120 protein-coding genes and 4 riboswitches (1 of these 124 only partly in view) are annotated in these 112,775 nt (G+C 49.2%); of the genes, 80 read left to right on the top strand and 40 right to left on the bottom strand.

Annotated elements, in window-relative coordinates:
• Positions 1–345: 345 nt before the first annotated feature.
• From ACNA6I_RS18050 to gdh, 7 genes are all read left to right on the top strand, one after another.
• Positions 346–1,092: a methyltransferase domain-containing protein gene (locus ACNA6I_RS18050; protein ID WP_416313922.1), complete on the top strand. Its 747-nt coding sequence runs from the start codon at positions 346–348 to the stop codon at positions 1,090–1,092.
• Positions 1,093–1,158: 66 nt separating this feature from the next.
• Positions 1,159–2,760, top strand: a complete 1,602-nt coding sequence (locus tag ACNA6I_RS18055) for a putative polysaccharide biosynthesis protein (protein ID WP_048007145.1) — start codon at positions 1,159–1,161, stop codon at positions 2,758–2,760.
• A 13-nt stretch (positions 2,761–2,773) separates the two neighbouring features.
• Positions 2,774–3,826, top strand: a complete 1,053-nt coding sequence (locus ACNA6I_RS18060; protein ID WP_063190448.1) for a CdaR family transcriptional regulator — start codon at positions 2,774–2,776, stop codon at positions 3,824–3,826.
• A gap of 124 nt (positions 3,827–3,950) precedes the next feature.
• Entirely contained in the window at positions 3,951–5,216 is a 1,266-nt protein-coding gene (locus ACNA6I_RS18065) for a GntP family permease (protein ID WP_048007143.1), read from the top strand.
• Between the two features lie 19 nt (positions 5,217–5,235).
• Positions 5,236–6,375, top strand: a complete 1,140-nt coding sequence (locus tag ACNA6I_RS18070) for a glycerate kinase (protein WP_414131270.1) — start codon at positions 5,236–5,238, stop codon at positions 6,373–6,375.
• Between the two features lie 503 nt (positions 6,376–6,878).
• Positions 6,879–7,739, top strand: coding sequence for a RhaT/GlcU family sugar-proton symporter (locus ACNA6I_RS18075; RefSeq protein WP_048007141.1), 861 nt, complete (start codon positions 6,879–6,881; stop codon positions 7,737–7,739).
• A gap of 45 nt (positions 7,740–7,784) precedes the next feature.
• Positions 7,785–8,570, top strand: coding sequence for a glucose 1-dehydrogenase (gene gdh / locus ACNA6I_RS18080; RefSeq protein WP_048007140.1), 786 nt, complete (start codon positions 7,785–7,787; stop codon positions 8,568–8,570).
• A gap of 145 nt (positions 8,571–8,715) precedes the next feature.
• Here gdh and ACNA6I_RS18085 read toward each other — a convergent pair whose 3' ends face one another.
• The 3 genes from ACNA6I_RS18085 to ACNA6I_RS18095 all read right to left on the bottom strand — a co-directional run bounded on the left by ACNA6I_RS18085 (position 8,716) and on the right by ACNA6I_RS18095 (position 11,135).
• Positions 8,716–9,351, bottom strand: a complete 636-nt coding sequence (locus tag ACNA6I_RS18085; protein WP_048007139.1) for an NAD(P)H-dependent oxidoreductase — start codon at positions 9,349–9,351, stop codon at positions 8,716–8,718.
• A 24-nt stretch (positions 9,352–9,375) separates the two neighbouring features.
• Positions 9,376–9,693: a winged helix-turn-helix transcriptional regulator gene (locus ACNA6I_RS18090; protein WP_048007138.1), complete on the bottom strand. Its 318-nt coding sequence runs from the start codon at positions 9,691–9,693 to the stop codon at positions 9,376–9,378.
• 842 nt (positions 9,694–10,535) lie between these two features.
• Positions 10,536–11,135 (bottom strand): nitroreductase family protein, encoded by a 600-nt coding sequence (locus tag ACNA6I_RS18095; RefSeq protein WP_416313923.1) that lies wholly within the window; start codon positions 11,133–11,135, stop codon positions 10,536–10,538.
• A gap of 180 nt (positions 11,136–11,315) precedes the next feature.
• Between ACNA6I_RS18095 and ACNA6I_RS18100 the strand changes: the two genes are divergently transcribed.
• A complete protein-coding gene (locus tag ACNA6I_RS18100) occupies positions 11,316–11,624 on the top strand; it encodes a 2Fe-2S iron-sulfur cluster-binding protein (RefSeq protein WP_416313924.1) in 309 nt (102 codons plus the stop codon).
• A 163-nt stretch (positions 11,625–11,787) separates the two neighbouring features.
• On the opposite strand, the gene ACNA6I_RS18105 is transcribed toward ACNA6I_RS18100, so the two are convergent.
• Positions 11,788–12,771, bottom strand: coding sequence for a ring-cleaving dioxygenase (locus tag ACNA6I_RS18105; protein ID WP_048007135.1), 984 nt, complete (start codon positions 12,769–12,771; stop codon positions 11,788–11,790).
• Positions 12,772–12,906: 135 nt separating this feature from the next.
• Between ACNA6I_RS18105 and ACNA6I_RS18110 the strand changes: the two genes are divergently transcribed.
• Together ACNA6I_RS18110 and ACNA6I_RS18115 are read left to right on the top strand one after the other, a co-directional pair.
• Positions 12,907–13,863, top strand: coding sequence for a ring-cleaving dioxygenase (locus ACNA6I_RS18110; protein ID WP_048007134.1), 957 nt, complete (start codon positions 12,907–12,909; stop codon positions 13,861–13,863).
• A gap of 14 nt (positions 13,864–13,877) precedes the next feature.
• A complete protein-coding gene (locus tag ACNA6I_RS18115; protein WP_048007211.1) occupies positions 13,878–14,303 on the top strand; it encodes a MarR family winged helix-turn-helix transcriptional regulator in 426 nt (141 codons plus the stop codon).
• A 30-nt stretch (positions 14,304–14,333) separates the two neighbouring features.
• Here the strand turns inward: ACNA6I_RS18115 and ACNA6I_RS18120 are convergent, their stop codons facing one another.
• Positions 14,334–15,302: a multidrug resistance efflux transporter family protein gene (locus ACNA6I_RS18120; RefSeq protein WP_416313925.1), complete on the bottom strand. Its 969-nt coding sequence runs from the start codon at positions 15,300–15,302 to the stop codon at positions 14,334–14,336.
• Positions 15,303–15,418: 116 nt separating this feature from the next.
• Between ACNA6I_RS18120 and ACNA6I_RS18125 the strand changes: the two genes are divergently transcribed.
• From ACNA6I_RS18125 to ACNA6I_RS18140, 4 genes are all read left to right on the top strand, one after another.
• Positions 15,419–15,985, top strand: a complete 567-nt coding sequence (locus ACNA6I_RS18125) for an XRE family transcriptional regulator (protein ID WP_053071942.1) — start codon at positions 15,419–15,421, stop codon at positions 15,983–15,985.
• Positions 15,986–16,166: 181 nt separating this feature from the next.
• Entirely contained in the window at positions 16,167–16,544 is a 378-nt protein-coding gene (locus tag ACNA6I_RS18130; RefSeq protein ID WP_048007131.1) for a hypothetical protein, read from the top strand.
• Entirely contained in the window at positions 16,541–17,008 is a 468-nt protein-coding gene (locus ACNA6I_RS18135; RefSeq protein ID WP_048007130.1) for an endolytic transglycosylase MltG, read from the top strand. Before ACNA6I_RS18130 ends, ACNA6I_RS18135 begins: the two co-directional genes overlap by 4 nt.
• Positions 17,009–17,153: 145 nt before the next feature.
• Positions 17,154–17,903, top strand: coding sequence for a GntR family transcriptional regulator (locus ACNA6I_RS18140; protein WP_416313926.1), 750 nt, complete (start codon positions 17,154–17,156; stop codon positions 17,901–17,903).
• A gap of 67 nt (positions 17,904–17,970) precedes the next feature.
• On the opposite strand, the gene ACNA6I_RS18145 is transcribed toward ACNA6I_RS18140, so the two are convergent.
• The gene (locus ACNA6I_RS18145; RefSeq protein ID WP_416313927.1) at positions 17,971–19,596 is read right to left on the bottom strand and encodes an SLC13 family permease; all 1,626 of its coding nucleotides are present in this window, start codon (positions 19,594–19,596) and stop codon (positions 17,971–17,973) included.
• A gap of 202 nt (positions 19,597–19,798) precedes the next feature.
• On the opposite strand from ACNA6I_RS18145, the gene ACNA6I_RS18150 reads away from it, so the two are divergent.
• From ACNA6I_RS18150 to ACNA6I_RS18200, 11 genes are all read left to right on the top strand, one after another.
• Positions 19,799–20,899, top strand: a complete 1,101-nt coding sequence (locus ACNA6I_RS18150) for a tartrate dehydrogenase (RefSeq protein ID WP_048007128.1) — start codon at positions 19,799–19,801, stop codon at positions 20,897–20,899.
• A gap of 83 nt (positions 20,900–20,982) precedes the next feature.
• Positions 20,983–21,822, top strand: a complete 840-nt coding sequence (locus ACNA6I_RS18155; RefSeq protein WP_416313928.1) for an alpha/beta fold hydrolase — start codon at positions 20,983–20,985, stop codon at positions 21,820–21,822.
• On the top strand, positions 21,812–22,300 hold the full coding sequence (locus ACNA6I_RS18160; protein WP_416313977.1) for a GNAT family N-acetyltransferase: 489 nt from the start codon (positions 21,812–21,814) through the stop codon (positions 22,298–22,300). Before ACNA6I_RS18155 ends, ACNA6I_RS18160 begins: the two co-directional genes overlap by 11 nt.
• 91 nt (positions 22,301–22,391) lie before the next feature.
• Complete coding sequence (locus ACNA6I_RS18165; protein ID WP_416313929.1) at positions 22,392–23,015, top strand: TetR/AcrR family transcriptional regulator; 624 nt, start codon at positions 22,392–22,394, stop codon at positions 23,013–23,015.
• Positions 23,009–24,271, top strand: coding sequence for an MFS transporter (locus ACNA6I_RS18170; RefSeq protein WP_416313930.1), 1,263 nt, complete (start codon positions 23,009–23,011; stop codon positions 24,269–24,271). Before ACNA6I_RS18165 ends, ACNA6I_RS18170 begins: the two co-directional genes overlap by 7 nt.
• 1 nt (position 24,272) lies before the next feature.
• On the top strand, positions 24,273–24,686 hold the full coding sequence (locus tag ACNA6I_RS18175) for an NUDIX hydrolase (RefSeq protein ID WP_416313931.1): 414 nt from the start codon (positions 24,273–24,275) through the stop codon (positions 24,684–24,686).
• 335 nt (positions 24,687–25,021) lie between these two features.
• Positions 25,022–25,384, top strand: coding sequence for a DMT family transporter (locus ACNA6I_RS18180; protein WP_048007122.1), 363 nt, complete (start codon positions 25,022–25,024; stop codon positions 25,382–25,384).
• Entirely contained in the window at positions 25,381–25,782 is a 402-nt protein-coding gene (locus ACNA6I_RS18185; protein ID WP_048007121.1) for a DUF5360 family protein, read from the top strand. Before ACNA6I_RS18180 ends, ACNA6I_RS18185 begins: the two co-directional genes overlap by 4 nt.
• A gap of 45 nt (positions 25,783–25,827) precedes the next feature.
• A complete protein-coding gene (locus tag ACNA6I_RS18190) occupies positions 25,828–26,385 on the top strand; it encodes an isochorismatase family protein (RefSeq protein ID WP_416313932.1) in 558 nt (185 codons plus the stop codon).
• A gap of 131 nt (positions 26,386–26,516) precedes the next feature.
• Positions 26,517–27,386 carry an ABC transporter ATP-binding protein gene (locus ACNA6I_RS18195; RefSeq protein ID WP_048007120.1) on the top strand — a complete coding sequence of 290 codons (870 nt, stop codon included), beginning with the start codon at positions 26,517–26,519 and terminating at the stop codon, positions 27,384–27,386.
• Positions 27,383–28,084 (top strand): ABC transporter permease, encoded by a 702-nt coding sequence (locus ACNA6I_RS18200; RefSeq protein ID WP_416313933.1) that lies wholly within the window; start codon positions 27,383–27,385, stop codon positions 28,082–28,084. Before ACNA6I_RS18195 ends, ACNA6I_RS18200 begins: the two co-directional genes overlap by 4 nt.
• Before the next feature lie 46 nt (positions 28,085–28,130).
• Here the strand turns inward: ACNA6I_RS18200 and ACNA6I_RS18205 are convergent, their stop codons facing one another.
• Genes ACNA6I_RS18205 through ACNA6I_RS18215 form a run of 3 tightly spaced genes read right to left on the bottom strand, consistent with a single transcriptional unit; the run spans position 28,131 to position 32,910 of the window.
• Complete coding sequence (locus tag ACNA6I_RS18205; RefSeq protein ID WP_048007118.1) at positions 28,131–29,924, bottom strand: ABC transporter substrate-binding protein; 1,794 nt, start codon at positions 29,922–29,924, stop codon at positions 28,131–28,133.
• Between the two features lie 24 nt (positions 29,925–29,948).
• Entirely contained in the window at positions 29,949–31,454 is a 1,506-nt protein-coding gene (locus ACNA6I_RS18210) for an ABC transporter permease (protein ID WP_416313934.1), read from the bottom strand.
• Positions 31,455–31,467: 13 nt separating this feature from the next.
• Positions 31,468–32,910, bottom strand: a complete 1,443-nt coding sequence (locus ACNA6I_RS18215; RefSeq protein WP_416313935.1) for an ABC transporter permease — start codon at positions 32,908–32,910, stop codon at positions 31,468–31,470.
• A 134-nt stretch (positions 32,911–33,044) separates the two neighbouring features.
• Here ACNA6I_RS18215 and ACNA6I_RS18220 point away from each other — a divergent pair, with 134 nt between their 5' ends.
• Positions 33,045–34,778: a dipeptide ABC transporter ATP-binding protein gene (locus tag ACNA6I_RS18220; protein ID WP_416313936.1), complete on the top strand. Its 1,734-nt coding sequence runs from the start codon at positions 33,045–33,047 to the stop codon at positions 34,776–34,778.
• Between the two features lie 49 nt (positions 34,779–34,827).
• On the opposite strand, the gene ACNA6I_RS18225 is transcribed toward ACNA6I_RS18220, so the two are convergent.
• Positions 34,828–35,589, bottom strand: coding sequence for an SDR family NAD(P)-dependent oxidoreductase (locus tag ACNA6I_RS18225; protein ID WP_048013326.1), 762 nt, complete (start codon positions 35,587–35,589; stop codon positions 34,828–34,830).
• A 163-nt stretch (positions 35,590–35,752) separates the two neighbouring features.
• Between ACNA6I_RS18225 and ACNA6I_RS18230 the strand changes: the two genes are divergently transcribed.
• The 3 genes from ACNA6I_RS18230 (at position 35,753) to ACNA6I_RS18240 (ending at position 39,125) form a co-directional block, all read left to right on the top strand.
• A complete protein-coding gene (locus ACNA6I_RS18230; RefSeq protein ID WP_048014581.1) occupies positions 35,753–36,322 on the top strand; it encodes a hypothetical protein in 570 nt (189 codons plus the stop codon).
• Positions 36,323–36,514: 192 nt separating this feature from the next.
• Positions 36,515–36,617, top strand: a riboswitch (SAM riboswitch).
• A 238-nt stretch (positions 36,618–36,855) separates the two neighbouring features.
• Positions 36,856–37,653, top strand: a complete 798-nt coding sequence (locus tag ACNA6I_RS18235) for an alpha/beta hydrolase (protein WP_048007112.1) — start codon at positions 36,856–36,858, stop codon at positions 37,651–37,653.
• An 89-nt stretch (positions 37,654–37,742) separates the two neighbouring features.
• Positions 37,743–39,125, top strand: coding sequence for a M28 family peptidase (locus ACNA6I_RS18240; RefSeq protein ID WP_416313937.1), 1,383 nt, complete (start codon positions 37,743–37,745; stop codon positions 39,123–39,125).
• Positions 39,126–39,163: 38 nt separating this feature from the next.
• On the opposite strand, the gene ACNA6I_RS18245 is transcribed toward ACNA6I_RS18240, so the two are convergent.
• Both ACNA6I_RS18245 and ACNA6I_RS18250 read right to left on the bottom strand, forming a co-directional pair.
• Positions 39,164–39,577 (bottom strand): VOC family protein, encoded by a 414-nt coding sequence (locus ACNA6I_RS18245; RefSeq protein ID WP_048013323.1) that lies wholly within the window; start codon positions 39,575–39,577, stop codon positions 39,164–39,166.
• A 288-nt stretch (positions 39,578–39,865) separates the two neighbouring features.
• A complete protein-coding gene (locus ACNA6I_RS18250) occupies positions 39,866–41,113 on the bottom strand; it encodes a DUF5068 domain-containing protein (RefSeq protein ID WP_048013322.1) in 1,248 nt (415 codons plus the stop codon).
• A gap of 402 nt (positions 41,114–41,515) precedes the next feature.
• On the opposite strand from ACNA6I_RS18250, the gene ACNA6I_RS18255 reads away from it, so the two are divergent.
• A complete protein-coding gene (locus ACNA6I_RS18255) occupies positions 41,516–43,219 on the top strand; it encodes a M3 family oligoendopeptidase (RefSeq protein ID WP_416313938.1) in 1,704 nt (567 codons plus the stop codon).
• A gap of 76 nt (positions 43,220–43,295) precedes the next feature.
• On the opposite strand, the gene ACNA6I_RS18260 is transcribed toward ACNA6I_RS18255, so the two are convergent.
• On the bottom strand, positions 43,296–44,681 hold the full coding sequence (locus ACNA6I_RS18260; RefSeq protein ID WP_251527417.1) for a DUF2254 domain-containing protein: 1,386 nt from the start codon (positions 44,679–44,681) through the stop codon (positions 43,296–43,298).
• Between the two features lie 229 nt (positions 44,682–44,910).
• A riboswitch (SAM riboswitch) is annotated at positions 44,911–45,015 on the top strand.
• 105 nt (positions 45,016–45,120) lie between these two features.
• Here ACNA6I_RS18260 and ACNA6I_RS18265 point away from each other — a divergent pair.
• A complete protein-coding gene (locus tag ACNA6I_RS18265) occupies positions 45,121–46,362 on the top strand; it encodes a homoserine dehydrogenase (protein ID WP_082139659.1) in 1,242 nt (413 codons plus the stop codon).
• Between the two features lie 11 nt (positions 46,363–46,373).
• The gene (locus tag ACNA6I_RS18270) at positions 46,374–47,585 is read left to right on the top strand and encodes an aspartate kinase (protein WP_053072524.1); all 1,212 of its coding nucleotides are present in this window, start codon (positions 46,374–46,376) and stop codon (positions 47,583–47,585) included.
• Here ACNA6I_RS18270 and ACNA6I_RS18275 read toward each other — a convergent pair whose 3' ends face one another.
• Together ACNA6I_RS18275 and ACNA6I_RS18280 are read right to left on the bottom strand one after the other, a co-directional pair.
• On the bottom strand, positions 47,586–48,080 hold the full coding sequence (locus tag ACNA6I_RS18275; protein ID WP_048014585.1) for a L,D-transpeptidase family protein: 495 nt from the start codon (positions 48,078–48,080) through the stop codon (positions 47,586–47,588).
• A gap of 100 nt (positions 48,081–48,180) precedes the next feature.
• Positions 48,181–48,777 (bottom strand): spore coat protein, encoded by a 597-nt coding sequence (locus ACNA6I_RS18280; protein ID WP_416313939.1) that lies wholly within the window; start codon positions 48,775–48,777, stop codon positions 48,181–48,183.
• A gap of 148 nt (positions 48,778–48,925) precedes the next feature.
• Here ACNA6I_RS18280 and ACNA6I_RS18285 point away from each other — a divergent pair, with 148 nt between their 5' ends.
• The 3 genes from ACNA6I_RS18285 to ACNA6I_RS18295 all read left to right on the top strand — a co-directional run bounded on the left by ACNA6I_RS18285 (position 48,926) and on the right by ACNA6I_RS18295 (position 51,371).
• Positions 48,926–49,555: a LysE family transporter gene (locus ACNA6I_RS18285; protein WP_416313940.1), complete on the top strand. Its 630-nt coding sequence runs from the start codon at positions 48,926–48,928 to the stop codon at positions 49,553–49,555.
• 60 nt (positions 49,556–49,615) lie between these two features.
• Positions 49,616–50,344, top strand: a complete 729-nt coding sequence (locus ACNA6I_RS18290; RefSeq protein WP_048007102.1) for a YqcI/YcgG family protein — start codon at positions 49,616–49,618, stop codon at positions 50,342–50,344.
• 82 nt (positions 50,345–50,426) lie between these two features.
• The gene (locus ACNA6I_RS18295; protein ID WP_048014589.1) at positions 50,427–51,371 is read left to right on the top strand and encodes an arginine deiminase family protein; all 945 of its coding nucleotides are present in this window, start codon (positions 50,427–50,429) and stop codon (positions 51,369–51,371) included.
• 68 nt (positions 51,372–51,439) lie between these two features.
• Here the strand turns inward: ACNA6I_RS18295 and ACNA6I_RS18300 are convergent, their stop codons facing one another.
• Positions 51,440–51,817 (bottom strand): winged helix-turn-helix transcriptional regulator, encoded by a 378-nt coding sequence (locus ACNA6I_RS18300; protein WP_048007100.1) that lies wholly within the window; start codon positions 51,815–51,817, stop codon positions 51,440–51,442.
• Between the two features lie 138 nt (positions 51,818–51,955).
• On the opposite strand from ACNA6I_RS18300, the gene ACNA6I_RS18305 reads away from it, so the two are divergent.
• Positions 51,956–52,936: a zinc-binding dehydrogenase gene (locus ACNA6I_RS18305; protein WP_251527430.1), complete on the top strand. Its 981-nt coding sequence runs from the start codon at positions 51,956–51,958 to the stop codon at positions 52,934–52,936.
• Positions 52,937–53,040: 104 nt separating this feature from the next.
• Here the strand turns inward: ACNA6I_RS18305 and ACNA6I_RS18310 are convergent, their stop codons facing one another.
• Together ACNA6I_RS18310 and ACNA6I_RS18315 are read right to left on the bottom strand one after the other, a co-directional pair.
• Positions 53,041–53,775, bottom strand: coding sequence for a sugar phosphate isomerase/epimerase family protein (locus ACNA6I_RS18310; protein WP_252265046.1), 735 nt, complete (start codon positions 53,773–53,775; stop codon positions 53,041–53,043).
• A gap of 16 nt (positions 53,776–53,791) precedes the next feature.
• Complete coding sequence (locus tag ACNA6I_RS18315) at positions 53,792–54,232, bottom strand: MarR family winged helix-turn-helix transcriptional regulator (protein WP_048007097.1); 441 nt, start codon at positions 54,230–54,232, stop codon at positions 53,792–53,794.
• Positions 54,233–54,414: 182 nt separating this feature from the next.
• Here ACNA6I_RS18315 and ACNA6I_RS18320 point away from each other — a divergent pair, with 182 nt between their 5' ends.
• The gene (locus ACNA6I_RS18320; protein ID WP_048007096.1) at positions 54,415–55,602 is read left to right on the top strand and encodes an MFS transporter; all 1,188 of its coding nucleotides are present in this window, start codon (positions 54,415–54,417) and stop codon (positions 55,600–55,602) included.
• A gap of 48 nt (positions 55,603–55,650) precedes the next feature.
• On the opposite strand, the gene ACNA6I_RS18325 is transcribed toward ACNA6I_RS18320, so the two are convergent.
• Positions 55,651–56,847 carry an MFS transporter gene (locus tag ACNA6I_RS18325; RefSeq protein WP_416313941.1) on the bottom strand — a complete coding sequence of 399 codons (1,197 nt, stop codon included), beginning with the start codon at positions 56,845–56,847 and terminating at the stop codon, positions 55,651–55,653.
• Positions 56,848–56,970: 123 nt separating this feature from the next.
• Positions 56,971–57,282 (bottom strand): winged helix-turn-helix transcriptional regulator, encoded by a 312-nt coding sequence (locus tag ACNA6I_RS18330; RefSeq protein WP_048007094.1) that lies wholly within the window; start codon positions 57,280–57,282, stop codon positions 56,971–56,973.
• A 146-nt stretch (positions 57,283–57,428) separates the two neighbouring features.
• On the opposite strand from ACNA6I_RS18330, the gene ACNA6I_RS18335 reads away from it, so the two are divergent.
• From ACNA6I_RS18335 to ACNA6I_RS18345, 3 genes are all read left to right on the top strand, one after another.
• A complete protein-coding gene (locus ACNA6I_RS18335; RefSeq protein ID WP_048013312.1) occupies positions 57,429–57,803 on the top strand; it encodes a DoxX family protein in 375 nt (124 codons plus the stop codon).
• Between the two features lie 15 nt (positions 57,804–57,818).
• On the top strand, positions 57,819–58,670 hold the full coding sequence (locus ACNA6I_RS18340) for a VOC family protein (protein ID WP_416313942.1): 852 nt from the start codon (positions 57,819–57,821) through the stop codon (positions 58,668–58,670).
• Between the two features lie 119 nt (positions 58,671–58,789).
• Positions 58,790–59,767 carry an LLM class flavin-dependent oxidoreductase gene (locus ACNA6I_RS18345; RefSeq protein WP_159129980.1) on the top strand — a complete coding sequence of 326 codons (978 nt, stop codon included), beginning with the start codon at positions 58,790–58,792 and terminating at the stop codon, positions 59,765–59,767.
• A 23-nt stretch (positions 59,768–59,790) separates the two neighbouring features.
• On the opposite strand, the gene ACNA6I_RS18350 is transcribed toward ACNA6I_RS18345, so the two are convergent.
• The 3 genes from ACNA6I_RS18350 to ACNA6I_RS18360 all read right to left on the bottom strand — a co-directional run bounded on the left by ACNA6I_RS18350 (position 59,791) and on the right by ACNA6I_RS18360 (position 62,312).
• Positions 59,791–60,873 carry an MBL fold metallo-hydrolase gene (locus ACNA6I_RS18350; RefSeq protein ID WP_416313943.1) on the bottom strand — a complete coding sequence of 361 codons (1,083 nt, stop codon included), beginning with the start codon at positions 60,871–60,873 and terminating at the stop codon, positions 59,791–59,793.
• Positions 60,874–61,172: 299 nt separating this feature from the next.
• Positions 61,173–61,388 carry a hypothetical protein gene (locus ACNA6I_RS18355; protein ID WP_159129978.1) on the bottom strand — a complete coding sequence of 72 codons (216 nt, stop codon included), beginning with the start codon at positions 61,386–61,388 and terminating at the stop codon, positions 61,173–61,175.
• A 501-nt stretch (positions 61,389–61,889) separates the two neighbouring features.
• Positions 61,890–62,312 carry an organic hydroperoxide resistance protein gene (locus tag ACNA6I_RS18360; protein WP_048007089.1) on the bottom strand — a complete coding sequence of 141 codons (423 nt, stop codon included), beginning with the start codon at positions 62,310–62,312 and terminating at the stop codon, positions 61,890–61,892.
• A gap of 185 nt (positions 62,313–62,497) precedes the next feature.
• Between ACNA6I_RS18360 and ACNA6I_RS18365 the strand changes: the two genes are divergently transcribed.
• A complete protein-coding gene (locus ACNA6I_RS18365; RefSeq protein WP_053071946.1) occupies positions 62,498–62,932 on the top strand; it encodes a MarR family winged helix-turn-helix transcriptional regulator in 435 nt (144 codons plus the stop codon).
• A 2-nt stretch (positions 62,933–62,934) separates the two neighbouring features.
• Here the strand turns inward: ACNA6I_RS18365 and ACNA6I_RS18370 are convergent, their stop codons facing one another.
• The 3 genes from ACNA6I_RS18370 to ACNA6I_RS18380 all read right to left on the bottom strand — a co-directional run bounded on the left by ACNA6I_RS18370 (position 62,935) and on the right by ACNA6I_RS18380 (position 64,433).
• Complete coding sequence (locus ACNA6I_RS18370; RefSeq protein ID WP_048013307.1) at positions 62,935–63,222, bottom strand: hypothetical protein; 288 nt, start codon at positions 63,220–63,222, stop codon at positions 62,935–62,937.
• A 136-nt stretch (positions 63,223–63,358) separates the two neighbouring features.
• Entirely contained in the window at positions 63,359–63,895 is a 537-nt protein-coding gene (locus tag ACNA6I_RS18375; RefSeq protein WP_048007086.1) for a flavodoxin family protein, read from the bottom strand.
• A 79-nt stretch (positions 63,896–63,974) separates the two neighbouring features.
• Positions 63,975–64,433: a hypothetical protein gene (locus tag ACNA6I_RS18380; protein WP_048007085.1), complete on the bottom strand. Its 459-nt coding sequence runs from the start codon at positions 64,431–64,433 to the stop codon at positions 63,975–63,977.
• 95 nt (positions 64,434–64,528) lie between these two features.
• Here ACNA6I_RS18380 and ACNA6I_RS18385 point away from each other — a divergent pair, with 95 nt between their 5' ends.
• The 3 genes from ACNA6I_RS18385 (at position 64,529) to ACNA6I_RS18395 (ending at position 68,607) form a co-directional block, all read left to right on the top strand.
• Positions 64,529–65,848, top strand: a complete 1,320-nt coding sequence (locus tag ACNA6I_RS18385) for a DEAD/DEAH box helicase (RefSeq protein ID WP_048007084.1) — start codon at positions 64,529–64,531, stop codon at positions 65,846–65,848.
• A 167-nt stretch (positions 65,849–66,015) separates the two neighbouring features.
• Complete coding sequence (locus tag ACNA6I_RS18390) at positions 66,016–67,596, top strand: long-chain-fatty-acid--CoA ligase (protein WP_416313944.1); 1,581 nt, start codon at positions 66,016–66,018, stop codon at positions 67,594–67,596.
• A gap of 156 nt (positions 67,597–67,752) precedes the next feature.
• Entirely contained in the window at positions 67,753–68,607 is an 855-nt protein-coding gene (locus tag ACNA6I_RS18395; RefSeq protein ID WP_048007082.1) for a dimethylarginine dimethylaminohydrolase family protein, read from the top strand.
• A gap of 65 nt (positions 68,608–68,672) precedes the next feature.
• Here the strand turns inward: ACNA6I_RS18395 and ACNA6I_RS18400 are convergent, their stop codons facing one another.
• The 6 genes from ACNA6I_RS18400 to ACNA6I_RS18425 form a co-directional block, all read right to left on the bottom strand.
• A complete protein-coding gene (locus ACNA6I_RS18400; RefSeq protein ID WP_187427141.1) occupies positions 68,673–68,822 on the bottom strand; it encodes a hypothetical protein in 150 nt (49 codons plus the stop codon).
• A 126-nt stretch (positions 68,823–68,948) separates the two neighbouring features.
• Entirely contained in the window at positions 68,949–69,263 is a 315-nt protein-coding gene (locus tag ACNA6I_RS18405) for a thioredoxin family protein (protein ID WP_048007081.1), read from the bottom strand.
• 60 nt (positions 69,264–69,323) lie between these two features.
• A complete protein-coding gene (locus ACNA6I_RS18410) occupies positions 69,324–70,418 on the bottom strand; it encodes a Ger(x)C family spore germination protein (protein ID WP_048007080.1) in 1,095 nt (364 codons plus the stop codon).
• On the bottom strand, positions 70,415–71,500 hold the full coding sequence (locus ACNA6I_RS18415; RefSeq protein WP_159129974.1) for a GerAB/ArcD/ProY family transporter: 1,086 nt from the start codon (positions 71,498–71,500) through the stop codon (positions 70,415–70,417). Before ACNA6I_RS18415 ends, ACNA6I_RS18410 begins: the two co-directional genes overlap by 4 nt.
• Before the next feature lie 19 nt (positions 71,501–71,519).
• Positions 71,520–73,031, bottom strand: a complete 1,512-nt coding sequence (locus ACNA6I_RS18420; RefSeq protein WP_082139393.1) for a spore germination protein — start codon at positions 73,029–73,031, stop codon at positions 71,520–71,522.
• Positions 73,032–73,161: 130 nt separating this feature from the next.
• Positions 73,162–74,115: an ABC transporter substrate-binding protein gene (locus ACNA6I_RS18425; protein ID WP_416313945.1), complete on the bottom strand. Its 954-nt coding sequence runs from the start codon at positions 74,113–74,115 to the stop codon at positions 73,162–73,164.
• 220 nt (positions 74,116–74,335) lie between these two features.
• On the opposite strand from ACNA6I_RS18425, the gene ACNA6I_RS18430 reads away from it, so the two are divergent.
• From ACNA6I_RS18430 to ACNA6I_RS18455, 6 genes are all read left to right on the top strand, one after another.
• Positions 74,336–75,325 carry a FecCD family ABC transporter permease gene (locus ACNA6I_RS18430; protein ID WP_375540493.1) on the top strand — a complete coding sequence of 330 codons (990 nt, stop codon included), beginning with the start codon at positions 74,336–74,338 and terminating at the stop codon, positions 75,323–75,325.
• A 3-nt stretch (positions 75,326–75,328) separates the two neighbouring features.
• Positions 75,329–76,384 carry a FecCD family ABC transporter permease gene (locus ACNA6I_RS18435; RefSeq protein ID WP_416313946.1) on the top strand — a complete coding sequence of 352 codons (1,056 nt, stop codon included), beginning with the start codon at positions 75,329–75,331 and terminating at the stop codon, positions 76,382–76,384.
• A gap of 14 nt (positions 76,385–76,398) precedes the next feature.
• Positions 76,399–77,217: an ABC transporter ATP-binding protein gene (locus tag ACNA6I_RS18440; protein ID WP_048013298.1), complete on the top strand. Its 819-nt coding sequence runs from the start codon at positions 76,399–76,401 to the stop codon at positions 77,215–77,217.
• Positions 77,214–77,966: a siderophore-iron reductase FhuF gene (gene fhuF / locus ACNA6I_RS18445; RefSeq protein ID WP_416313947.1), complete on the top strand. Its 753-nt coding sequence runs from the start codon at positions 77,214–77,216 to the stop codon at positions 77,964–77,966. Before ACNA6I_RS18440 ends, fhuF begins: the two co-directional genes overlap by 4 nt.
• A gap of 3 nt (positions 77,967–77,969) precedes the next feature.
• Complete coding sequence (locus tag ACNA6I_RS18450; RefSeq protein WP_048007073.1) at positions 77,970–78,230, top strand: DUF2573 family protein; 261 nt, start codon at positions 77,970–77,972, stop codon at positions 78,228–78,230.
• 135 nt (positions 78,231–78,365) lie between these two features.
• The gene (locus tag ACNA6I_RS18455; RefSeq protein WP_148796482.1) at positions 78,366–79,052 is read left to right on the top strand and encodes a hypothetical protein; all 687 of its coding nucleotides are present in this window, start codon (positions 78,366–78,368) and stop codon (positions 79,050–79,052) included.
• Between the two features lie 134 nt (positions 79,053–79,186).
• On the opposite strand, the gene ACNA6I_RS18460 is transcribed toward ACNA6I_RS18455, so the two are convergent.
• Positions 79,187–79,828 carry a hypothetical protein gene (locus ACNA6I_RS18460; RefSeq protein WP_414811632.1) on the bottom strand — a complete coding sequence of 214 codons (642 nt, stop codon included), beginning with the start codon at positions 79,826–79,828 and terminating at the stop codon, positions 79,187–79,189.
• Between the two features lie 292 nt (positions 79,829–80,120).
• Between ACNA6I_RS18460 and ACNA6I_RS18465 the strand changes: the two genes are divergently transcribed.
• Positions 80,121–80,330 (top strand): hypothetical protein, encoded by a 210-nt coding sequence (locus ACNA6I_RS18465; RefSeq protein WP_148796484.1) that lies wholly within the window; start codon positions 80,121–80,123, stop codon positions 80,328–80,330.
• Between the two features lie 20 nt (positions 80,331–80,350).
• Here ACNA6I_RS18465 and ACNA6I_RS18470 read toward each other — a convergent pair whose 3' ends face one another.
• The 3 genes from ACNA6I_RS18470 to ACNA6I_RS18480 all read right to left on the bottom strand — a co-directional run bounded on the left by ACNA6I_RS18470 (position 80,351) and on the right by ACNA6I_RS18480 (position 81,347).
• Positions 80,351–80,659, bottom strand: a complete 309-nt coding sequence (locus tag ACNA6I_RS18470) for a hypothetical protein (protein WP_063190422.1) — start codon at positions 80,657–80,659, stop codon at positions 80,351–80,353.
• Positions 80,660–80,756: 97 nt separating this feature from the next.
• Positions 80,757–81,095 (bottom strand): spore coat protein, encoded by a 339-nt coding sequence (locus ACNA6I_RS18475; protein WP_416313948.1) that lies wholly within the window; start codon positions 81,093–81,095, stop codon positions 80,757–80,759.
• 12 nt (positions 81,096–81,107) lie between these two features.
• Positions 81,108–81,347 carry a hypothetical protein gene (locus ACNA6I_RS18480; RefSeq protein ID WP_187427147.1) on the bottom strand — a complete coding sequence of 80 codons (240 nt, stop codon included), beginning with the start codon at positions 81,345–81,347 and terminating at the stop codon, positions 81,108–81,110.
• Between the two features lie 241 nt (positions 81,348–81,588).
• Between ACNA6I_RS18480 and ACNA6I_RS18485 the strand changes: the two genes are divergently transcribed.
• Together ACNA6I_RS18485 and ACNA6I_RS18490 are read left to right on the top strand one after the other, a co-directional pair.
• Positions 81,589–82,506 (top strand): proline dehydrogenase family protein, encoded by a 918-nt coding sequence (locus tag ACNA6I_RS18485; protein WP_048007069.1) that lies wholly within the window; start codon positions 81,589–81,591, stop codon positions 82,504–82,506.
• A gap of 57 nt (positions 82,507–82,563) precedes the next feature.
• The gene (locus ACNA6I_RS18490; protein WP_048014611.1) at positions 82,564–83,061 is read left to right on the top strand and encodes a GNAT family N-acetyltransferase; all 498 of its coding nucleotides are present in this window, start codon (positions 82,564–82,566) and stop codon (positions 83,059–83,061) included.
• A gap of 32 nt (positions 83,062–83,093) precedes the next feature.
• Here ACNA6I_RS18490 and ACNA6I_RS18495 read toward each other — a convergent pair whose 3' ends face one another.
• A complete protein-coding gene (locus ACNA6I_RS18495; RefSeq protein ID WP_082139392.1) occupies positions 83,094–83,225 on the bottom strand; it encodes a YuzL family protein in 132 nt (43 codons plus the stop codon).
• Positions 83,226–83,387: 162 nt separating this feature from the next.
• Here ACNA6I_RS18495 and ACNA6I_RS18500 point away from each other — a divergent pair, with 162 nt between their 5' ends.
• The 19 genes from ACNA6I_RS18500 to sufB all read left to right on the top strand — a co-directional run bounded on the left by ACNA6I_RS18500 (position 83,388) and on the right by sufB (position 101,026).
• On the top strand, positions 83,388–85,811 hold the full coding sequence (locus ACNA6I_RS18500) for a 3-hydroxyacyl-CoA dehydrogenase/enoyl-CoA hydratase family protein (RefSeq protein WP_048014612.1): 2,424 nt from the start codon (positions 83,388–83,390) through the stop codon (positions 85,809–85,811).
• Between the two features lie 23 nt (positions 85,812–85,834).
• The gene (locus tag ACNA6I_RS18505) at positions 85,835–87,013 is read left to right on the top strand and encodes an acetyl-CoA C-acetyltransferase (protein WP_048014613.1); all 1,179 of its coding nucleotides are present in this window, start codon (positions 85,835–85,837) and stop codon (positions 87,011–87,013) included.
• A 63-nt stretch (positions 87,014–87,076) separates the two neighbouring features.
• The gene (locus ACNA6I_RS18510) at positions 87,077–88,861 is read left to right on the top strand and encodes an acyl-CoA dehydrogenase family protein (RefSeq protein WP_367259014.1); all 1,785 of its coding nucleotides are present in this window, start codon (positions 87,077–87,079) and stop codon (positions 88,859–88,861) included.
• A 357-nt stretch (positions 88,862–89,218) separates the two neighbouring features.
• Positions 89,219–89,575, top strand: coding sequence for an arsenate reductase family protein (locus ACNA6I_RS18515; protein ID WP_048014614.1), 357 nt, complete (start codon positions 89,219–89,221; stop codon positions 89,573–89,575).
• Positions 89,576–89,670: 95 nt separating this feature from the next.
• Positions 89,671–90,054, top strand: a complete 384-nt coding sequence (gcvH, locus tag ACNA6I_RS18520) for a glycine cleavage system protein GcvH (protein ID WP_048007063.1) — start codon at positions 89,671–89,673, stop codon at positions 90,052–90,054.
• An 88-nt stretch (positions 90,055–90,142) separates the two neighbouring features.
• Positions 90,143–90,376: a YusG family protein gene (locus ACNA6I_RS18525; RefSeq protein WP_222115231.1), complete on the top strand. Its 234-nt coding sequence runs from the start codon at positions 90,143–90,145 to the stop codon at positions 90,374–90,376.
• A gap of 135 nt (positions 90,377–90,511) precedes the next feature.
• A complete protein-coding gene (locus ACNA6I_RS18530) occupies positions 90,512–90,871 on the top strand; it encodes a toprim domain-containing protein (protein WP_048007061.1) in 360 nt (119 codons plus the stop codon).
• 2 nt (positions 90,872–90,873) lie between these two features.
• Positions 90,874–91,185 carry a thioredoxin family protein gene (locus ACNA6I_RS18535; RefSeq protein ID WP_048007060.1) on the top strand — a complete coding sequence of 104 codons (312 nt, stop codon included), beginning with the start codon at positions 90,874–90,876 and terminating at the stop codon, positions 91,183–91,185.
• A 239-nt stretch (positions 91,186–91,424) separates the two neighbouring features.
• Positions 91,425–91,778, top strand: coding sequence for a hypothetical protein (locus ACNA6I_RS18540; protein ID WP_048007059.1), 354 nt, complete (start codon positions 91,425–91,427; stop codon positions 91,776–91,778).
• Positions 91,779–91,875: 97 nt separating this feature from the next.
• Positions 91,876–91,982: riboswitch (SAM riboswitch) on the top strand.
• 151 nt (positions 91,983–92,133) lie between these two features.
• On the top strand, positions 92,134–93,144 hold the full coding sequence (locus ACNA6I_RS18545; RefSeq protein ID WP_048007058.1) for a methionine ABC transporter ATP-binding protein: 1,011 nt from the start codon (positions 92,134–92,136) through the stop codon (positions 93,142–93,144).
• Entirely contained in the window at positions 93,141–93,809 is a 669-nt protein-coding gene (locus ACNA6I_RS18550; protein WP_048013292.1) for a methionine ABC transporter permease, read from the top strand. Before ACNA6I_RS18545 ends, ACNA6I_RS18550 begins: the two co-directional genes overlap by 4 nt.
• A 15-nt stretch (positions 93,810–93,824) precedes the next feature.
• Positions 93,825–94,652 (top strand): MetQ/NlpA family ABC transporter substrate-binding protein, encoded by an 828-nt coding sequence (locus ACNA6I_RS18555; protein ID WP_048007056.1) that lies wholly within the window; start codon positions 93,825–93,827, stop codon positions 94,650–94,652.
• Between the two features lie 74 nt (positions 94,653–94,726).
• A complete protein-coding gene (locus ACNA6I_RS18560; protein WP_048013290.1) occupies positions 94,727–95,092 on the top strand; it encodes a carboxymuconolactone decarboxylase family protein in 366 nt (121 codons plus the stop codon).
• Between the two features lie 241 nt (positions 95,093–95,333).
• Positions 95,334–95,510, top strand: coding sequence for a hypothetical protein (locus ACNA6I_RS18565; RefSeq protein ID WP_162838966.1), 177 nt, complete (start codon positions 95,334–95,336; stop codon positions 95,508–95,510).
• A gap of 306 nt (positions 95,511–95,816) precedes the next feature.
• The gene (gene sufC, locus ACNA6I_RS18570; protein ID WP_048007054.1) at positions 95,817–96,602 is read left to right on the top strand and encodes a Fe-S cluster assembly ATPase SufC; all 786 of its coding nucleotides are present in this window, start codon (positions 95,817–95,819) and stop codon (positions 96,600–96,602) included.
• 17 nt (positions 96,603–96,619) lie between these two features.
• The gene (gene sufD, locus ACNA6I_RS18575) at positions 96,620–97,930 is read left to right on the top strand and encodes a Fe-S cluster assembly protein SufD (RefSeq protein WP_048007053.1); all 1,311 of its coding nucleotides are present in this window, start codon (positions 96,620–96,622) and stop codon (positions 97,928–97,930) included.
• The gene (locus tag ACNA6I_RS18580) at positions 97,930–99,159 is read left to right on the top strand and encodes a cysteine desulfurase (protein WP_148796492.1); all 1,230 of its coding nucleotides are present in this window, start codon (positions 97,930–97,932) and stop codon (positions 99,157–99,159) included. The genes sufD and ACNA6I_RS18580 overlap by 1 nt, the downstream gene beginning before the upstream one ends.
• Positions 99,149–99,589, top strand: a complete 441-nt coding sequence (sufU, locus tag ACNA6I_RS18585) for a Fe-S cluster assembly sulfur transfer protein SufU (protein WP_048007051.1) — start codon at positions 99,149–99,151, stop codon at positions 99,587–99,589. Before ACNA6I_RS18580 ends, sufU begins: the two co-directional genes overlap by 11 nt.
• 39 nt (positions 99,590–99,628) lie before the next feature.
• A complete protein-coding gene (gene sufB, locus ACNA6I_RS18590) occupies positions 99,629–101,026 on the top strand; it encodes a Fe-S cluster assembly protein SufB (RefSeq protein WP_416313949.1) in 1,398 nt (465 codons plus the stop codon).
• A gap of 97 nt (positions 101,027–101,123) precedes the next feature.
• Here sufB and ACNA6I_RS18595 read toward each other — a convergent pair whose 3' ends face one another.
• Positions 101,124–101,633: a DoxX family protein gene (locus ACNA6I_RS18595; RefSeq protein ID WP_063190418.1), complete on the bottom strand. Its 510-nt coding sequence runs from the start codon at positions 101,631–101,633 to the stop codon at positions 101,124–101,126.
• A gap of 259 nt (positions 101,634–101,892) precedes the next feature.
• Between ACNA6I_RS18595 and ACNA6I_RS18600 the strand changes: the two genes are divergently transcribed.
• The 6 genes from ACNA6I_RS18600 to ACNA6I_RS18625 all read left to right on the top strand — a co-directional run bounded on the left by ACNA6I_RS18600 (position 101,893) and on the right by ACNA6I_RS18625 (position 109,276).
• The gene (locus ACNA6I_RS18600) at positions 101,893–102,735 is read left to right on the top strand and encodes a DUF72 domain-containing protein (RefSeq protein ID WP_159129973.1); all 843 of its coding nucleotides are present in this window, start codon (positions 101,893–101,895) and stop codon (positions 102,733–102,735) included.
• A 43-nt stretch (positions 102,736–102,778) separates the two neighbouring features.
• Entirely contained in the window at positions 102,779–104,140 is a 1,362-nt protein-coding gene (locus tag ACNA6I_RS18605) for a bifunctional metallophosphatase/5'-nucleotidase (RefSeq protein WP_370296073.1), read from the top strand.
• 135 nt (positions 104,141–104,275) lie between these two features.
• Positions 104,276–105,385 carry an HD-GYP domain-containing protein gene (locus ACNA6I_RS18610; RefSeq protein WP_416313950.1) on the top strand — a complete coding sequence of 370 codons (1,110 nt, stop codon included), beginning with the start codon at positions 104,276–104,278 and terminating at the stop codon, positions 105,383–105,385.
• A 133-nt stretch (positions 105,386–105,518) separates the two neighbouring features.
• Positions 105,519–105,700: riboswitch (Lysine riboswitch) on the top strand.
• A gap of 114 nt (positions 105,701–105,814) precedes the next feature.
• Entirely contained in the window at positions 105,815–107,380 is a 1,566-nt protein-coding gene (locus ACNA6I_RS18615; RefSeq protein ID WP_048007043.1) for a Na+/H+ antiporter NhaC family protein, read from the top strand.
• A 253-nt stretch (positions 107,381–107,633) separates the two neighbouring features.
• Positions 107,634–109,163, top strand: a complete 1,530-nt coding sequence (locus ACNA6I_RS18620) for a sodium-dependent transporter (RefSeq protein WP_063190414.1) — start codon at positions 107,634–107,636, stop codon at positions 109,161–109,163.
• A complete protein-coding gene (locus ACNA6I_RS18625; protein ID WP_079515657.1) occupies positions 109,163–109,276 on the top strand; it encodes a methionine/alanine import family NSS transporter small subunit in 114 nt (37 codons plus the stop codon). Before ACNA6I_RS18620 ends, ACNA6I_RS18625 begins: the two co-directional genes overlap by 1 nt.
• Before the next feature lie 42 nt (positions 109,277–109,318).
• Here the strand turns inward: ACNA6I_RS18625 and ACNA6I_RS18630 are convergent, their stop codons facing one another.
• The gene (locus ACNA6I_RS18630) at positions 109,319–110,284 is read right to left on the bottom strand and encodes a M23 family metallopeptidase (protein ID WP_416313978.1); all 966 of its coding nucleotides are present in this window, start codon (positions 110,282–110,284) and stop codon (positions 109,319–109,321) included.
• A gap of 257 nt (positions 110,285–110,541) precedes the next feature.
• On the opposite strand from ACNA6I_RS18630, the gene lipA reads away from it, so the two are divergent.
• Positions 110,542–111,459: a lipoyl synthase gene (gene lipA, locus ACNA6I_RS18635; protein ID WP_048007041.1), complete on the top strand. Its 918-nt coding sequence runs from the start codon at positions 110,542–110,544 to the stop codon at positions 111,457–111,459.
• 280 nt (positions 111,460–111,739) lie between these two features.
• Here the strand turns inward: lipA and ACNA6I_RS18640 are convergent, their stop codons facing one another.
• Positions 111,740–112,441 carry a YhcN/YlaJ family sporulation lipoprotein gene (locus tag ACNA6I_RS18640; RefSeq protein ID WP_048007040.1) on the bottom strand — a complete coding sequence of 234 codons (702 nt, stop codon included), beginning with the start codon at positions 112,439–112,441 and terminating at the stop codon, positions 111,740–111,742.
• Between the two features lie 115 nt (positions 112,442–112,556).
• On the opposite strand from ACNA6I_RS18640, the gene ACNA6I_RS18645 reads away from it, so the two are divergent.
• Positions 112,557–112,775: the 5' portion of a YutD family protein gene (locus ACNA6I_RS18645; protein ID WP_048007039.1), read on the top strand. 57 nt of this gene lie beyond the right edge of the window; the window shows 219 of its 276 coding nt (coding positions 1–219); its start codon is at positions 112,557–112,559; the stop codon falls past the right edge of the window.

Here is a 112,775-nt window from a genome sequence, read left to right on the forward strand (position 1 = left end):
CGCCTGCAGGGTCTCAACCTTCCCTCTATTCCCGCAGGAGTCGGCCTCCCTCCGCTGCACTGCACTTGTGCAGAAGATGAGGCTTGGTTTCTTATTGCGTAGATAATATCCACTTTTCTACCTAGTAATGGGAGAGTCAAAGAATGGGGCGTTTTGATTTTTGTATCCACTGTACTAACCGATAGTTGACGGACTTAATCAATTCCACTACCAAAATATAAATGTAATGAAGGAGCTACCAATATGCCGAATCAGTACGAGCCATAACAACGCTGTTTATGGATCAGAGGACCTCCAAGGCCGGGGAATGAACCGGAATAAATAAAAAAATGGAGGGAATCTGATATGAAAATGGAACAATGGATGAAACAAGACGAGGCCTTTGAAGGCTGGGATTTTTCTTATATAACCGAAACGGGACGAATGAAGAGTGACGGGCTTTCCTGGTCATATGGGAGCTTGGTGCTTCCCCTGATGCGGGAGGCTTCGACCATGCTTGATATGGGGACCGGCGGAGGAGAGTTCCTCTCTATGCTTAAGCCATTCCCAACCAGGATTTGTGCAACGGAAGGCTATCCGCCGAACGTACCTGTGGCGAAAGCGAGACTGGAACCGCTCGGAGTGGACGTGCGTGCTTACGATTCTGATAATGATCTTCCGTTTGACGGAGGAGAGTTTGACTTGATTATCAATCAACATGAATCCTTTTCTGCACGTGAAGTGAGAAGGGTGATCCGGACCGGAGGCACTTTCCTTACCCAGCAGGTCGGAGGCTGTGACTGCTTTGAACTGAACGATGCATTCGCGGTGCCGTTGAATCCGGAATTTTCCGGGTGGAATCTGGAGCAGGCTGTAAGAGAGCTGGAATCCAACGGCTTCAAGGTGATCTGGAAGCGGGAAGAAACCGCCGGCCAGCGATTTTATGATATCGGTGCCCTTCAGTATTATTTGAAGGCGATCCCGTGGCAGGTCCCGGGATTTACAGTAGAGGGATTTCAGGATAAACTGGAGGAAATCCATCGTACGATTGAGAAAGATGGATATTTTCATGCCAGTCAGCATCGCTTCGTCATCAAAGCGGAAGCGATTTAGGAAAGGGGGCCTTTCGCTTTGCGGAGGGCTTCCTTTTTCATGATGTGAGCACAGAAGGAGTATCATATGGACAAGAAGATGATGCGGGGGACATTTTTCCTGACCTCTGCCACCTTTATCTCAAAAATCATCGGGTTTCTATTCATCATCCCATTCACCCTGCTGGTAGGGGATACGGGATATGCCCTGTACAAATACGCATACGGACCGTATACGATCCTGCTCAGCCTGTCGACGGTCGGCTTGCCCCTTGCTGTTTCCAAGTTCGTGGCGAAATACAACGAAAGGGGTAACTACCTCGCAGGGCTGAACCTGCTCCGTTATGGCCTGATTGCCATGATCATCAGCGGAATCGTTTCGTTTCTACTATTATACTTCTCTGCCCCATGGGTAGTGGTGGCGTTCGGAGAAGGGGGAAGTGGGAACTCACGGGAAGACATGATCTACGTTGTCCGGCTGGTCAGTTTTGCCTTGCTCGTCGTGCCCCCCATGAGCTTGCTGAGGGGGTACTTCCAGGGGAGTGATTCCATGGGGCCATCGGCCATGAGTACGGTCATGGAGCAGGTGGTCCGAATCGTCTTCATCCTTGCCGGGGGCTATCTCATCCTCAACGTGTTGAATGGGACGATAAAAGCGGCCGTTGGCATTGCAACGTTTGCCGCCTTCATCGGGGGACTGGCCTCCCTTGTCCTTCTTTTATGGGTTTTCTGGAAAAGACGCCGCCTGATCCGCAAGCAAATGGATGAAAGTGTGGGCAATGCGAAGATTGCGGTGTTTCCTATGTTCAAGGAGCTGACGCGATATGCCATCCCCTTTGTCATCACGGGCTTGACGATCCCGATTTATCAGAACATCGATACGTTCACGATCAATCGCCTGTTCATGAACATTGGATATGCCTTTTCAAAAGTTGAGGTCATCAATGGGAACATCGGGATCGCCCAGATCCTCGTCCTTGTTCCCGTCTCACTGGCCACTGCTTTTGGCATGACCTTGATCCCGAGGATCACATCATCATTTGAAAGCGGGAGGATCCAAGAAGTAAGGGATAGCATCGATCAGACATTCCAGCTGGTCCTGTTCTTTACCTTCCCTGCTGCCATCGGACTCAGTGCGGTGGGGACTCATCTCTTCAGACTGATGTTTCCTTCCTCATCCGATGCTGAACTCGGGGGTATCATTCTAGAATGGTATGCGCCGGCGGCCATCATCATTGCCCTGTTTACCGTGACGACTGCGACCATGCAGGGAATCAATGAGCAAAAGAAAGTCGTGTGGGCCATTGCCGTCGGAATCGCTGTGAAAGTCGTACTGAACATCCTTCTTGTGCCGCCGTTCAAAGAAATAGGACCGATCCTGGCGACCTATGCGGGGATGGGCGTATCCGTCTTATATACTCTTCTTCACATCAAGAAGGCAGTCGGCTTTTCAATCAGGAAGTTGATCCGGTCGTTGATTCCCATTGCCATCGTCACAGCCATAATGGCTGCGGTTGTTCTGGCAGTGGAGAAGGGTGTGGAAGCCGCTGTGCCTTCCTCAATGGGTGATAAGGGAGTCGATTTGATTGTCACATCTGCAGGGATTATCGCAGGGATGGTCGTTTTCATAGCGGGAAGCTGGCGTTTGCCCGTCGTCCAAGGGATTTTATCTGCAAGGAAACAGCGCTAAAGGAGGGGAAGGTATGGCGTTCATGACGCGTGAACTGGCTCAGGAAATCGTCAACAGGACGATGGCCATCCTTGATTGGAACATCAACGTGATGAATGAAGAAGGCATTATCATCGGTTCGGGTGATGCGAATAGGATCGGGGATGTCCACGAGGGCGCAATCCTTGTCCTTCGGCACAAAAAGAAGATCGAAGTAAGGGAAGAGAGGGAAGGGATGAAGCCGGGAATCAATTTTCCTATTTTCTTTAACGAACAGATTGTCGGAGTAGTCGGCATCACCGGGGATCCGCGAGAAGTTCAAGCCTTCGCAGAGCTGATCAAGATGTCGGCGGAACTCGTTCTCGAGCAATCCTTCCTTCTCGAACAGTTTCAATGGAAGCAAAGAATCCAAAATGATCTCGTGAATCAACTGATAACAGGGACTGGCGGGGCCGCTGTTGTGGAGAAGGCCGGCTCACTGGGAATCAACCTTGACCTTCCTCGTGTCGCCTTGGTCCTGGAAGGCGGTACGGAACCCGATGAACAGAACCTGCTTCGTTCCATCGAGTTTGAACTGGACAAAGGAGATGTTCTCGGAGTTACCCCTTCCAATGAAATCATCCTATTCAAAGTCGTGGGAAAAGGTCTGAAGATCCCGCGACGTTTCAGGTCGGGACCAGTCGGTGTCGGAGGTGTGACAGAAAGCTCACGTGATTGGCGGAACTCGTATGAGCAGGGGAAACTTGCCCTTGCAATCGGCCGGAGGATGCGACCGGGTTTGCCGGTCTATTCCTATGAAGAGTACCGGATTGAGGCCCTTTTATTGCGGATGATTGAACAGGATCCGGATATAGAGCGGTTTTCCTATTATCTTCCCCTCCTTGAACATGCAGAGGGAGTAGAAACACTAGATGCCTACCTCCAGGAAAACGGGGAACTGAACCGAACAGCGGAGCGCCTGTTTATTCATCGGAACACGCTTCGCTACCGGTTGGATAAGATCTTTCAGTGGACGGGGAAGGATCCGCGTAAGATCAGGGATCTGATGGAACTATACGTAGCGAAACTTTTTCATGAATCACATTAGTTGTGCATTTGCCCAAAAATCCGCGCTGGAGATTTGGGTTTTTTTATTCAATTGCCCAATGAACAGAAAGTAGAAAACGCTTACAATGAGTGCATAGAGAAAACTCGTCTGAGGGGGAGCAGAAATGGATGTAACTGTAAGCGCTTTAGGGGCAGTGAGTGCCCTTGTCATCGCTATCGTATTAATATTGAAAAAAGTTCCACCCGCTTATGGGATGGTGGCCGGTGCGTTGATCGGCGGTCTCATCGGCGGAGTGGATATAGCCAATACCGTCAATCTTATGATGGAAGGAGCAAAGGGAATCATTCCTGCCGTCCTTCGTATCATGGCAGCCGGGGTTCTCGCCGGTGTTCTGATCGAGTCAGGTGCTGCCCTTTCCATTGCAGAAACGATCGTGAAGAAGCTTGGTGAGTCAAAGGCGCTTCTGGCCCTTGCCCTCGCCACCATGATCCTGACAGCAGTCGGAGTGTTCGTGGATGTAGCCGTCATCACGGTGTCACCGATTGCCCTTGCCATCGCAAAACGGGCAAAGCTGTCCAGGATGGCCATTCTCCTTGCCATGATCGGAGGAGGGAAGGCAGGGAACATCATGTCACCGAATCCGAATGCCATTGCTGCATCCGACGCGTTCGGTGTTCCCCTCACTTCCATCATGATGGCAGGAATCATCCCGGCCTTATTCGGTCTCGCAGTCACCTATTTGGTGGCCAAGAAACTTGCCCGTAAAGGAACCTTTATTCAAGAAGAAAGCGCAGTGGTCGACGCTTCTACCATGCCTCTTTTCATTACAGCACTTGTAGCACCACTTGTAGCCATCCTCTTATTGGCCTTGCGTCCTTTGTTCGATATCAATATCGATCCGATGGTGGCCCTGCCGATCGGCGGGATCATCGGGGCCATCGCCATGAAGAAGACAAGAAAGATCAACGAATACGCTGTATCTGGATTAGGTAAAATGTCCGGAGTGGCAATCATGCTTCTCGGAACGGGAACGCTTGCCGGTATCATTGCCAACTCGACTCTGAAGGACGTCATCATCAATGGCCTCAGTGCATCCGGTCTGCCAGCGTACCTGCTTGCACCGGCATCTGGGATCTTCATGTCGGCAGCAACGGCATCGACGACGGCCGGTACTGCAGTTGCAAGCAGCGTATTCAGCGGCACCATCCTTGAAATGGGTGTGTCTGCATTGGCCGGAGCAGCCATGATTCATGCGGGAGCCACCGTACTTGATCATTTGCCGCACGGAAGCTTTTTCCACGCAACCGCGGGGAGCGTCAATATGAGTATGAAAGAACGCTTGAAACTCATGCCGTATGAATCCCTGGTGGGACTGACGCTGGCCATTCTGTCGACGTTAGTGTTCGGCGTGTTCAAGATTTTTGGATAATCTGAGAGGAGAGAAAACGATGAAGATCGTCATCGCACCTGATTCATTTAAAGAGAGTATGACCGCTCTGGAAGCGGCGCAATCCATTGAAAAAGGGATGAAAGCTGTATTCCCGGACGCGGAATATCATCTCCTCCCCATGGCCGACGGCGGGGAAGGGACCGTGCAATCCCTTGTAGACGCCACTGGTGGCGCCCTGATCGAACGTTCTGTCACAGGTCCGCTTGGAGAGGAGGTACCTGCCTTTTTCGGACTACTGGGTGATGGCAAAACAGCTGTCATTGAGATGGCAGCAGCGTCAGGCCTCCATCTTGTGGAACCGGCGAAACGCAACCCACTCATCACTACATCCAGGGGGACGGGCGAGCTGATCCATGCAGCTCTCGATGAAGGCGTCAGCCATATCATCGTGGGGATCGGCGGCAGTGCCACAAACGATGGCGGTGTGGGAATGGTACAGGCGCTCGGAGGCAGGTTCTTGAACGAAGATGGGGAAGAAATCGGTCCGGGTGGAGGCACGCTCTCTACTATAGAATCGATTGACTTGAGCAAGCTCGATTCCAGGCTGGCCTCCGTTAAACTGGAAGTGGCATGCGATGTCACCAATCCCCTTACAGGTCCCACCGGTGCCTCTGCGATCTTCGGTCCGCAAAAGGGTGCTGATCCGGAAATGGTTGATACCCTTGATCAAAACCTTGCCCATCTGGCTTCCATTGTGCCGGGTGGTCAAGTCATTGCGAGTCGAGCAGGCACCGGTGCTGCTGGAGGACTCGGTTTCGCCCTTCTTGCTTTCCTGAATGCTGAATTGAACCGAGGAATCGATATCGTTTTGGAGGCCGTGAACTTCAGTGAGCACATTAAGGATGCATCACTTGTCATAACAGGAGAAGGGCGGATCGATGGCCAGACCATTTACGGGAAAACACCGATCGGGGTCGCCAAGGCTTCAAAGAAGTACGGTATTCCTGTGATCGGTATTGCCGGTTCCCTCACGGAAGACAGTGTGATCGTCTATGATCACGGTATAGATGCCCTGTTTTCAATCGTACCCGGAATCATGGGACTGTCCGATGCCTTCAGCCAGGCTCCTCATCTTCTGGAGCGTGCATCCAGGGACGCGGCTGCGGTCCTGAAAATGGGTATGACGTTCAGTAAGTAATGCAGGAAAAACCGTCTGAAAAAAGCATTGTTTTACGTGTAAAATCATCCTGTACATCAAAAAATTTCAATTTTTCCATTCCGACGACCTTCTGAAAAGGGTCGTTTTTTTGTATGGATTGATCAATTTGTGACAGAATGGAACGCTTACATCCTGCGCTTTTTCTGAGGGATGCAGACCCCAAAAATCCTCTGAAAACCGCGCCATTTCAAGGAAAACGGTTACTTTAAGTAGTCAGAGTATTACGTGTATTATCACATTTATGTAATTAAATGGAATCACCGTTTTTTCTGACAAATCCTGAATTACTTAGCATGACAAGGTTTGTTGCGTACGCTCAACATTTCACAAATGAAAGGGTTTATATTTACGAAAATGGGTAAGAAAAAAAAGGAGCTCAATCGATTGACTATTTTTTTCTACCTAGTTACTATTAGTAACATTGAGTGAACAAATAGTCGCTCACAAATACATCAACAGTTTAGGAAAGAAGGTTCACATTCATGGATATTTTCTTAGCCATCCTTCCTGCGATATTCTGGGGGAGCATTGTACTTTTCAATGTGAAACTCGGTGGAGGCGCTTATAGCCAGACACTAGGAACAACAATCGGTGCGCTGATCTTCTCAGCTGTCATCTTCTTGGTTGTTCATCCGGTTCTAACACCAACCATCTTTATCGTCGGAATCGTTTCGGGTCTATTCTGGGCCGTAGGTCAAAGTAACCAGCTCAAAACGATCGAATATATCGGTGTTTCAAAAACAATGCCGATTTCAACCGGTATGCAGCTTGTTTCAACTGCATTGTTCGGTGTCATTGTATTTAATGAGTGGTCCACAGCGGTCACTGTCATATTAGGAATCATTGCCCTTATCTGTATCATCGTCGGTATCGTGCTGACATCACTGGAGAGCAAGGAACAAAAGAACGAAGAGAATTCAAAACAATTCAAGAAAGCGATCATCACGCTTATCGTTTCAACCATTGGTTACCTTGTATATGTTGTCGTTGCACGTCTGTTCGACGTTGATGGCTGGACAGCCCTATTCCCACAAGCAATCGGGATGTTCATCGGAGGAATTATTCTTACTTACAGACATAAGCCATTCAACAAATATGCAATCAAAAACATCATTCCAGGATTGATCTGGGCTGCGGGGAATATGTTCCTCTTCATCTCACAACCGAAAGTCGGAGTCGCAACAAGCTTCTCCCTCTCTCAAATGGGTATCGTTATTTCAACACTCGGAGGAATCTTCCTTCTAGGTGAGAAGAAAACCAAACGTCAAATGGTCGGAATCATCTTCGGTATCATCCTGATCATCATCGGCGGTGTCCTTCTCGGAATCACGAAAAGCCAATAATCATCCATAGGTACAGCAACAACACAATCTAAGGAGGAATTTATTATGTATGAAGATTTAAAAGGTAAAGTAGTAGCCATCACAGGCGGATCCACTGGTCTTGGACGTGCAATGGCTGTCCGTTTCGGTCAAGAACAAGCGAAAGTAGTCATCAACTACTATGTAAATGAAGAAGAAGCAATCGAAGCGAAAAATGAAGTAGAAGCAGCCGGTGGGGAAGCGATCATCGTTCAAGGTGATGTAACAGTAGAAGCAGACGTCATCAACCTTGTTGAAACAGCTGTAAAAGAATTCGGTACACTTGACGTCATGGTCAACAATGCCGGTATCGAAAACCCTGTTCCATCTCACGAGCTTTCTCTTGATAACTGGAACAAAGTCATCAACACAAACTTGACTGGTGCCTTCCTTGGTAGCCGTGAAGCAATCAAATACTGGGTAGAAAACGACATCAAAGGGAACGTTATCAATATGTCTTCTGTCCACGAAATGATTCCTTGGCCGCTATTCGTTCACTATGCAGCAAGTAAAGGCGGAATCAAATTGATGACCGAAACACTTGCTCTTGAATATGCACCTAAAGGCATCCGCGTGAACAATATCGGACCTGGTGCGATGTATACACCGATCAACGCTGAGAAATTCGACGATCCAGAACAACGCGCTGACGTTGAAAGCATGATCCCAATGGGTTACATCGGTAAACCGGAAGAAGTAGCATCCGTTGCTGCATTCCTTGCTTCTAAAGAAGCTAGCTATGTAACTGGTATCACACTGTTCGCAGATGGTGGTATGACGAAATATCCTTCTTTCCAAGCAGGAAGAGGTTAATAGAAAAAACGAAAACGGGGGGCATTTTGCCTCCCGTTTTTTTGTGGATTTTTTTGTTTCAGTACCAGCTGTCACGGGAATGGTCGGGGTGGTCCCATCAAGGAAACCATCAAGAAAAAACACCCAATCCGGGTGTCTTTGTCCATTAAAACGTTTGAGCTTTCTCATGAGCCTCCGCCATCGCCCTGGCCTTGATTTCTTCCGTTCTTTCAGGATATTTCATCTGGCCTTCAATGATGATGCTCTCAAAGGAAGCGACTCCGAAAAATTCCATCATGACTTCCATGTAGCGATGCCCAAGCTCACGCGGTTCTTCCGGCCCTTCCGAGTATATATCTCCCCGTGACTGGATATGGATGGCCTTTTTGCCTGCAAGCATTCCCTGGATTCCGTCCTTTGTGTAGATGAACGTCTTACCGGATACGGTGACGGCATCGATGTAGGCCTTCATGATGGCGGGAATAGAGAAGTTCCACATGGGAGTGACGAAGATATATTTATCTGCCATCAGGAACTGACCGCCAAGTTCGGCAAGGCGTCCGACTTTAAGGCGCTCTGCGGTGGTAAGGTCTGTAAGCGAAGCCTCTGACCTGAGTTTCTCCCATCCGTCGAAGACATCCCTGTCGAGGAACGGGATGTCACTTTGATACAGATCCAGGTGAACGATTTCATCTTCGGGGTGAGATCGTTTGTATGTATCGAAAAATTCTTTTCCAACAGCCATGCTGAGGGATTCAGTTTCACTGAGTGGATGAGCGGTGATATAGAGAACGTTGGTCATGATGTCAACCCTTTCTATTAGAGGTTAGTCATGGACCCAGCTTTCTGCCCATTTGCTGATAGGTCCGAGGATGTTGCCCAGTTCGATCCCCTTTTGTGTGAGTGAATATTCCGATCGTATCGGCCGATCCGCTATGACTTCCCTGATGACAATCCCGTGTTCTTCCAGTTCTTTGACGCGCTCGGTCAATAATCGTCTACTCAGGGCGGGGATGGCTTCGCTCAATTCGCTGAAGCGCTTTGGTCCACTCATTAAAACATAGATGATCAAACCGGTCCATTTTTTTCCGATCAGTTCGAAGCTCTTCTCTACTTTAGGGTGAAGTTCTTGTCGGTCCTCCACTATATGTAACCCCTTTCAAACGGTTGGATAAAAAAATAACTTATGTACTTATTGTAACAGAAAATGGTGGTGGCTGGCGAATTTTGTCCATTCAATCGGATGGGGTTGTTCCGCTTAGTATGTGCTGGAATCGGGTATTTAAGTGAGTTTGCATATTTTTTAGTAAGTGAGGAGGGAGGAAGGGTTCTCCGTTTAGATTCGGCAGGAGCTTTCTGTAAGGAGGATTCATACGAATGAATCAAAAAGTGGGTGTCCAATAATTTGGGTCCAGTGCACTGCGCCTGCAGGGTCTTAATCTTGCCTCTATTCCCGAAGGAGTCGGCCGTCCTTCGCTGCACTTCACTATGAAGGTTGGGAAGAGAGGAGTAGTAATCCGCTTATGGGATAACCATTCAGTTATTAATGGGGGAGAAGGAGGAAAAAGTTCGTTCCGTTTCGCTGCGGTCGTCCGCTTTCCTCGGGGAGTCAGTTGAGCCGCTTTGGCTGTGTGCTGCGCCTGCAGGGTCTCAATCTTGCCTCTATTCCCGAAGGAGTCGGCCGTCCTTCGCTGCACTTCACTATGAAGGTTGGGAAGAGGGGGATGGTAATCCCCTTATGGGATTATCATTCATTTATTGATGGGGGCGTTTAGAACAGGGTCTCGATTTTGCCTCTGATTTCCTCGGGAGTCGTAGGCCTTCGCTATACTTCACTACTGGAAGGGGGAGTATGGTTCCTTCTGCTCTCTTTCTGATGAGGGTTCATATCAGGTCGAAATCAGCACCGGGTTGCCATCCCTACGTGAAGGGAAGTAGATCAACAAAACAAAACACAGCGATCATGCGGATCGCTGTGCTTCTGTCTTATTTATAAAATTTCACGCGTTCATCAAGCGGCTGGAATTGCTTTTCACCCGGCTCGGCTGTGGGATTGCCGAATGGCATTTGGGCGATGAGCTTCCAGCTTTGCGGGAGGCTCCATTCGTTCTTCACGTCTTCATCGATCAGCGGGTTGTAATGCTGAAGGGAGGCGCCGAGGCCTTCTGATTCAAGGGCGGTCCAGACAACGAGCTGATGCATCCCGGAGGATTGGTGGGACCAGATCGGGAAGTTATCGGCATAGAGGGCGAATTGTTCCTGAAGGGACTTGACGATGCTTTCCTCTTCGAAGAACAAAACCGTGCCGTAGCCTGCTTTGAAGGAATCCATCTTCTGCTGGGTTCCAGTGAAATCTCCGTCTCCCACTGCTTTTTTCAGGGCGGAAGTGGTTAGATCCCATAGCTTGTCATGAGCGTTTCCTGTAAGGACGACAACGCGAGCAGTCTGTGAATTGAACGCAGAAGGCGTATGTTTGACGGCAAACTCAACGATTTCTTTTACCCGTTCGTCTGATACACTTACCTGCTTATCGATTCCATAATACGTTCGGCGGGACTTCAGGCTTTCATAAAAATCAACAGCCATATTTTTTCCTCCTCAAATTATCTCGAATTAAAACATTTTAAACATAGGGTAATTATAATCGTCTCAACACACGAAGTCAAACAATTATTTGAAAATTAATAAAGTTTAATCAAAACATCACAAAGGCGGAAAAAATGAGCGTAGAATGGTTACACTATGAGGAATGAGGAGGCGGGATCCATGCCAAAGTTGACAGTGATCGGTTACGGGAAATATACGGTTGAAAAGGGTACGAAGCTGGTTCTGGCCCTGGAGGACAACGGAGTGGACATCCTGCATCGATGTGGCGGCAACGCACGCTGTACCACGTGCAGGGTCGAGATTCATGACGGGTATTTCTGTGAGCTGTCGGCCGGTGAGACAGAGATGACGTATGAGGATCGCCTTCGCTTGTCCTGCCAGATCAGAGTCGAAGGTGATGCCACTGTCCTTCCGGTCCTGACAGTGGAATCGACTGGGAAAAAGCCTGGTCCAAGACCGGCTGATTAAAGATGAAGGATGCGGTTTTCCGCGTACCCGCTTTAGCATGCTTATCGATAGATCTTTTCTTATTAAATCTGGAGTCAACATCTGTGCTGTACTTTATACGGCTATACAGAAAAAGCACCGGTATAAAAACCGATGCTTTTTAGCTTTTCACTAGTATATTTCTTCACTCATACTCTTTCTGGATATCCCTCGTGCTCCTGACCGTATCGATCGGTCTGACGAGCGCTTCAATCTGTTCGCGCTTCGGCTCGAGGAATGGAGGCAGGGATAACTTCTCACCGAGGGTTTCGTATGGCTCGTCACCCATGAATCCCGGTCCATCCGTTGCAAACTCGAACAGGATCTGTGGTGCCACCGGTGCATAAAGGGATTCGAAGAAATGACGGTTCACATACCCGGACGTACGGAATCCGAACTCTTCCATGCGTTTGGTCCATTCATCAAGAACAGCACGGTCCTCGACGCGGAAGGCCACGTGGTGGACGGTACCAAAGCCTTGTTGGGCGCTCGGAAGGACGGTATTGTGCTCCACGACGACCTGCGCCCCGTTTCCGCCTTCCCCGACCTCGAACAGGTGGAAGCTTCCTTCATGACCGATTTCCTTGAATTGAAGGACCATTTCCATCAGTTTTTTGAAATAGTCGAAGTCCTGGATGCGGATGAAGATCGGTCCTAGACCTGTGATGGCATATTCCAATGGAACCGGTCCATCCTGCCATGGGGTGCCTGCAGGGACTCCTTCGTCCTTCTCATCTGAGATCAATTGATAGTGCTGATCATCGAAGTCGGTGAAAGAAAGGGTCTTTTTCCCGAAGCGTGTCGTGATGCCACTGTGGTCGATCTTCAAGCGATCGAAGCGTTTGACCCAGTAGTCAAGGGCTTCGTCACTCGGTACGCGGAAGGATGTTTTCGCGATTTCATTCGTTCCGTGTACCCCACGTGGAATGTTAGGGAAGTCAAAGAACGTCATATCGGTTCCGGCACTTCCTTTGTCATCAGCAAAGAAAAGATGGTACGTTTGGATATCATCCTGATTGACAGTCTTTTTCACAAGGCGCATCCCGAGGACGTAGGTGAAGAATTCATAATTCTTTTCCGCACTGCTCGTGATGGCGGTCACGTGGTGGATTCCTTTTAGATGGTTCAAGGCAGATCTCTCCTTTTTCCTTCTTATTGAATGCGGCTGGGCCGCATGCTTGACGGTTTTTAAGTTTAGTACTAAACTGATAATACATAATCACAAGAAAAGATGCAAGCAAGAAACATTCAGGGAGGACGCATCATGGAACTCAAAGGAATCCATCATATCTCATCACTTACAGCCAATGCGGCAGTGAACCTGCCTTTTTATCGGGACATCCTCGGAATGCGCCTCGTAAAGACGACGGTGAACCAGGACAACCCCTTTTATTATCATCTATTCTATGGGGATGAAACGGGAAGTCCGGGCTCGGAGCTGACCTTTTTTGAAATCCCCAACCTGGCTAAGAATCATGCTGGAACGGACAGCATATCCCTCGTGTCATTACTAGTGCCGTCAGAAGAAGCTCTGGACTATTGGCGAAGCCGGTTCCAGGAATTCGGGGTTGAGCATGACGGGATTTCCAACCGGTATGGATATAGCGTCCTCGGGTTCAGGGACCGCGACGGTCACCGGATGCAGCTGATGGCGGAACCGGGTGCTGAGAGGAATGCGTGGTCAGGGAGTACGGTTCCTCAGGCGTATGCCATCAGTGGCCTCGGTCCTGTGCAGTTAACGGTAAAGGATACGGGAGCGACCGAACGCTTCCTGGAAGAGATACTAGGTTTTGTGAAAAAGGACAGCGGGGATGAAGGGAAGGTTCGGATGTTCACAACAGGATCCGGCGGGAGAGGATCTGAGGTGCATCTTCTCGAACAAGATGGACCGAAAGAACGCCAAGGGCGCGGTGGCGTCCATCATGTCGCATTCCGGGTCAACGATGAGGCAGAGCTCGATAAGTGGATCGATCATCTGGAGAGTCATGGGGTCAAAACGTCGGGATCGATTGATCGTCATTACTTCAGATCCACCTATTTTCATGATCCAAGCGGCATCTTGTTTGAACTGGCCACTGACGGACCGGGGTTCGAAACCGATGAGACCCGTGACCGTCTCGGCAGGAACCTTTCCCTGCCGCCGTTCCTCGAAGGAAGAAGAGGGGAAATCGAATCAAAGATCAAGCCCCTTCCAGAGGCACGAGGGGGGGAAGGAAAATGAGCAAATCACTGTCCATGAAGGAAAAGCGCCTTGGCCTGATGCTATGGTTCCGTCTCTCACGGGTATACAATCACAGCATCAAGGAAAACAATGATCACCTCAAGAAATGGGGACTCACCAGTGCACAGTTCGACTGCCTGACCCAGGTGGGGGTGCACGGGAAGCTTACACAGAAGGAGCTCGGTGAGAAATTGTTCGTCACCAAAGGCAATATTACCCAGCTCATCACGAAGATGGAGAAACTGGGATACGTGCAGCGTGAACAGCAGTGGAAGACGAAAACCATCACCCTTACAGCAAGCGGGCGGGAGCTCTACGACGAAGTGGTGCCGCAGCAGGAGCAGGTCCAAGCCACCCAGTTTCATGGTCTCGATCGCGAGGAGCAGCATCAGCTGCTGGGGTTACTGAAGAAAGTGCAGAAGAATATGGAGTCATCATGAAGAAAAGCGTCCAGGGCAGGACGCTTTTTCTTATGAAGAGGTCTTCTGAAGGGTGACGGGGCGGGGGGCATTCATCTTTTTCATATTCAATGTATGGCCGATGATCCCGGCGATGATCAACAGGATCCCGACGGCTGCAATGCCGGTCGGAAGCGGGCTCGACAGGAAGATGGCTTCACCGGCCATGACGAACAGGACCTGGGTCGACTGCGTGGCTTCGACTGAGGCGAGCTTCCCTTGATGATGACGGACCCGGTTCGTGGCAATAAAGAACAGGGTAGTGGCAATCACGCCTGAGCACACTGCTACAACAAAGGATTGAGTCACTTGCCCGCCACTCGGCAAACCCGCTTTCCATATGGCGAGTGCGCTCAGGATCAGCCAGAAGGGAAGGCTTGCAATCGTCATGCCGAGGATCCGCTGGAACGTATCCAGCCGTCCGTTGCATAAGCTCATCATTTTACGGTTACCGAGTGGATAGGCAAAGGTCGCTACGAGAACCGGCAGGATGCCCATCAACATCTGGATGGGTGTCAGCTCGGCAGCTTGCTGCTGCTGGATGAAGATCACACCTGTAAGGATGAGAAGGGAAATGATCAGTGCTTTCTTTTGGATGCGGTGGCGCTGTTTGCTTCCGTCTGGCCCAGTGGTGAAAAAGAGAGGTGCGAGCAGGATCCCCGCTACGATCGTGAACTGCCATGTGCCCGCTACGAGCCAGCCCGGTCCATAGGTGGCGGCGTAGGTCAATGGGGCATAGAACAGGACGAAACCGAAAAAGCTCCAAAGCAGCCACGCACCAGGATTCGATTTGAGTTCAAGAAATACTTGTTTCATATTCTTCCTTGCAAGTACAATGAGAAGGAAAAACGGAAGCATGAACAGGAAACGGAGGGACGCACTCCACATCCAGCTCCCCCCGGACAGCTCCATGGAACGATTCAAAATGAATGTAACGGCAAAGAACATGGACGAGACAATGCCAAGAAGAAGTTCTTTCATGAGTCAGTCACCCTTTGGTTAAGTATAGTAGACTATATGATAACTATAATATACCAATTACAAACCGACAACCAGCTGGTTGATGAAATTTTCCGACAATGGAAGGAGAGATGAGTATGAACACATGGGAAGATCCCGAATCGCTTGCCAAGCATATCGGAACCATCCTGAGAGACGTGCGCGGGGAACAGAATTTAAGTTTGCAGGCCCTTGCCGATTTGACCGGCGTCAGCAAACTGACCCTTGGGAACATCGAGCGTGGGGAGGCCAATCCCTCACTGACGATCATCTGGAAGATCGCCAATGGCCTGTCGATCCCGATTTCCTCTTTACTGATGGAAAAGCAGCAGGTAAAGGTGTCCAGGAAGAATGAAGGGAGCAAGGTGTTGAGTGCCGATGGTTCCCTGACCCTTGAGCCGATGTTTTCCACCTCCCACTATGGATCGCTTGAAACCCACAGGGCCTTCCTGAAGCCGCACAGTCATTATATGGCCGATGCCCATCAGACGGGAGTGAAGGAATATGTAACCGTCATGGAAGGAAGGGTGGAGGTGAGGGTGGGTGACCGGATTTATTCCCTCGAACAATACGATTCCATCCAATTCCCTGCTGATCAACCCCATGGCTATTCGAACCTGGAAGAAACCGAAGCCGTCCTGCATTTCGTGATGATCTATTCGTGAAATAGGATGAAGAATCGTCATAAACTTGTAAAGAAAAACAGGATACAAATCCCAATGAGGTTGTTATATAATGGTATAGGTACAGGATCAAAGTCGTGTTTTGTCGATAAAAATCGAATTGTGACAGGGTTCAGGGTATAATTTAGTTTGATAAATTGTTACATAGAAGGAGGAACATAAGATGGGATGGATAATCGCCATTTTGTTTGGTGCGGCTGTTGTGCTGCTCATTTTATCGTTTGTTAAGACGAGCCAGTCGAAATCTCAGCTCGAACAACAGGTTGAGCACATGTCGATTTCGGTGATGAATGAGGTGCACGAATTGGAAAAGCAGATGCGCGCCATGCAGCTGGACGCGGAAATTACCGCACAGCAGGCAGGTGCAGTACCGGCAACATCCGATGAACGCCGCGTGCTCCGAGAAATGTTAGATCTTCATAAGCGTGGATACTCCATTGAAAGCATCGCATCAGAGCAACAGCTCCCGACCGTAGAAGTCGAACGCATGCTTACACCATATATGACAAAAAAGGCTGAAAGGAGCATGGTTGCCCAATGAGACCAAATACATTGCGCAGTTTTGCCTCAGGCCTTCTTGTCGCCGCAACCGTGACCGGCGGAGTCTACCTTTTCACCGATCAACCGGAAGCGAAAACGACGACAGCCAAACCCGAGACCAAGACCGTCAAGGAACAGATGACTGATGACGAAATGATCCAGCATCTTACGTCAAAAGGATTCGCCATCCATAAGGGTGATGAGGATAAACAGGAAGCAGAAAAAGCGGACGATCAGCCTGCAAAAGAAAAGATCGTATATAAAACCGTCCTTACTGTGTCTGACGGAATGACCAGCATCGATGTAGGGAACGCACTGGAAAAAGCCAATATCATCAAAGACGGTCTCGATTTCTACAAGCGCGTCGAAAAGCGTAAACTCGAGAACAATCTTCGTCCAGGAACGTTCGAAGTCGAGAGCGGCATGACGACGGATGAGATCATTGATAAGGTGTTCAAGAAATAATCAGCAAGGTGAGAAGGGAGCCGTTTTAGCGGACTCCCTTTTTTATATGGGAGGAATAGTTGAGAGAATGGGCGAAGCTTGGGTTTTCTGATAAAATAAGGGAAGAAAGATTCTTTCAGTAAGGAAAAGAGGGAATGAAAAGATCATGGAAAAGAAAGATCAGTCATTCAAATACATGGAAGTATCGATACATGAGACGGATATTGGGGCTAAGCTTAAGGGATTCATCGATGGGATGGAGGAGATGGCAGGGCTTCGCTTACCGCAAAAAGCGTATTACATCATGCGGATGGCGATTCGTGAACTCCTTCTTCCTCCTGGAAGCGCTGTATTGGAAAGGGAACTGGCAGAGGTGTTGGAAATGAGCCGGACACCTGTAAGGGAAGCTCTAGTGAGATTAGAGACAGACGGGATGGTCAAGATTATTCCAAGGAGAGGTTTCATCGTTGAACCAATTGTGCAGAAGGATCTTGAAGAGATTTATGAAATCGCCGAAAGCCTCGACGGGCTGGCAGCAGAGAAGGCGACAGGCACAGTGGCTGAGCCCGATTTAGAGCAGTTGGACCTGCTGGTAAGGGAACAGGAGCAGGCCATTGAGGAAGATGATCTCATGAAATGGGCCAAACTGGATGACGAATTTCATAGCCTGATCATAAAGCTTGCCCAGCATCAACGTCTGAATGTTGTCGTCGATATCCACTCAGATCATTTATACCGGGCAAGGCTATTTACCATACATAATCGTCCGGCACCTGAACGGTCCATCCTTGAGCACAAGGCAATCATCGCCTGTATGAGGGCAAGGGATGGTGCGGCTGCCAGAAAAGTGATGCAATCACATCGTGAGCGGGCCAGGAAAGAAATCATCGGAGTCATGAGTACGATTGACCAATAGCATCCTGATCATAACCAAGCCGAGGATCCTGACACTAAGGATTCCAGGCTTGGTTATTTTTGTGATCTTACGGAATCATCCCGCTGAAAATGGCCGGAGCCAGTGTGGTCATAATCAAAAGGGAGAAGAGGAGACAAAGCAGGTTTAACCAAATACCGGTCTTTGCCATTGAACTCATTTTAATGTATCCAGTTGCGAACGCAATGGCATTTGGCGGGGCGGCTACCGGGAACATAAAAGCAAATGTAGCCCCCATGCATCCCGCTACCATTAATAGAATAGGATCTGCGTTCAATGCAGTTGCCGCGGCGGCTACGATCGGATAGACCATCGTGGCCGTGGCCGTGTTTGATGTGAACTCAGTTAGCGCTGTGATGGTACTGATGATGAGAAGCAGTGTGAGCCACACGGGTACTTCCGTGAAATTGACCAGAAGCCCCCCGATCCATTGAGCAAGTCCGGAGCTGGTGATGCCGGCTGCAATCGCCAGTCCCCCACCGAATAGCCACAAGATCCCCCATGGCAGTTTCTTCGCAGTCTCCCAGTCCATGATACTTCCCGATTGAGTCTTGGCAGGAATGATAAACAGCGCAAACGCCGCGATGAGTGCGATGACGGTGTCGTCAATCCCGGGGATGAATGTCGAGAGAAAAAAGCTGCGTGTGATCCAGGCAAGGGCGGTGAGGGTGAAGATGGTGAGTACCACCTTTTCTTCATACCCCATGCGTCCCAATGATTGTTGCTCATTCTTGATGACTTCTTTACCACCGGACAGCTGTTTGATCCTGATCGGGTAGGCAATCTTTGTGAGATAAAACCACACGAGTGGAATGAGCACTACGACCAATGGAATACCGAAAAGCATCCATTGTGCAAAGGAGATCTCAACATCATATAGTTTTTTCACAGTGGCAGCGAGAATCGTATTGGCGGGAGCCCCGATCAATGTACCGAATCCTCCGAGAGTCGCTGCAAAGGCAGTTCCGAGCATGAGGGAATGACCGAAATTAAACTCGGCATTCTCTTGGTCCAATTGATTCTGGGACTGTTTTAATGAATGGCTGAGCTGCTTCATCACGGCAAGGGCCATCGGGATCATCAGCATCGTCGTTGCCGTATTGGAGATCCACATAGAAAGGAACCCGGTAGCAGTCATGAACCCGAGGATGATCATTCCCGGATTGGTACCGATGAACCCGATGATGCTAAGTGCAATGCGTTTATGAAGATTCCACTTTTCCATGGACAGGGCGATCATGAAACTGCCGGCAAATAAAAAAATCAGTGAATCACCGTATGAAGCAGAGACAGATCCTGTGTCCATGATGCCCAGCAGTGGGAAAAGAATCAGCGGAAGTAATGAAGTAAGAGGGATCGGTAAAGCTTCTGTCACCCACCATGTGGCGACCCATGCGACAATCCCGAGCATAGTGGAAGCCTGATCGGGGATGTTCCCGAACGTGAAGAAAAAATGGATCAGTGCAAAAAGGACGGGTCCTGTGATCAATCCTGCACGTTGAGTATTCGTATAGTTCCGCTTGTTTTCCGGTGACGGATCAGCAGGAAGTTCCCGCCCTGCCCCTGTTTGCTTCACTCTCTCTGCCCCGCCCAATCCAGTGAGATACAGGACCTGATCTTTGATCTGGTCGTTCCACCTCCATAATTGACTCCATGCACCATGAAAGGATGTCATTTCAACCATTCCCCCTTTAATTGATAACGCTTTCAATCTTTGTCAATCTATACGTCTAACTATTCTGAATATTAAACTAATGTATACATTGATGTCAATAAAGATAAATAAAAACTTATTTTTCGTAATTTATTGACAATAATGTATTCGTTAATTATGATTGGAAGCAATAACATCTGTTGAAGATGGAGGGGGAGGAAACATGGTGGATCAAACAAATGTGTTCAAGATCGCAGTAATCCCGGGAGACGGGATCGGTGGGGAAGTTGTGGAGCAGGGGCTGAGGGTGATGAATCATCTGGCAGAGAAATCGGATGGGCGCTTCAGCTTTCAAACAGACTACTTTCCATGGGGATGTGAGTACTATCTGAAGACGGGGAAGATGATGGATGAGGATGGTGTGGATACACTCCGGGAATATGATGCCATCTATTTCGGAGCAGTCGGATTCCCTGGTGTGCCCGATCACGTCAGTCTTTGGGGCCTGAGGCTCGCCATCTGTCAAGGGATGGATCAATGGGCGAACATCAGACCGATTGAATTTTTGCCCGGGGTACCACGCAGGCTCAATCATCCCAGTGTGGATACCCTGAACTGGATACTGATCCGTGAGAATTCCGAAGGGGAATATTCAGGCATCGGCGGCCGGAATTTTTCAGGCAGGGGACCGGGGAAGGAAGTAGCCGTCCAGTCGGCGCTTTTCACGGAGCATGGGTGTGAGAGAATTATCCGTTTTGCCTTCGACCTTGCAAGGACCAGAAAGCGGAAGAAGGTCACAAGTGTCACGAAAAGCAATGCCCAGCAGTACGGTATGGTCCTATGGGATGAAGTATTTGCCCGGGTGAGTCTGGATTATCCGGATGTGGAGACGGATCAGTGGCTGGTGGATGCCATGGCAGCCAATTTCGTCCTCCGACCTGAAGAATTGGAAGTCGTCGTTGCCTCCAATCTGTTTGCCGATATTCTATCCGATCTGGGAAGTGCCCTGGCAGGAAGCCTCGGTCTGGCGGCAAGTGCCAATCTCAATCCAGAGAAAAAGAGCCCAAGTATGTTCGAGTCCGTTCATGGATCTGCCCCTGATATTGCAGGCAAGGGCATTTCAAATCCGATCGGGGCCATCGGGAGTGCAGCACTGATGCTTGATCATCTGGGGTTAAAGAAGGAAGCGGAGCAAATCCATCAGGCCATTGCCGAAACAACACGCCAAGGTATCTTGACAAGGGATATCGGGGGGCATTACGATACTGAAGAAATCACAGATGCCATTCTAAAAAACTTGGAAACAATCAATGCAAACGTATAAAGTTCAGAGTGTCCAAAAGGTCCTTCCTTTTGGGCACTTTTTTGGTAAAATAAAATAGAAAAAAATGCCATTGGAGGTACAAGATGAGAGATTATTGGATAGACAATGCCATTCATATCACGGAATGGGGGCAACAAGATCGACCTGTGATTTTCTGCCTGCACGGCCTGGGCAGTACGGCTCTCAGTTTCATTGAAATTGCTGAGGAATTAAAAGATGAATTCAGGATCATCGCCGTTGATGCACCCGGTCATGGCCGGACTGCCCCTTTTGCAAATCCGGAAGACTATGAAATGCCAAGGATGGCTGAGTGGCTGGAGGGGGTCATCCAAGCACTGAAACTGGAAGACTTCTATTTACTCTCCCACTCCTGGGGAAGTTTCGCCCATTTATTCTATCTGTTGGAGAACCGTGACAAGGTAAGGGGCTCCATCCTGATTGACGGAGGCTACCAGGCGAAGAGCCTTGGAAGTATTAGTGAAGCCGATGAAGCCGCGTATTACCGCAAGGATTTTGAAGATTCTTGGAGTACATGGGAAGAGTTCCTGAATGAAGCGGTATACAGCGGAACCAGGAGGTCAGAAGCTCTGGACCGCGCAGGAGAAGATCTTGCTTTGATGAAGGATGGGCGATATTATTGGCACGCACGGGGGGAAACGGGTGCAGCATACGTCATGGCCATGCACCGGCATGAAGTCCTTGAGCATTATGATCGATTGCCACGGGGGATCGTCCTTTTGCGTGCAACACTGCCGCCTCATCGTGAGGAAAACCGGATTCATATGGCTACGTTGTTTAAAGATGGTGCCAAGGCGATTGTGAAGGATATCCCTCAGGCATCCCATTTGATTCATTGGGACCGACCGGATGTCATCGTGAACGAAATCAGGGAAAGCTGGGGTAAGAAAGATGATGAGAACTGAGAGATGTTTAATCGAGCGTATGACGGATAAGGATATCCTGTCCATCAGGAGGTTATATGCAGACGAAGATGTCAGGCGATATCTTGGCGGAGTCAGGACCGATCTGGATTTTGAAGGGTTAATGGCAGTGATGGGACAGCAGCTCCAATGGGCTGTTCGCGATTTGAAGGACGGTACATTTTTTGGAGGAGTATCCCTTTCGACCCATCACAATGGCCAGGATACGGAGGTGTCCTATCAGTTTTTACCGGAGCACTGGGGGAAGGGATATGCCAAGGAAGCCGTGGCTGCAGTGTTGACTCATGGCTTTCAGAAGCTGGAGCTCCATCGCATCGTGGCTGAAACCCAAGTGTTGAATGAACGATCATGCAGGCTATTGGAAAATCTCGGGATGAGAGTGGAAGAAGAAGTGGAGCGATTCGGGGCGAGGCAGGCGATTTATGCATTGACCAGGGAAGAATGGCTGTTGTCTTCTTGATTCTGAATTTTCGAAAATAGGTGTTGACGATGGAAATCTTTAGGTGTATATTATTGATTGATCAATCAATCAATTTTAAGGGAGATACGCCATGAAACCATCGATGGAGGAAAAGAAGAGGCTTAAACGCGACCGGATCTTTCGTGCTGCAAGCAAAATCTTCAGCGAAAAGGGCTATTTCGAGACGACTGTAGCGGATATCGCAAAGGAAGCAGGTGTAAGCTTCGGAACGGTCTTCACTTATTTCGAGACGAAGGAAATGCTCTATGAGACCGTGATTCTGGAACAGCTTGAGGAGATCAAACCGCATTTCCTCGACATCCAGGGGACGTTTACCGGTGACCCCATGGAAATCATTACGGCCATGGTCGACCGTCATGTCACGATCTTTTCAGAAAAAAGTGAATTCCTCCGCCTTGTCCAGCAGGTGTTGGCTAGGCTCGATCGCTATCCGGCTTTGTTCGAGGAGCTGGACGGCTTTGTGTCCGATTTTATTGAGTCGGTGAGTCCCGTACTGGAGGAGGGACAGAAGATGGGGGTGTTCTATCCCGACCCGCATGACCTTCTGGCCCACTCCTATATGTCGACTTTGAATGGAATGCGCCTCACCTACATAGACGACCCAAGTAATCTCAGACTCTGGGAAGCGTTGAAGATACAAGCCATACGCCTCTTCGGTCCGTATCATCACCCCGACGGTGCGAGGGAATGGTGAAACTGAAGGAAATCCATCCCAACGTCAAATTCCGGCTGGTGATGCAGTTTTTCGGCGGACTTGTCTCCATGGCCGTCATGCCGTTCCTGGCAATCTATTTTGCCGGTAAGCTCGGGGCCGCAATCACGGGTATCGTCCTGGTGGTCGTGATCCTGAGTGGCATTGCCGGCGGTTTCCTCGGGGGTACCTTGTCCGATAAATGGGGGAGGAAGAAGATCATGGTGTACGGGGAGCTCGGGCTCCTGGTCTCCTATGTCTTCATCACCCTGTGTAACTCACCATGGTTCGATCTTCCCTATGTAACAGCCTTTCTCTTCATCTTCAATATGTTCTTTGGTGGTCTGTTCAGTCCCGCAGCACAAGCTATGATCATCGACGTCACAGACTCCGCTTCTCGGAAAACCGTCTTCACCATCAGCTATTGGCTTGCCAATCTTGCCAATGCCATCGGAGGTGTCGTCGGGGCATTTCTCTTCAAAGACTACTTGTTCCAGCTCTTCATCGGCGTCACGTCCATCACGTTTATTTCTTTACTGGTCACGATCCTGTTCATCTCGGAAAGCTATTCACCTCAGGATTTCCATGAAGATGTACCTCCTGTATCCATCAGTTACAGCAGCGTGTTGAAAGATAAGCTGTTCATGTATTTCATCGTCGGGGGCATTTTGATCCTTACGTTGGAACAGTCCCTCACAAACTACATCGGCATCCGTTTTGAGCGGGATATTCCGCAGCAGACAGGAAGCGTATTCGGTTTAAGCTTTGAACTCGACGGGACCAGGCTCCTTGGATTTCTCCGGACGGAAAATACACTCCTGGTCGTGGCACTATCAGCCCTCGTTCTGCTCGTGTTCAGGAAGTGGAAGGACCGGACCACCCTGCTTACTGGCCTTATTGTTTTTACAATCTGTTTCAGTGCTTTTGCGGTCACCAACAATATCCTGTTCCTCTTCATCCTCATGTTCTTCGGTACCGTGGGAGAGCTGATGTATGTACCGATCAAACAGGCGATGATCGGTGACTTGGCACCCGAGAACGGGAGGAGTACCTACATGGCCTTCTATAGCCTCACTGGTTACGGAGCCATGATCATTGCTTCCCTTCTCATCGTCGTCGGCGAGTGGCTGTCACCGGTCTACATGGGCGGCCTCTTGCTCCTGATCGGTCTTGGTGGATCACTGTGTTACGGTATCCTCACTGCCAGGATGTCGGGAGCTGCATCGAAAGAAGTCATACTGAAAACGGAGGAAATGTAAAATGACAAAAACATGGAATGGTTCGGCAGGTGTCTGCTTCAATGATAAAGGTGAAGTCCTTCTCGTAAGAGGATACAACTCCACCAAGTGGGCAATCCCATCAGGCGGCATCGAAGAAGACGAAACGCCTGAAGCCTGTTGCGTAAGGGAAATGATGGAGGAGACGGGATACCCCGTGAAGATCTTGAAGAAACTGAAGATCAAAACGACCGTCGTCAAAGGCTACGACGTCTGCATTCATTACTTCCTTGTAGCGGTGAATGGCAGCCCGAAGCCCCTGAACGACCCCGATCAGTTAGTGGAAGAAGCCGCCTGGTTTTCGTTTGATGAGCTCAGCATACTCGATCACCAGTATCGCGAAGATCTTCCATTCCTTACGAGTTTATATGATGAGATCGAGAAGTCATCCCTTTAAATGCATTAAGCTACTGAAGCGGGAATTTGGACTTCCGCAGTTCGTGCTAAAAAGAGCTTCCTTATAGGTGCCAGGCACAAAAAGAGGAAAAGGTGCCAGGCACAAAAGAGGCGAAAGGTGCCAGGCACAAAAGAGGCGAAAGGTGCCAGGCACAAAAAGGGCAAAAGGTGCCAGGCACAAAAGAGGCGAAAGGTGCCAGGCACAAAAAGGGGAAAAGGTGCCAGGCACAAAAGGGGGAAAAGGTGCCAGGCACAAAAAGAGGAAAAGGTGCCAGGCACAAAAGGGGCAAAAGGTGCCAGGCACAAACCCTACCCATTTAAAAGGAGTGATCTATCATGCACTGGATCTATCTCATCGCGGCCATATTGTTCGAGGTCGCGGGGACGTCGAGCATGAAGGCGTCGGAGGGCTTTACGAGAGTGGGACCGAGTATCTTATTGATGGTTTTCTATATAGCGAGTTTGTCATTTTTGACGCTTGCCTTGAAGGGACTGGATGTATCCCTTGCATATGCGGTGTGGTCGGGGATGGGCATTGTGATCATCACTTTCATCGGGGTGTTTTACTTCGGTGAGACCATCACCTGGCTGAAGGCGGTGGCGATCATCTTGATCATTGCCGGTGTGGTGATCCTGAATGTGGCAGGTGGTCACAGTACGGCAGATGCTCCGCAGATTGGGGAGGAAACGAACAGTTGAGGGTCATGAAAGGATTTTTCCTCATCACAGACATCGGGTTCATCATCTATTGGCTCGTGACATTCATGGGGTGGATTCCGCAGGAATGGGCGTTCAAGGATTATGATGATCCCCATATCGTGGCATGGAACTGGTCGTTCCTCCCACTGGATCTTCTGATTTCCGCAACCGGATTAACCAGTCTCTATCTACTGAAGAGAGGCAATCCATCTTGGAAGGGCCTTGCCCTGATTTCCCTTGTGCTCACCAGCTGTTCCGGTCTGCAGGCGGTTGCCTTCTGGGCATGGATGAAGGACTTTGATGCGGCGTGGTGGGGATTCAATCTGTATCTACTACTCTACCCCTTCCTGTTCATCCCCGGACTCATAAAAACAAAGAAAGATATCCGAATAGTATGATAATATAGAAGGGATAAGCATGCCATACATAAAGGGGAAGATGAGTTGAAACAGACATTATTAATCATCGATTGTCAGCAAGATCTCATGGACGGTAGCGAAGTCGAGGTGCCGGTCTGGGAAAAGGAGCGGGTCATCTCCACAATCAATCGGGTGATTGCCAAAGCGCAAGAGGAACAGGTTGATATGGTCTTCATCCGCGATGTGGATGTGGCGGAAGGAAAGGGTCCTGGATTTGAGATCCACAAGGAGATCCATGTACCGGAGAACGCTGTGATTTTTGATAAAGCAGCGACGAATTCTTTTCACGGTACCCCGCTTCTCGCCCATTTGAAGGATGCCGGCATCGGTCACCTTGTGGTGATGGGTTGCAAGACGGAGTACTGCATTGATACGGCGGTCCGGACAGCGACGGTCAACGGATTTGACGTGACACTTGTTGGAGATGGTCACACCACTTCTGACTCGAAAGCACTCCCTGCGGATAAGATCATTGGGCATCATAATGCGACGCTTCACGGCCATTATAACGTCGAGCATTTTGCCATGGTCAGGAAATCGGAAGAGGATCTGTTCATCCCGGCGCATGATCAGTACAGATAATCCGGGCACCCAGTAAATAAGTGACTCCTCCTTTATGGGAAGGGAGTCGCTTTTTTTATGGAAACCGATGGGTATTTCTGTAATAATGAATAAGAATATATTTCCAAAAGAAGTGAAAGAGGGTAGAGAGCGTGTCTGCACTGCTTACGGCTGTGAATATCTCAAAAAAGTATAAACATCACCAAGTATTAAGAGAGATATCGTTCTCTTTGTACAGCAATCAAATCGTCATGCTTCGGGGAGACAATGGGGCAGGTAAGAGTACATTATTGAAATTGATAGCTGGCATGAGCAAGGTGGACGATGGAACCATCTATCATGACGTGATGCCTCTGACTATTAGTTATGTGCCGGAAATCACGCCGGGGAGCATTCCATTCACTCCGGTAGAATACTTGACTCATATGGGGAAGATCCGCGGGATGGAAGATGGATTGCTTCAAATGCGGATAACCAGGCTCCTGGAAGATTTCCGGCTGGAGTCCGTCAAAAATCAGCGTATCTCCACCTTTTCCAAAGGGATGAAGCAAAAGGTCCTCATCATGCAGGCCATGTTGGAAGAGCCGCATCTCCTTATCATGGATGAGCCCCTGTCCGGACTTGATGCCCGTGCACAGCAGGAGTTAGAGGAATTGTTTGGGCAGTTGAAAGGAACCGGGGTGGGCATCGTCTTCACCTGTCATGAATCCAGAAGGCTGAGCAGGCTTGCCGATCAGATCTTTGTTATAAAAGACAAGGGACTGGTGAAAGAGGAGCGTTTACTCAGGGAAAAATTCAGGATTGTCTTTGATATCCATTCAACAGAACTGGATCATGTAACTCCTCTTCTTGAAATGAAAAAATCACTCGAACTAACCGATGACCGGTTGCGCATGGAAGCGATGCTGGGTGAGGATGAAATGGACGGGGTGCTCCTGGCACTTCTGCAAAGAGGAGCGTCCATCAAAGAAGTAGGAGTCGACGCTTCAATGATCGAGGGAAGAGGGGTGGTTCAGTCATGATGGCGCTGTTCCGCTATTCCTTCCTTGTTCATCTGCGTACCTTTAAATCTATACCGCCCTTATTCGTATACCTATTCGTCCTGATGCTGAATTACACATATACGCCCAATCCCATCTTGGACAGCTATTCCTTTACGTCCATCGCCCTGTTCTTCATCATGGGGTGGATCACGATCACCATCTTCCATGCGGAGGACAAGGGTCAAAAAGAAGTGACGCTCATGCATGCGAGGCAGGTATGGCGCTATCATGCATCCCTTTATACCATTGCCCTGCTTAATGGCTTCGTCCTCAGCATCCTGTCGGTCGGGTATCCCTTGGTCATCGGAGGGTTCGGGGAAGGGGTGAATCAATATCATGTCATAATGGGGGTGCTTGCCCACTTCTCACTGAGCGTCTTATCCATCTCCTTGTCGGCCCTCTTCACAAGGGAATGGATGAGGAATCCGTTGAACACATGGTGGGGGACGCTCTCGGTGCTCATCCTTACCCTGGCGTTGGCATCCATGGGGAAATGGATTGCCCCAGTGGTGATGTGGTTCCTTCCTCCCCTCTATCGCTCGCTGGATATCATGGGTATGGGCGATGATCTGTCTTCCATATCGGCGTCTGTTTACGCAAACTATGGGTGGATCCTTTTATATAGCGTCATGCTCATATGCGTTTACTTTATCCTGCTGTACCGGAAACAGAAATGAAGCAAATTAAGAGCCTGCCGGATCTCTTCCGGCAGGCTCTTTCCGATTACTTATTCTCTTGATATTTCTTCAGGAATTCCTTCACTTTATCACTGTCGGCCTTCAGCTCGTTGCCTGTGTTGACAAGAGGGCTGACGGTGGAGACAGCTTTGATTTTGTTGCCTTGATAATAGTCGATGAACTCATCTTGGTTGATGGAGTACAGGACGGCTTTTCTTAGGTCGTCGCTTTTGGAAACGTCACGGCCTTTGGAATTGAAGAGCAGGTACGATACGCCGTTGCTTTCGATGCGCTGCAGCTTCAGTTTGTCGTCTTTTTCGACGGTTTCGTATTTTGTTTCAGGGACTCCGTAGTAGAAATGGATTTCCCCGTTACGCAGGGCGGACAGGGCGCTGTCTGCTTCAGCGATGAAGCGGACGTTGATGTTGCTGATCTTCGCTTCGTTTTCAGTGCCTTTCATGTAGGCTGGGTTCTTTTGGAAGACGGCTTCATAATCGTTTTTGTACGTCATGATATATGGTCCGCTTGCATAAAGGCTGTTATCGTATTTGTCGCCTTCTGTCACGGTGTTTTGGTCACCGTACGGGATGTCTTTTTTGACATCGAAGGATGCGACATCATACGTGTTGATGCTTTCCACTTGTTTCTTCGATACGATCCCGGCCGATTGGTGTGCAAGGTAGTTCAATACTTGAGGGAATGGTTCAGTCGTGGTCATTTTCACAACCTGGTACTTCCCGCTGCCGTTATCGGCGTCATTTTTATCGTCCACAAGGCTTGAGATTTTTTGATCAAGGCCATTCTCCAGGCTTTCACGGATGGTTTTTCCGTCATTGGTTTTCCCGTCGAGTTCCTTCAGGTCGGTCACGACTTCTGCATCCTTGATATGCTCATGGAGGGTGTACGTACGGTGATCAGGAACGGAATCCTTATCCTTTGCACGGTTCAGGGAGAAGATGACATCGTCGGCACCGACGCGCTCACCGGAATCGACGGCCTTTTTGTCTGTCACTTTGGCAAAATTGATATCATCGCGAAGTAGGAAATAGTACTCTGAATTTCCTTCGCCGATCGTGTAGTTGCGGGAGAGGGAACCGTCAGCGGTGACATTGTCATCATCGGTCAGATTCACAAGCCTTACATACATATTCGTGTTGATCGTATTGATGGAACCATCATTCCCTTTGATCGGGTCAAGGGACGTCAGGGTCGGGATGCTTTGCTGCATGATCAGTGGATCGTTATCGCGTTTCGCTTCGTCATTGAAGTCGATTGTTTCCCACGCAAGGGCACGGGATTTGGAGAGGCGGACGGTATCGGTGTTCAGAACGTCCTTGTTGATTCCCTGTGCTTTGTATGAGATATAGAGCGGTGCGATATACGCTTTCTCGAATACAAGGCGGTCTTCCAATGCTTTGTACGTTTTGGTGAATTCTTCAGGCGTTTGCGTACTTGCTTCATCAATCAGTTTGTCGACCTTATCATCGGCAATGGTGCTGTAATCTCCGCCGGATTTAAAGACCGAGCGAACGGCATAGTCAGGGTTACCTGTCACCGTCGTCCAGCTGGAGAGGGCGACGTCATAGTTCCCTGCATCCTGCTGTGATTTGAAGCTTCCATAGTCAGGTTGAACATTCAGCTTCACATCGAAGCCGTTTTTCACTAGCTGGTCGCGAAGGATATTGATATCGGATTCGCTTGAACTCATGCCGAGGATTTCAATGGTCGGCTTCTTCCCATCGTTCTTGCTGTCTTCTGCTACATCTGATTTTGTGTTCACGCAGCCTGCAGCAAACAGGACAAGCGCAAGGAACACGGCGAAAATGGATTTTTTCAAAATGAATGACCTCCTAAGGTGTTGGTTTTAGTCTAACTTCGGATCAAGGGCATCCCGAAGTCCGTCTCCAAGGAAATTGAAGGAGAGGACAAGGAGGATGATGGCAAGACCCGGGTAGATGGCGAGATAGGAATGTGTTTCAAGATACGTGCTGCCGATCTTCAGGATGTTTCCCCACTCGGGTATATGCGGCTCGATACCGAGTCCAAGATAGCTCAGACTGCTGGTGGCGATCACCGCCCCCCCGATGGTGAGGGTCGATTTGACAATCATGGGCGCCAGTGAGTTCGGCACCACATGCCGGAAGATGATTTCGAGATTCCCTGTGCCCAGTGCGCGGGCGGAATCGACATATTCATAGTTTGATACCATGAGCACATTGGCTCTCATTGTCCTGGCATAGGTCGGGATCGATCCGACACTCAGTGCAAGGACAAGGGTCGTCGTGTTGGACCCGAATGCCGCGATGATGACGATGGCGAGGAGGATCCCCGGAATCGCATAGAGGACATCCAGGAGCCTCATGATGATATTGTCGGTCCGCTGACCGTAATAGCCCGAAATCGCCCCGAGGATTCCGCCGAGGATGAACGGGATCAACGTTGAGAGGAACCCGACGATAAGGGATATCCGCGCCCCGAAGATGATCCTGGAGAACAGATCCCTTCCATAATCATCGGTTCCGAGGGGGTAGGCAAGATTCGGCGTCTGCAGGATCGCCGAGTAATTATTCTCTACGGCGAGGGCATAATCGAACGTCAGGTAGCTGCAGACGGAAATCGAGAACAGGAAGACAATGAAGAACAACCCGAGCATGGATGTCATATTGCCGGTCACCTTATCCCACACCCGGTACCATGTACCGGTGACGGGATGGTGTCCTCCCCGTGACTTCATGAGGAGGTTCCACCCGAGGAATATCGCGAATAGATTGCCCGTCAATCCCGTGAGCATCAATAGAACCGCCACAACGCCAGTCCATTTCGGCAGGCGTTCATCGAACGTGATCACCATCCATAGGACGGCGAGGTGGAACACAGTGATGGCGAGTAGCAGGAAAATCCCCAGTAGGAACGTATCCGATACGTACGGTTTGAATAGATTCAGAGCCGATACGGCAATGACGAAGATCTGCGTCATAATCATATAAACCGAGAATGTGTATTCGGGCGATTTCTTTTCCTTGATCAGAAGGAAGGCGGCGCTGACCACGAAGACATTGGCCGTCAACAGGCTGAGCAGCTGGAGGTAGCCGAGGCGCCTCGTGCTTTTCCGGATGACCCCGTCCCTGTTCAGGTCCCGTTTGATCAGCCGCGTGATCACCAGCTGTACGATGGTGAAGAATGCATAGGCAGCGAAGAATGTGAATGCCACCGGCTTCATGGACCCATCTGACAGGTCGAAACTGTTGAATAGGAAGATGAGCGTGATGGCCAGGGACAGCACCCATGTGAAGGTGGATTGGGTATATTCAGATGATATTTTCAGTGCGAATTTCTTTTTGTAATGCGGTACTTCCACGTTGGTTGTCATACATGCACCTGCTTTAATATTGTTTCATCTTGGATCGGATCCTCGGATCGAAGAACGCATACAGGATATCGATCAATAGGTTGACGAGGGAGATCGTGATGGCTATATAGACGACCCCTCCCATGATGGCGGGAATATCGGGGATGAACTGCTTATCGACGATATAGCTTCCGATCCCGCTGATGTTGAACACTTTCTCCGTGACTGCGGCACCTCCGAGCATTCCACCGAAGAGGAGACCGATGACCGTGATGACGGGGATCATGGCATTGCTAACGGCATGCTTCCAGAGTACCTGGCGCTTGTTCAATCCCTTCGCCTTGGCCGTCAGGATATAGTCCTCATTGATCACTTCCAGGGTGGATGACCTCATCATCCGGGCAATCGATGCGGTCAGGGCGGTCCCGAGGACGACGGCCGGCATCACGATCGACAGCCAATTGCCTGGGGTGTAGGTTGCCGGGAACCACTTCCACTTGATCGAGAAGTTCAGGATGAAGATGAGACCCTGCCAGAAGTTCGGGATGGACAGTCCGATCAGAGCCACGAACATAAACGTATAGTCAAAGAATGAGCGCGGCTTCGTCGCGGAAACGATGCCGATCGGAATGGCGATTACAATCGCCATGATCAGTGAAATGATGGCCAGTGTCAGAGTGATGGGGAACTTCCTCCCGATGCTTGATGCGACTTCTTCATTTCCCGTAAAGGAAGAACCGAGGTCAAAGGTGGCAATCCCTTTGATCGTGTTCCAAAGCTGGACGAGATAAGGCTGATCCAAACCGTGAATGGCATTGAATGCAGCGATCTGATCCTTTGTCGCTGTCTCCCCGAGTATGTTCGCTGCCGGATTGAACGGGGATAGATACAGGATGGTGAAGACAAGGAATGCGACCCCTACGATGACGAATAAGCTCATGACGAGGCGTTCGAATATGTATTTTACAAAATGATTGCTGTATAAGAGCAGTAGTAGATACATAGGGAGACCAGGCAGAGCGGATAGGACCAAGAACGTCGGGTTCTGCAGGAGAGACCCGAAGGTTTCTTTGTACGTAATCTTCCGTTCATCCTTCAGGGTGAGCTGTTTGAGCGTTCGCTCCTCCGCTGTTTCGTTCAATCTTTCCTGAGCAAGTCGTTCGGCCTTCGCCTTGATGCTTGAAGGAGATGCCTGTTGATTGAAGAACATATTCTTTCTTTGAAGTTCTTCTTCTGCTCGTTTTAAATAAGTGGCTTTTAATCCCTCCTTGACTAGTCCCTGTTTCATGTCATGAAGGAGCTTCTGATACGGGTCGTTCTTCTTTCTGTGAAGGTAGATGAAAAAGACGACGAGATGGACCGGTAATCCCAGAATCAGAATGAAGAAGTGATATAGATTCCGTCGCTGCATCTTTTGATAGGTATCTTGGAACATCGGGGTTGGTGCATAGGTGCCAGTAGCTTTCGCCGTTTCCATGTGAAGCGATGCCCTCCTTTATAAAAATTCAAATTGCATAATTCCGATCTGTTTAGTATATTTTAAATACACATTCTTGAAAAATCAATGTAAACTTTAGAAAATTTAACAAATCGTCCTGGCAGGTGGAAATAGTGGAATCAATTCTTAAAGTAGACAATTTGCATATCTCGTTCCAATCAAAGGAAGAGGGATTCGATGCTGTACGCGGTGTGAGTTTTGAAGTGAAAAAAGGCGAGACCCTTGGCATCGTAGGGGAATCGGGCAGCGGGAAAAGCGTGACGGCACGATCGATCATGCGTCTGCTGCCATCCCCACCCTCGTATATGAAGGAAGGGGAGATCACGTTCCTCGGGGAGAATCTCGCGGAGAAGACCGAGAAGGAGATGGAGTCCATACGCGGGCGGGACATCGGAATGATCTTCCAGGATCCCATGACGTCCCTGAATCCGACGATCCGGATCGGGAACCAGATTGCCGAGAGCCTCATGAAACATCAGGATCTCAGCCGGGAACAGGCGAAGAAGGAAGCCATCGATATCCTGAAACAGGTGGGCATACGCAATAGCGAGGAACGTTATAGTCAATATCCCCATGAGTTCTCCGGGGGGATGCGCCAACGTGTGATGATTGCCATCGCCCTTGCCTGCAGACCGACCCTCCTGATTGCCGACGAGCCGACGACGGCACTGGATGTCACGATCCAGAAACAGATCCTGAATGTCATGAAGCACATGCAGGAGCGGTTCGGTACGTCCATCATCCTCATTACCCACGATCTTGGGGTGGTGGCCGGCATGTGTGACTCTGTCGTGGTCATGAAGGAAGGGGAGATTGTGGAACGGGGGACGACAGAGGAAATCTTCGCATCACCAAGGCACCCGTATACGAAGAAGCTTCTGAATGCCCTGCCGCGTCTCGATGAACCGAAAAAATCCAAAAAGGATCCCTCACCTGATAAGCCGCCACTTCTGGACGTATCGTCTCTCCGGCAGCATTTCGACCTTGGGAAAGGCCATACCTTGAAGGCGGTGGATGATATCTCATTCTTCATCCGTGAAGGAGAGACATTGGGGCTTGTGGGGGAATCGGGTTCAGGCAAGTCGACGACGGGACGGGCGATCCTGCGGTTGAACGAGCCGACAGGTGGCGTCGTCACCTACGAAGGAATGTCGGTCAACGGCATGACGAAGCGTGAAATGAAAGCGATGAGGCGCCATATGCAGATGATCTTCCAGGACCCCTATGCGTCACTCAATCCCCGTTTCAAAGTAATGGATATCATCGGTCAGGCCCTTGATATCCACGGGCTGTGCAAAACGAAGCAGGACCGGAAGCGGCGTGTGGAGGAACTGCTTGAAATGGTGGGGCTTCAGGCTTCCCATGCGAAGCGCTATCCCCATGAGTTCTCCGGTGGACAGCGACAGCGGATCGGAATCGCGCGTGCCCTGGCGGTGGAACCGAAGTTCATCGTGTGCGATGAGCCTCTATCAGCCCTTGATGTGTCGATTCAGGCACAGATCGTCGATCTTCTTCAGGACCTTCAGAAGCGTCTGGGCTTAACGTATCTCTTCATCGCCCATGATCTGTCCATGGTGAAGCATATCAGTGACCGGGTCGCCGTGATGTATGCCGGGAAAATCGTGGAGCTTGCCGAAAGCGAAGAGCTTTACGCTAACCCTCAACATCCGTATACGAAGTCTCTCCTCTCCGCCATCCCGATTCCGGACCCGGCGATCGAGAAGAAGAAGGAGCGCGTCCTTCTGGAGGAGCAGACCGATGAAGATCGCTATGGGCTGCAAACATCCGAGCTTGTCGAAGTGTCGAGTGGTCACTGGGTGGCAGTACCGGTGGAAGCAGGCGCATAATCAAAGAAAGGGTGTCCCGACATTTCGGGACACCCTTTCTGCATGGATGTTAGTTTCTTGTTCTTGATGCGTATGGGTAGATCGGATCACGAAGCAGGAACTCATAGGTTTCACCATTCACGATTCCAACAACATGATTCCCATCATACAGGTCAAGGAGGAATTGTGCCATTTCCTTCGCAGTATGGTATTTGGGCAGTGCTTTTTCATAGTCAAACTGATCGGAATCAATGGATCGTTGGGCGAATTCCGTTTCCGTAGCGGCAGGGGCAAGAACCTTCGCTGTCATCTTCGCACCGGATTCGGAAAGCTCTCTCGCAAGTCCTTCCGTGAAGGCACTCACATAGAATTTGGTCGCACAGTAGGTGACCGCATCGGCAACGATCGTGTAGCCGCCGCCTGAGGAAATATTGATGAGCTGCGTTCCTTCGACCTGTGAGAAGTCGCGCACGTATAGGGTGGAGAGGATCGTGAGGGCTTCGATATTGAGTCTCATCATCTGTTCGATCTTGTCCAGATTTTGCTCGCCGACGGGATCGAAATTGCCGAAACCGGCATTGTTCACAAACGTCTCCAGATCAAACGACTTGATTTCTTCATAGAAAGAATGAACGTTTGCCGTGACTGACAGGTCGGTAGAGTAGAGTTTCACATCAAGGTCGGGATGGGACTTCAGGACCCGGTCCTTCAACTCCTCCAGGTTCTCTTGCCTTCTGGCAGCAAGAATCAGATTCTTCCCACGCGCTGCGAATGCCAAGGCAGCTTCATAGCCGATTCCGGAGCTTGCTCCAGTAATGACTGTATATTTCATGATAGTTCCTCCTCGGATAGGTTATAAAATAATTGTAAGGCATAGGGTGCACGTTGAGCCAATGTTTATACTCAGACTGTCTTTTTGATGATATCGGCGAGAGAATGACCTTCCCCTGTGGCTGAGAGTTGTCCGGCCATCCTATTTCTGAAATAATGGGAGTATGAGGAAAAAAGAGGAAGGGGAGAAGGCGATGAACGTTCCAGGCTGGAAACTGTTAACCGCGCTGATCCCCATCATGTTGATGATGGGGGCATGCGGACAATCCCCACGAAATACGGCTCCGGTGGAAACGGAGGCAACGGATGATACAGAAGCGGCAACGGAAGAGGCCATCCCGGAACAGCCTGATGAAGCATCCGATCAAGTAATACTGGAAGAAGAAGATCAAGAAGCAGGGGAACCTTCTGACGACGATCAGGAAACGGAGGAGCCTGAAGAGGACGACGGGTCCTCAGCGCGTGCGGAACCCCAACGATCAGGTGAGGAACCCGGGACCACGGCAGGCATTACGGATGCGGCGACTGCCATTGAGTTTTTAAAAGATGAGCTGAACGTGGCATCTGAAGGAGATATCCAAATCGATGATGGTGATGGAAAGCCTAAGACCGATGAAAAAGGGACCTATTATATCCTCCACCTGATATCAAAAACCCTCAAAGAAGAAGGAGGGACAGGGGAAGTAGGGTCGTTCAGGATTTATGAAGACGGGAGATATGAAATGGAAGACTGACTTCTCGAAAAAAAAGGACCGAAGGCAGTTGATGCGCCTTCGGTCGATATGGATCATTGGGGGTAAAGATGTTGAGCCAATCTTACAGTGTTAAACCCAACCTGTCAAGTGGGGATTTGGTTTTAATTCATAGTATTGCTGTAGGATTTATGGTTGACAAAGAGTGAATTGTAAGATAATTTAGTCTATACTACCTTATAAAGAGTCGGGGAAGGAATCTGGTCCAACGATCCCGCAGCAACCTCCAAGTGGAAGGTGCTCATTCCAGCAGGCTTCACCGCCTGGCAGATAAGGAGAGAGTAACGTGCATCTCCTTATGGGAGATTTTTTTTGTATATAAACCCGATTAAAACGATTGGATTAATCAGTCATACCGCTGTGACTACTTTTAAATGTCAGGATAAAGGAGGGAGCGTCCGTGTTAAGTAGTTTGGTAAGGAATCAGGTACAGGATCTTTGCACACGGGAATCAGACCTTGAGGGTACGACAAAGCGTAGGAAAAAACCATACCAAGGAAGAAGGAGAGGGTAAGATGAGTTGGTATACATCCATTCCATGGGAGGGTAGCCACCTTCCAGCAGCCATACAGTATCCCGCCACGCGCCTCGGCATCCACCCTGCCGTCATCATCTGTCATGGTTTCGTCGGTTCAAAGGAGGGGGTGGATCGATTATTCGTGAAGGCGGCGAATGAACTCAGCGCAAGCATCGTCGTTCGTTTTGATTACGATGGCTGCGGAGAAAGCATGGGGGAGTACGGCTTGAATACAAAGGATCGCTTCATTGCACAAACGAAGGCCGTCATCGGATTTGTGAAACGGTTGAAAGGGGTGGACCCTGAAAGCATTGCCTTGATCGGACACAGCCTCGGGGGTGCAGTAGCCCTTGAAGCTGCCATCGAAGAAGAGGTTCGCCACCTCGCCCTCTGGTCGGCGGTCGGATCTCCGCGAAAGGATCTCGGGCGCATTATCGGCGACGAAGTGGAAGCAGCCGTTTTGCAGGACGGGAAGGCAGATTATTTGGGATATGAGCTGAGGCGTGATTTCCTCACGACCCTTCAAGGATGGGACCCGATACGACGAGCAGGGGACTATAAGGGCAATGTCTTTCTCGCCCATGGTGACGGTGATGAAGAAATCCCCGTTGACTATTGTTCCCTTTATCATTCAGGCTTTTCCAACCGGCCGTCAGGTAAGGTGGAAAAGATCATCATTCCGAATGGTACCCATACCTATTCTTCTTCACATGCTTTTCAAGCACTGCTTGATTCCACCCGGAGATGGCTCTTACAGGTGCAAGATGTAGGATATGATCGTGCGACCGGTCTATAAATAGTAGTTTTCTACCGGTTATTCCTACTCTTTCAATTAATGACAAAATATTGGTATTATTCTATTAAATTAGCAGAGGAGGAAACCGTTTGAAAAAATCTGTCGTATCCATTGCACTTGCAACGACCCTGTCATTTGGCGCTATCGGACTTCAACCAGCCATTGCAGGGGCACCTGAATCAGGAAGGGAACTCTTGCAAAATCCGCATGAGCGGAACTTGATCAAGAAAATTGATTCGGAGCGAATCTATCAGACGATCGACCATCTTCAACAAACCCCCAGGGTGGCCGGGACAGAATCCGAGGCAAATGCCATCAGGTTTGTAAAACGACAATTTGAATCGTACGGGTATGATGTGACCCTTCAACCCTTTACCTTTATAGGGTACACGGCACCTACTGCAATCGAACTTTCAGGGGTGGAAGGCGAGTGGGCTCCGACTGCATTCACCTACTCGGTCAGTGGTGATGTGTCAGGCGAGCTCATACCTGCAGGACTTGGAAGAGAAGCAGACTTTGATGGATTAGATGTAAATGGGAAAATCGTTCTTGTCCAGAGAGGGGAAATCACATTTGCACAGAAGATCATCAACGCTTCCGAAGCAGGAGCGGCAGGGGTCATCATCTATAACAATACGGATGGAGAACTGAGCGGGACTTTGGGAGAACCGGATGATCGCTACATACCGGCCATCACCCTTTCCAAGGCTGAAGGAGAAAAACTGACCAGGCATATCGGAGAGACCGTCCGGCTGACGATCGAGGGGGCTGAAACATCTGAGCGTACCTCTCATAATGTGATTGCTAAAAAGGCACCGGTCAATAAGAAAAAAGCCACGGATGATGTGCTCATCATCGGAGCCCATCATGATTCAGTAGAAGGTGCTCCGGGCGCGAACGATGATGCCTCGGGAACAGCTGTCACCTTGGAACTGGCTAAAGTGTTCAAAAATGTACCGACAGATACAGAAATCCGCTTCATCACATTCGGTGCTGAAGAATTGGGTCTGCTTGGGTCTTATCACTATGTAGACTCCCTCCCGCAAAAAGAACGTGACAGGATTATCGGGTACTTCAATCTCGACATGGTGGGAAGCAGAGATGCAGGTGATCTGGTCCTTCGCACACTCGACGGGAGTCCGAACCTCGTAACGGAGCTATCACAGGCAGCGAGCGAACGTTTGAATGGATTCCCGACGCCGATCGGTGAAGGCGGAAGGAGTGATCATGTTCCGTTTGCTGAAGCGGGAATCCCTGCGGGAGCCTTCATCCACAGTCCGTTTGAGCCATGGTATCATACTCCAGAGGACACCATTGATAAAATCAGCAAAGCGAAGCTGCAGGATGTGGCTGAAATTGTAGGTGCTGCGGTATATGAACAGGCCCGTCCTGATCACCAGGGTCCAAAGCCGAAGCCATCTTCTAAAGTGAAAGCATCAAAAGATTCCGTCCATGAAAAGAATATAAGATAATCAAATAGCCTGCTGGCCGATCGGCCAGCAGGCTTCTATCATTCTTCGTAGTTGAACTGCCACTGGATGCCGAACTTGTCTGTGACCTGGCCGTAGAGGGGGCTCCAGAACGTTTCCTGCAGTGGCATATCAACCTTGCCATGCTCTTTAAGGCGATCGAAGAGTGCGGTGAGCACTTCTTTATCGTCTTTGACAATGGCTAAAGTGATGTTATTTCCTTCAATGAAGGGTGTGCCGGGGAAAGTGTCTGAAAACATGATCTTTTCGCCGTCGATGACGATATTGGCATGGAGGATCAGTTCCTTTGCTTCTTCCGGGAGGGGGAAATCAGGGCTTGGCGGGGCTTCCTTGAAGGTCATGATGTGCGGGGGTTCTGTGCGGAAGACATCTGCATAGAAAAGGACGGCTTCGCGGCAGTTTCCATTAAAGTTGAGATAAATGTTGATCGACATGTAAACACTCCTCATTGTATAGGGTAGATAACGCTTACAAAAATGATTATACCATGGCGGGTGTGGAGTGGATATGAAAAGAAGAGCCTGGGACAAAAGTGTTTTTGTCATAGTAAAACCCGAATTCATTTGCTTAGGATCTGGCAAATGAATTCGGGTTTTTCGTTTGTTTCATGACCATTACGATTTCATCGTTTCCAGCGAATGCACGGAAATCATGAGCGGTATTAAGAACCTATACTGATCGTGTTCGTCAGTAAATGGACCCTTTTCGTTTTGTGCCATTTTTCATTGTTTCGGTACATCAAATGACAGTTCGTTTTTCAACAGGTCTTTTCCATCTTGATTGGTGAGGTGAGTCAGTCGGAAGGTGAAATCCTTCGCTTCTCCGTAGTCGCTCTTTTCCTTCATGAGGTAAACGAGGTACTTCTCACCGGTTTCCCCAGGTTTGATGCTTCCCGTATCAAAAGCAAGGGAACCTTCATCAAGGTATTGCACCTTGTCGGTAGATAGGAACGTGCTGAACTGGTCAAGGGTAATGTCAGCATCTGTGTTGTTTTTCACTGTGACTTTAACAGTGGCAGCCACGATGTTTTCGTCACCGAATCCTGTGAAGGCATCCTGGTAGCTTTCCGTCGGCGTCAGCTTCGTGAATTGCACGCCATCGAGTGTGACGTCCACCTTTTCACCTGTTTCGGTTTTGCCGATGGATTCATTTTTGGCGAGCATCTCTTTTTCTGCTACATTGTCTTTCAGGATGCTGTCAGGGTAGAATTCCTTGGAAACAGCCGATTGCTTTTCAGCATTTTCTCCCGAAAGGGGAAGGTCAAAGACTTTTTCATCGCTGACTTTCTTCGAGAAATCCTTATCGGCAGAGCTTTGGGCGACACGAAGCTTCACATTGGCATCCTTAAGTGTCTCGTATTCCTCTTTCGTCAATATGTATTCAAGTACGCCTTCTTGCTTTTCGCCTTTTTTGTAGTGAGCGGGGTCATCCACGGTGCCGTCCATCTCAGGGCGAAGCCTGACTTCCCTTGAGTAGTCCAGTTTCATCATATGGGTATCGAACTGATCCGTGCCGAGAATATCCGGGTTGTTGAAATAGAGATCTCCATCGGTCTGATTGTCGATGCTTCCATTCATGGATACGATATACGCTTCATCTCCATCGAATTCACCAGCAGGAGCATTGGTGACGTGAACCACTTGATAACGGTCGACCATGAAGGACATTTTATTCGATTTCAATTCTATGCCTGGCTCTTCATTTTCATAGACGACATCCAGGGTGGCGTCTGGAAGATTTGCTTCGAGATCAGGATTGATCAAGCCTGATTGTGATTGGTTTGAAGAAGAATCCTTCTTCTCCAATTTTGCTCCTGAAGTCTCTTTCTCTGTTTCTTCCTTCTTTTCTGCTTTTTGTTCGGATTTTTTATCATCATCTGTTTTCTTTGCTGCCGTGTCGCTGTTTCCACATGCTGTGGTCAGTGCGAGCATACCGGCGATCGTTCCTGCCAATATCCATTTCTTCTGCATGCTATGACTTCCTTTCTAGTTTGAACCTCTAACAGTATAAGGGAAATCTCCAAAATCTATCAATCATCATTATTCAACCGTTCTCCATTCCACAAGGGAGAAATAGGTAAAACCACCTTGAAGTCAATCAGGAAAAAAGTCCCTATCATAAAACTTAAGTGGTAACTGCTATTATGGTAGAACGCTGGAAATCAATAAGGACAGCGATTTCCATATAAACCCTTATACTGGAATAATTGTGATAGTAAAGATGATTTCCCTTTTACTGCCTATACCTGGTTCTTTCGATCTGTTTTTTCCCATTTCTTACATTTTATAAACCTAGGTTGGTAGATTTGTAGAGAATTTGAACTCATATGGATTTTAATGGTAAAGTAGAGGGAGTCAAAAGGGGGAGAGGAAATGTCTAACGTATATGTAGAAACCCATGATATGAGAGATACAGCAACGATGAAAACGAGATTCGAAGAGTTTCTGGCTGCTCCGTTCCATACGGTGCAAGAGGTGGAAGATTGGTTGAAACAGGTGTCGGATTATCAGGATGAACTCCGGGAAGCCATGGATGGCCATTACATCGATTTCCAGACGCACAATCAGGACAAAGAGGTTCAGGAAACGTATCAGTTCGATCAAGAGCATGTGCTTCCCCTCCTTAAGAGGTATGAGGCACAACTGGATCAAAAGTTGTTATCAAGTCCACATGCATTGGACAACAACGTGTATGGGCGCCTGATCAGGAGTAAACAAACGGCTGCAGAGCTTTACAGGGAGGAGAATATCGATCTTGAAGTGAAGGAGGATCGGCTCGCCACTCGATACTTTGAACTGACGGGTGCTCTGACGGCAGAGTGGGAAGGAGAGCAACTGACGATTCCCCAGCTGTTTCCACTGCTCGAAGATCCGGATCGAACCAAACGTAAAAAGGTCTACGATCAACTATTCGGTGCCCTAAGCGGGGTAGAAGAGGAACTGCAGGCAATCATGGATGAGCTCATGGTGATCCGCGAGCAGAAGGCTGCCAACAGCGGGCTGGCGAACTACCGGGATTATATGTTCAAGAAATACAATCGTTTCGACTATACACCAGAAGATTGTAAGGAACTGGCGGATTCAATCCGTGAGCATGTTGTTCCGGCAATCGGAAGGATCTTGTCCAAGAAAGCAGAAGAGCTGGGTGTGGAATCCATCCGTCCTTATGACCACAGGGCCGTTCCCCTGGATAAAGAGCCACTGCGGCCATTCAAGACGGGTGACGAACTGGTGGAGAAGACCGGACGCGTATTGGGCGAGATTTCCCCTCGATTTTCTGAACTTATCCACCTGATGGATACAAAAGGGCTGTTGGATCTTGAGACCAGGAAGAATAAGTCCCCGGGAGGATTTTGTGAGTCGCTTCCTGTTTCCGGCCTGTCGTTCATTTTCATGAATGCTTCGGGCACCCATGGGGATGTGACGACCTTGATCCATGAAATGGGGCACTGCATCCACAATGATTTCAAGCGGACGCTTCCACTCGCTTTTGACCGGGCCACCCCGATGGAATCGGCTGAGCTTGCGAGCATGGGGATGGAGTTATTGTCCATGGATCACTGGGATCATTTTTATTCCGATGAGCAGGTGCGTCAGGCCAAGCTTGATATGCTGAGGGACATCATCCAATTCTTCCCGTCAGGAATCAGGGTCGATGAGTTCCAGCACTGGATGTACGAGAACCCTGGTCATTCCAAGGAGGAGCGATCAGAGGCGTACGGAAGGATCGTAGACAGCTATCTGTCGTCGGAAGAGGATTGGAGTGGGTATGAAGAGGTGAAGAAGAAGCAATGGCTCTTTGTCCTTCATATCTTTGAGGTCCCTTTCTATTACATCGAATATGTCATTGCCCAGCTTGGGGCTTTGCAGCTCTACAGGATTTACAAAGAGGACCCGGATCGGGCAATCGAAGGATACAAGGAAGCGCTCCGCCTCGGGAATACGGCTTCCCTATCTGACGTGTATGAAGCGGCAGGACTCTCATTTGATTTTTCCGCTGATATGATCAAGGGGCTTGTGGCGTTCGTGGAAAAAGAGATTGCCGAGCTTGAAGGTTCAACCGTGAAAAATTCATGACATGATAAAAGAACCAATTGGATGCGGATTTACAGCTTCCAATTGGTTCTTTTTGTATGCGTACGCGAAGCTCCGGTTAAACGTTCCGATTGGCATCGGGATAGAATTTTTGGTGGATGTGTTGGTACTCATCGGTATGACCGGTGATCTTGGCAAGGATTTTCAGTTCGGTGAGCAAGAAGGTTTTATCAAGTTCATAGATGACGGCTTCTTCTATATGATCGATGGTGTTGGCGGCGAAATCCCATAGGCATTGATGCCGTTCGCGAGGCAAGGTTTCTGAAAGGCGGGAAAGTGCTTTGACGATATCCGTGATGATCAGATGGTTACCTCTGGCATAATGCCGTACGTATCCGAATCCTCGATACAGGTAATAATCAAAGTCTTCAATCTCGAGAATGACCCGGACATCATCATCATCGTCAATCAAATAAGGGGAGAACGATAGGTGATGATTGATGGTGAGCATCAGGTCTGTAATCTGATGGATCGTATTGGACGCCGTTTTCGGATCGTCATTGCCGAGAGATTTGATGGCCACTTCTGCCAGTTTATGCATCCCCATTTGAAGATCCTGTATTTCTGTTTCCTTGTGGCCGATTTCGATGAGGGCCAGGTATTGTTCCTGGTCGACCTTTTCTTCATCCGCTCCGTACAGGCAGATAAGGTCGTTGCCGCAGAGGACGAAATCGCCGATCTTGAAGTGCAGGCGGACGATGATCCCGTCCTCCCGGGCTTTCTCGATCATGGAGTGGAAGTCGATGAGCTGTACGTAGCCCGATGCTTTTGCTTTGACATTCAGGCACTTGCTTTCATCCAGTTCGAACCGGGGATGATCATCTTTTGTCCGGTGGCACTCCAGATCTTTTTTGAGTGTTTGATTGATCATGACTTCGGATACCTTCTTCATGTTGTAGGTGATATTATGTACCTGCATCCACGTGGAGGCGTGATTGATGAAGAAGATGAAGGTGATGGCTGCGATGAAAGCGACAATGACGGTCAAGACGGGTGCGGCGGTGAACATTTCTTTCTTTGAACTTCCGATGAAGAGGAAGATGAAGAGTACAAAGACAAAGCTCCCATTGAAGATGCCGAGCGCGTGCTGGGTCTTTTTATCGGAAATGAAGTTCAGCAGCATGCGGGGCGAGAACTGTCCGCTGAACGTCGTAAGGACGACGAGGAGGGAGTTCAGTGTAAAGGCGCTCAGCGTGAGCACCCCGCCGATCAGGGTGCTGACAAGCGTCCTGGTCACCGATGCATCCATGCTGAAGAGCTTGGGAACATACTGGGACAGCTCCACCTTCAGGTCAAGGAACAAGGTGCACGCCACAAGCAGCAGGGACAGGCAGATGTAAAGGAAGGGCATGAACCAGATGGTGAGCTGGATTTCGTGAGCCCGCTGTCTTTTGGACATGAGCAGGTACTTTTGTACGTCGTTTGGAAGGAATTTCTTGAACATGATGTAACCCGATCCTTTCTGAATGATGTTGAGTAGTCATCTGTTTCCCTACATGTCCGGGTTAAAACATCCAATTAGGTATTTAAAATAAATCTTTTTCTCCCTGTATCAAAAGGGGCGAAAAAGGGTCTAATTATCAGAAAAGATAAAAAATCTATTGACGTGAAGACCGGATTCCCTATATAATCCTACTCATACTTATTGACTGAACAATTCAGAAAAACACACACTCTTATCTAGAGCGGCGGAGGGAATAGGCCCGATGAAGCCCGGCAACCTGCAATGATGAAAGGTGCCAATTCCTACAGATCGATGGTGATCTGGAAGATAAGGGGAGGAGCCTGCCTGATAAGCCCTCTTCTTAACCATAAGAAGGGGGCTTTTTTCTATCCCCGGCCATCGTTCAACCAAGTCATTCAACCCTTTAGGAGGAAGAACCATGTCAGAACTGCATGTAGCACTACTCGGATTCGGAACCGTCGGCCAGGGGGTGTACGAAGCCCTGGACACACATCGAGAAAGGATCAAGGAGATCACAGGAAAAGAGGTGCGGATCCGTGCCATCTTGATCAAAGACCCCTCAAAGGAAAGACAGATCGATCCAAGCATCAAGGTTACGACGGACTTTGACGAAATCCTTGAAGAAGAAGGGATCAATGTGGTCTTCGAGGCGATTGTCGGCGAAGAGCCTGGATACACCTATCTCAAGAAGGCCATCGAAAGGGGAATCCATGTAGTGACTGCCAATAAGGCGATGTTTTCCTCCAAGGGTGAGGATCTCTTGAGGCGTGCGCGTGAACGGGGAGTAACAGTCGGATATGAAGCGACTACGGCAGGAGGGCTTCCCATTATCGGGGCCATCAGGCAACTATTGAATGTGAATGAAATCACACATATCCAAGGCATATTGAACGGAACCTCCAATTTCATCCTTTCCCAAATGAGGAAAGAAGGCGTGTCCTTTGAGCGTGCCCTCTCCACTGCACAGGAAAAGGGATACGCAGAGGCAGATCCCACAAGTGATGTGGAAGGGCAGGATGCTTTCTATAAACTGATGATCCTAAGCCGCGCTGCTTTTGGTAGTCAACCTGATTGGGAAGCGGTCCCGAGAAAGGGCATCACGGATCTGACAAGTGATTGGCTGCAGGCTGCCGAATCTTTCTCACTCCGGTTCAAGCATATCGGGTCGATTCAAAGGGAAGGAGAAGACATCTGTGGAGCAGTGGAGCCGGTATTGGTGAAGGAGTCCCATCCTTTCTACGGAGTGGAGGATGTTGAAAACGTCGTGTCTGTAAAAGGGAGCCTGGTCGGAAGGGTGACCCTGTCCGGACCGGGAGCGGGCAAATTACCGACGGGAAGTGCCATGGTGGAGGATTTTCTATCCTTGATCGAAGGGAGATACGCATCATCTGGAGCACATGCCAGGGTAGGAGTCGAAGCCCTAACCGGCCGGGATGGCGAATGGGTGGTGAGGACTCTGGATGAAGCATTACCGGAATGGGTGGCACGATTCGATCTATTGGATCGCATCAAGCTCAACGGCCACCTGTATCTCTTCATCAGAGGAAGTGAAGAAGCGTGGGATGCGGTGAAGCATGCGGATGAAACGCTGCAACCCTATCCTGTGTTGAAAGAACTTCCCCTCGAATCGAGCCTGAGAAGGGAAGCATCGGTGCGTTAACCATTTACTAAATGAAAGAAGGGGACATGGTGGAGATCATCGTACAGAAATTCGGAGGCACTTCAGTGGGATCGGTGGAAAGAATCAAGCGGATGGCCCAACATGTCATCCGTGAGAAGCAAAAGGGAAAAGAGGTGGCGGTCGTCGTGTCCGCCATGGGTGACACGACCGACCATTTGACGAAGCTCGCGAGCGAGATCACGGCCCATCCCCCAAAACGGGAGATGGATCTCCTGTTATCCACAGGTGAACAGATCACCATTGCCCTCTTGACCCTGTCGATTCAAGAGGCAGGATTCAAAGCCGTCTCCCTTACTGGGCGGCAAGCGGGGATCAGAACAGATGGCGTCCATGGGAAGGCCAGGATAAAAGGAATTGACCCATCCCGGGTGAGGGAAGAGCTCCGTAGAGGAAGCATCCCCGTTGTGGCAGGATTTCAGGGAATCACCGATACGGGGGAAATCACGACCCTTGGAAGGGGAGGGTCCGATACAACGGCGACGGCACTTGCTGCAGCACTTGGTGCGGAGCGCTGTGATATCTATACGGATGTAGATGGAATCTATACGACCGATCCCCGGGTTGTTCCCGCTGCGACGAGAATCCCACATCTTACCTACCGTGAGGTTCTCTGTCTCGCCGATTCCGGGGCAGCCGTCATCCATCCGAGGGCCGTCTTTCATTCAAAAAAGAGCAGGATCCCGTTCCGCATCCTTCCGGGCTTGATCAAAGGAGAAGGGACACTCGTAGATGACCACATCCATATCGCTGATCGGGGCCATGCCGTCGGTGTTGCGTTCAAAGATGAGGTCGTGTCCATCAGCATGGAGGATGCTGCTTACGGGTTGGAATCCCTTCTTAAGGAATCCCTGGAAGTCATCCACGTAAAACCAGATTTGCAATGGAAGGGGCAGGATCTGACCTTGACGGTTGATGCGTCTGACCGGAGCGACGTTGAGCATCTGTTGCGCGATCTTGGCCAGGAATACTCGAAGAAGATGGAGCAGGCAAAAGTGACCATCGTGAAATCTCCCTGTTCAGACATACTGAGGTTCGGGGTGAGATCCACTCTTGATGATTCCGGAATTGATGTATTCTCCATCCATGAAGATCCGGAGAAGGTAACGGCCCTTATCGGATCGGAGGATATTTATAGAGCTGCTGACGTGCTCCACACGTTTGCCGGTCTCGATGCTTCCGGGGCCAAAAGGGTCGTGAGGTGATCAAGGGGTGATCATCACGGGTGTCCCGACCGGTATGGTCCCTGCAAGCTCCTCCACGTCCTTATTCTGCATCCGAATGCATCCAGCCGACACCGCTTTTCCAATCGAGCTTGGATCGTTGGTTCCGTGGATGCCATAACCTTGCTTCGACAAGCTCATCCACATCGTCCCGTATGGACCACCTGGATTAGGAGATTTGTTAATCACGATGAATTCACCGATCGGGGTTTCATGGAGCATCCTTCCTACGGCTATAGGATATTGCTTGACCAGTGCCCCGTTTTTATAAAGGCGGAGCCACCGTTTATTCACTGAAACCTCGATCCTGTATGGGATGGTATGGGTATTCGGGATGCCCGGAATGACGATGGGCTGACCGGGGTAGATCGCTCCCGGGCTCACACCGGGATTGGCATCGATGATGGTCTTAAGGGGCTTACGGAAATCGGTGGCAATCTGATACAGCGTTTCTCCTGTTTTGACAATATGGATCAACGAAATACACCTCCATGCCTTTTTATCAACCATCCTATGTCCGGATGGGTGGGCATGTGAAAAAAATCCCGTCCTCGATCAGCAGGACGGGATTTTTTGATCAATGTTTTGTTTGACTGGCAGGGCCATAGCTTTGAAGCATAAGGGCCATGTCCTGAGCCTGTAGCTGGGGCACCTGGTAGTACCCGTGTTTATTCTGATAAAGGAAAATCTCATAGCTCATCTCGATGAAGTTCGGCACGCTGTCGGCCACCACTCTTCTCAGAACAGGATTGGTCATTTCAAGGGCCGTCATCGCAAGGAGCGAGGCAAGGGACTTGGTCTGACCGAGCATGTAGGCGGATAATCCATTATCCGATAGATCCTGTACGGATGCATTCGGCTTTTTAGGAGCTCCTGCCTTGATTCCATATACTGTCTGATGGTCTTGAGTCATCTCGTATACCTGTGTCGGAATCGGAGGCTTGCTTCCTGTTGAGAAGCTTTCGACAATGGTGTTATACAGGGTTGTTACAAATGCGGACTGACGATGAAGGATATCCTTCAGGGCAGGATCCTGGATATGGGGCTCATACATTTGGTACTGATCAAGCATGGAGATGATGCCTGCGATCACTTCGTGGGCGTCAAATAGTTCATGCCCCCCATGATTCGGTGGTGTCTGCGTGTGTGGCTGATTGAAGGACTGTTGGTCCATTGTGTATCCCTCCTGGTAAAATGTCATTCGCATATTAGTATGTACAGAGCCTGGGGAGCCATACCAAGCAGATCCCTCCCAATATCCATGACTATTTCGAGACAAGCCCGAATACAATGGAAGAAAGACGTGGTAAAGGTGGGCATTCATGAGTATTTTCTTAAGTTATATCTTCCTCGGATTATCTTTGTCTGCGCCGATGGGGCCGATCAATGCGGCTCAGCTAGACAAGGGGATACGCTATGGGTTTTGGCATTCATGGCTCGTAGGCGTTGGAGGCATGGGAGCCGACGCCATCTTTATGCTTGCCATTTACTTTGGCCTTGCACCGTTCATCGACACGCCGATCATCCAGTTGATCCTGTGGATGTCAGGAGCATTCATCCTGATCTTCACCGGTATTGAAAGTGTTGCGAAATCCCATGAGCTCACTCAACCGCAGCAGGGGGAGGAGGGGGAATCCAAGAAGAAATCACTGTGGACAGGATTCATCATGGCTCTCTCCAATCCTCTCAGCATCATCTTCTGGCTTGGGATATATGGCTCGATCCTTGCCCAGACCACTACTTCATATGGGACAGGGCATCTCCTCTTATATAGCCTGGGGATCTTTATCGGTATCACGATTTGGGATATCACCATGGCCTTCATTGCAACGGGCGCTAGGAAATACGTACATCCCGGTGCCCTTCGCTTCATCTCAATTCTCTCTGGGGTCGTCATGTTCGGTTTCGGCATTTATTTTGCGATTCGGGCAGCGGCTGTATTGTTCGCCTAGACAGACACCCAGTTCCTGAACGTTACATATCATGTGGTGTATTTCCGAGGGGGGACACCGATGATTGTGACAAGAGAGTGGATCGAAGGAAACAAGGACTCCATGAAGGGATGGGAGCAGGGGGCGTTCGACTATTTCAGGGCAATGATGGAAGACCGGAATCAGCCATACCCTTGCGTTCCGGGAATTCAAGGATTTCAGAAAGATATGTTAAGGTATGGATTCGCTTCCGGTGAACCGGAAACGGCAGGGGGAGAGCTCGCTTCCATGTTGTCAGAGTATACCCGCACCTCGAGATCAGCCGGGAACTACACCTCCCTGGTCGTATTTTTCGAATGGCAGGAAGGGACTGTGGATGGATTCAGGGATCGGTTCTGGGCGCTGTTGAATCAGCTTTATGCAGATGACCCCATCCCATGGCCGGAAGGCATTTCAGAAGACCCCGCCCACCATTCATGGGAATTCTGCCATCACGGAGAATCGTACTTTGCATTCTGCGCGACACCTGCTCATGAGAAGCGGAAGAGCAGGCATTTCCCCTATTTCATGATGGCCTTTCAGCCTCGATGGGTGTTCGAGGATATTAATTCCGGAACACCCCTCGGTCAAAAAATGAAAAAAGTCATCAGGGATCGTCTTGAGAAGTACGATGAGGTGGCGGTGCATCCCAGTTTGAAGTGGTACGGTCAGGAAGATAATTTTGAATGGCAGCAATATTACTTGGGGGATGACGATACTTCACTTGGTAAATGTCCGTTTTTGAATAGCTTGAAAGCCGCGAAGAGATGAGGATGCCTTGTCTCTTTTTTTTGTATGGGCAGGTCACACAAAGGGGAATCTAATGAGCATATGAAGTGATGGAGGCAAAGACATGGATAACATACAGCCAAGATGTGAGAATGAATTCGGGGAATTGAAGACCGTACTGGTTTGTTCGCCGTCCGTCCTGGACGTTCCCGACCAAAAAACAGCGGATTATGTACAGTGGGAGAAACCCGTAGACCATGACATCGCGTTGGAGAACTTCCTTGCAATGAAGGGAGCGATGGAATCCGAGGGTGTCAAGGTCATTGATTACGCGGACTATCTGAAGGAGGAAGAGGCCGCTCTCAGTCGTCAGCTGATCAACCGCATCTTTGTGCGGGATCTTGCCTGCGTGTTTCGTGACCGAATAATACCGGGAGATGCCGGGACATCGATGAGGGCACCCGAATATATCCATTCCCATCGTCTCTTCAGTGAGTGGTTCGAACCGAAGACCTTCCGGATCGAGGATAACAATGAACTGAAGGCATTGGAATACGGAGACCTCATGCTGCTTAATAAAGACGCAATCCTTGTCAATACCGGTCTAAGGACGAGTATCGAAAGCATCGAAGCCGTGCAGGGGAAGATGTTTGCCGCAGGCTATAGCGAAATCGCCATCATCGATCTCCCGCGGAGAGGTGATACCCTTCATCTGGATATGAACCTCAATGCGGCCGGTGAAGGGGTGATCGTGGCCAAGGGGTATATGCGCTTCCTGCCAGTTCAGGTCGTCCATGAGGGGGGATCCCATTACTATATGCTGGGGGATTATCTGACCCGGCACGGTTATGACATCCTTTGGACCGATGACGTGTCCCATACTGTAGCGGATATCAATTTCCTGAATCTGAATCCTGAAACCTTGCTTGTCTCGACGAAAATGAACAGGCATATCCTGAAGGACCACCCGAAGCGAAAGAAATTACGCATCATCGAGGTGGATGTGAATGAATTGGAAAAAGGTGGCGGGGGAATCCGCTGCATGACTCTTCCTTTCGTACGCCTGTAAGTTCTACAGCATTCAACATGTTTCCCGGGAAATAGACGTTGAATGCTGTCATTTATTCAGACCTGGGATCACGGCTGTTTTCCCATGAAATCATACGTAGTCCAGCAGCGGTTCATGTTGATGCCCTTCTCCTCCGCATAGTCATCTCCCCATCTGCACATTTCAAAAAGGGTTTTCTGAAGTTTTTTTCCGAGGTCGGTCGTAGCATATTCCACTCGGGGAGGGACTTCCTGGAATACGGTCCTGGATACAAGTCCGTGGGCCTCCAGCTCCCGTAATTGCTGGGTGAGCATTTTCTGGGTGATGTCGGGGATGGATCGCCTCAACTCATTGAATCGTTTGTCCCCTTCGTTCAGATTCCACAAAATCAATACTTTCCATTTCCCTCCGATCAACTCAATGACCATGTCGATGGCACAGTGGTAGTCCTGCTGAAGTTCTTTCATGGTGTTTTTCCTCCCTGTATGGTTTCCATTCGGTAACTGGGGCACGGAATAGTGCCTACTTGCCGTCTGGTTGGACAGTATATATTATATACCTAGAAGCACTCAGTTCATAGCATGAAAATGAAGGAGGAATTATAGATGAAAGCACTGCTGTTAAAAGGGAAGAATCAATGGGAAGAGATGAAGGTGGAAGAAGTGGATCGTCCCTCACCAGGAAAAGGAGAAATCCTTGTGGAAATCCATGCGGCAGGATTGAATCCGGTGGATTACAAAACGGGTACCAATGGAAACGCCGCCTGGAGCTATCCTCATATCCTCGGTCTTGACGGGGCGGGGGTTGTGGTTGAACTTGGGGAAGGCGTTGAGCATTTGAAGATAGGGGACCGCGTCCTTTATCACGGAGACTGGACCAAGAAAGGTGCATTTGCTGAATTCAGCACGGTGAAAGCGCACACGGTATCCATTATTCCGGATTCGGTTTCATTCGAAGAAGCAGCCGCATTGCCGACTGCCGGATACACAGCCTACCAGGCCCTTCACCGGAAATTGCCACTGGATCAAATCCAGACGATCCTGATCCACGGAGGAGCAGGTGGCGTCGGTGGATTCGGCGTCCAGCTTGCGAAGCTTCAAGGAAAAACGATCATCTCCACGGCGTCTGAACATAACCATGAATATGTGAAATCCCTTGGAGCGGATTACGTCGTCGACTACAAAAAGGAAGATGTCGTGAAGAAGGTGAGGGAACTGACCGATGGACGCGGAGTTGACGCAGTAGTGGACGCCGTCAGCAGGCAAAGTGCCACGGAATCATTGGACATGCTTGCCTATATGGGGCATATCGCTTACATCGCCGGGGCCCCCGACCTTTCTGGCGTGTCCTCATTTTCCATCGTGCCATCGGTGCATGAAATTGCCCTGCAGGCAGGTCATCATGCGGGAGATCTTCACGCCGAAAAAGATTTTGCAGTGATCGGCGATGCACTTCTAGACCTTGTGGCAAGCGGCAAGATCGATCCCATGCTGGCGGAAACCATCGGCTTGGAAGAAGTACCAGGCGCCCTTAAACGTCTTTCCGAGCGTCATGTAAAAGGGAAGATCGTGGCATTGATCAAGTAAGTTGCACGAGAGCGACCCCGGCCCCTGCGGCAGGGGTCTTTTTTATGTGGGCCTGTCCGCAACAAAAAAAAAAACCTGCCGCGATGCAGCAGAATTCTTTTTTGTTACGTTAATCCGATTTGTATTAAATAGTCCATGCTCTTCCTTACGCTTTCGATCGGGCTCGTCTTCGAGGCATCCTGTTCGACGATCCACCATTGGATGTCAGCGCTCTCTCCGGAAGCGAAGACGGAATCCAGGTCAACGCCGCCTGTCCCGAGTTCTGCGAAGAAGCGTTCACCATCCGTTGTCATATCCTTCAAGTGGACGAGGGGAGGATTGTAGCGCTCGATCCACTCAGAAGGACGTTCCCCGGCATATGTCAGCCAGTAAATATCAAGCTCCGGCTCTACCTGCGTTTCTTCCAATATGGAAGAAAGGGCCGGGCGTCCTTTATATTCTGCCCGCACTTCAAAATCGTGATGGTGATAGCATAGAGTAAGGCCCGCTTCATGACATCGTTTGCCGATGGCATTCAGGTCTGAGATTAAAAGAGCATAGTCCCGCTCCTCCTCAGTCAGATAAGGGCATACAATAAACGTCACACCGAGCTCCAGTTGCTCCTCCAAGGTCTTCTCCAGATCATTCCGCAGATCTGCGAGGGGCACATGGCTGGAAACGGCCTGTAGTCCACAGGATTGAAGTGCCTCCTTGACCTCCAGGATACCCAGCCCGCCGTGACCTGCAAGCTCGACTCCGTCGAACCCCATCTCAGCCACTTTTCTCAATGTACCTTTGAAATCCTTCTCCACTTCCTCCCTCAGCGTATACAGCTGCAGGGCAACAGGTATTTTCCTCAAGGTTCCGCCTCCTCCTTCAGTCCGTCCTGTCCCTCATATTCTGATTGATGAGTTGAAGGACTTCCTTATACACTTCTAACTTCTCTTCGGGAATCCCTTTCAAAATCTGATTTTCAAATACATCTTCTATGAATGGGGTGAGTTCTTGCTGGACGTTCTTCCCTTTTTCCGTGATGTGGATGAGGAATGAGCGGCGATCGTCGACGTTCTTTTTCTTTGAAATCAGATTTTTGCGCTCAAGGATATCGAGGATTCTTGTGACGGTAGGCTGATCTTTGTCGGCAAGCTCTGCTAATGTTTTCTGACTGATACCGTCATTGGCTGCCAGGCGTTTCAGTACGGTCCACTGCTCCGGCGTAAGATCAAATTCCTTCAAATGGACGGTAAGATACCGGATGACGTTGCGAATGGTATGACTCGTATTCAAACCGATGGATTCATCAAAAGTCGTGTTCATTTTTCATCACCTGCTAGTAGTAGATTCTTGCCTCTATCATAACGTAAAAGTGAATGAGGAAGGGTAATTTTATCATAGACGTAAGTAGTTGTCATGGCAATTATGTTTACAAATTCACAAATGCGCGTTATAATTAGCATGACATTAATTAAGTATATTAAATAATAGTAAGGAGAAATGTTATGAATAAGCCAATCTGGACGCGGCCATTCATCATGACCGTCATTAATAACTTCTTTATGTTCCTCGTCTTTTATTCGTTGCTGACCATACTGCCGGTATATGTACTGGATGATCTTCATGGAAATGAAGGCCAGGCAGGACTCGTGACAACGATTTTCTTGATTGCAGCCATCATCGTCCGTTTATTTGCAGGTAAGATCCTTGAGGTGTTCGGTAAGAGAAAAGTACTTCTCGCCGGCATTTTTTTATTTTGTATCTTTACGTTCGTTTACCCATTCGTCAATAGCTTCTTCCTATTGATGGTGTTGCGTTTTGTACACGGGATCTTTTTCGCCCTGTGTTCGACCGTCCTCATGACGCTTGCAGCGGATATGGTACCGGCGGAGCGCAAAGGGGAAGGGCTCGGCTATTTCGCCATGTCCATGAACCTGGCCGTAGTTGTAGGACCATTCCTATCACTGGCCCTGCTTCAGATCCTTCCGTTTAAAATGATCTTCCTCGGTCTTGCGGCCGTATTGCTGATCGGCTTCGCCTGTTCGTTCGGGATCGAAGTGGTGGAAGAAGAGAAAACGAAGGTATCGCCGAAAGGTCGCATGACCCTCGAAGATATCTTTGAATTCAAGGCATTACCGATCGCATTCGTAGGATTCTTGACGTCCCTCGCCTATTCAGGGATCATGTCGTTCATCTCGGTTTACGCGAAATCCCTTGGCCTGTTTGAATCAGTCAGCTTGTTCTTCGTTGTGTTTGCAGCGATCATGCTGCTCTCAAGACCGTTCACTGGCCGACTATTCGACCGTTCAGGTCCAAGTGCCGTCATCTACCCGTCCCTTGTGATCTTTGCCATCGGGCTGTTCATGCTCAGCGTGACGCATACCACTGGCCTGCTGCTGGTTTCCGCCGGATTGATCGGTCTTGGATATGGGGCACTTCTCCCAAGTTATCAGACCATGGCGATCCAGAAAGCACCTAAAGAACGGACCGGGCATGCCACGTCTACATTCTTTATCATGTACGATCTTGGAATTGCCATCGGTTCATTCGCTCTCGGAATCGTCTCATCCCATCTCGGTTATTCTTCCCTTTATGTGGTATGCGGAAGCATCATCATCATTACGATTGCTGCGTACGCATTTGTCTCGAAGAAACGCCGTGGACGTCAGCTGGAAACATCTGAAGCTTCATAAGAAACAAGAAAGACTGGAGCCCCCGCAGAGGAGGCCCCAGTCTTTTTTTTATGCTTCGATTTCTTGTGTCTTTCCCTCTTGCAGTGCCTTGAATCTCATGTAGAAGATCGTGGTCATGATCAGGGAGAATCCTCCGAACAGGACGGTCATGACCGGCAGCCCGACAAGATCGAGGAGCAGCCCCGTCATCAATAGGACAACCTGGAAGGCCATCCGGTCGAGCATGTTCCGGAACGAGAAGAACCTTCCGTGATAGTCCTTCGGGATCCGGGTCTGGAAGATGGTGGCCGCCGTCGGGAAGAAGCAGCCGACGGCAAAACCGAAGATGATGAACGACAGCACCGAAAGTACCGGGTTCCCGGCAAAGTACAGAACCAACTGGGCAATCCCGATGATGAATGAGAAGGTGAACAGGATCCTGTAAGGGGAGATCTTTTCCCCGATTCGCTTCACGGCAAAGGCGCCGATCATGAACGAGAGGCCCTCAGCCGTATAGATCCATCCCTTGATGGCAGTACTGTCCTGGATTTCGCTGATGTTGATGACCATCAGATTGAATCCCCCGATGAAAAGGAGGGGGATGAGGGTCATGATGAGCGTCATGGAGACGATGGGAAGGTTCTTCAGCACCGGGAAGACTTCTTTAAATCCACCTGCTTTCCCTTTTGCCATCGTTGATGTCTCTTCTTCCTGGAATGAAAGGAACCAGGTAAGGCCGAATAGGATGGCATACGCCAGGAGGGAAAGGATATAGAGCATATAGAGGGGCATGATGACGAGGAGCACGCCCCCAAGAGCCGTCCCGAGAATCCTTGAGAGGGTGGACACATTCATGTGGACCCCGTTCATCTGCAGCAGCTCTTTTCCCTTTACGACCATGGGGATCGCTGCCTGAAGCGCAGGGAAATAGAAAGCCGCCGACAGCTGGATAACCATGAGGAAAACGACCATCCACAGGACGGACCCGGTCTGGATGGCGATCAGCATGAACACTACGCTCACCACCCGGATGAAACCTGCAGCCAGCATGACCGTTTTTTTCTTCATCCTGTCAATCAGCTTCCCAGCATAGGGGCCGACGGCGAGACCGGCAAGCAATCCCGAAGCAAGAATCAGTGATTTCATGAAATCTGACGGTACTTTTTCCTGCATGAACTCGAGGTTCCCGATGATCCCGAGCCACAGCCCGAGTCCTGCGATGAACTCACCGCTCAGCAGGATCCATACGTTTTTGTTTTTCCACATACGCAACCTCCTTCCGTTATTTCGCTCCTCTAAATATACACTGGAAGGGCTATGTTTGGAACAAGTATTTTCATGTTTATGAACCTTATGACAAACAAAGAGACAGGGAGCCCCTGCCTCTTTTTATAGGTCGATCCAGTCCTGGGACCATTTCTCGATCCCCTTCATGAGGGGTTCAAGGGAATACCCTTTTTCCGTCAGGGAGTATTCGATCCTTACGGGTGTCTCGGGGTATACGGTTCGTTTGATGATTCCTTCTTCCTCAAGATCCTTCAGTCTTTCCGAGAGCAGTCTGCCGCTTATCCCGATGGCATCTTTGATGGCACTGTTCCGCTGAGGACCGTTCAATAGCTGATAGATGATCAAGGTCGTCCATCTTTGACTGAGGATACCGATCGCTTTCTCAAATCGAGGACAAATTTCTGATTGTTTCACAGCCTTGCGCCTCCTTCTATATGCCTAGTATACCACATTTGAAGTTTTTTAGTAATTTATTTACTTGACATAACTTAGTTATTTAAGTAAAGTGAGTTACATAAAGTAACCTTATGGTTTAGTACAACAAGGAGGAACAGATCTTTATGCACTCAATCGCTTCATTCATTTTACGTATCGTTCTTGGATTTACATTTTTTGTCCACGGGCTGGATAAATTTCAGGGAGGGCTCTCCAATACTGCGGACTTCTTCTCGAGTATGGGAATCCCGGGATTCATGGCCTATATCGTAGCAGTCATCGAGCTAGTGGGAGGCGTGGCCATGATCCTCGGGCTTGGAACAAGAATCATCGCCGTCCTATTTACCTTGGTTATGCTCGGTGCCATCGTGACGGTTAAATTTTCTGCCGGTTTTGTGGGAGGCTATGAATTGGATGTGGCCCTGCTGGCCATGTCGGTTTACTTCATTTTATCAAGTCAATCTGCTTTTGCATTAGATAATCGCTGGAAGAAAGCATAGAGGAGGAACAGCGCAATGGGATTTCATGAATCTCCGAATACGTATGTTGGGAATGTGATAATCAAGGTGACAGATCTGGAGCGCTCGCTCTCGTTTTACAAAGAGGTCATCGGTTTTGATGTTTTGGAACACGGCGGCCATAGGGCGGTCCTGACCGCTGATGGGAAGGTGCCCCTTCTCACGATCATCCAGCCGGAAGGAGTGCAGGCAAAACAGGGGAGAACGACAGGGCTCTATCATTTTGCCATCCTGTTGCCTTCACGGAAGGAACTGGGCAAGAGTCTCCATCATCTTCTCGCGTCCAACATCCAACTCGGATCAGGGGATCATGAAGTCAGCGAAGCCCTATATCTTTCTGACCCGGACGGCAACGGAATCGAAATCTATCGCGACCGCCCATCATCCGATTGGGTATGGAACGGCGATCAGGTCAGGATGGGTACCGAGCCTGTGGATGCACGAGCCGTCCTTGCTGAATCAAATGACGAGCCGTGGACGGGTCTTCCTGCCGAAACGGTCATGGGACATATCCATCTCCATGTAGACGACCTGAAGGCAGCCGAGGCGTTCTACCATGACGGACTCGGATTCGATGTCGTCACCCGCTACGGGGGCCAGGCGATCTTCATGTCGACAGGGCGCTATCATCATCATATCGGACTGAACACGTGGAACGGGACAGGAGCGCCGCGTCCGGCAGAGAACCAGGTTGGCCTGGATGCCTATACGCTCATATATCCATCTCAGTCCGCGCTCGATGAAGCGGCAGCGAACCTCCGGGCAATCGGAGCGAAGGCAGACGTGTCCGAAGATGGGTTCCTGACCGAAGACCCGGCAGGTAATAAAATCAAGTTGATCACCATCTAAGAAGAAGGGTCTCCCGCACTGTACGGGAGCCCTTTTTTTGGTTGAACTGATATGAGCAATTCCGTGTTAAACCACTCATGAAAGTGGGATAATGATACAACAAGAAAGGGGCGTGACTCATGAAATTAAGCGTATTGGATCAAACGGTCCGGACCGTAGGAGAAGAGGCGGGGGAGGCGTTCAAACAGACAGGGGAGCTTGCGCGGCTGGCAGAAGAATGGGGCTATACAAGGTTCTGGGTGGCCGAGCATCATAATACAAACGGCATGGCTGGGACTGCTCCACAGGTGCTTATCTCACATCTTGCTTCCATTACAGAGAAGATCCGGATCGGTTCTGGAGGCGTCCTTCTGCCTCAGTACAGCCCGCTGAAGATCGCGGAAGATTTCAAGGTTCTCGAAACGCTTTTTCCCGGCCGAATCGACCTTGGAATCGGTCGGTCACCGGGTGGGTCGTATGAGACCAGGATCGCCCTTACTGATGGGGTGAAAAAGAGCATGAACGAATTCCCTCATCAAGTAGAGGCCCTTAAATCCTACTTGTGGAACCTGGAAGAAACCAAGGTCCGGGCATTCCCCATGACAGAAGGACGTGTGCTTCCGTGGATCCTCGGCATCACCCACAGGGGGGCAAGGCTTGCGGCGGAGCTCGGGACAGCGTTCACCTTCGGTCATTTCATCTCACCGGCCAACGGGAAGAGGGCGATGGATCTTTATCATGAACAGTTCCGGCCATCAGCAGGACTTCAGGATCCAAAGAGCAACGTGTGCATATTCGTCGTCTGTGCCCCGACACAGGAAGAAGCCGAGCGCCTTGCCATGACGCAGGATCATTGGCTGCTTGAAGTTGAAAGGGGCATCGATACCCGCATCCCCACACAGGCATCGTCGGAAAGCAGGATTCTAAGACCTTCGGAAATAGAGAAGGTCAAAGAAAACCGAAAGCGGATGCTTATCGGAACTCCCCAGAAGGTGAAAGAAGAGCTGGATATGCTCAGTGAAGTATACAGGACGGACGAGTTCATGATCATCACGAACATAGCCGACTTTGAGGCGAAGAAAAGGTCGTATGAACTGTTGGCAGAAGCCGTTCTATAAAAAAAGCATAAGGAGGCGCCTCCTTATGCTTTCCACCAGTAGGGTGTACCTCTCTCTCTTTTTTCCATTATCAGTCGTTCCCCGACTTTGGGGGTGAGGAGGGGGATATCCAATTGTTGTGCAGCGGCCGATACCCGTTCGATCGGATCGGTCCATGAATGGAATGAAAGGACGAATGCACCCCAGTGGACCGGAAGCATGAGGTCACCGCCCACATCAAGGTGGGCCTGGGCCGTTTCTTCCGGCATCATGTGGACGTCCTTCCAGCGGGGATCATATTGGCCGCACTCCATGATGGTCAGGTTGAACGGTCCGTAGTGCTCCCCGATCTTCTTGAAATGAGACCCGTAACCGCCATCGCCTGAATAAAACACCTTTTTCGATTTTCCCAGTATGCACCAGGAACCCCAAAGCGTAGCGTTCCGATCATTCAGGCTCCGTCCAGAAAAATGTCTCGACGGCGTAAAGGCAAGCTTGAGCCCTTTCCAATCCACTTCATCCCACCAGTCTGCTTCGGTGATTCGTTCTGCCTTGACTCCCCAATGCTCTAAATGACTTCCGACCCCGATCGGGACAAAGAATTGAGGGATGTGATCTTTCAATCGTTTGATGGTGCCGTAATCCAGGTGATCGTAATGATCATGTGTGAAAAGGACTGCATCGATGGGCAAAAGATCCTCGGTGGAGAACGGAAGGCCTTTGCTGAACCGGTTTCCGGCAAGCCACGGAAATGGAGTGGGAGCTTTTCCGAACATGGGATCCAAGAGAAGTCGTTTTCCTTCTAGTTCAAGTAGGGTGGCTGAATGGCCGAACCACGTGATGGCTGTCTCATGTATATGGGTTCCCGGCTTGACATGGACCATGGGAATGGCCTCTGCAGGCTTCCGCTCCGTGTCTTTTTTCATGAAGTCTTTGAGCATTCCGACGCTGGAGGAGAAGCTGGTGCCCATGTTGATTTCTTCTTTATTTTTAAATGATCCATCCTTGAATGCTGTGGAAGATTCCACGCGGGTTTTGGAAGGCTTTCTTCCCAGGGGTGGGTAGAAGCTCAGGATGGCAATGGTTGAGATGAGCAGGATGAGGACGATGGTGATGATGGCAGTCATGGCGTCGTTCCTTTCGAGAGTGGTTTAGATAGGAAAAGTATAGCTTGATTGGTGTTATTCTGTCCAAGATGGGGGATAGTCAGAAGTGGTGTTGGTTATTTTGTACTAAGAACTGTGAGTGGAGTCTGTATTAGTAGACCGTTCCATTTCGCTGCGGCGGCTGCTTTCCGGCGGGGAGGTAGCCTGAGCCGTTTCGGCTGGCGCCTCCAGGGTCTCAACCTTGCCTCTGATCCACGCAGGAGTCAGCCGCCTCCGCTTCATTGCACTCTTCAGTGGTTGAAGGGAAGTTGTTGCTTCATTCACAATCGAGTTAATTTCTTGCTGTTGAAGTGGGGAGTAGTAATACTAAGACCGTTCCATTTCGCTGCGGCGGCTGCTTTCCGGCGGGGAGGCATTTGAGCCGCTTCGGCTGGCGCCTCCAGGGTCTCAATCTTGCCTCTGATCCACGCAGGAGTCAGCCGCCTCCGCTTCATTGCACTCTTCAGTGGTTGAAGGGAAGTTGTTGCTTCATTCACAATCGAGTTAATTTCTTGCTGTTGAAGTGGGGAGTAGTAATACTAAGACCGTTCCATTTCGCTGCGGCGGCTGCTTTCCGGCGGGGAGGTAGCCTGAGCAGTTTCGGTTGACGCCTCCGGGGTCTCAACCTTGCCTCTGATTCACGCAGGAGTCAGCCGCCACCACTTCATTGCAGAAAGGGAAAGTTACTGTTTCCTTACAAATCATGATTGATTTTGTGCTGTTGAGGTAGATAGTAGTAGTATTAAGACCGTTCCATTACGCTTCGGCGGCTGCTTTCCGGCGGGGAGGTAGCCTGAGCCGTTTCGGCTGGCGCCTCCAGGGTCTCAACCTTGCCTCTGATCCACGCAGGAGTCAGCCGCAACATCCTTCATAAACGGAATAGGAAAGGAAGGTAGCCCTTTCTTTCATTGCTTGGAGTCAATCAAATCTTATATAAGAAAACCCGAGCCGAATCTCATAACGAGAATCGGCTCGGGTTCTTATGTGCTTGGTATGAATCAGAAGCTTTCTGTTTTCAATTCCACGTCGATGTTGCCGCGTGTTGCTTTGGAGTAAGGGCAAGCTTGGTGGGCTTTTTCGATCAGGTCTTTTGCTTCGCTTTCGTCAACGCCGTTGATGGCAGCTGTCAGGACGACTGCCAGTTTGAAGCCGCCGTCGGTGTCTTTACCGATAGAGACTTCTGCTGTTACGCGCGAGTCGATTTTTTTGCGTTCTTGGCGTGCAACCATGTTGAGGGCGCTATCGAAACATGCTGCGTAACCCGCTGAGAATAATTGTTCCGGGTTGGTGGAATCAATGTCTCCAGATCCGCCGAGAGACTTAGGCATCGCCAAATCGAAATCGATCAATCCGTCGCTGCTTACCACCTTACCAGTACGTCCGCCATCTGCTGTTGATTTTGCTGTGTATAATGCTTCCATGTTCATTCACTCCTTGAGGTTTTTTATTTTAATTAGGTTGTGCACAATTAATTACTACAAAACCTATGATACATCCGTTTGTTTGAGTTGTCAACAATTTAATTGTGCGCAATTAAATTTGATGATTTTGTTTTTATTCTGTATGATATCGATAATGAGTTCTAATAAGAAAGGACATGAAATCCATGAAGGAATTATTGCTTCTTGAAAATCAAATCTGTTTTAAAATCTACTCTGCCGAGCGGGAGATTACGAAATTATATAGAGAACTTTTGGATGAGATCGGCCTCACATATCCTCAGTATCTGGCCATGCTGGTTCTTTGGGAGAAGGGGACGGTGACCGTCAAAGAGCTCGGGACACATCTTTTCCTTGATTCCGGTACGCTGACTCCGATGCTGAAAAGGATGGAGGCGAACGGGTTGGTGGAACGCCGGCGTTCTGTTGAAGATGAACGTAGTGTATGTATTACCCTCACACAGGAAGGGGAAAACATGAGGGAAAAAGCTGAATGTGTGCCGACCCGCCTTCTTGAGAACCTGGATATGAACCCTGAGGAATTGATGCAGCTTGATGGCACGCTATCAACGATCTTGAAGAAGCTGCGGCATCAGGAATAAGGTTATTCGGCTGTTTCCTTCATCCCCCTGTAAGTCAGGAAAGACGTCTTCATGGATGCGAAGCTGCCGATGGCTGCATATCCATAAAAGAAGCCCATGAAGATCCCGGTGGCAAGATGACCTTTGTGGCTGACGAATATTGAGAGGAGAAGTCCGATGATGGTGGCAATCGTCGGTACCCAGAATGGGCGTGGTTTGATGGTGACCTTGATCAACTGGGTCAGGACGATGATGATGGGAATGGCCGTGACGGCATCCCAGAAATTCGTATGGATCGTCGGAAAGTCCATGCTGTCTCCACCTCTTCAACTGAATTAGTAGTAGTATAACCGGGTTCCCATGGCTTATTCTTTTGTAAACGTGGAGCACAACGTAAAAAGCCAGGCATTGACCATGCCTGGCTTTTTGAAATGGTGTTTATATCGGTTACTTGAATGCTTCATTCCAACGTGCTGCTTTAAGAAGGGATGCTTCATCATTCAGGATTTCGCCCGGTTTGACACCGGCACCTATGATATAGTCGACAAATTCCATGTTTACGAATTCGCAAATGTAATTGAATTGCTGTACAAGGGGGAGCCCCTTCACTTTGGCGCTGGTACCGCCTGTGATGATGACGTAGGCTTTCTTTTTCTTCAGTTCTTCCTTCAGGTTGAAACGGTCATCGCGAAGATACTGGCTCCAGCGATCGAAGAAGTCCTTCATCGGTCCGCTCATTCCGTACCAATACAGAGGGGTGGCGAATAATAAGACATCATGCTCTTCCATGAGGGTGACGAGTTTTTCGTAATCATCATCCACCGGTGAGAATCCTTCAGGCGTGTGCCTGAGGTCGGTGATGGCTTCAATGGTAAGGTCTGCCAGGGTGACGATGGTGTGATCGGTCCCTTCCACTGCTTTACGGGCAAGGGTTTCTGAATTCCCATTTTTTCTCGTACTACCTAGCAAAGTCAAAATCTTCAATCGAAGTCACTCCTTTTGTGAAATAGGCGATAGTATATTTAGTATGTCAACACACTTTGGTAGGTGTCACTTTCTTTTCTTACTTCCGGCGCTTGAAGCCTTCTTCCCGGAGATAATGGGCAGCGTCTTCATATCCGCCGAAACTGTCTTCGAGATTTTCCCCTGAATAAATATTCCAGCGATCATCTTCTTCAGTGAGCAAGAGGGTGTGTCCCTCTGCGTCGATCCAGGTCTGTTCTTCAGGCGGAAGGATTTCTTCTTCCGTACTTAGGAAGGAGATTGAATCTGCGATGATTGTGCGTAATTGCTCTTCATCAAAGTCCCTTACATTCACAAGTCCTTTGGCATTTGGCGAATAACCCGGAAGATTGCCTGTATAGACGAAGCCGTTCCCATTCGGGTGAAGGTGATAAACGACGGTCGTTTTTTCGTACAGGCTGTCTTCGAAGTGATAGTTCACCCGGCCGAGGGATACGTCCTTGCGGGTCAGCTCCTCGAACCCTTCTATGATCGTGCATTTTTGTTCAAACGTCAGCATGTTTCATCCTCATTTCTGTTTTCGATTGTCCCATTATAGCATAGAGCCTATGTATCTTGGTTCGTTCCATGTATAATGGACCAAGAGGTGACAGTATGAATGAGTTTAAAGAGTTAGGCATTGATCAACAGTATATCCAGGCATTGGAAGGGCAGTCCATCACGGAGCCGACCCCGATCCAGAAAGAGACGATCCCCTTGCTCATGGCAGGAAAGGACGTCATCGGGCAAGCCCAGACGGGGACAGGGAAGACCTTGGCCTTCCTGCTTCCGATGCTTCATTCCATAGATAGTAACAAGGACACGATCCAATCACTGATCGTGACTCCGACGCGCGAATTGGCGATCCAAGTCACAGCAGAGTTGAAGCAGCTTCTTGCTGCAACCGAGGAAGACATCAATGTCCTCGCCGTATATGGTGGTCAGGATGTTGAAAAGCAGATCCACAGGCTGAAAAATAAAGCCATCCATGTGGTGATCGGGACTCCTGGGCGGATCCTTGATCACGTTCGGAGGGGAACGATCGAATTCATCGATGTCTCGTTCCTTGTACTCGATGAAGCAGATCAGATGCTTCATATCGGATTCTTTGATGAAGTGGAATCCATCATCAGGGAGACGCCATTCACAAGACAGACGGCTTTATTCTCGGCAACCATGTCCAAGGATATCCGCAAGATCGGGAAGCGCTACATGAAGTCCCCAAGCAATGTGGAGATCAGGACAAAGGAGCGGATCGTCGAAGAGATCCGTCAGGAAGTCGTCGAGACAACAGACAGGAAAAAGCTCGATGCCCTCTCCAAGGTGATCAAAGAAGAGCAGCCATTCCTTGGCATCATCTTCTGCAGGACGAAAAGAAGGGTATCAAAGCTTTACGGAGAGCTCAAGGCACGTGGCTTCCTCGTGGACGAACTCCACGGAGACCTTTCCCAGGCTAAACGTGAAGGCGTGATGAAACGGTTCAGGGAAGTGAAGCTCCAGTACCTGATCGCAACCGACGTAGCCGCCCGAGGTCTCGATATCGATGGCGTCACCCATGTGTTCAATTACGATATTCCTCAGGATGTGGAAAGCTACATCCACCGGATCGGTCGTACGGGAAGGGCGGGGAAAGACGGCCTTGCCATCACATTCGTGGCGCTTAAGGACAAGCAGGATCTCCAGACGATTGAAAAAGGACTGGGATTGAATCTTCCGCGCAGGATCGTGGAAGTAGCGTTATCCCAGCCTACTCCAAAGGTGTCAGGTGGGGAGTCCACCAAAGATCGCAGGGAAAAGAACATCCGCGAAAGCAGGGACCGCAACAGGGGGAACCGCTCGAAGGAAAGACCGAGAGCGGGGAAATCTCAAGGGTCCGGTTCATCCCGCCGTGGTGGTGAGCGAAAGAGAAGCACGGATCAAAGAAGAAGTCGATAATGTGAACGGGGGCCACTGCCTCCGTTTTTTTATTCCAGGGAGAAACAAATGTAATCGGCCGCCTGTTGAAAAGGGAGACACTGGTTCTTTATTATGGAACTAAATGATTGAAAATTCACAAAAATTACCTTATAAATGAATCAAGGACAAATGAAGGGGTGGAGTTCATGCATGTACCATTGGTTTTAACGGATTTTTTGGACAGGGCTGTTGAATTGTACGGTGATAAGGTCGCGGTCATCGATGAGGAAAGAACGTTTACTTATAGTGATTTGAATCGACGGGTGAATCGTCTGGCAAGGGGATTGAAGAACGCCGGTGTGGAGAAAGGGGATAAGGTTGCATACCTCGCTCCGAACTCGGTGGAAATGCTTGAAGGGTTTTACGGTGTATTCAGTGTCGGCGGCATCATGACTCCGTTGAATACCCGTCTGAAACCGGAAGAATACCGGTTCATCCTCACTCACAGTGAAAGCAGGGTGCTTCTTGTTGATTGCGAGCTCCTTCATTTGGTCGAGCCGATCCTTGATGGGGTGCCTACACTGGAGAAGGTAGTGGTACATGGAGAGTATAGGGGGGAGTATGCCAATTATGAAGAATGGATTGCTTCTTTCGGAGGGGACCCTTTCAATCGGGAGCCGCTTGAGGAGACGGATATTGCCTCCCTTCTGTACACGAGCGGAACGACTGGAGATCCGAAGGGCGTCCTGTTGACGCACCGTACCAACTACTTGCACGCCATGTCTGCCATGCACCATTTACGTGTATCCGACAGGGATACGCTTTTGCATGTCCTCCCCATGTTCCATGTGAACGGCTGGGGCTCGCCTTTCTACTATACGGCAAATGGTGCCACACAGGTAATGCTGAGGAAGGTGGACCCGAAAAACATCTTCCGGCTTCTTAACGAGCACAAGGTAACGGTCATGCATATGGCACCGACGGTCCTTACGATGATATTCGATGAGTTCGAAGCATCGAATCCCACCCTGAATCAAAATGTAAGGGTTATCATCGCTGGTTCTGCCCCTCCTCCTGCTTTTGTGAGGAAAGTGGAGGAGGACCTTGGATGGGAGTTCGTCCAAGTATACGGAATGACCGAAATCGCTCCCCTCATCACCACCTCAGTGATTCGCTCAGCCGGAAAGGAAATCGAACGGGAGGATCGATACCGGTTGAAGGCGAAAGCCGGTTATGCCATGATTGGATCCCGCGTGAAGGTTGTGGATGAACGCGGAAGGGAGGTTCCTCATGACGGGTTGACGACAGGAGAGATTGTCACCCGGACCAACACGGTGATGGAAGGGTACTTTAAGAATCCGGATGCAACCTCTGCTGCGATCCGGGATGGGTGGCTCCACACGGGAGATATGGCGACGGTGGATGCCGACGGCTACATTGATATCGTTGACCGTAAGAAGGATGTCATCATCAGTGGAGGGGAAAACATCTCTTCTATTGAGGTGGAGGGGATGCTTTATGAGCATCCGGGTGTGTTGGAAGCTGCGGTCGTCGCCGTACCCCATGAGCGGTGGGGGGAAGTCCCCCATGCAGTGGTCGTGGTGAGGGGAGGGGTGGACGTCACGGAAGAAGAATTGATCGATTTCTGCCGGGACAGGATGGCGCACTTCAAGGCACCTAAAGGGATCACCTTCACGGATGAGCTGCCAAAGACTGCATCGGGTAAGATCCAGAAGGTCGTCATCCGGAATGCATTTTGGAAAGACCGGGACCGGTTGGTGCAATAACGAACGCTTTGTCAGACACCCTGCTCAACTCCTTTATATGGAAAGTCCATTGAGATATGCTGGGCTGAAAGGATCCATTGGTTTAATTAGACGTTTTGGATTCATACTAAAAGGGAAAAGGTTCAGACAGAGAATCTTTATTGAAGGGGTGTCACTATGAGTTTACATTTCCCGGTGATGGGGGATGCCATCCATTGCCCGAATGAATATGATCCACTAAAAAAAGTGGTGGTCGTTTCACCAGAGTACATGCACATAGAAGAAATCATCAATGAAACCCAAAAGCATTTCCTGAAAGAGAATATCGATACGGAGAAAGCCGTCAGGCAGCACCGTGAGTTCGTCAGGGTCCTTGAAAGCAACGGTTCCGAGGTCATCCATCTCGATCCTTCCAAAGAACTGAACGAGCAGGTGTTCACTAGGGATATCGGAATCTCCATCCATAACCGGTTCTTCGTTTCCGCCATGAACACGGAGATTCGTCAGAATGAAGTCATCACGTTGAAAAAATGGCTTGACGAGGAGGATATTCCGTATCACGAACTGCGGCATTCCATTGAGGGTGGGGATGTCCTTGTTGACGGGGAGCATGTCTGGGTAGGCATCAGCGGACGCACGAATGACCTCGCGGCTCAGCATTTGAGGAAACAGCTGCCGGATCTCAAGGTCCATACGCTGCCTCTGAAAGAAGGCATCCTCCACCTCGACTGTGTGTTCACGATCATATCAAGTGAATGGGCCCTCGTTTATCCGCCGGCATTCACTGAATCCGATTATGAAGAAATCAGGAAGCATTACAACGTCATCACGGTTTCTGAAGAAGAGCAGTTCAGGATGGGACCCAATGTCCTTTCCATCGGGGACGGCAAGATCATCAGCCTTCCACAGAATAAAGAGTTGAACCGACGTATTGCAGCTGAAGGGTTTACCGTAAAGGAAGTGGATCTGTCTGAAATCATCAAATCTGGTGGATCTTTCAGATGCTGTACGCTTCCGTTAATCAGACAATGATGATGAGACCGATTGAAAAGACCGCATCCGTGGTAAAGGATGCGGTCTTTTCAATACGGATTAAATCAATGGTCCTTATTTGTTTTATTCTGCTGATCTTTATTATGTTTATTTCCCTTGCTGTTATCGCCACTTGTGATTTCTTTGGCGAATTCAGTTGTTCCACGCTTTGGTGAATTTTGATTCTTGCTTCCCTCATTCGGTGATCTGGTCATGATCAAATCCTCCTTGATAAATTTAGATTCATAAGTAGGATTTCCGCATACAGAAAACTTATTCGGGACCCGAGGACGAAAAAAAGCCGGCCAGATCCACATGGGACCTGACCGGCCGTTGAGCATTTATAAGCTGCCGAGGAATTCGGTTACTTGCTCTGGTGTTTTGGCATTTGCACTGTGAAGATGGGCGATCTTCTCGCCATCTTTAAAAACAAGCAGGCTTGGAATCCCCATGACGTCGTATTTTTCAGCCAGTGCCGGAAGCTCGTCCTTATTCACATCGTACCACTTGAACTGATTGTACTCAGCCATGATGTCGTCGATGAACATATCCATCCGGCGGCAGTCAGGGCACCAGTCCGCATGAAACTTCACGATGACCGGATCACCAGAGTTGATGAATTCATAAAAGGTTTCTTCGTTTTTAATGGATTGCATGATGTATTACCCCCTTATGCCCATTTATTATACCGGATAATGAGAGATTGTAAATCGGTTCTACTCGACTGTACCGGCTTCAAGGATTTTCACCTTGGCTTTCACCTTGATGTCGGCTTTGGGATAGATCTCTTTTTTCCATTCTTTGAGATCGAATCCGCGGACCCCGTGCTTTTGATATTGCCCGATCCCTAATGGATCGATTCCAAGCTCCTGGAATGATTTTACCATGGCATTGCACTTATTCTCGATATCCGCCTTCATCCGGTTCTCAACTTCCGCCATCTGTTTGGCACCAAGGGTATCCCCCGTATATTCTTTGATGATGCCTCTGATGCTGATCTCCACGTTCACTTTCACGGGATCTGCCTTCCGATCCATGATGATCTTCTGTTTAGAATGAAGGCTGGTGACGGACGCTTCAATATTTTTCTCAGGTTTATTCGGATTCTTGCCCATCTTGATGACATGACTGCCTTCAGCGATCCTGTCGACCATGATCTTGAAGAAGAACATGTCTTCATCGGGAATTTTGCCTACAACCTTATCGTAGCTTAGAAGGGCAATTCCAGTTATGGCCACGTTGTTATCAGGTGTCTTCTTAATGATAGGCAGATAAGAGGATTGCCCCTTTTGATAATAATCGTAAAGGAACATATGGAGATTTGTCTCAGGCAACTCTCTTTTGGAAATATTGTGTTCAATAAGATTGTAGATATAGATCCCGTTCCCGCGATTCCCATATGTACCCTGGATCACATCGCTCGCATCCCCCTCCGTGATAATCAGGAAAACGCGCGCTCCGACACTCGCATCGCGCTGAAGGGAGTCAGCGATGTCGATGATCCCTTTTTCACTCAGTTTCTCCCCTATCAGTACGACATCCAGGGCACCGCGCACAAGGGGCTGCTGCGCACGCCGCTCGATCTTTTCGATGACTTCTTGTGTGGAGGAAGCTTCCTCAGATAAGAAGCCGTTCTCGATGCTCTTGTCGGGCATATAGATCGGGAAGACGGCTGTGCCCCGGATCCGATTTTCCGATACATAATCGTAGGCTTTACCGGTTTCGAGATAGAGGTCATCCAGAATCTCTTTTTCTACGCATCCGGAAAGGAGCACGCTTGCCATAAAAATCAGAAGGACATGACGCTTCATTGTTTTTTCACCTTCTTCGCGATATACACTAATACAAAAAGCAGCGGGATATAGAGAAAGTTGAAATAAAACCCGGTTTGTCCCGAAATGGTGTTCAATACATTGACCTGATCACGTTTATCAATGAATGTAAGGGCACATAGGCACAGGACTGCTATAAGGATCAGTGTATGGCGGTGCTTGATGGGGGTCATCCGTTTGACCACTCTGCTTGCACACCAAAGGGTGATGCACACATTGGGCAGGATGATCAGGCACCAGTTCGCAATGCCGATATATTCAAATCTTTCCACAAACGGCATCTCGACAATTTTCCACATGGATAAGGTTGCCCAGATGGTCTTATCAAGCTGGGCAGGTGCAAAGAATCCGAAGGAAATGATAGCGATGACGGTATAGATGGACGTAGTCAAAAACAGTCCCCACTGCGCGAACTTCTGGGATCGTTCAGGGTCCTTTATGAATGGGTAGAGCATCAGGATCGATTCGTAACCAAGATAGGTTAATGACATATCCCTCGTCGACAGGAGGATATCCATTACGCTGTGATCAAACACCGGGAGTAGGTTCCTGAAGTCAGCATATTTAAAGGTGAACACGAAGGTCAGAACCAGATAGCTTGGAAGCAGAGTGCCGAGATAGGATACCCCTGCTATCGTCCTGACACCCCCGCTTATAATGTAGTATGCAAGCAATAGGAAGAACAGGGAGAACAGGAAGGTGCTGAGGCGCGGATACATCCAAACCTGCACGACTTCTACATAGGAGCGGATGATCGTAATCACCAGCAAGCTGAAATACAGGGCGTAAAGAAATGAAAAGAAGTGACCGATCCATTTACCGAACACGTAGGTGTGGATCGACACCAAATCACCCTTCACCGTACCCAGCATTTTGTACATCAAGAACATGATGACATGGGTCAGCATCCCGGCAAGGATGACCGACATCCATCCATCATATCCCGCATGCATGGAAATGATCCGCTGAAAACCAAGCACTCCTGTCCCCACCTGAATCGAGTGGACAAGGAAGAAGACTAGGCCAGGCGATATTTTTCGATTCTCCGGTACGGGCTGCATGCGGTATCACCTCCTGAAATCACTCGTCTATATCCTTCTTCTTTTTGCTTCCTTCCGTTTCACGGAAACGGAAGGGCTTTTGTGTTCGTAAGAATTGAGGGCGCTCTGTCTGGGTGCTGAACGGAAATCTGATCAAGGAATCCCTTAAATCCTTTAGCCTTGGAGGATAAATCGGCGCAAGGATCGGTCTGCCCATGGATGTTAACTGAAGGAGGTGTCCCATCAGGAGGCAGAAGCAGAATACGATTCCGAGCAGTCCCCACAGTTGTGCAAATAGTAGAAAAGGGAATCGTAGGATCCTGATTGTATTGCTCATCCGGTATACGGGCGTAGTAAAGGATGCCAGCGCGGCAAGGGCAACAAGTATGAGCAGGACGTTACTCGTGATCCCCGCCTCTACGGATGCTGTCCCGATCACGATACCGCCTACGATACCAATGGTCTGCCCAACCTTGGTCGGGAGCCGAGCCCCTGCTTCCCGGAGGAGTTCGATGGTTAGTTCGAGGAAAAGCGCCTCAAGGATCGGCGGAAGAGGCACTTCCTGTCTTGATGTGACGAGAGTGGCCGTCAGGTCTTTTGGGATCAGCTCATAATGATAAGTGAGTGCAGCCACATAGATGGGAGTGATCAGAACCGAGAACGCAACGGCAAAGACGCGGATCAGCCTGAAGAATGAGGCTATAGAGAAGTTAAGGAAGTAATCCTCATAGGCATTGAAAAATTCAACCAAGGTTGTGGGGCCGATCAATACTTGCGGGGAACCATCGACCATGATGCCGATTTTCCCTTCAGAAAGCACTGACGCCACACGGTCAGGACGTTCGGAATCAAGGAGCTGGGGGAAGGGAGAATAGTTGTTGTCTGCAATGATCTGCTCGATAAAGGAGCTATCCATGATTTGATCGAAGTCGATTGCCTGCAGTCGTTTCTTCACAATCTCCACATTTGCTACGTCAGCCAGCCCATCAAGATAAATCATGGCCACCCGTGTGTGGGTCATGGAACCTACGTTCATTTCATCGACCACCAACTCTTTGATAGGGAGTCTTCTCCTCACAAGGTTGATGTTATCACTCAGATTCTCCACGAACGCTTCCTTCGGTCCGACGACACTGAACTCGACCTCAGGTTGCGACACTTCCCGTCCCATTTCATTTTTCGTGGCGATGAAGGCGAATTTGTGACTGCCCTTCATTTTCAGAAGGGTGTAGCCGTTATACAATTTCTGCTCGATGTCTTCTTCTTTTTTCGAAATCTGAATATCGAGGATCGGGACCAAGGTGACGAGATCATCAATGGAATGGAATTCCTTGGATAACAAGGAAGGAAGGACGTCTTCCTGAAGAATCTTCGGATCGATCATGGTCGTCACGAAATACAGGCTGAAATCTTTACCAGTGAACGGATTCCGGTAGTGGGATTCCTTGAAATCCGCAGACTTCCCGGCAATCTTTGCTACGGTTTCAAAGGTTTCTTTTTTGTTTTTCGAATCCGGTTTTTTCTTTTTTTTAGAATTGAAAAATGGAAACATGTTGATCCCTCTTATCGATGTTTGTCTAAAGAGTAGTGTTTCCGAACTTAGAAGAAATATGAATGAATGGTTCAAGACAGGAAGGAACGCAAAAAAAGCCCAAAAGGCCTGGAGCCTTCTGGGCAGGAATTCACTGTTTTTGGAGGAAAATCTCTTCAATATCATCCAGCATCTTGTTCGCTGCAAGCACGCCGCCTGCTGTATTCCAGATGGCATCGCTCACTTCATACACCTGGTCTTCTTTTGAGACGTTCAGGTTTTTGAAGAGGGGGTCGTTCAGCCAGTCTTCAGCCAGTTTGTTGGCTTCGCCGTCCCCGGTTTCGTAAGTGAAGTAGAAGAGGACGTCCCCATCCATGGCAGGGATCCGTTCCTTCGTCACGCCTTGCTCGGCGAGGTCATCGACTTCCTGTGATTCAGGACGTGCGAATCCGAGCTGGTCGAGGATCACACCGGAGAAGGAGTCCTTATGATAGATTCGGACATCGCCAGAGATGAAGCGTACCATGGACACTTCTTTCTTCAGCTGATCTCCCAGCTCCCCTTTCAAGTCTTCCACACGCTGATCATAATCGGCGATGACCTTCTTGCCCTCTTCTTCTTTGTTCACGGCTTTAGAGTATAGCTCAAAGTTTTCTTTCCAGTTGCCTCGAAGGGTCTCGGCCATGACGGTCGGAGCGATCTCCTTCAATTGATTATATTGCTCTTCCTGTCTCATCTTGTTCCCGATGATGAGATCCGGCTTGAGCTTGACGATGGCTTCGAGATTCAGTTCGCTTTCGGTCCCGACGACTTCAACATCCTTCATATCATCGGCGATATGATCATACCAAGGGTCACCGGTCCATGATTGAACGGCTCCTACCGGCTTCACACCAAGAGCGAGAAGGGCTTCGGTTCCTTCATTCGTCAAGATCACGACCCGTTTCGGAGTTCCTTTGACGGTTGCAGTCCCCATGGCATGCTCGACTTTATAGCTGTCTTCCTTGCCGCCTGAAGAGTCTTCCTTCTCTTCATTGTTGCCGCAGGCAGCGAGCAAGAGTATGGAAGAAATGAATAATAGCGTCAGTAAACTTTTCCATTTCATATGTACGTATCCTCCTGAGTGATAATCGTTATCAATTACAAATTTTATAATAATTGAGAAGGGTTTCATTGTCAATCCTTAATTGATAATGATTTTCAAAGTCATTGACGCAACCTTCAAACTTCTTTAAAATAGATAGAGATAAAAAGAGAACGGGCGGGCGTAAAGATCGGTCTCGGGTCTGCGTCCGGATCCTGGTTAATGGAAAGGGAAACAGATGATGAAACCGAAGAATCAGCTGCTTCTATTCGCAGGGACGGTCGTAGTGCTGATCGCATTCATTGCACTGAGCATCGTGTATGGATACACGGATACGTCCTGGAAGGCAGCGTTCGATACATTTATGGAACCAGATGGCTCGACTGAACACCTGGTGATCCAAAATATCCGGCTTCCCCGTGCGCTCATTGCTGCGGCAGTCGGGGCTTCCCTGGCCATTTCAGGGGTGCTTATGCAAACCTTGACGAAGAATCCCCTTGCTTCACCCGGAATCTTCGGGATCAATGCGGGAGGAGGATTCATGGTCGTCATGGCCGTGACCCTTTTCGGCGTCACAAGCCTTCAATCCTTCGCATGGCTCTCATTCCTCGGTGCGGCCATCGCTGCTGTCGGAGTCTTCATCATCGGCGGCGCATCGGGTTCCAACGGATTGACGCCCATGAAGCTGACGCTTGCCGGCGCAGCCATCACCGCGATGTTTTCATCCTTCACCCAGGGACTTCTTGTTCTGAACGAAGCGGCACTCGAACAGGTGTTGTTCTGGTTGGCCGGTTCGGTCCAGGGAAGGAGCCTTGAAATCCTTGCAGGGGTGTTTCCTTATATCCTCGCAGGGTGGATCCTTGCCCTCATGATAGCCGGTAAGATGAATATACTTGCCATGGGGGAAGACGTCGCCAAAGGACTGGGCGTCAAGACGAATATCCTGAAGGTGATCTCCCTCGTTGCCGTGGTCCTTTTGGCAGGAGGATCCGTGGCGGTGGCAGGGCCGATCGGCTTCATCGGGATCGTGATCCCCCACATCGCCCGGAAGATGATCGGAGTGGATCACCGCTGGCTCATCCCGTATTCCGGCCTGCTTGGTGCCATTCTTCTATTGGCAGCAGATATCGGGGCCCGCTATATCATCATGCCGCAGGAAGTGCCTGTCGGCGTGATGACAGCTGTCATCGGGGCACCATTCTTCGTGTATGTGGCCAGGAGGGGGTACTGAGCAATGAGTCGTTTTACAGGGAAAAGATGGTTGAAAGAACGGGTATCCGTTCTTATGGATACATTGGCTTTAAAGAAAATCGTTCTCCTGATGGTACTCACAATGCTTGCCGTGATCATCAGCACCGGCATCGGTGATATGCAGATTGCGCCGTGGAAGGTGGTATCCGTCTTCTTCGGGGGCGGTTCGAGCATCGATCACCTAGTGGTCACATCCTTCAGGCTTCCAAGGATCCTCATCGCGCTTCTGGCAGGGATGGCCCTTGCCGTTGCAGGTGGGATCCTTCAGGGCATGATCCGCAACCCCCTTGCTTCCACGGATATCATCGGGGTGACAGGTGGTGCAGGGGCAGCCGTCGTCGCTTTTCTGACGATTTTCAGCAACAAGGATAATACATTGATGGTCAGCATCAAATGGCTCCCGGTGGCAGCTTTCATCGGTGCGGCGATCATCGCTTTCCTCGTCTATTTCCTGGCGTGGAAGAAGGGTGTTTCCCCCGTAAGGCTCGTCCTCATCGGAATCGGGATCTCTGCCCTTACCCAGGCATGCACGACGCTTTTGATGATCATGGGTCCGATCTACCGGGCAAGTCAGGCAAACATATGGATCACCGGCACGGTGAATGGATCAGACTGGCAAGACGTATGGATCCTGCTTCCGTGGAGCATCATCTTCATCTTCCTGAGCTTCATGATCACCCGTCAGCTGAACATTCAGGAGCTTGGTGAGGAAGTGGCGACAAGTGCAGGTGCCAACGTCCAGCGACAAAGATTCATCCTGCTCCTCATGTCCACGGCATTGGTCGGGGGAGCGGTCGCTTTCGCAGGTGGGATCGGGTTCGTCGGATTGATGGCGCCCCATATGGCGCGGCGACTCGTGGGCTCGTCATTCGGGGCACTGCTTCCCGTGGCGGCACTGATCGGCGGACTGCTTGTGATGCTCGCAGACCTGATCGGAAGGACACTGTTCCTTCCCCTGGAAGTACCGGCTGGGGTGTTCACCGCCGCGATCGGAGCCCCTTACTTCATCTATCTATTATTCAAAACCAGACATTCTTAAAGGAGTTGGCCAGAATGAGCAAGTGTCTTCAAACGAAGGATCTGACATTGGCATATGGAGAAAGAACGATCATCGATCAGATGGACCTCGACATACCCAAGGGTGAAATCACGGTTTTCATCGGAGGGAATGGCTGTGGGAAATCGACGCTGCTGCGCTCTATCGCCCGCTTATTGAAACCGAAGGAGGGGTCCGTCCTTCTTGATGGTGAATCCATTTCCCGTTTGTCGACGAAGGAAGTTGCCCGGAAAATGGCCATTCTCCCGCAAACTCCGGTATCACCTGAAGGATTGACAGTCCTTCAACTTGTGAAGCAGGGAAGGTATCCCCACCAGTCATGGCTCAAGCAGTGGTCCCGAAAGGATGAAGAAATCGTTGAAGATGCGCTTCGTGCAACGGGAATGGAGGAATTCCGCGATCGCAAAGTGGATGAACTATCCGGCGGTCAGCGTCAGCGTGCATGGATTGCCCTGACCCTCGCACAAGATACGGATATCATCCTCCTGGATGAGCCGACGACCTATCTCGACATGACCCACCAGATCGAAATCCTCGATCTCCTGTTTGAGTTGAATGAAAGGGAGGGCCGCACGATCGTCATGGTCCTTCATGACATCAACCTTGCATGTCGATATGCTCACAATATCGTGGCCATTCGTGACCGGGAAGTCTATGCACAAGGTAAGCCGGAGGATGTCATCAGCTGTGAATTGGTGAAGAATGTATTCGGCATGGACTGTCAGGTTTCAAGTGATCCATTATTCGGCACTCCGCTCTGCATTCCGTTCGGGAAAGGGCGCTGCATCCTCAAACCTGTCGGTGTCACGGGATGACGGTAGCCGGTCTGAGCAGGGACCAATGGCGCATACTGGAGAAATATCGTTTCACGGTGCACGATGGTGAAGACGGTACCGATGTGGCATCTTTACTCGATCCTGCCGAATTGGACGTGTACATCTCAAACAGGCTCCATTTAATCGGGACGGAAGACCGTACGGCAGCCGCATCGATCTTTATGAAACGATACGCTTTCACCGCTGCCATGGCGCTCATGGCAATGACCTGCTGGAATCGTAAGGTGGACGTGAACCCCAAGAACATGGTTCTAGTCGATCACATGAAAAGTGGACTGTGGCTCCCCCATGTGCATTTGAAAAACGCAGATATGGAAACGTTCCATTCTACAGAAGAGAAAAGGACATATACTCAAGCCCTCTTTAACGAAACGATTGTTCCAGTGATCAAGGCCGCGAAATCTTCATTCAACGTGCCAGAGATGATTCTTTGGGAAAATGTCGCAGTCTATATCTATTGGATCTATGAGACGGACGATTTTTTTACCGGTGAAAGGAATGGAGCTGACAGGGATGGGGACTTCCGGATGCTTCTGTCTGAAGAACATGCCCACTGGTTCGGGACCTGCAGGAAAAATCCCCTCAACCGCTTTTTTGGAGAGAAATCTCCAGTCGATGGGGAATTGGTGAGAGTGAGAAAGACGTGTTGCTTTTCATACCGGGTCGGAGGAGTCGCCGGTAAATGTATAACCTGTCCCCTTCATGACGGGAACAGAAAGGAGAGTTGAACCATGAGTGAATTTGACGATCAGTTTGATGCCTTGATTGAGAAATACACGGAGCTGCTCCTTGGTGAGAGCACATCTGAAAAGAAAGAGATGGTCACCCGCTATGCGCTGTATTCCTTCATTGCCAAAAATATGCCTGCCCTCGTCAAGCATTGGAACTCCCTATATCCAGAAGGAAAAGCGGATATGAAAGAGATGGTGGAGCAGATCAAGGAGTGGAACAGGATCCACCGCGAGCAAACGAAAGGCCAGGATGATTCATAAGAGCCATTCCCAAACGGGGCGCAGAATGCGGACCGTTTCGGGTGGCTCTTTTTGTATCTGTGTATGGCTCCATGTTTTATAGGGAGGGAGAAGGGAAAACAATCTATATATTCAACGAAAAGGTGGTGCCAATCTATGAAAGGATATTATGCCGGAGCGGCGTTTTTCTTGGCAGGATTCCTTGCTTTGTCAGCGTGCAGCCAGGAAAGTAGTGCTTCTGCTGACGGGGATCAAAAGGCTGCCTCCCAGGAACAAACCGACCAGTCCGATGACGTGAAGTCTGATGAAATGGAAGAGGCTCAAGGGACTTCCGAATCCGACAAAGATGAAATGGATGATAGTAGTGAAGAGAAGGATGAGCAGACGTCAGGAGAACAACCCGAGGAAAATCAGCTGAAGGTTGAAGAAGAGAAGTTTGAAACGGCTGAAAAAGCAGCGGGATCTATCAAGGATTATTCGACAGTGGAACAGACCAATGCCGATTTGGGGCACGGTCTCAAAGCGCTTCAAGAAGGGGCGGCAGGGCATGAATATGTCTCGTGGAATGAGGGGAATTGGCTGATCAGGGTCGATTTTCCCACTGACGAACAATATGCCATTGACGGCTATGACGGAGGCCTTGATATGGCCAAGGAAGTCGTAGCATACCTGGAAGAACATACTCTTCCTGCACCGCATGACCGGGGAATCATCACCATCAATGGATTCAAGGAGCATCCCGGTACGGAAGTGAAGTGGCAGGATGGAAAAACAGTCTATACCATTGATTCAGAAGACAAGAATCCTTTCAATGCCATTCAGCGTGCCGTTGATGAAAACTAAGATTGAGGGCTCTTTCTGATGAGTGATTTAGTGAGGGATGCAGATAAACGCCTTCCTACAAATGAATTACAATAAAAGCCCGTCCCAGTGAGTGGTGCCACTCGCCGGGATGGGCTTTTATCGGTGCGCATGAATCAGCACCTGTATTGTACATCCGGTTCAGTCAGATTGTAATAAGTGGTCCTGACCTCCGCCGTCCAGAAGGCAAAGACCTCTCTCCAAGATACGCTCTCGAAGAATTCATCCACGGTTTGGTTCTCTGAATCCCATTCGATCAACGTGTTGAGTGGTGGGATTCCTCCTAGCCATAGACCGTTCGTCAAATCTGTTCCTTTCTCCCTGACCAGAAGGATCGGGATGCCTCGCTGGAAGGCCATCGCGGGCTCGATCTGAGCAAAGCTGGATCCCTGCCAAAATGGTTCAGGAGAAGGTGTCCCTCCTACGTTGGTATCCACCACTTCTACTAGAAAGCGGCGGAAGTTCATTGCCAGCATGCCGTAGCTTGATGAAACCAGTCTTCGGACGTTGGTTAATATGGTTTCAGGGTAGTTTTCGGTAATAGGGCCGGTTCGTGGAAAGAGAAGGGCTTCTTCCATCTCGGCGATCAGCCGATTAAGGAAGCGCTGCTGACGGGGATTGAGGGTGTTGGTAGTACTTAAGAAAACAGGAAGACGGAATGCCCTGTCCATACACTCCTTGTGAACCATGCACGTTTCGTCATGATCTGAAGAAGCAGGAGGACCTTCCCCTCTTTGATGTCTTCGGTTTCTTGCCATGTCATCACCTCCGTTTCTAGTAATAGTGTATGAAAATGATAGAGAAGTGTTCGGACTATTTCTGTGGAATTTAGAAGAGTAGATTTCCGAGTATCGTTCCTTACCGATCGGCGATTCCCCTCTATGAAAAAAACGCCCTGATAAAAGGGCGTGGGTAGTGAGTGTGCAGAAGTAATTGTCCGAGCGAGTCCTAAGTGAATTGGCCATTTTTCCTCAGGGGAATGCAAAAAAAGTAGGAGTGAACGATGTCCACTCTGTGATGGTAATGGGTGGTGTATGTGTAAATAGGTGGATGGCCAGAAAGCGATCACCCCTCCAGATGGAGGCAGTGCAGTGCAGCGGAGGTTACCCGACTCAGCTGGACCGCACACCCATGGTAAGCGGGTGGCCGCAGCGGAACGGAACGGACTCCTGTCCCATCCCTTTTCAAGCTTCCTATCTGATAGCACTCACCGATGAACGATGCCTTCTGCTAGGGTTCATAAAGAGGGATTCTCTGTAAGAATAGAAACGCCCCAGTCCTTACAATTGATCCAGATAGACAAAAACATCCTCTTTATCCATGCTTGAAGAGGCCTTCAATACTTTCCATCCCTTCAGCCTGCTTCCACACTGGAAGGATTGCTTTTCGCCTTCTGATACACGGAAGGGGATTTCTTTGCTTTTGCACCAGTCGATCTGCAGCTGTATGACGTGTTCTCCTGGAGGAACGGGTATCTCTTCAGTGCCTCCATTTTTAATTTCACCTATTTTTTCCCCATCCACGTAGATATCATAACTGCGCATTTTGTTCATGAATTGTGATTCTCTTGAAATTGTAATCGTACCCATTATTTCCTCTCCTTTCACCTTTTTGATAATCATACCATGCCGGACGGTCAGGAGCAGAAAAAAAGCAGACAGGAATGTTCGCCTGTCTGCTGTATGGTTATTGAATGGGTTCGTTCTCCTTATAAGGGAACTGAACTGCGGTCTGCTGGTGTTGCTTGAGGGACTGCTGCAGCGTTTGGTTATCCGCAGCTTCCAGTGAATACCAGCCTTTTCGGAACATTTCGTTGTAGAGGTCCCGTTGGGCGTTCTGTGTTTCCGTGAACACGGAGAGGATATCCTGGTACAATCCATCGTGGCTCGCTTCATTCAATGCGGTCCCATAGGAAGCGGTCATATGCTTCTCCAGTGTCAAGATGTCGGTCATGAAATCCCGATCATTCATCTGAGGGGTATCAGGTACTTGGGTCTTGGGGTTTTGAATCTTGGATTGATCCATGTAAATTCCTCCTTATTGTTGCATCGTATGCTTCTGAAGATGATTCATCAATTGTTCGTAATGACGCTGATGCATTTGACCGCATCGATCCAGCAGGGAGCGGATGGATGGATCCTGTGTGTGGGCAGCGGCAAAATGGCATTTTTTCATGGCATTGAGGTTCCACGCCAGCATATCGTTTATATAAAGGGAATCCTTTGTTGTGATCACTTGCGGCGGTTGTTGATAGACGTTGCCTTGGGAAATATTCATTGGTTATTCCAAAATGGGTTCCTCCTTTACTTAATGGGCGAACAGGTCTTATTGTGCCTCCATACCCATCAAGTATTCAGCTTGAACGTTCTCCTGATAAAGTAATCAAAGGCTATATTCAAAATCGACAAAAGGTGATAGAATGTTGGTAAATATGATAATTGTTTGAACATTTTATTTTTTGGCATTAAAGAAAACGTTTTCCGGATAAAGATAATTGTTCTACAGGGGGCATAACAACATGGAACAGGCAATGCGTAATTTCTTTCTATTCCTTTCAAAAAATAAATCAATGACGAAGCTCGCCAAAAAGTATGGTTTGCGATTCGGTGCCGCACGTTTCGTGGCAGGATCATCGATCGTCCAGGCAACAGAGGTCATACGGGAGCTCAACAAACAGAATCTTGCCGTCACCATCGATTACCTTGGTGAATTTGTGGATAACGAAGAAGAGGCGAATGCCATGGCGAAGGAGTGCGTAGAGGCGATCCGCGCCATCGGGAAAGAACATCTGAACTCCCAGTTGTCCTTGAAGATGACGTCCATGGGGCTGGATATCTCAGAAGAAGTGGTCATGAAGAACATGAGGATGATCCTCGATGAGGCCACAAGACAAAATGTATTCGTCACCATCGACATGGAGGATTACGGACGATGCGGCCAGACCATCGATATTTTCAAGAGGCTCAAATCCGAATATGACAACATCGGTACGGTCATTCAAGCCTATCTATATAGAACGGAAAAGGATATCGACGATCTTAATCACTATTCACCCAATCTGCGATTGGTGAAGGGGGCATACAAAGAATCCCCTGAAGTGGCATTTCCGGATAAAAAGGATGTAGATGAGAGCTTCAAGCGAATCATCAAGACCCACCTCCTTAACGGAAATTATACCGCCATCGCGACTCATGACGATGCCATGATCGAATACACGAAACAGCTCGTTGAAGAATATAACATCCCTTATGATCAATTCGAATTCCAAATGCTGTTCGGGATCAGGGTGGAGCGTCAGCATGAACTCGTGAAGGAAGGATACAAAATGCGGGTCTATGTTCCGTATGGTACCGACTGGTATGGATACTTCATGAGGAGGCTCGCTGAAAGACCGGCAAACGTCGCGTTTGTTCTAAAAGGGGTCATGAAGAAATAAGAATGTCAAGGACCCCTCAAATGGGGTCTTTTTGGTTGGAGAGAATGGAGGGGTGGGATGGAGTTTATACCGATGGAGATCCGCAGTCCTTATTTTCCAAGGATGGTGAGGTTGTACAGCAGACTTTTTAACGTGGAACGCATACCGATGGAGATCCAGTTCAGAAAACATGCGAAATACCCGGGGCATGAAGGGTATCTTGTGGTGGAGAATGGGGCTGTCATCGGATACATTTATGGTTACACGTCACTTGCCGGCCAATATTATCACGATCTTCTCGCCCGGCATCTGCTGCCTGATCAAGAATGGGTGAGGCATGCCATGGAACTAGTGGAGCTGGGAGTGGCTCCTGAACATAGAGGGAAGGGGATTGCAGGGAGACTCATGGATGCCCTCCTTGAAGGAAGAAGGGAAGAGAAGGCGCTCCTGACCGTCAGGAAGGAAAATACAGGTGCGATCCGATTTTACGAAAGAAAAGGCTGGGTGGTCGTAAAGGAAGGATTCTACCCCCATGTGCCGGAAGAATATTTCATCATGGGCAAAAGACTTACGTAAACAGGCGTTCCCTTTAGGAAACGCCTCTCGCATTACGGTTGTTTTTTGTATTGGTTGTTCTGGCTATTGCGCTTGCCGCCAGGTTCAGTACCAGGACCGGCATCACCTTTGATGCTGGCTGCGCTGACCCCGCCTTTTGATGGATCCTTCTTATGTTTGGCCACGTTTCTCACCTCCATCCTTAGCGTGCCCGCAGGCGGAGAGGGAGATGTACCGTTAACAAAAAATAGAATTTTTAAACGTTTAAATATTGCGATAGTTTTGATTTTCGTTTATATTATAGGTAACAGAAACTCATTCGGGTCTTTTTTTTCGACATAAAATGAATGAGTATTCATTCAAAACCTTCAAAGGGGGAAAATAGATTGGTACGTAGAATTCAGAAAGCGGCAGTATTGGGATCGGGTGTCATGGGTTCCGGCATCGCTGCACACCTTGCAAATATCGGGATCCCCACCATGCTTCTCGACATCGTCCCTAAAAACCTCTCCGACAAAGACGCAGCAAAAGGATGGACAATGGAGCATCCTTCTTTTAGGAACCAATTTAGTGAAAACGCTTTAAAGAAGCTATTGAAACAAAAACCGGCACCACTCACGGTGAAAGGGAATCTCAGCTTGATCACTCCAGGAAACCTGGAAGACGATCTTGAATCATTGAAAGACTGTGATTGGATCATTGAAGTGGTCGTTGAGAACTTGGATGTGAAAAAACAGGTGTTCGAGAAGATCGAGCCGTTCAGAAAAGAGGGGAGCATCATCAGCTCCAATACGTCCGGTATTTCCATCGAAGCGATGAAGGAAGGGCGATCTGAGGACTTCCGCAAGCACTTCCTCGGCACCCACTTCTTCAATCCTCCCCGCTACCTGAAGCTGCTGGAGGTCATCCCGACGGGCGAAACCGATCCTGAGGTCCTGTCATTCATGAAGGAATTCGGCGAAGATGTGCTTGGGAAGGGCGTCGTCCTTGCGAAAGATACGCCGAACTTCATCGCCAACCGTATCGGGACGTACGGCCTCCTCGTCACAGTACAGGAAATGCTCAAAGGCGGATACAGCGTCGGCGAGGTGGACTCCATTACGGGTCCTGCCATCGGACGGCCGAAGAGTGCGACATTCCGGACCCTTGACGTTGTGGGGCTCGATACATTCGCCCATGTGGCGAAAAACGTGTACGACCAGGTGGACGGAGATGAGAAAAACGTATTCGAGATCCCGGCCTTCATCCAGACCATGCTTGAAAAAGGGTGGTATGGAAGCAAGAGCGGTCAGGGTTTTTACTTGAAGCAGGGTAAAGAGATCCTTGAGCTTGATCCGGAAACACTTGAATATGGCCCGAGGAAAAAATTGAAAACGGCCTCAACAGAGCTGAGCCGTAATGAAAAAGGCTTGAACAATAAGATGAAAGCATTGGTCTATGCCAAGGATCGTGCTGGTTCCTTACTATGGAATATATTATCTCCGGTCCTTCTCTATTCCGCAGAGCTCCACGGTGAAATTGCCGACGATATCGTTGCCATCGACCAGGCGATGAAATGGGGCTTCGGCTGGGAAAAGGGACCGTTTGAAACATGGGATGCCATCGGGGTGGAACGTTCCGTCAGTTTAATGAAGGAACAAGGGCTGAACGTTCCTGCTTGGGTAGATCAAATGCTTGAAGCTGGGTTCACGACGTTCTATAGCGAGGATGAATCTGGGGAGCGATCCTTCTACCACGAAGGAAGCTACAGAACGGAAGAGAAAAATCCCAAGCATATCAGTTTGAAGCAGCTGAAGAAGCAAGGGAAGGTCATCAAGAAAAACACAGGCGCAAGCCTGATCGATATCGGCGATGGCGTAGCACTCCTAGAGTTCCATTCTCAGAACAATGCCATCGGCCTCGACATCCTTCAGATGATCAACGCATCTGTTGACGAAGTAGAGAAGAATTACAAAGGCTTGGTGATCGGGAACCAGGGCAAGAACTTCTGCGTCGGGGCCAACCTTGCCATGATCCTCATGGAAGCGCAGGATGACGTGTACGAATTGGATATGGTCGTCCGCCACTTCCAATCGGCGATGATGAAGATCAAATATTCATCCAAACCGGTTGTGGCTGCACCATTCGGTATGACACTCGGGGGTGGGAGCGAAGTCTGCCTGCCGGCAGCCCGCATCCAGGCAACCATGGAAACGTATATGGGACTTGTCGAAGCCGGAGTCGGATTGATCCCTGGCGGAGGAGGTAATAAGGAGCTTTATATGAAGCACCTGCAGGACCTTCCGAACGGAGTGGACTTCGACCTTCAGAAGGTAGCGAATAAAGTATTCGAAACAATCGCCATGGCAAAGGTGTCCACGTCGGGTGATGAAGCGAGGGAAAACAACTTCCTCAATAAGCGTGACGGAGTGAGTGTCAATCAGGATCATCAGCTCTATGATGCGAAGCAGGCAGTCCTTGCCCTCCATCAGACCGGGTACCGTGCCCCGCAACGCAAAAAAGTGCCGGTGGTAGGCGAAACAGGCTACGGGACATTATTGCTCGGAGCACAGGCCATGCTTCATTCCGGGTATATCTCGGAGCACGACCTGAAGATCGCCAAGAAGCTTGCCTACGTGATTGCAGGCGGGAAAGTTCCATTCGGTACGGAAGTGGATGAACAATATCTTCTGGACCTTGAACGGGAAGCGTTCCTCAGTCTTGTAGCAGAACCGAAATCACAGCAGCGGATGCAGCATATGCTCGTTAAAGGAAAACCATTGCGCAACTAATCGAAGGAAGCGGGGGAATCATCATGCGTGAAGCAGTCATTGTCGCCGGTGCTCGTACACCGGTGGGGAAATCAAGGAAAGGTTCGCTTGCCGGGGTGAGACCGGACGATCTTGGAGCACTGGTCGTCAAAGAAACGTTGAAACGGGCAGGCGGATATGAAGGGAACATCGATGATCTCATCATCGGCTGCGCCATGCCCGAAGCTGAGCAGGGGTTGAATATGGCCCGTAACATCGGAGGTCTTGCGGGACTCCCGGACACGGTACCGGCCATAACCATCAACCGTTATTGTTCTTCCGGTTTACAATCCATTGCCTACGCGGCGGAGAAAATCATGCTTGGCCATTCAGACACAGCCATCGCAGGCGGTGCAGAAAGCATGAGCATGGTCCCGATGATGGGGCATGTGGCAAGACCGAATCCAACCTTGGCTGAAACGGCTCCTGAATACTATATGAGCATGGGCCACACGGCCGAAGAAGTGGCCAGGAAATTCGGCATTTCACGTGAAGATCAAGACGCCTTTGCAGTTAAAAGCCACCAAAAAGCGGCCAGGGCCATCGCTGAAGGGAAATTCAACGACGAAATCGTTCCTGTCGATGTCGTGAGACGCTCCGTGTCAGACGCCAACAAACTTGTGGAAAAATCATTCTCATTCGCTACGGATGAGGGGGTTCGGGAAGGAACGAGTGCCGACGTACTGGCAAAACTTCGTCCGGCATTCAACGTAAGGGGATCGGTCACGGCCGGGAATTCATCCCAAACGAGTGACGGGGCAGCTGCGGTCATGGTCATGGATCGTGAAAAAGCCGGCTCTCTTGGACTTCAGCCATTGGTGAAATTCAGAAGCTTTGCCGTTGCAGGTGTTCCACCTGAAATCATGGGGATCGGTCCTGTTGAGGCGATTCCAAAGGCACTCAAGATGGCTGGGCTTGAGCTCTCAGACATCGGTCTGTTCGAATTGAATGAAGCATTCGCCTCCCAGTCCCTCCAGGTGATCCGTCATCTTGGTCTGGATGAAGAGAAGGTGAACGTGAACGGAGGGGCCATCGCCCTCGGGCACCCACTTGGATGCACGGGATCGAAGCTGACCCTCACCCTGATGCACGAGATGAAAAGACGCAACGAGCAGTTCGGGATCGTCACGATGTGTATCGGTGGCGGAATGGGCGCCGCGGGAGTCTTTGAACTGATCGGCTGATGCGTATCAGCCAATGAAAAATCACACTATTCTATGAAACCAGAGAAATTGGAGGAGACCAAAATGGCAAATCAAACAGATAAATTGATCAAAGGCGGAAGCTTCCTGATTGAAGATGTTACGTATGAGCAGGTGTTCACGCCTGAAGACTACAGCGATGAGCACAAAATGATCGCCAAGACGACGGAAGACTACGTACTGAACGAAGTCGTTCCTGTCATCGAGAATCTTGAAAACCACGAGTTCGATCACTCCGTGCGATTGTTGAAAGAAGCGGGTGAACTGGGACTACTCGGTGCCGATGTACCAGAGGAGTATGGCGGACTCGGCCTCGATAAAGTAAGCTCAGCCCTGATTGCAGAGCGTATGTCCAGAGCAGGAGGATTCTCGATTTCCCACGGTGCCCACGTCGGGATCGGTTCCCTTCCAATCGTCCTCTTCGGCAATGAAGATCAGAAAACAAAGTATCTGCCGCCTCTTTCCACGGGAGAAAAACTTGCAGCGTACGCCCTGACAGAGCCTGGATCCGGATCTGATGCACTGGGGGCCAAAACGACGGCCAAGCTGAACGAAGCCGGGACTCATTACGTATTGAACGGAGAGAAACAGTGGATTACAAACTCAGCGTTTGCCGATGTCTTCATCGTATACGCCAAGATCGATGGGGAGCAATTCTCTGCCTTCATCGTAGAGAAAGATTTCCCTGGCGTATCCACTGGGCCGGAAGAGAAGAAGATGGGAATCAAGAGTTCCTCCACCCGTACGCTGATCCTAGAAGATGCAGAAGTACCGGTTGAAAACCTTCTTGGTCAGGCGGGGAAAGGGCACATCATCGCATTCAACATCCTCAACATCGGCCGTTACAAGCTTGGGGTGGGGGCAGTCGGAGCGAGCAAGCGTGCGCTTGAAGTAACGGTTGCCTATACGAATCAGCGTCAGCAGTTCAAGACGCCAATCTCCTCTTTCAACCTGACAAAAGAAAAGCTTTCAACGATGGCATCCAAGCTATATGCCGCAGAAAGCTCCGTCTACCGTACGGTCGGTCTCTTCGAGGACCGGATGAGCAAGCTCTCTGATGAAGAAGTCAAAAACGGGTCTGAAGTGGCCAAATCCATTGCGGAATATGCGATCGAATGCTCACTCAATAAATTCTTCGGTACGGAAGTGCTGGACTACATCGTGGATGAAGGCGTCCAGCTTCACGGTGGTTACGGGTTCATGCAGGAATATGAAATCGAGCGACTCTACAGGGATTCCCGCATCAACCGGATCTTTGAGGGGACGAACGAGATCAATCGCCTCCTTGTACCAGGCACCTATTTGCGAAAAGCCATGAAAGGCGAACTTCCACTCCTTCAAAAAGCACAGGCCCTGCAGGAAGAATTGATGATGCTTATGCCTGAAGAAGTGGGCGACGAGCCTCTGGCACAAGAAAAGTATCTTGTACGCAATGCGAAAAAGATCGGCCTGATGCTTGCGGGACTTGCAGCACAAAAATTCGGTAAGGACCTGGAGAAAGAGCAGGAGGTCCTTGTGAATATCGCCGACATCGTCTCAGAAGCATATGCAATGGAATCCGTGGTACTGAGAACCGAAAAAGCAATTGCATCGGCCGGTTTGGAGAAAGCCAAGCAGAAGCATCTTTACACGCAGATCTTCTGTCAGGAGGCTTTCAATAAAATCGAGCAACATGCAAAAGAAACGTTGGTGGCGACGGAATCAGGGGACACGCTCCGCATCATGCTGTCGGCCTTGAAAAAATTCACCCGCCACACGCCGGTCAACGTCATCGCCCTCAAACGCGATGCATCCGTGAAACTGATCGACGCCGAAAAATATATCGTGTAAGGAGAAGAGGGCTGCCTGTATGCAGCCCCTTTTTCATGGGGGCATAAAGAGCGTGAGAATCGGGAGAAATCTCGGTATGCAGAACAGAATGTCACTTCATGCAGAGCATGTTCAACCATCACCACCCCATTTCGCCCCAATGTGATAACTGCGGGAGAGCGGGAGAGACACTTTAGGCGGGAACGTGTGCAGGTTGCGCAATAACAGGATAGCTGAGGAAGAAAAATCTCTCATTAAATGTAACAGACCATAATGGCCGGTCATTTCTCTACAACATTCGACAGCCGGTATTGTTCGCCAAGGACAAAAACGGATATAATGAAGAGGAAAGCACTCAAACGAAAGGTGGTGAAAAAAATGGCAATCACATTCTATTCCTACCCTAAATGCGGGACATGCCGCAAGGCGAAAAAATGGCTTGAACAAGAAGATGTTGACTTCAACGAAATACATATTGTCGAGGAGCCACCGTCTAAGGAAACGCTGAAAGAACTTTATGAAAAAAGCGGACTGCCCCTGAAAAAATTCTTCAATACAAGCGGCATGAAATACAGGGAATTAGGCTTGAAAGACAAGGTAAATACCGCCTCAGACGACGAACTCCTCGAACTACTGGCTTCAGATGGGATGCTGATCAAGCGCCCCCTCACGACCAATGGTCAAAAGGTGACCCTCGGCTTCAAGGAAGAAACGTTTGAAGATGCTTGGAAGTAATGGAAGCAACAGAATATTTGTGCAAGACTTCCTTGCTTTTCTCTTAAAGAATGTGTCAATATTAGTTTGTATAACTAGCATGTGGAGGGATAAAGATGAGCACACCGAAAGAACTGCGTTATTCAGAAGAACATGAATGGGTAAAGTCCGAAGGCGGTAACGTCCGAATCGGAATCACAGCATTCGCACAATCAGAACTTGGTGACATCGTCTTTGTCGAGCTGCCGGAAGTCGGCGATGAAGTCAAAGCGAACGAGCCTTTCGGAAGCGTTGAATCGGTCAAGACCGTTTCTGAACTTTACGCTCCTGTATCAGGAAAAGTGGTCGAAGTGAACGAAGACCTGTCTGACAGCCCTGAATTCGTCAACGAATCTCCATACGAGAAAGCATGGATGGTTGTTGTGGAACCTTCAGACGCTGGTGAAGTGGACAAACTGATGACATCTGAAGAATACGATAAAATGATCAACGAAGGCTAAAACAGGAACACCTTGGGATAAATTCTCAAGGTGTTTTTTTATCCGGAGGGGCAAGATAAATTCAACCTTTAAGGAAAGGATGATGGTCATGCTTACACCCAAACAGGCCGATGTGACCGATCGTGTCATTGGAAAAGTGAAGGATGGCTCCATTGAGCTGTTCCTCGATAACCAGTCAATCGGGAAAGTCCCCCTTTCGTTGGAGGGGATCAGCATGCAGCCGAATTTCGAGGCGAAAGAAAACAAAATCTACCAGAGCTATACCTCATCAGAAGGGCATGATGCCCGCTATACGGATTGCGATGAAGGTGGATGGTGTTAGAATGACATCGGGGGATCACCCCCGGTGTTCTTTTGGATCAAATCCTTTGCAAAATCCCACTGACATGAGAAAATAGAGATAATAAGTGGATCCATCAAATCTTTTACTACTTCACTGAAAGTCAAGGTGATTGTCATGGAAGTCGTGGATGAAAAAGTTCTGATCGTAGAAGGGACATCCGACAAACGAAAGGTTAAAGATATCATCAGTGAGCCCGTAGAAATCATCTGTACCAATGGTACGATCAGTCTGACCAAAATGGACGAACTAATCGATTCATTATTCGACAGGGATGTATACATCTTGGTGGATGCCGATGAAGCCGGTGAGAAACTCCGCAAGCAATTCAAGCGGGAGTTCCCCGAAGCGGGTCACCTGTATATCGACAGGATGTACAAGGAAGTGGCGGCTGCCCCGGAATATCACCTCGCTTCCGTCTTGATCGGAGCCAACATTGATGTCCACAAACAATATCTTGGAAAAAGGATGAATTAGCTTTGAAAGAGTTGAACAGCCAGGAAGCGCTGCACACGATACGGGAGAATGAAAGACTGCTTGCGCTCTATCTGTACACCCCCATGTGCGGCACCTGCCAGGTTGCAGGTAGGATGATTGATATTGTAGAGAAACTGCCTCAACCATTCGTTTTTGCAAAGGCAAATCTGAATTACCTGGCAGGATTTGCAACAGAGCATGCGGTCGAAAGCGTTCCTTGCCTCCTGCTATTCAAAGATGGAGTCGAGGTGGAACGGATCTATGCGTTTCAATCTGTACCGTTTTTGTATGAAGCTTTGAATAAGGTAGCATAAAGGGCCGAAAAGGCCTTTTTTTGTTCGAATGGTAATAGAAACTGAAAGATTCTCACGGAAACTACTGCGACTTTTCTACATACCGGGACATATTTCTCGGGAAATGAAGCGAACCCGCCAACTTATTGTCTGTTGGGCCCTTCCTTCGACAGTGCGTCCACAATCTGTCGAGAAAGTACAGGAGGATAAACTATCCAATAGTGGAATTAGTTAAGTATCCGAGATACTGGAGGGGTTGCATGAGAGAGTATTTAGAGAAAGTCGTAGATCAATGCGAGACCAGGTATCACTTACAATTGTTATTTCCAGACACCCCGTTCGTCCTACATTTCCAATGCGGCACTAGCGGCCACAGTCTGTCCATTTCTAATAAGGGCTGCAACGTACTTCCCGATCCTCACCCAGATCCCAACCTGACGATAACGGCTGGAGATGTCCGGCGGTTGATTGCTTTACTTGAAGGGAATGAACGATTGACTTCCCTTGTCGATAAAAAGGAAATCGAAGTCCGTGGAGGTTACCGGCATCTGTTGTTTGCTGAATCGGTGCTTTGGTTGACCCGATTTCACATGGTCGAACCAGTGAGCGTATAATGTGCAAAAAAGAATTGACACCTTGTTTATTCGGTGATAGTATCTGTTTAGTAACAAATTTCTGAGTATTTAGTATGAATAATTGAATAACGTTTATCTCTTATTTAGAGTGGTGGAGGGAAGTGCCCGATGAAACCCGGCAACCGTCAATTAAAATTGAAATGGTGCCAATTCACTCGAAGCGAAGGCTTCGACAGATGAGGGAAAGTCAACTATTGAAATAGTATGCCTTTCTGTTTATCGCAGGGAGGCATTTTTGTTTTTCAAATGAGGTTGGATGTTTTAACAATAATGACGTATTTGGATATAATTCCTAGTAAACAGGTGGTTTTACTGATGACGAGGTGGATACAACATGATTACGATTTCTGATGTAAAAAAAATCTTTCAAACCAAAAATGGTACGGTGTCAGCTGTCGATGGGGTGGATATGACCATCAAGGATGGGGAAATCTTCGGTGTCATCGGGTACAGCGGTGCAGGAAAGAGCACGTTGATCCGGATGCTGAATGGGCTCGAGCTACCCACTGATGGATCTGTGGATGTGAACGGTCAAGTGATATCAAAGGCGAAGGGACGTAAACTCCGTGAAGCCCGGCAGTCCATGGGGATGATCTTTCAACATTTCAATCTCCTTTGGTCCCGTACGGTACTTGAAAACATCCAGTTCCCACTCGAGATAGCCGGAGTGCCAAGAGGAGAACGGATCAGGAAGGCGAATGAACTTCTCCATCTGGTAGGACTTGAAGGCAGGGGGGATGCCTATCCGGCGCAACTCAGTGGAGGTCAGAAGCAGCGCGTCGGGATTGCAAGGGCACTTGCGAATGATCCGAAGGTGCTCCTATGTGATGAAGCTACGTCCGCACTGGATCCCCAAACCACGGACAGCATCCTGGATCTTCTTGTTGATATCAATGAGCGTCTTGGGCTCACCATCGTCCTCATCACCCACGAAATGCACGTCATCCGTAAAATCTGTCACAGGGTGGCGGTCATGGAAGCGGGAAAAGTGGTCGAAGAGGGGGATGTCCTAGAGGTATTCCGTAATCCGCGTCAGGAAGTGACGAAGCGCTTCGTGAAAGAGGTCGCACAGCAGCAGGAGTCGGATGACATCCTCGATCAGTATCCGGATGGGAAAGTGTTGAAGCTTACATTCGTTGGAAGCGGTACGGATCAGCCTCTCATCACCTCACTGATCCGAAGGTTCGATCTTGAGGTGAACATCCTTCAGGGCCAGATTTCGCAAACTCAAAAAGGAGCATTCGGCACGCTGTTCATCCATCTGAAGGGTGAACGTGAAATCCTCGATCAGGCGGTCGCCTTCGCTGAAGAACAATCGGTGAAAGTGGAGGTGATGGAGCGATGATCGAGAAAATCTTTCCGAACGTCGATTGGGAAAAGATGTGGGAAGCCACTCTTGAGACCCTGTATATGACTGGTATGTCGGTGATCGTAACATTTGTCCTCGGGCTCGCACTAGGGATTTTATTGTTCCTCACATCAAAAGGGAACATCTGGGAAAATAAGGTGGCCTATTCCATCACCAACGCTGTGGTCAATGTCTTCCGGTCGATCCCCTTCATCATCCTGATCGTCCTGTTGATCCCCTTCACCAAAGTGTTGATTGGTACGATCCGAGGGGCGAACGCAGCGTTGCCTGCTTTGATCATCGGGGCTGCCCCGTTCTATGCCCGCATGGTCGAGATCGCCCTGCGCGAAGTCAATAAGGGGGTCATCGAGGCGGCAAAAGCGATGGGAGCAAAAACGAGCACCATCATCATGAAGGTCCTTCTTCCTGAATCCATGCCTGCCCTCATCTCCGGAATCACAGTGACGGCCATCGCATTAGTCGGTTACACCGCAATGGCGGGCGTCATCGGTGCAGGGGGACTGGGAAACCTTGCTTTCCTGGACGGATTCCAGCGCAGCAGGACCGATGTCACCCTGGCGGCGACCATCTTGATCCTGGTTCTTGTATTCATCATTCAGCTTGTCGGTGATTATTTCACCAATAAAATAGATAAACGATAAAAGGAGAGAAATCAGATGAAAAAATGGTTAGTGGGCACGATTGCAGCAGCAAGTATTGTAGGATTGGCAGCATGCGGAACCAGCGGGAGCAACGGTAGCTCAGGCGATTCAAAGGAACTCGTGGTCGGAGCATCTAACGTCCCTCATGCTGAGATTCTGGAAGAAGCAAAACCGATCCTTGAAAAAGAAGGGATCGACCTGAAGATCGAGACGTATCAGGATTACGTACTTCCGAATAAAGATCTGGACAGCGGGGACCTGGATGCGAACTACTTCCAGCACATTCCTTACCTTGAGGGGCAAAAGAAAGAACACGGATATGATTTCGTCAGTGCCGGCGGAATTCACATTGAACCGATGGCTGTCTACTCGAAGAAGCATAAATCCCTTAAAGATATCCCGGAAGGCGGAACCATTCTATTCAGTAACTCCGTGGCAGAACACGGAAGGATCCTTACCCTGCTTGAAGCAAACGGGCTGATCAAACTGAAGGATGGAATCGATAAAACCCAAGCAACACTGGATGATATCGCCGAAAATCCTAAAAAGCTGAAATTTGACTACGAATATGAGCCGGCGCTTCTTACTCAGCTTTACAATAACGAGGAAGGCGATGCCGTCGTCATCAACTCCAACTATGCCATCGATAGCGGACTGGATCCGGTCAAGGATTCCATTGCCATCGAAGACAAGGATTCACCGTATGTGAACATCATTGCAGTCAAAAAAGGTGATGAAAACAAAAAAGAGATCAAGGAGCTTGTCAAGGTGCTCCAGTCTGATGAGATCCAGGACTTCATCAATAAAGAGTGGAAAGGGTCCGTCGTTCCGGTCAAAGAATAAATACCAAACATAATCTTTTTGCAATAAGCTCATACTATTTTCGATCACTCGAATTAGAATGGAGCTGAAAGTGAATGCAGGTAGAGCCTAGAAATACAACGGAAGCGGCCCTGCTCGATTACAAGACGGGGCTCGGGATCTTCACTGAAAAAATGCCGGAGCTGGCGCAACAATACAATGCTTTCACGGAGCATTGTTTCCGTGAAGGAGTACTATCGAAGAAAGAGAAGCAGCTGATCGCCCTTGGCATCAGTTTGTATTCTCAAGATGAGTACTGCATCATCTACCATACAAAGGGCTGTCTCGATCAAGGGTGTACGGAAGAAGAAATCCTTGAAGCCGTGGGTGTGACCGCTGCATTCGGCGGCGGTGCAGCCATGAGCCAGGCTGTCACGCTTGTACAACAATCCATGCACGATCTCAATGAACTGAAGCATTAAACGGAAAGGAGGGTCTTCGGACTCTCTTTTTTCGCTTTTCAAAGAGGATGAACTCCTTTCAGGAGGATACAGGCGGAAACGTGTAAGAAAGTCTGACAATTTAGTGCAGAACAGGAGTGAAGGATGATTTTCTCAAAAAATCACCCCACACACGTTTTGGCAAAAGAATGGCAGGGTAGTATCCTTAATGAGTAACACAAAAACCTGAAAGGAATGATTCACTATCGACTCTCTTGACAGTATGTCGTACACAAGCGAAATGGAAAAGGCCATGCATGGAGCCCACGGAGTAGGGTACGAGGTGTACAAACGAAAGCATGAAGTTCGGATGCAAGTAGAGAAGCAGAGAGAGAAGGATTATAGGGAAAGCCGCAGGATGATTGCTGCACTCGATCGAAAAGTGCATGCTAATATATAGAAGAATGACGGAGGAGCCGGTGATGGATGAATCACTGGTTTTTCTTATGTATAGAGGTTTAAATGGTCATCCATCCGTGATAAGGTAGGGGATGTGGGAACATGATTCGGTCAAAGGGCGAATCATGTATGCAGAAGGGCGTTTGGGCCAACAATAGAAGGGTATTTTTTCCCGTTTCCATGCCGTCCCCTTTTGTCTGAAAAAGTTGATTATAGCTTTTATTTGTTATAAGATTGTAATGATAATAAATTGAGAATGGATAAAGAATCCCTTTATTTCATTTATAAAGTCACGGAGGTAATATACATGGCAGGTTCTACTTTAACAATCAAAGATCTTCATGTTGAGATCGAAGGTAAAGAAATCCTCAAGGGTGTCAACCTTGAAATCAAAGGTGGAGAAATTCACGCGGTCATGGGACCGAATGGTACTGGTAAATCCACTCTTTCATCTGCAATCATGGGTCACCCGAAATACGAAGTGACAAAAGGAAGCATCACGTTCGACGGTGAAGATGTCCTTGAAATGGAAGTGGACGAACGCGCACGCGTAGGTCTTTTCCTGGCTATGCAATATCCAAGTGAAATCAGCGGTGTGACGAATGCCGACTTCCTTCGTTCTGCCATCAACAGCCGACGCGAAGAAGGGGAAGAAATCTCCCTTATGAAGTTCATCCGCAAAATGGATTCCGAAATGGAATACCTTGAAATGGATCCGGATATGGCACAGCGTTACTTGAACGAAGGATTCTCCGGTGGGGAGAAGAAACGTAACGAAATCCTTCAGTTGATGATGCTTCAGCCTAAGATCGCCATCCTTGATGAGATCGATTCAGGACTTGATATCGATGCCCTTAAAGTCGTTTCAAAAGGAATCAACAAAATGCGCGGAGAAGACTTCGGCTGCCTCATCATCACTCACTATCAACGTCTGTTGAACTACATCACACCTGATCACGTTCACGTGATGATGCAAGGACGCGTTGTGAAATCCGGCGGTAAAGAACTTGCTCAACGCCTTGAAGCAGAAGGCTATGACTGGATCAAAGAAGAACTGGGAATCAAAGACGAAACTGTCGGCCAAGAAGCGTAAGAGTTAGGAGGATGAATATGACTGTAGAAACGAAACTACCAGTAGATCAAGACTATGTCAGCTCCTACTCAAAACAACTCGGAGAACCAGAATGGATGACGGCCCTGCGTACAGACGCATTCGCCAAAGTCTCACACCTGAACCTCCCTGTTGCGGATAAAACGAAGATCACCAACTGGAACTTCACTCAATTCCAGAAGCATACAGTCGAAAGTGCTGCGTTTTCATCCATGAGCGAGCTGCCCGAAGAAATTAAAGCACTAGTAGAATCTGAAAGTGAATCAGGGAGCCTGTATATCCAGCGCAATAATACTCCTGCCCACTTGAAGATCACGGACGAACTGAAGGACAACGGCGTCATCTTCACCGATATCTTCACTGCTGTGAAAGAGCACGGTGACCTTGTCCAAAAATACTTCATGACCGATGGTGTGAAAGTGGATGAGAACAAGCTTACCGCTCTTCATGCGGCCCTTATGAACGGAGGTACGTTCCTCTACGTTCCTAAAAATGTGGAGCTGACTGAACCTGTTCAGGCCGTATTCATCCATGATGATGCGGAAGTAGCCATGTTCAACCACGTACTTGTTGTGGCAGAAGACAATAGTTCTGTCACTTATGTGGAAAACTATCTTTCTACAGTGGACGTGGAGAATGGCGTGTTCAACATCGTATCAGAAGTCGTGGCTAAGGATAATGCCAAGGTCGCTTACGGTGCCGTGGATACCCTTAACAGCGGAGTGACGACATACGTCAACCGACGCGGTGTGGCATCACGTGATGCGCGCATCGAGTGGGCACTAGGCCTGATGAACGACGGAGATACGGTTTCTGAAAACGTGACGAACCTGATCGGTGACGGTTCTTACGGCGATACGAAATCAGTCGTTGTCGGTCGCGGTAAACAAAAGCAGAATTTCACCACCAAGGTTGTTCATTTCGGTAAAAATTCCGAAGGCTACATCCTTAAACATGGTGTGATGAAAGATGAAGCTTCTTCCATCTTCAATGGAATCGGAAAGATCGAGCACGGTGCTTCGAAATCGAATGCCGAGCAGGAATCACGCGTCCTCATGCTGAGTGAAAAAGCGCGCGGAGATGCAAATCCGATCCTATTGATCGATGAAGACGATGTAACTGCAGGACATGCTGCCTCTGTAGGGCGCGTTGATCCGCTTCAACTTTACTACCTCATGAGCCGCGGGATCCCTCAGAAAGAAGCTGAACGTCTCGTGATTCACGGATTCCTGGCGCCGGTTGTCAACCAGCTGCCGATCGAGGGCGTGAAGAAACAGCTTGTCGAGGTAATCGAAAGGAAAGTCAACTAATGGATATCCAAGAGATTCGTAAACATTTTCCGATTCTCGACCAGGAAGTGAACGGCCATCCATTGGTGTATCTGGATAGTGCAGCCACCTCTCAAAAACCGATTTCGGTCATCGAGGCTGTGAGCGACTACTATAAAGGCTATAATTCGAACGTCCACCGCGGGGTCCATACCCTCGGTACAAGGGCGACGGATGGATATGAAGGAGCACGTGAAAAGGTACGCTACTTCATCAATGCGGCGACTACGGAAGAAGTGATCTTCACCCGTGGGACGACGACATCCATCAACACCGTCGCAGCAAGCTACGGCCGCGCCAATGTGGAAGAAGGCGACGAAATCGTCATCACCCACATGGAGCACCATAGCAACATCATTCCATGGCAGCAGCTTGCCAAGGAAAAAGGGGCCGTCCTGAAGTACGTTCCCCTGCAGGAAGATGGAACCATCACCCTGGAGGATGTCCGTGCAACGATCACGTCCAAGACGAAAATCGTGGCCATCATGATGGTCTCAAACGTACTCGGTACGATGAATCCGATCAAGGAGATCACGAAAATCGCCCATGAAAACGGAGCGGTCATGATGGTGGACGGTGCCCAGGCTGCCCCGCATATGAAGATCGACGTGCAGGATCTCGACTGTGATTTCTTTGCCTTCTCAGGCCATAAGATGGTCGGACCTACTGGAATCGGTGTTCTGTACGGGAAGAAGAAGCACCTGGAAGCGATGGAGCCGGTAGAGTTCGGCGGCGAAATGATTGATTTCGTCGGGCTTTACGACTCTACCTGGAAAGAGCTCCCGTGGAAGTTCGAAGGGGGCACCCCGATCATCGCTGGTGCGATCGGTCTTGGGGCCGCCATCGACTTCCTCGAAGATATCGGTCTTTCCAACATTGAAGCCCATGAACATAAGCTTGCCGCTTATGCCCTTGAAAAAATGAGTGCTGTGGAAGGCATGAAGATCTTCGGACCACAGGATCCTGCACAGCGTGCCGGACTCGTGACGTTCAACATCGATGACGTCCATCCACACGATGTCGCTACCGTCCTTGACTCGGAAGGCATAGCCGTCCGTGCCGGCCATCACTGTGCACAGCCGCTGATGAAATGGCTCAATGTATCAGCAACAGCCCGCGCCAGCTTCTATCTGTACAACACAGAAGAAGAAATCGACAGATTGGTCGCGGGGCTAGTGAAGACGAAGGAGTTTTTCAGCGATGTCTTTTAATAACTTAGATCAGCTCTATCGGCAGGTCATCATGGATCATTACAAGAATCCACGGAATAAGGGTTCTCTCGATGATGGCAGCTTTACCATCGATATGAACAACCCGACGTGCGGTGACCGCATCCACCTTACACTGAAAGTGGAAGACGGGATCGTCCAGGATGCGAAGTTCGACGGAGAAGGATGTTCCATCTCCATGGCTTCGGCATCCATGATGACCCAAGCGGTCAAAGGCAAGGAGATCGACGAAGCACTCAAGCTTTCGAAGATCTTCTCGGATATGATGCAAGGAAATGACTATGACGATGATGTCGATCTTGGAGATATAGAAGCATTACAAGGAGTCGCCAAGTTCCCGGCCCGCATCAAGTGTGCGACGCTCGCGTGGAAGGCGATGGAAAAAGGAGTGCGTGAAGAAGAGCAGAACTAAGCTTTTCTTCTTGCTCCATTAACGAATGGAGGAATCAACATGGCGAAGAAGATGCCTGAGATCGGAGATTACAAATACGGTTTTAGCGATAAAGACGTATCGATTTTCCGTTCAAAACGCGGTTTGACGCGGGAAATCGTTGAAGAGATCTCCCGTATGAAAGATGAACCGAAATGGATGCTTGATTTCCGCTTGAAATCATTGGATCATTTCTATAATATGGCGATGCCTCAGTGGGGAGGAAATCTTCAGGAACTGAATTTCGATGATATCACGTACTACGTGAAGCCATCTGAGAAGTCCGAGCGCAGCTGGGATGAAGTTCCGGAAGAAATCAAGCAGACGTTCGATAAGCTTGGAATCCCTGAAGCAGAGCAAAAATACCTTGCCGGTGTATCGGCTCAGTACGAGTCCGAAGTGGTTTACCACAACATGCAGGAAGACCTCGAGGAAATGGGGATCGTCTTCAAGGACACAGATTCTGCTCTTAAAGAAAATGAAGAGCTGTTCCGTGAGCATTGGGCGAAAGTCATCCCGCCTACAGACAACAAGTTCGCAGCATTGAACTCGGCTGTATGGTCAGGTGGATCCTTCATCTATGTACCGAAGGGCATCAAAGTGGATACGCCACTTCAAGCCTACTTCCGTATCAACTCGGAGAATATGGGTCAGTTCGAGCGTACGCTCATCATCGTTGATGAAGATGCGAGCGTTCATTACGTAGAGGGATGTACAGCACCTGTCTACACAACGAACTCCCTCCACTCGGCTGTCGTCGAGATCATCATCAAGAAAAATGCGTACTGCCGTTATACAACGATCCAAAACTGGGCGAACAACGTTTACAACCTTGTAACGAAGCGTGCAGTATGTGAAGATAACGCAACGATGGAATGGGTCGATGGAAACATCGGTTCAAAACTGACGATGAAATACCCTGCTGTCATCCTTAAAGGGGAAGGCGCCCGTGGTATGACGCTTTCTATCGCACTTGCGGGTAAAGGGCAGCATCAGGATGCCGGTGCCAAAATGATCCACCTTGCACCGAACACGTCCTCTACGATCGTTTCCAAATCCATCTCGAAACACGGTGGGAAAGTAACGTATCGCGGAATCGTGCATTTTGGACGCAAAGCGGAAGGCGCACGCTCGAACATCGAGTGTGACACGCTGATCATGGATAACCAATCCACTTCTGATACGATCCCTTACAACGAAATCCTGAACGATAACATTTCCCTTGAGCACGAAGCGAAAGTATCGAAGGTTTCTGAAGAGCAGCTCTTCTACTTGATGAGCCGTGGAATCTCAGAAGAAGAAGCAACGGAAATGATCGTAATGGGCTTCATCGAGCCGTTCACGAAAGAACTTCCAATGGAATATGCCGTTGAAATGAACCGTCTGATCAAGTTTGAGATGGAAGGTTCAATCGGATAATAATCAACGCAGATGATAAGACGGAGCCCATTTCGGCTCCGTCTTTTTTATCTTCTTAAGGAAGAAAATTTCCTGTTGGTGGTCCGTTCACAGGGTCCTATACCGCCGGAGCTAACTTCTTATGCCCTTTTCGATTTTGCCGCTGTTTCTTCACATAAGGCATTACCCACCGATCCAGTCCACACCGGCCGGCATTCGCTCCTGCGACAAGCAGGAAGATCGTGAGGATGACCATCTGTGGGTTGGTGCTGGTGGTTCCGCTGAGAAGGAAGCTGAAGTTCATCGTGATGCCGCCGAGGGCTGCAAGATTCGTGAACAGTCCGAGGATCAAGCCGATTCCGACGAGAACCTCTCCCCACATGACGAGTGTGGCGAACAACTCATGGTTAGGGAGTGCGACCTGTTCAAGGAAGGTTGCCCACCACGTCTGTACAGCCGGATGATCACCTGTCGCCTTGCCAATTGCTCCCTGGAGGAACCCGGTGACTTCGAATCCACCGGTGATCTTCCCAATGCCGGAAGTCAGCCAGAAGTACCCCAGATACAGCCTGATAATCGTCAATACGCCTGCCACTGCTTTATTGTTACGTAAAAATGCGTTTACCATCACCATTCACTCCCTGATTCCGTTTTAAGAGGGCTAGCTCCTCTACACTTTCAGTATAAGCACGTAAGAGAAAAAAGACGATAAGTTTGTTCAGTATTTCACAAACTAGACATTTCTTCATGACAAACTTGTTAACTTTTGGATGAAAGGGTTAAAAGGGATCATGAGGTCATTTTAATAAGCAATTCCGACACCTCCAAACGGAAATCGAATGGGTTGTGTGATAGAATGAATTCACATAAAAGGCAGGTGCTGAACGATGATCTATGTTGGCGTGACTGGGTGGGGGGACCATGACACCCTTTATGAAAACGTCCCGGCAAGGGATAAGCTGAAGGAGTACGGCGCCCACTTCCCGGTGGTGGAAGTGGATGCATCCTTTTATGCCGTACAGCCGGTGAAGAATGTAAGGAAATGGGTGGATGAAACACCTGATGCGTTCCGATTCATCGTGAAGGCCTATCAGGGGATGACGGGGCATCAGCGCGGTGAGATCCCGTTTGAATCAAAGGATGCCATGTTTGAGGCATTCAAGGAATCCCTCGTTCCATTCCTAGAGAGCGGTAAGCTTGCCATGGTCCTATTCCAATTCCCGCCATGGTTCGACTGTACAAAAGATAATGTGAACTATATCAGATATTGTAGGGAACAGATGCAGGGGATCCCGGTGTCTCTTGAGTTTCGTCACCAAAGCTGGTATTCACCTGATTTCCGCCAGGGGACGCTCGGTTTCATGAAGGATGAAGACTGGATCCATTCGATCTGTGATGAGCCTCAGGCTGGAGAGGGATCTGTCCCAAGAGTGGTCGAAGCGACGAATGGAGATGCCACCCTCATCCGGTTCCACGGACGGAATGTGTATGGCTGGAATCACACGGGTCAGGAAAACTGGCGTGAGGTCCGTTATCTCTACCGGTATAATCAGGCCGAGCTTGAGGAGTGGATTCCCCATATCAGGAAGCTTGAGCAAGAATCGAAGGATCTGTATATCCTTTTCAATAATAATTCAGGCGGTGACGCAGCGGATAATGCCAAACAGATGATCGAACTGCTTGGAATACAGTACAGCGGCCTTGCACCGAAGCAGCTGGATCTGTTCTGATGCACATGTAGAAAAAGGCAAAGCCTTACAGGAGTGAACTTAATTGAAAGAAACGATCCATATTTATCACACCAATGATTTGCATAGTCATTTTGAGCACTGGTCGAGGATAAGGGACCTCATGAAGGACCGGAGACTGCTGCATGAGAGCGAAGGAGAAGAGGTCTTCGTATTTGATGTAGGAGATCATGTCGATCGCTCCCATCCTCTCACAGAGGCCACCCTCGGAAAGGGTAACATCAAGTTCCTGAACGAAGCAGGGTACGACGGAGTCACGATCGGGAACAACGAGGGCATCACCCTTGATCATGAAGAATTGAATCACCTGTATGATGAAGCGGCATTCCCGGTCATCCTTGGGAACCTCTTCGACGAATCCATGGCGATGCCGGATTGGGTCACCCCTTATCAGATCTACCGGACGAAAGGGGACGTGAAGATCGGGGTCCTTGGTTTAACGGCGCCTTTCTATCCTTTTTATCAGGCGCTGGGCTGGACCGTCACCGAGCCGATCGCTGAGCTGAGGAAGCTGTTGGACGAACTGAGGCCGAAAGTGGACGTGCTCATCCTTTTATCCCATCTGGGCATCCGTGATGATGAATGGATCGGGGAGGAGTTCCCCGAAGTGGACGTCATCCTCGGAGCCCACACCCATCACATCCTTCAGGAAGGGAAGGAGGTCAACGGCACCCTTCTCGGTGCAGCGGGCAAGTACGGGAATTTTGTCGGTCATATGGTGATCGAAGTGGATTCTTCAAGCAAGAAAATCCTCACGAGGAAAGCCGGGCTCTATGCGTATGAAGATCTTCCTGAGACCGGGGTTGAGCCGGATGAAAAACGAAGGTGGGTACTGGAGGGTCAAGCATTACTGGAGGAAGAAATTGCTGATCTGAAAACAGGGCTCTCCGTCGACTGGTATGCTCCGTCGCCGCTACCACTCCTTCTCAGTGAAGCGCTCATGGAGTGGACAGATGCCGATTGTTCGTTCGTGAATGCGGGACTCCTCATGGAAGGCCTGCAAACAGGGGCCGTCACAAAGAGGGACCTGCATCACATCCTGCCACACCCGATTAATCCGTGTCTGATCACGCTCACGGGAGAAGAGCTGAAGGAGATCATCACGCTCACCTTAAATGAATCGTGGCCAGCTCTTGAAGTGAAAGGTCTGGGATTCAGGGGTAAGGTCCTCGGGCAATTCGTTTACACCAATATCAGCTTTACTGAAGGTGATCTGTTGGTGGAAGGAGAGCGTCTTGATCCTCATGAGAGCTACAAGGTGGCACTGCCGGATATGTTTACATTCGGTCACTTCTTCCCTTCTCTAAAAACAAAACCGAAAAAGTATTTCATGCCTGAGTTCTTGCGGGATGTCCTTGGGTGGAAACTCGGCAAAATGAATAATTGAAGCAACAGGTTTTCCTTTCTTCTATGAATAATCCTTGCAATAGGTAATTATACCTTGCAGAATTACAGGTTTCCTTTATAATGGACATATTAGTAAATTTTGTCGAAAAATGAAGGGGATATATAGGAGATTAGTATGATGCTCATTTCTACAAGGTCCATCAGATCCGGCATGGTTCTAGGTTCACCGGTCTATAACATGAGAGGAAAGATGCTGATTCATGATCGCGTGCCGCTCACGGACCGCATGATTCAGCGGCTGTTAGAGTTGAATATTCAATATGTTTATATCGAAGATTCTCTTTCCCATGGAATCGAGGTCAAAGAGACCGTTTCAAAGAAAGTGAGACAGGAGACGATCAAAAGCATCGAGAAGGCATTCAGTCAGGTCAAGCAATCGGGCATCCCGAAAAGCGTGTTGTTTGAGGAGAGTGCTAGGCAAATGACTGGCATCATCGGAGTCGTCCTGCAGGAAGTCAAGGAGAACAATGACCTTCTGACGATCCTGACAGATGTTTTCTCCTATGATTCTTATATCTTCCATCATTCGTTCAATGTGACACTCTATACCCTTTCGATCGGCCTTAAGCTGAATCTTCCCCAAAAGCAGCTCGAACAGCTCGGGGTTGGAGCGATTCTTCATGATATCGGCAAAATGTGCATATCGGAGGAAATCCTCATGAAGCCGGGCAGACTGACGGAAGCGGAATTTGCTGAAATCAAACTCCATTCCGAGAGGGGATTTGAAATCCTCCGCGGCCTTCATTCGGTGTCCATCCTCGTAGCGCACTGTGCGTATCAGCACCATGAGAGGTTGGACGGCTCAGGATATCCCAGGGGAATCAAGGAAGAAGACATCCATCCATTCGCCAAGATCATTGCGGTCGCCGACGTCTTTGACGCCATGACCTCCAACCGGGTATACCGGGATGCCATGCTTCCCCATCAGGCGCTCGAGATCCTTTATGCAGGAGCGGGGACCCTGTTCGACAGGGAGGTCATCGAAGCCTTCAGGCGCTCCGTGGCCATCTATCCGAATGGGATGATCATCGAGCTGAATGATGATCGGAAAGCCATCGTGGCCGAGCAGAATCAAGGGGTGACCGACCGTCCTGTTGTACGGATCGTCGAAGAGCGGGGAGAACGTCTGGAAACCCCTTATGAAATCGATTTGAGCAAGGAATTTGATATCATCATCACGGGCTTTGATCCGGATTTTGAAGTCGGGATCCCTTCCCGTACATGACCCCCCTCTATCGTGGGGTCTTTTTTGCGTTGAATGGTTTAAAATATTTCCATATAGGGAATATCCATTGTCAAAGACCCGGCAGTTTGATATAGTTGTATAGAAAATTTTATAAGCAACCACATCATCAATCCGATGGGGTAGAGGCGCAGGGTTCATTAGTAAGCTGTTTGAGGATGACAACTGAGAGAACAGATGAAAGGGAACTTTTGCCGAAGTAGCCATGTATGTCGAATGCATGGGTGCTGGGGTTATCTTGAAAAAGGATGACACTGTCATTATAGAGGTACTCTATAATGGGGAGCTACAGATCGTGATGGAGCACTTACGTTACTGACAAGGTAATGATAGTATCTCTATCATTGCCTTTTTTGTTTGCCTTCTATCATGTTTCAGCACTTCCCCCCTATCAATTCATAGGAGGAACTCATGGAAAACACCATTTACTCATTGATCCCGCCACTCTTGGCCATCTTGATGGTCGTACTGACGCGGAGGGTACTTTTATCCCTCGGTGTAGGGATTGTAGCATCAGCACTCTTAATAGCCAATTTTTCAATCGTAGAAACGATCTCCCTCGTATGGGATGGTTTCATCGGGAATCTATACGCAGATGGAGAATGGAATAAAGGGAATATCTTCATCATCCTTTTCCTGCTTCTGCTTGGTATCATCACGGCATTCATCAATATCACGGGCGGAAGCCGTGCCTTCGGTGAATGGGCCATCAAGCGAGTGAAGACCCGCAGGGGTGCACAACTCCTTGCAGCCGTACTCGGTATCATCATCTTCATCGACGATTATTTTAATGCACTTGCGGTCGGTCAGGTAGCACGTCCTGTCACGGACCGTCACAATATTTCAAGGGCAAAACTTGCCTATATCATTGATTCGACTTCAGCTCCCATTTGTGTGGTTTCACCGGTTTCAAGCTGGGGGGCGTACATCATCGGCATCATGGGGACGATCCTGGCTGCGCATAATGTGACCGACATTTCGGCATTTTCTGCCTTCGTGCAAGTTGTTCCGATGAACTTTTACGTTTGGGCCACGATCCTTTTCGTATTGTTGATTGCCATCAGGGGCATCGACTTTGGGAAAATGCGTGAGCATGAAGTGAAAGCGATCCAGACAGGTGAGCTGTATGATGCATCAAAAGAAATCCCAGGAGAACTTAAAAATGAGCTTCCCGTCAGCCCAAGGGGAACAGTCGGTGACCTTGTCTGGCCGATTGTTGCTCTCGTCGTCGGAACGGTCGGTGCCATGCTGTGGACCGGATACCGTGCGGTGGGATCCTTCGATCTTCTCAAAGTGTTCGAGAACACCGATGTAACACTTTCGCTGATTCTCGGAGGGGTTGTCGGATTTATCGTTTCCCTGCTCTTCTTCCTCAGACAGGTGAGTATGAAAGGCGTGGAAGGGAGTGCACTCGGTAAAGGGATCATCGAGGGGGTTAAGTCGATGTTGCCAGCCGTTTACATCCTGTTCTTCGCTTGGACGATCGTTACGCTGATCGGAGAATTGGAGACAGGGAAGTATCTTGCGGGTCTCGTTGAACAATCGAGCATACCTGTAGCGGCCCTGCCTTTCATCCTGTTCGTTGTGGCTGGATTCATGGCCTTTTCGACGGGAACTTCCTGGGGATCCTTCGGGTTGCTTCTCCCGATTGCAGGTGAGATTGCGGCCAATACGGATATCACGATCCTGCTTCCATCCATGGCGGCCGTCCTTGCCGGAGCGGTATTCGGAGACCACTGCTCTCCGATTTCGGATACTACCATCCTTTCCTCCACCGGAGCAGGGAGCAATCACATCGACCACGTCCTCACCCAGCTGCCATATGCCCTCATTGCAGCGGGTGCAGCGGCAGTCGGCTATCTTGTCCTCGGATTCACCGAGAACACGTGGCTCGGGCTGCTGACGGTCATCGTGCTTGTCGTGGGTGTGTCGTTCCTGATCGGGAAGAAATCAGAAACAGTGGCAGAACAGCATTAGCAGGAAGCCGGGAATTCATCCCGGCTTCTTTTTTTTGGGGGATGATGGGGAGTCAGCCGTTCTCCGCAGGTACATCTTCACATGGGGAAAGAGGCGTGGTGAATAAGTAATGCATTCTCTTGTAATGTGTCAGAATTATGAAAAATCTCTTTGACAATTGTCCTAGAACTAGCTATACTGTCTTTAGATTTAATGTTCAGAAAATATAAAAATTTCAATCGAATCCGATTGGAATGACACAGGGGGAAATAAGATGGAAAATCGCAGTCAGTTCGGCACCCGTGCAGGTTTTATCATGGCGGCTGTCGGATCCGCCATCGGACTAGGGAATATCTGGCGATTCCCGGCAGTCGCCTATGAGAACGGAGGAGGGGCATTCTTCATCCCGTATCTATTTGCCCTCTTAACGGCGGGGATTCCGCTTTTGATCATGGAATTCACGATCGGGCATAAATATCGAGGGTCCGCTCCGCTCTCTTATTTCAGGATGAACCGCAAGCTTGAATGGCTTGGTTGGTGGCAGGTTGCCATTGCGTTTATTATCTCGACCTACTACTCGGTCATCATTGCATGGGCCATGTCTTACAGCGTATTCTCCTTCAATCTTGGATGGGGAGATGATACAGAAGGGTTTCTTTTCGGGAAATATTTGAATTTGTCAGCGGATGCCGGACAGACGGGAAGCATTGTACCTGGAGTGTTCATTCCATTGGTCATCGTTTGGGCGGTGGCGTTGGGGATTCTCTTCCGGGGAGTTAAGAAAGGAATTGAAGTAGCCAATAAGATTTTCATTCCTGCACTTGTTATTATCTTTTTAATCATTGTAATCAGAGCCGTCACTCTTCCTGGTGCAATGGAAGGTCTGGATGCATTCTTCAAACCTGATTTCTCAAAGATCGCTGATCCAAGCGTATGGGTAGCAGCATATGGACAGATTTTCTTCAGTTTATCCATTGCATTCGCCATCATGATTACGTACTCAAGTTATCTTCCGAAGAAGTCAGATATCACCAACAATGCGTTCATCACTGGATTTGGTAACTCCAGTTTTGAGTTGCTGGCCGGTATTGGGGTTTTTGCAGCACTAGGATTCATGGCTCAATCCCAAGGTCTTTCCGTCCAGGATGTCGTTAGTGGGGGCGTTGGTCTCGCCTTTGTAGTGTTTCCGCAGATCATCAATTCTTTTCCTGCACTCAATGGGTTATTCGGCTTCCTTTTCTTCGCATCTCTCGTCTTAGCCGGTTTGACCTCTCTTATTTCAATCACAGAGACATATGTCGCAGCGGTCTCAGAGAAATTTGGAATCTCCCGCAAGAAGGCTGTCTTGTTCGGCGGTGGACTTTCGGCAATTGTCTCTATTCTATTTGCGACTCAGAACGGGTTGCGCTTCCTCGATGTAGCTGACTACTTCATCAACCAATTCGGAGTAGCATTCGTCGGCTTGATCGAAGTCATCGTGGTCGTTTGGTTCCTGCGCAAACTCAATCCGCTTCAGGCGCACGCCAATGAAATCTCTGATATCCGTCTCGGAGCCTGGTGGAAGGTTTGTCTAGGAGTCATCACACCGGTTGTCCTCGGTTTCATGATGTTTGGTTTGTTCAAAATCAATCTTCTGAAACAATTTGACACTGAAAACGGAAACTATGAAGGGTATCCAGATATGTTCATCAACTTAAGCGGATGGGCTGTTGCAGCCTTTGCCCTTGTACTTGGATTCCTCTTTACCGTCAAGCGTTGGAGCTCCAAAACAGAAGCTGACACCACATACAAGGAGGTAAGCTAATGGGTACAGGAGCAATCATCAGCATGATCGTTGGTATCGTAATCATTTGGGGCGGACTTGTAGCGAGCATAGCCAATGCCGTCATCAGTTCGAAAAAGCAGAAGCAGGCATAAGGAAAAAGCAGACGATGGGATGATCTCCCTTGTCTGCTTTTTTTATTCTCCCTTGGACCGATCCTTCCGCTCCCACATTTTCAGATGGGGATACGGGTCGAAGGACCACTCAGTGATTCCATTGTCTTTGTACATACCATAATGAAGGTGGGGCGGGAATTTTCCTGCCGTCCCCGGGGGGCCGTATCCGGAACTTCCCACTCCTCCGATCACCGTGCCGGGCTCAACGACCTGTCCGATCTTCAGATCTTTGGAGAATCCGTTCAGATGTGCATAATAGTGATACGTATTATTGATATCACGTATTCCGATGCGCCATCCCCCATATCGATTCCATCCTTTCATTTCGACGATGCCGTATGAAGTCGACCGGACCGGTACCCCGTAATCGGCAAACAGGTCTGTGCCTTCATGCATCCGTTTACCTCCCCAACCCCGGGCATCACCCCATGTATTCCGGTAGCTGTAGTTATACCTCTGGGGGAGCGGGAATGCTTTCGCGTTGAGGTGGATCGTGTCGAACTTCTTGTACACCAGTGCTTTTCCCATGATGATACTGACAGTCTTATCCCGCTTGTAATACTCCCATAGGGCAAGCTTCACATTATCGTGATCGATCCCGTAGCGGAGAATGAAGTGGGAAAGGGATGCAAGGCGATCCTCATCACTCAGCAGGCTGGCTTTCCCGTCAAGGTCTCCATCGCGACCGAACCCGTCGAATAGGGAGATGGTCAATGGATTGGCATCTTCCCGGTTGGGATTGAGGGCGCCGGTCCATGTTTCAGGGCTGATGTGAATGGAGATCGGCGAGGTGGGTTTTTCCCGGTCCTGCCTGGAGAAGCGTAAACTCCTCTCGTATTGATCGATGGCTGCCATATAATACCAGGGAATCTGGGTGAGGGCTTCATTTTTTTTGAAAAGCTCCATCCTTTTGTTATGGATCTGTTCCTCTGACATTTCCTTTGCGACGGTCAGTTGAACCGGATGGATGACAATGAAGAAGAACATGAGAGCAGCGAATATCACCTTTTTCAACAAGGGCAACCCTCCTAGGATTTCTATCTGTTTTTAGTTTGTTTCCAGAACGCATTTTCATTAACATCAATAAATGGTAATCATGGTCAGCATGCTTGTTTTCGCATTTTTAGTATGATAAAGTGACAAAAGAGACTTATTGATGATGGCTTTTTTACATAAGATGAACGAGCTGTATTTGCGTTTCACTCTTTGCCTAAGTCAACTATTTAGGATAGGAGATGTGGAGGATGAGTAAGAAAGAAGAACATATCAGAAAACCGGATTGGCTTAAAATTAAGCTGAATACGAATGATAATTATATGGGTCTTAAGAAAATGATGAGGGAAAAGAATCTTCACACAGTATGTGAAGAAGCCCGCTGCCCGAATATCCATGAATGCTGGGGAACACGCCGTACGGCTACATTCATGATCCTTGGTGACGTATGTACACGTGCCTGCCGCTTCTGTGCGGTCAAAACAGGCCTTCCAAATGAACTTGATCTGGCAGAACCTGAACGCGTAGCAGATTCTGTGCAGCTGATGAACCTGAAACACGTGGTTGTCACAGCAGTTGCTCGTGATGATTTGAAAGATGGAGGATCCCAAGTATTTGCTGAAACGGTGCGTGCGATCCGCCGCAAGAGTCCTTTCACGTCTATTGAAGTACTACCATCCGATATGGGCGGAGTTTTCGAAAACATCAAAACATTGATGGATGCGAAACCGGATATCATGAACTATAACGTGGAAACGGTACGCCGTTTGACTCCAAGAGTTCGTGCCCGTGCAACGTACGACCGTACCCTTGAGTTCCTTCGACGTGCCAAAGAACTCAACCCTGACATCCCGACGAAATCAAGCATCATGGTGGGGCTTGGTGAAACGAAGGAAGAGATCCTTGAAACAATGGACGACCTTCGTGCAAACCATGTGGATATCGTGACGCTCGGTCAATATCTGCAGCCTTCCAAGAAGCACCTCAAAGTACAAAAATACTACCACCCGGATGAGTTCGCTGAACTTCGTGAAGCCGCCATGGAAAAAGGCTTCAGCCACTGTGAAGCAGGCCCGCTTGTACGTTCTTCGTACCACGCGGACGAACAAGTCAATGCGGCAGCCAAAGCAAGACAGGCAGCTGGTGAACAAGAAATCCAAAACGCATAATACCCAAAAAGCATCCCGGAACCCGGGATGCTTTCTTGATGTTCGGGGAAGGGAGGCTCAAGGTCATAAGTCAAAGCACTCAAAAGCACAGAATGCCTTTTTTTGTGCTTCGCCTTATGCTTGTCGCCTCAGTGCGACCCGCCTCCGCTTTTCGTGATGTCCAGCTCCGGCGTGTTGAGGCTCGAGGTCATAAGTCAAAGCACTCAAAAAGGCAAAGGGCGCCTTTCCGAGTGCTTCGCCTTATGCTTGTCGCCTCAGTGCGACCCGCCTCCGCTTTTCGTTAGTCCATGATATAGTCTTTTCTGATTTTATCCTGATTGATCTGGTGGACGTCGTCGTCTTGCATTTCGTAATCGGAGGACATTTCGCCGTTGGCGTTTTCACCGTTGTTTATTTCCCGGCCCTGGGGGGAATCCTGTAGCATGAGGCTGATGGTGTTATCGATGCTGTCGCTTACGTTCTCGCTATCGGTATCCATCTTGGCCAGATTTTCGACGTCCCTCATGAGGGCTTTATCATCGGTTACATATACGTGGTACCATCTGGGGATGACTGACATGGCGGTTTTTTTCACCTGATCGGCGACATTGAATCGTCCGTCTTTATCGGTTTTATCCGTTACATATGACACGAGGACCTCTTCGTCGGTAACGAGGGTCGCACAGTCTTTGACATGTGGGATGGCAACGCTCATTTTACTGATCGTATCAGCCACTTGTTCCCTGTTGATGCTGTACATATCCTTCATGGGCATGGCGTTGTTGCCGGGGTTCTTTTGGTGTCGCACGTATCCGAAGTCTTCCCCGCGTTGTGAGCCTTTTTTGGTCCAGCTGTCTTCGTTATAGAGATCTTCTCTGTCGTTGACATTGATCGTATTTCCGTTGTCATGGAACATTTCTTCATTCGACTTGTTGATGCCATTACAGCCGGCACTTGTCACAGTTAGGCCGAGAATGGCAAAGCTTACGAATGTTTTCTTCAATCAAAACACCCCCTATTTCTAGGGTGACCAACCTGAAATGCAATTTATCATAGTAATTAATGGACAATCCGTTATAATTTAAAGTAGAGAGAAAAAGGAAAGTAGGTGGGAGCATATGATCTGCATACAGAATGCATGCTATGAAATCATAGATGAGTATCGGGATGGATTCAATGAGGAAGCATTCAAGGAACGTTACAGTGATATCTTGAGTAAATATGATTACATCTTGGGGGACTGGGGGTACGGTCAGCTTCGGCTGAAGGGGTTCTTCGATGATCAGAACCAGAAGTCTTCCTTTGATACAAAGGTGAGCACCCATAAGGATTACCTG

Source organism: Rossellomorea sp. FS2, assembly GCF_047915635.1.
Classification (GTDB): domain Bacteria; phylum Bacillota; class Bacilli; order Bacillales; family Bacillaceae_B; genus Rossellomorea; species Rossellomorea marisflavi_A.

Coding starts and splice junctions, on each gene's coding strand:
- ACNA6I_RS18050 (WP_416313922.1), top strand. CDS start 346: ATGAAAATGGAACAATGGATGAAACAAGACGAGGCCTTTGAAGGCTGG.
- ACNA6I_RS18055 (WP_048007145.1), top strand. CDS start 1,159: ATGGACAAGAAGATGATGCGGGGGACATTTTTCCTGACCTCTGCCACC.
- ACNA6I_RS18060 (WP_063190448.1), top strand. CDS start 2,774: ATGGCGTTCATGACGCGTGAACTGGCTCAGGAAATCGTCAACAGGACG.
- ACNA6I_RS18065 (WP_048007143.1), top strand. CDS start 3,951: ATGGATGTAACTGTAAGCGCTTTAGGGGCAGTGAGTGCCCTTGTCATC.
- ACNA6I_RS18070 (WP_414131270.1), top strand. CDS start 5,236: ATGAAGATCGTCATCGCACCTGATTCATTTAAAGAGAGTATGACCGCT.
- ACNA6I_RS18075 (WP_048007141.1), top strand. CDS start 6,879: ATGGATATTTTCTTAGCCATCCTTCCTGCGATATTCTGGGGGAGCATT.
- gdh (WP_048007140.1), top strand. CDS start 7,785: ATGTATGAAGATTTAAAAGGTAAAGTAGTAGCCATCACAGGCGGATCC.
- ACNA6I_RS18085 (WP_048007139.1), bottom strand. CDS start 9,351: ATGACCAACGTTCTCTATATCACCGCTCATCCACTCAGTGAAACTGAA.
- ACNA6I_RS18095 (WP_416313923.1), bottom strand. CDS start 11,135: ATGGCTGTTGATTTTTATGAAAGCCTGAAGTCCCGCCGAACGTATTAT.
- ACNA6I_RS18100 (WP_416313924.1), top strand. CDS start 11,316: ATGCCAAAGTTGACAGTGATCGGTTACGGGAAATATACGGTTGAAAAG.
- ACNA6I_RS18110 (WP_048007134.1), top strand. CDS start 12,907: ATGGAACTCAAAGGAATCCATCATATCTCATCACTTACAGCCAATGCG.
- ACNA6I_RS18115 (WP_048007211.1), top strand. CDS start 13,878: ATGAAGGAAAAGCGCCTTGGCCTGATGCTATGGTTCCGTCTCTCACGG.
- ACNA6I_RS18120 (WP_416313925.1), bottom strand. CDS start 15,302: ATGAAAGAACTTCTTCTTGGCATTGTCTCGTCCATGTTCTTTGCCGTT.
- ACNA6I_RS18125 (WP_053071942.1), top strand. CDS start 15,419: ATGAACACATGGGAAGATCCCGAATCGCTTGCCAAGCATATCGGAACC.
- ACNA6I_RS18130 (WP_048007131.1), top strand. CDS start 16,167: ATGGGATGGATAATCGCCATTTTGTTTGGTGCGGCTGTTGTGCTGCTC.
- ACNA6I_RS18135 (WP_048007130.1), top strand. CDS start 16,541: ATGAGACCAAATACATTGCGCAGTTTTGCCTCAGGCCTTCTTGTCGCC.
- ACNA6I_RS18140 (WP_416313926.1), top strand. CDS start 17,154: ATGGAAAAGAAAGATCAGTCATTCAAATACATGGAAGTATCGATACAT.
- ACNA6I_RS18145 (WP_416313927.1), bottom strand. CDS start 19,596: ATGACATCCTTTCATGGTGCATGGAGTCAATTATGGAGGTGGAACGAC.
- ACNA6I_RS18150 (WP_048007128.1), top strand. CDS start 19,799: ATGGTGGATCAAACAAATGTGTTCAAGATCGCAGTAATCCCGGGAGAC.
- ACNA6I_RS18155 (WP_416313928.1), top strand. CDS start 20,983: ATGAGAGATTATTGGATAGACAATGCCATTCATATCACGGAATGGGGG.
- ACNA6I_RS18160 (WP_416313977.1), top strand. CDS start 21,812: ATGAGAACTGAGAGATGTTTAATCGAGCGTATGACGGATAAGGATATC.
- ACNA6I_RS18165 (WP_416313929.1), top strand. CDS start 22,392: ATGAAACCATCGATGGAGGAAAAGAAGAGGCTTAAACGCGACCGGATC.
- ACNA6I_RS18170 (WP_416313930.1), top strand. CDS start 23,009: ATGGTGAAACTGAAGGAAATCCATCCCAACGTCAAATTCCGGCTGGTG.
- ACNA6I_RS18175 (WP_416313931.1), top strand. CDS start 24,273: ATGACAAAAACATGGAATGGTTCGGCAGGTGTCTGCTTCAATGATAAA.
- ACNA6I_RS18180 (WP_048007122.1), top strand. CDS start 25,022: ATGCACTGGATCTATCTCATCGCGGCCATATTGTTCGAGGTCGCGGGG.
- ACNA6I_RS18200 (WP_416313933.1), top strand. CDS start 27,383: ATGATGGCGCTGTTCCGCTATTCCTTCCTTGTTCATCTGCGTACCTTT.
- ACNA6I_RS18210 (WP_416313934.1), bottom strand. CDS start 31,454: ATGACAACCAACGTGGAAGTACCGCATTACAAAAAGAAATTCGCACTG.
- ACNA6I_RS18215 (WP_416313935.1), bottom strand. CDS start 32,910: ATGGAAACGGCGAAAGCTACTGGCACCTATGCACCAACCCCGATGTTC.
- ACNA6I_RS18225 (WP_048013326.1), bottom strand. CDS start 35,589: ATGAAATATACAGTCATTACTGGAGCAAGCTCCGGAATCGGCTATGAA.
- ACNA6I_RS18230 (WP_048014581.1), top strand. CDS start 35,753: ATGAGGAAAAAAGAGGAAGGGGAGAAGGCGATGAACGTTCCAGGCTGG.
- ACNA6I_RS18235 (WP_048007112.1), top strand. CDS start 36,856: ATGAGTTGGTATACATCCATTCCATGGGAGGGTAGCCACCTTCCAGCA.
- ACNA6I_RS18245 (WP_048013323.1), bottom strand. CDS start 39,577: ATGTCGATCAACATTTATCTCAACTTTAATGGAAACTGCCGCGAAGCC.
- ACNA6I_RS18250 (WP_048013322.1), bottom strand. CDS start 41,113: ATGCAGAAGAAATGGATATTGGCAGGAACGATCGCCGGTATGCTCGCA.
- ACNA6I_RS18255 (WP_416313938.1), top strand. CDS start 41,516: ATGTCTAACGTATATGTAGAAACCCATGATATGAGAGATACAGCAACG.
- ACNA6I_RS18260 (WP_251527417.1), bottom strand. CDS start 44,681: ATGTTCAAGAAATTCCTTCCAAACGACGTACAAAAGTACCTGCTCATG.
- ACNA6I_RS18265 (WP_082139659.1), top strand. CDS start 45,121: ATGTCAGAACTGCATGTAGCACTACTCGGATTCGGAACCGTCGGCCAG.
- ACNA6I_RS18270 (WP_053072524.1), top strand. CDS start 46,374: ATGAAAGAAGGGGACATGGTGGAGATCATCGTACAGAAATTCGGAGGC.
- ACNA6I_RS18280 (WP_416313939.1), bottom strand. CDS start 48,777: ATGGACCAACAGTCCTTCAATCAGCCACACACGCAGACACCACCGAAT.
- ACNA6I_RS18285 (WP_416313940.1), top strand. CDS start 48,926: ATGAGTATTTTCTTAAGTTATATCTTCCTCGGATTATCTTTGTCTGCG.
- ACNA6I_RS18290 (WP_048007102.1), top strand. CDS start 49,616: ATGATTGTGACAAGAGAGTGGATCGAAGGAAACAAGGACTCCATGAAG.
- ACNA6I_RS18295 (WP_048014589.1), top strand. CDS start 50,427: ATGGATAACATACAGCCAAGATGTGAGAATGAATTCGGGGAATTGAAG.
- ACNA6I_RS18300 (WP_048007100.1), bottom strand. CDS start 51,817: ATGAAAGAACTTCAGCAGGACTACCACTGTGCCATCGACATGGTCATT.
- ACNA6I_RS18305 (WP_251527430.1), top strand. CDS start 51,956: ATGAAAGCACTGCTGTTAAAAGGGAAGAATCAATGGGAAGAGATGAAG.
- ACNA6I_RS18315 (WP_048007097.1), bottom strand. CDS start 54,232: ATGAACACGACTTTTGATGAATCCATCGGTTTGAATACGAGTCATACC.
- ACNA6I_RS18320 (WP_048007096.1), top strand. CDS start 54,415: ATGAATAAGCCAATCTGGACGCGGCCATTCATCATGACCGTCATTAAT.
- ACNA6I_RS18325 (WP_416313941.1), bottom strand. CDS start 56,847: ATGTGGAAAAACAAAAACGTATGGATCCTGCTGAGCGGTGAGTTCATC.
- ACNA6I_RS18335 (WP_048013312.1), top strand. CDS start 57,429: ATGCACTCAATCGCTTCATTCATTTTACGTATCGTTCTTGGATTTACA.
- ACNA6I_RS18340 (WP_416313942.1), top strand. CDS start 57,819: ATGGGATTTCATGAATCTCCGAATACGTATGTTGGGAATGTGATAATC.
- ACNA6I_RS18345 (WP_159129980.1), top strand. CDS start 58,790: ATGAAATTAAGCGTATTGGATCAAACGGTCCGGACCGTAGGAGAAGAG.
- ACNA6I_RS18350 (WP_416313943.1), bottom strand. CDS start 60,873: ATGACTGCCATCATCACCATCGTCCTCATCCTGCTCATCTCAACCATT.
- ACNA6I_RS18360 (WP_048007089.1), bottom strand. CDS start 62,312: ATGGAAGCATTATACACAGCAAAATCAACAGCAGATGGCGGACGTACT.
- ACNA6I_RS18365 (WP_053071946.1), top strand. CDS start 62,498: ATGAAGGAATTATTGCTTCTTGAAAATCAAATCTGTTTTAAAATCTAC.
- ACNA6I_RS18370 (WP_048013307.1), bottom strand. CDS start 63,222: ATGGACTTTCCGACGATCCATACGAATTTCTGGGATGCCGTCACGGCC.
- ACNA6I_RS18380 (WP_048007085.1), bottom strand. CDS start 64,433: ATGCTGACGTTTGAACAAAAATGCACGATCATAGAAGGGTTCGAGGAG.
- ACNA6I_RS18385 (WP_048007084.1), top strand. CDS start 64,529: ATGAATGAGTTTAAAGAGTTAGGCATTGATCAACAGTATATCCAGGCA.
- ACNA6I_RS18390 (WP_416313944.1), top strand. CDS start 66,016: ATGCATGTACCATTGGTTTTAACGGATTTTTTGGACAGGGCTGTTGAA.
- ACNA6I_RS18395 (WP_048007082.1), top strand. CDS start 67,753: ATGAGTTTACATTTCCCGGTGATGGGGGATGCCATCCATTGCCCGAAT.
- ACNA6I_RS18400 (WP_187427141.1), bottom strand. CDS start 68,822: ATGACCAGATCACCGAATGAGGGAAGCAAGAATCAAAATTCACCAAAG.
- ACNA6I_RS18405 (WP_048007081.1), bottom strand. CDS start 69,263: ATGCAATCCATTAAAAACGAAGAAACCTTTTATGAATTCATCAACTCT.
- ACNA6I_RS18410 (WP_048007080.1), bottom strand. CDS start 70,418: ATGAAGCGTCATGTCCTTCTGATTTTTATGGCAAGCGTGCTCCTTTCC.
- ACNA6I_RS18415 (WP_159129974.1), bottom strand. CDS start 71,500: ATGCAGCCCGTACCGGAGAATCGAAAAATATCGCCTGGCCTAGTCTTC.
- ACNA6I_RS18420 (WP_082139393.1), bottom strand. CDS start 73,031: ATGTTTCCATTTTTCAATTCTAAAAAAAAGAAAAAACCGGATTCGAAA.
- ACNA6I_RS18425 (WP_416313945.1), bottom strand. CDS start 74,115: ATGAAATGGAAAAGTTTACTGACGCTATTATTCATTTCTTCCATACTC.
- ACNA6I_RS18430 (WP_375540493.1), top strand. CDS start 74,336: ATGAAACCGAAGAATCAGCTGCTTCTATTCGCAGGGACGGTCGTAGTG.
- ACNA6I_RS18435 (WP_416313946.1), top strand. CDS start 75,329: ATGAGTCGTTTTACAGGGAAAAGATGGTTGAAAGAACGGGTATCCGTT.
- ACNA6I_RS18440 (WP_048013298.1), top strand. CDS start 76,399: ATGAGCAAGTGTCTTCAAACGAAGGATCTGACATTGGCATATGGAGAA.
- fhuF (WP_416313947.1), top strand. CDS start 77,214: ATGACGGTAGCCGGTCTGAGCAGGGACCAATGGCGCATACTGGAGAAA.
- ACNA6I_RS18450 (WP_048007073.1), top strand. CDS start 77,970: ATGAGTGAATTTGACGATCAGTTTGATGCCTTGATTGAGAAATACACG.
- ACNA6I_RS18455 (WP_148796482.1), top strand. CDS start 78,366: ATGAAAGGATATTATGCCGGAGCGGCGTTTTTCTTGGCAGGATTCCTT.
- ACNA6I_RS18460 (WP_414811632.1), bottom strand. CDS start 79,828: ATGGCAAGAAACCGAAGACATCAAAGAGGGGAAGGTCCTCCTGCTTCT.
- ACNA6I_RS18465 (WP_148796484.1), top strand. CDS start 80,121: ATGGCCAGAAAGCGATCACCCCTCCAGATGGAGGCAGTGCAGTGCAGC.
- ACNA6I_RS18470 (WP_063190422.1), bottom strand. CDS start 80,659: ATGGGTACGATTACAATTTCAAGAGAATCACAATTCATGAACAAAATG.
- ACNA6I_RS18475 (WP_416313948.1), bottom strand. CDS start 81,095: ATGGATCAATCCAAGATTCAAAACCCCAAGACCCAAGTACCTGATACC.
- ACNA6I_RS18480 (WP_187427147.1), bottom strand. CDS start 81,347: ATGAATATTTCCCAAGGCAACGTCTATCAACAACCGCCGCAAGTGATC.
- ACNA6I_RS18485 (WP_048007069.1), top strand. CDS start 81,589: ATGGAACAGGCAATGCGTAATTTCTTTCTATTCCTTTCAAAAAATAAA.
- ACNA6I_RS18490 (WP_048014611.1), top strand. CDS start 82,564: ATGGAGTTTATACCGATGGAGATCCGCAGTCCTTATTTTCCAAGGATG.
- ACNA6I_RS18500 (WP_048014612.1), top strand. CDS start 83,388: ATGAGTATTCATTCAAAACCTTCAAAGGGGGAAAATAGATTGGTACGT.
- ACNA6I_RS18505 (WP_048014613.1), top strand. CDS start 85,835: ATGCGTGAAGCAGTCATTGTCGCCGGTGCTCGTACACCGGTGGGGAAA.
- ACNA6I_RS18510 (WP_367259014.1), top strand. CDS start 87,077: ATGGCAAATCAAACAGATAAATTGATCAAAGGCGGAAGCTTCCTGATT.
- ACNA6I_RS18515 (WP_048014614.1), top strand. CDS start 89,219: ATGGCAATCACATTCTATTCCTACCCTAAATGCGGGACATGCCGCAAG.
- gcvH (WP_048007063.1), top strand. CDS start 89,671: ATGAGCACACCGAAAGAACTGCGTTATTCAGAAGAACATGAATGGGTA.
- ACNA6I_RS18525 (WP_222115231.1), top strand. CDS start 90,143: ATGCTTACACCCAAACAGGCCGATGTGACCGATCGTGTCATTGGAAAA.
- ACNA6I_RS18530 (WP_048007061.1), top strand. CDS start 90,512: ATGGAAGTCGTGGATGAAAAAGTTCTGATCGTAGAAGGGACATCCGAC.
- ACNA6I_RS18540 (WP_048007059.1), top strand. CDS start 91,425: ATGAGAGAGTATTTAGAGAAAGTCGTAGATCAATGCGAGACCAGGTAT.
- ACNA6I_RS18545 (WP_048007058.1), top strand. CDS start 92,134: ATGATTACGATTTCTGATGTAAAAAAAATCTTTCAAACCAAAAATGGT.
- ACNA6I_RS18550 (WP_048013292.1), top strand. CDS start 93,141: ATGATCGAGAAAATCTTTCCGAACGTCGATTGGGAAAAGATGTGGGAA.
- ACNA6I_RS18555 (WP_048007056.1), top strand. CDS start 93,825: ATGAAAAAATGGTTAGTGGGCACGATTGCAGCAGCAAGTATTGTAGGA.
- ACNA6I_RS18560 (WP_048013290.1), top strand. CDS start 94,727: ATGCAGGTAGAGCCTAGAAATACAACGGAAGCGGCCCTGCTCGATTAC.
- ACNA6I_RS18565 (WP_162838966.1), top strand. CDS start 95,334: ATGTCGTACACAAGCGAAATGGAAAAGGCCATGCATGGAGCCCACGGA.
- sufC (WP_048007054.1), top strand. CDS start 95,817: ATGGCAGGTTCTACTTTAACAATCAAAGATCTTCATGTTGAGATCGAA.
- sufD (WP_048007053.1), top strand. CDS start 96,620: ATGACTGTAGAAACGAAACTACCAGTAGATCAAGACTATGTCAGCTCC.
- ACNA6I_RS18580 (WP_148796492.1), top strand. CDS start 97,930: ATGGATATCCAAGAGATTCGTAAACATTTTCCGATTCTCGACCAGGAA.
- sufU (WP_048007051.1), top strand. CDS start 99,149: ATGTCTTTTAATAACTTAGATCAGCTCTATCGGCAGGTCATCATGGAT.
- sufB (WP_416313949.1), top strand. CDS start 99,629: ATGGCGAAGAAGATGCCTGAGATCGGAGATTACAAATACGGTTTTAGC.
- ACNA6I_RS18595 (WP_063190418.1), bottom strand. CDS start 101,633: ATGGTAAACGCATTTTTACGTAACAATAAAGCAGTGGCAGGCGTATTG.
- ACNA6I_RS18600 (WP_159129973.1), top strand. CDS start 101,893: ATGATCTATGTTGGCGTGACTGGGTGGGGGGACCATGACACCCTTTAT.
- ACNA6I_RS18610 (WP_416313950.1), top strand. CDS start 104,276: ATGATGCTCATTTCTACAAGGTCCATCAGATCCGGCATGGTTCTAGGT.
- ACNA6I_RS18615 (WP_048007043.1), top strand. CDS start 105,815: ATGGAAAACACCATTTACTCATTGATCCCGCCACTCTTGGCCATCTTG.
- ACNA6I_RS18620 (WP_063190414.1), top strand. CDS start 107,634: ATGGAAAATCGCAGTCAGTTCGGCACCCGTGCAGGTTTTATCATGGCG.
- ACNA6I_RS18625 (WP_079515657.1), top strand. CDS start 109,163: ATGGGTACAGGAGCAATCATCAGCATGATCGTTGGTATCGTAATCATT.
- ACNA6I_RS18630 (WP_416313978.1), bottom strand. CDS start 110,284: ATGTTCTTCTTCATTGTCATCCATCCGGTTCAACTGACCGTCGCAAAG.
- lipA (WP_048007041.1), top strand. CDS start 110,542: ATGAGTAAGAAAGAAGAACATATCAGAAAACCGGATTGGCTTAAAATT.